This window comes from Pseudomonas sp. MWU12-2319, assembly GCF_023242525.1.
GTDB lineage: Bacteria > Pseudomonadota > Gammaproteobacteria > Pseudomonadales > Pseudomonadaceae > Aquipseudomonas > Aquipseudomonas gingeri_D.
On the sequence record NZ_JALJES010000005.1, the window covers coordinates 167997 to 281700 of the forward strand.

A 113704-nucleotide genomic window follows, 5' to 3' on the forward strand; every position below is an offset into this window, starting at 1 on the left:
TGAGCGAGATCGAACGAGGTGATCGAACATGACCACGCTGAAACCCTTTGAGGCCAGTGATTACCTGAGCGACGAGGCGACCATTGCCGAACTGCTCAACGTGGCCCTGAAAGACAAGAATCCCGACGTATTTCTCGCGGCACTGGCGGCTGTTGCCAAGGCTCGTGGCATGACACGGGTTGCCCGCGACTCCGGCATGGGTCGCGAGAGTCTTTACAAGGCCCTCGCTCCCGGAGCCAAACCCCGCTACGACACCCTGCTCAAGCTGGTTGACGCCCTGGGCGTGGAACTGGTGGTGCAACCCACCTGAGCCAACCCGCCAGGGCGACCGGCACCCTCAAGGCGCCAGGGGCTGGCGATCACTCATGAAATGCTCAAGCCGCGAACGCAGCCAACGCTCGGCCGGATCGGTATCGACAATCCCGAGCCAGACCATCGACAGGTCCAGGTTCGGCACCTTGAACGGTAGCGGTTCGTCAAACAGCAACCCTGACGCTGCCATGGCCTTGGCCGTGTAATCCGGCAGGCTGGCGACCAGATCGGTGCCCGCGAGCAGGGCCGGCAAGGCGCTGTATTGCGGCACCGAGAGCACCACATGACGCTTGCGGCCGATTTCCGCCAGCCACTCGTCCGCCAGACTGCTGATATTGGCGGTATGGGACACCAGGACATGCGGCCGCGCGCAGTACTCATCGAGGCTCAAGGGCGCCGTCGAGGCGTCGGCGCGCAGGATCATCGGCTGGATATGGCGCAACAGCTTGCGCTTGGCATTGGCCGGCAAACCGCGGGTCTGGCTGATGCCCACGGTAATGTCGCCGGAGGCCAACAGGTCGGGAATACGCCAGTAGTCGACGTGCTGGACCACGATCACCACATTCGGCGCTTCCTGGCGCAAGGCTCGCAGCAGCGTCGGCAACAAGCCGAACTCGACATCGTCCGACAGGCCGATGCGAAAGGTCATGGTGCTGCTGGCCGGGTCGAAGTCGTGGGTCAGGCTCAAGGCATTCGACAGCGAATCCAGCGCCGGTGACAGGTGCTGAATGATCTCCTCGGCCCGCGCGGTGGGCTCCATGCGATGGCCGACACGGATAAACAGCGGATCGTTGAACATCACCCGCAGGCGATTGAGCGCCGAACTGATGGTCGGCTGGCCGAGAAACAGCTTCTCCGCGACCCGCGTCACATTGCGTTCAAGCATCAGTGTTTCGAAGACCACCATCAGGTTGATGTCAGCCTTGCGCAATTCGTTGCGGTTCATCTGTGACCCCTGGTCCTCGATTGCGCCTCAGTGTAGGAACGCAACAAGGGACGTGTCTAGACGACGAAGGGACGGTTGCGCGGACAAATATTGAATCAACAGCACTATGACGCACACCCTATCGTTTCAAAAGTGCTTGGGTTTAGAGCAGACTAAAACGGTATAGGGCACGCAGCTTCTGCCCTAAAATTGCCCTAAATTAATCGTCGGAAACGAAAAAGCCCCTGAAAACTTCAAATTTTTCAGGTGCTTAGTCGTATTTAATAATGGCGGAGAGATAGGGATTCGAACCCTAGGTACCGGTGAAGGTACAACGGATTTCGAATCCGTCCCATTCGGCCACTCTGGCATCTCTCCAACGGCGCGCATCATAACAACACTTTTGCCGGAAGCGAAGCCCCAACTGCAAAAAAATTACGTGCTATCAGATGCTTGCGTCGATTACAGCGGTACGCCCAGACGCTTGGCGACTTCTTCGTAGGCTTCGATGACATCACCGAGGCCCTGGCGGAAGCGGTCCTTGTCCATCTTCTTGCGTGTTTCCTTGTCCCACAGGCGGCAGCCGTCCGGACTGAACTCGTCGCCCAGGACGATCTGGCCGTGGAATACGCCGAATTCCAGCTTGAAGTCCACCAGCAGCAGGCCGGCGTCGTCGAACAGCTGGCTCAGTACTTCGTTGACCTTGAGCGACAGCTCTTTCATCTTCGCCAATTGCTCGGCGGTGCCCCAACCGAACGCCACGACGTGGGATTCGTTGATGAACGGGTCGCCCTTGGCGTCGTCCTTGAGGAACAGTTCGAAGGTGTAAGGGTTGAGCTTCAAACCCTCTTCCACGCCCAGACGCTTGACCAGGCTGCCGGCCGCGTAGTTACGCACCACGCATTCCACCGGGATCATGTCGAGTTTCTTCACCAGGCATTCGTTGTCGCCCAGCAGTTTGTCGAACTGGGTCGGGATACCGGCCGCTTCGAGCTTCTGCATGATGAAGGCGTTGAACTTGTTGTTCACCATGCCCTTGCGGTCCAGCTGTTCGATACGCTTGCCGTCGAACGCCGAGGTGTCGTTGCGAAACAGCAGGATCAAACGGTCGGCGTCGTCGGTCTTGTAAACCGACTTGGCTTTGCCGCGGTAGAGTTCTTCACGTTTTTCCATGATGGGCTCCGCTTGTTAAGTTGTTGGGCCAGGCGATATGTCGCCAGTCGAGCCCTGAATCTTGATCGGCCAATTGCAGCCAGTCCGGGTCGCACCCAAGGGTGTCGACAAAACATTGCCGGGCCAGCCGCGGCAGGTTGTTCTTGCTGCTCAGATGGGCCAGTACCAGGTGTTGCAGGTCTTGCCAGCCCAACTCGGCCACCAGGCTCGCGGCCTGGTGGTTGTTCAAATGTCCCAGTTCACCACCGACCCGCTGCTTGAGAAAGGCCGGGTAATGCCCACGACCCAGCAGGTCGCGGCAATGGTTGGACTCGATCATCAAGGCATCGAGACCGCTGTAGCTGTCCATGACCCTGCCGCAATAGGAACCCAGGTCGGTCAGCAGGCCGAAACGCCGCCGACCGTCGCTGAACACATATTGCGTCGGCTCAAGGGCATCGTGGGCCACCGACACCACTTCGATGCTCAAGCCGCCAATCCGCAAGGTCTCGCCACCCGCCACGAAACCCGCGGGTTCGATGGGCTTGCGCAGGCCGCGCAAGGTGCCACGACTCAGGTACACCGGTAGATTGTAGCGCCGAGACAGCAAACCCACGCCATGCACGTGGTCGGCATGTTCGTGGGTCACCAGAATCGCGCTCAGTTGCGTCGGGCTCACCCCAAGGCGCGCCAGGCGTCGCTCGGTTTCCCGCAGCGAGAAACCACAATCGACCAGGATCAGCGTGTCTTCACTGGCGATCAGCGTGCCGTTCCCTTGGCTACCACTGCCGAGAACGGCAAACCGCACCGGATCAGCCCAGGTTGTCTTGAATCACGCCCAACACCCGACGGGCCACATCAGCCGGTGCCACGGTGTTGATGTCTTTCTCGACGGTGACCTGGACGTTGTCGCCGACCTTGCTCAGGCGAACCTGATAACGCACGGCACGGGTTTCGATCTCTTCCTTGCTCGGCTTGCTGCCGAACAGACGGGCGAAGAAACCAGGCTCGTCGTTCTTCTTCTCGGCTTTTTCCGCCAGGTTGATGTAATAGAGACCCAGGCTGCGGTTGATGTCTTCGACACGCCACTCGCCCTGCTCCAGAGCACGGCCGACACTCGACCAGGCACGGTCAAGGTCTTCACCAACGTTGAGCACCGGGTTGCCGCTACCGTCCTGGCTCAGGGCGACACGGCTCGGGGTATCGAAATCACGCGCGGCCAGCAAGGACACCGAACCGCCCTTCTCGGCGCTGCGGCTCATGCTCGAGAGCATTTCGTCGACCAGGGCCGAATCCAGGCCGAGGTTGACCGAATGCGGGGTGAAATCGACGTTGGCGGTGCTACCAGCCGGGCGCTGGGCGCTGACCACGTAGACTTCACTGGTATTGCGCTGCACGCCCGGCTCGATACGAACCCGCACGCGGGTTTCGTTGTCACCCGCCGCGAGGCGCTTGCCCATGGCCGCCGAGAGTTCGTCGGAACGCTGCCAGGCCGTGGTGAATTCACCGGTCTGCGGGCGTTGCGCGTCGATCCGGAAACCGTTGTCCTGGAAGAACTGCAACGCCACTGGCCAGACTTCGGCCGGGGTGTGCTGGGCCATTACCCAACGCGTGTCGCCGCTTTTCTGCAGGCTGTAGTCGCTGGCGCTGGCCGCAACCTGCAAAGGCAGCGGACGCGGCACTTCGAACGGCCCCTTGGCGGTGTCGTCGGCGACGTTGCGTGGAATCGGCAGCAGCGGGTCAAGACGCTTGCTGGTGCTGACATCCGCTGGCAATTGCATCGTCGGCGTCTGTTTCGAGTCCAGGTAGTCGCTGCCGCGGTCGCGGAAATATCCTTCCGGGCCCCACAGCCAGGCGCAGCCACTGGTGCTGGAGATAATCAAGGCAAGTGCAGAAAGTCCGGCCAATCGCTTCATGCGGGGTATTTCCTCAATTAAACCAGGACGCCGGACTGGCGCATGGCCTGCCGCAGCGGTTCGTGACAGGCAGCACTGAGCCAGGTGAGCGGCAGACGGATACCGTCCGGCATCAAGCCCATCTCATGCAGCGCCCATTTCACGGGGATAGGGTTGGATTCGATGAACAGGGTCTTGTTCAGCGGCATCAGTTTTTCGTGAATCGCCCGGGCCTCATCGGCCTTGCCAGCCATGGCGGCGGCGCACATCGCGCTCATTTCACGGGGTGCAACGTTGGCGGTCACCGAGATATTGCCCTTGCCGCCGAGCAGGATCAGCTCGACCGCGGTGGCGTCATCACCGGAATACACCAGGAAATCACTGCTCACGCCAGCCAGGATCGCCTTGGCTCGCGCCAGGTCACCGGTGGCTTCCTTGATGCCGATGATGTTCGGCACGCTCGACAGGCGAATCACGGTCTCGGCCTGCATGTCACACGCAGTACGGCCTGGAACGTTGTAGAGGATCTGCGGGATGTCGACAGCTTCGGCGATGGTGCGGAAATGCTGGTACAGGCCTTCCTGGGTCGGCTTGTTGTAATAAGGGGTCACCAGCAGGCACGCGTCGGCGCCGGCGGTTTTCGCATTGGTGGTCAGTTCGATCGCCTCACGCGTCGAGTTGGCGCCCGTACCGGCAATCACCGGGATACGACCTGCCACCTGGTCGACCACGCGACGAATCACTTCGATATGCTCGTTCACATCGAGAGTGGCCGACTCACCTGTGGTGCCGACCGCGACAATGGCGTTGGTGCCGTTTTGCAGGTGGAAGTCCACCAGTTTGCTCAGGCTGTCCCAGTCAAGACGACCCTGTGCATCCATGGGTGTGACCAGTGCCACCATACTGCCCGCAATCATGCAACCGCTCCTGCCGGAAAAAGAGAGCGGTAATGGTACTGGCGCCATCAGGCTTGTACAAGCGAAGTACTGTCTATGAGCATTCCCCTGAGCGCAGGTTTTCGCTACCCTTCAGACTTTGATCGGTACTGAGTCGCTCAAGTGCCGGGTTCCAGTCTCCATTTTCGCTGCCCGAAGCCCGCTCCGGCCTGGCCGCCGCCCGTCCCCTGCGAGACGGCAACCGGCACCAGCGCTCGATTCCAGGCCTCGCCATCCGCATCCGGATCCCCGAACCCAGCCCCTGACCGCCCCCAAGGTACTGACCGCTCATCGCTTTAGGAATGCTGCATGTCCACCCCCACAGTCCGCGAACAATTCCTTGTTATCAGTGCCCTCGGCGCCAACCCCATGGAGCTGACCAACGTCCTGTGCCGCGCCAGCCATGAAAATCGCTGCGCCGTCGTAACTTCACGCCTGACCCGCCATGGCGAGTACAGCGCGCTGGTCCTGCAGATTTCCGGCAGCTGGGACGCCCTGGCGCGCCTGGAAGCCGGCCTGCCGAACCTGGCGAAGAAGCACGCCTTCATTGTCAGCGTGGTGCGCAGCGGCGCCCTGGAAAGCCGTCCCCAGGCACTGCCGTACGTCGCTTATGTCAGCTCGGCCTACCGCTCGGACATCATCAACGAGCTGTGCCAGTTCTTCATGGACCACAACGTCGAGCTGGAAAACCTGACCTGCGACACCTACCTGGCGCCCCAGACCGGCGGCACCATGCTCAACGCCACCTTTACCGTGACCCTGCCTGCCGGCGTGCAGATCAGTTGGTTGCGCGATCAGTTCCTGGACTTCGCCGACGCGATGAACCTCGACGCCCTGATCGAACCGTGGCGCCCACAGAACCCAATGTAAGGAAACCCCCATGGCCGTCGTTATCGATCAACCCGTCGCCGATTTCCAGGCCCAGGCCACCAGCGGGCAGACCGTCAGCCTCGCCGACCTCAAGGGCAAGCAGGTGGTGATCTATTTCTACCCCAAGGACAGCACCCCGGGTTGCACCATCGAGGGCCAGGGCTTTCGTGACCAGTACGGCGCCTTCCAGGCCGCCAACACCGAAGTCTTCGGCGTATCCCGCGACAGCCTGAAGTCCCACGAGAACTTCAAGGGCAAGCAGGAGTTCCCCTTCGAACTGATCAGCGACAAGGACGAAGCCGTCTGCCAGCTGTTCGACGTGATCAAGTTGAAGAAGCTCTACGGCAAGGAATACCTGGGCGTGGACCGCAGCACTTTCCTGATCGATGCAAACGGTGTGTTGCGTCAGGAATGGCGCGGCGTGAAGGTTCCGGGCCACGTCGACGCGGTACTGGCGGCAGCCCAGGCGCTGAACGAGGCCTGAGCCGACGCGCTGCGTCATGCCTTGCGCAACCAGTAGCGATAAACGCCGGACGCTTCCTCTTCATGAATCAGGATATGTCCGGCAAGCCTGGCGAAAGTCCGAAAATCGCGCTGCGATCCGGCGTCGGTGGCAATGACCTTGAGCACCGCGCCACTGGCCAGGCGATTGAGTTCCAGCTTGGCCTTGAGCAACGGCAGCGGGCAGTTCAAGCCACTGGCGTCCAGCTCGGCATCGTGCTCTACAACTTCGGTCATTGCTTCACTCCTGGCGCGCTGCCGGATGGTCGGTTCGAAGCGCCTAGGATACCCCAAGTGGAAGCAGCTCTGGTCGCAGGCGCAGTGTCCGGCTACAGTAAGGACTTTGCCGACTCAGAGCCCTGTGCATGACCTTTCTGCGCCCCACCCTGTTGACGCTCGCTTGCCTGCTCGCCTCTCCAGGCTTCGCCGACGACCTGCCGTCACTCGGCGACGCCAGTTCCGCCATTGTCTCCCCGCAACAGGAATTCCAGCTGGGCCGTGCCTGGCTGAGCCTGCTGCGCAGCGAGGTCAAGCAACTCAATGACCCGCAGCTCAAGGATTACGTCGAGACCACCGTCTACAAACTGGCGGAAAGCAGCCAGGTCCAGGACCGTCGCCTGGTGTTCATCCTGATCGACAGCAACCAGCTCAACGCCTTCGCCGCGCCCGGCGGGATTGTCGGGATCAACGGTGGCCTGTTCCTCAACGCCCAGACCGAGGGCGAATACGCCGCGGTACTGGCCCACGAACTGGCGCACTTGTCACAACGCCACTTCGCCCGGGGCGTGGAAGCCCAGCAACGCATGCAACTGCCGATGATGGCGGCACTCCTGACCGGGATCGTGATCGCGGCGGCGGGCGGCGGTGATGCCGGTATTGCCACTATTGCCGGCACCCAGGCCGCGGCGTTCCAGGAGAAACAGCGCTTCTCCCGTCAGAACGAACAGGAAGCCGACCGTATCGGCATCCTCACCCTGGAAAAAGCCGGTTACGACCCACGCTCGATGCCAACCATGTTCGAGCGCCTGATGCGCATCTACCGCTTCGACGCCAAGCCACCGGAATTCCTGCTGACTCACCCGGTCACCGAGTCACGGATCGCCGACACCCGCAACCGCGCCGAGCAGTCCAAGCCCGGCGGTATCGAGGACAGCCTGCGTTATCAGTTGATTCGAGCGCGGGTGATACTGTCCTATGAAGACTCGCCAGGGTTGGCGGCCAAGCGCTTCCGTGCGCAACTGGACGAGAACCCCAAGTCCGACGTGGCGCGTTATGGCCTGGCTATCGCACAGATCAAAGGTACGCAGTTGAACGAGGCCCGGGCGACCCTCAAGCCGCTGCTGGACAAATCACCCAATGACATCACCTACAACCTGGCCCAGATCGACCTGGACACGGCGGCCAGCCGGTTCCCCGAAGCACTGCAACGGACCGACAAGATGCTGCTGCAATATCCTGCCAGCTACCCGCTGAAGCAGGAACGCATCGACCTGCTGATCAAGCAGAATCGTCCGGCCGAGGCGGAAAAGGGCCTGGACGACCTGTTGAAGACTCGCCAGGACGATCCGGATGTCTGGTATCAGCTCGCCGAAACCCGTGGCCAGTCCGGCAATATCATCGGCCTGCACCAGGCGCGAGCCGAGTATTTTGCCTTGGTCGGCGACTTCAAGCAGGCGATCCAGCAGCTGGACTTCGCCAAGCGCCGCGCGCCGAACTTCCAACTGGCTTCACGCATCGATGCGCGCCAGAAGGAGTTGATTGATCAGGAGCGCATGGTCAAGGACTTGATGGGCGGCTGACAACATCCGCCCCCTGTAGGAGCGAGCTTGCTCGCGATGGTAACCCAGGCACTGCGGGGTATCAGGTGCCCTGCGTTATCGTTGACGTCCATCGCGAGCAAGCTCGCTCCTACAGGGGTGAGCCGTCGCCAAATGCCTCTCAGGCATTGCCCGCCAGTTTCATCCGCGCCGCCTGGGTGAAATCCAGCATGCGCTTGAGCGGGCGAACCGCGCGGGGAATCACCGCCGGGTCGACGAAGATCTCGTTGCTACCCTCGCGCAGGCACTGCAAGGTGCGCTCCAGGGTATTCATCGCCATCCACGGGCAATGCGCGCAACTGCGGCACGCCGCGCCATTACCGGCGGTCGGCGCCTCGATAAAGACCTTGTCCGGGCACAACTGCTGCATTTTGTAGAAAATGCCGCGGTCGGTGGCCACGATAAAGGTCTTGTTCGGCAGACGCTGCGCCGCCGCAATCAATTGGCTGGTGGAACCCACCGCATCGGCCAGTTCGATCACCGACTCCGGCGATTCGGGGTGCACCAGGATCGCCGCCTCGGGATACAGCGCCTTCATGTCCTCCAACTGCTTGGACTTGAACTCCTCGTGAACGATGCAGGCGCCGTCCCAGAGCAACATATCGGCACCGGTTTCCTTCTGGATATAACGCCCCAGGTGCTTGTCCGGCGCCCAGATGATGGTTTCGCCGTTGTCCATCAGGCTTTCGACGATCTCCAGCGCGCAACTGGAGGTCACTACCCAGTCGGCCCGTGCCTTCACCGCCGCCGAGGTGTTGGCATAGACCACCACCGTGCGCTCGGGATGCTGGTCGCAGAACGCGGAAAACTCGTCCACCGGGCATCCCAGATCCAGCGAGCAGGTCGCTTCCAGGGTCGGCATCAGGATGCGTTTTTCCGGGGTGAGGATCTTGGCGGTTTCGCCCATGAAGCGCACACCGGCCACCAGCACGGTCTTGGCCGGATGGGCGGCGCCGAAACGGGCCATTTCCAGGGAGTCGGAGACACAGCCGCCGGTCTCCTCGGCCAGCGCCTGGATCACCGGATCGCAATAGAAGTGAGCCACCAGCACCGCATCCCGGGCCTTGAGCTCGGCGGCGATATCGGCCCGCAACTGCGCCTCTTCGGCGGCACTCAGGGGTTTGGGTTGCTTGGCATCAAGGTGGGCTTGAACCAGAAGGCGTTCGGAAATCTGCGTCATGTTCGCAAGACCTGCAAGCGCGAGAGCGCGAAAGTCGAGTATACCCCGGCCCCCGTCCCTTTCCGAGACGGGATATTAGGTGCAACGTATGGACCGGGAGAGTGAATCCATCAGGCATGGACTGCTTTGCAGCGCCGCAAGGCTACAGAATATCCAATGAATTCAAAAGATTATTCTGATCTTCGGACAAGTGGGGGCAAAGCGTTGGATAATCCGCCCATTGAAGAGGCCTGGATGGCAACCGATGAGATCCGATGAGTACCTCGTAATGACCCGCAACGAGTGGGCGGAACTGCGTGCCAGCACGCCGTTGACCCTCTCGGAAGAAGACCTGTCGGCATTACGCGGCGTGAACGAAGACGTCTCCCTGGAAGATGTCGCCGATGTCTATCTGCCCCTGTCGCGGCTGATCAACCTGCACATTGGCGCCGCCCGCCAACTGACAGGCATCCGCGATACCTTTCTCAGCCGCCCGACCCACCGTGGTCCTTACATCATTGCCATCGCCGGCAGCGTCGCCGTCGGCAAGAGCACCTTTGCCCGCGTGCTGCAGGCGGTGATGGCGCGCTGGCCGGATCACCCCAACGTCGCCCTGGTCACCACCGACGGCTTCCTCTACCCCAACAGCAAGCTGGTGGCCGATGGCATCATGCACCGCAAGGGTTTTCCAGAAAGCTACGATCGCAAGCACATGGTCAAGTTCCTGGCAGCGGTGAAAGCCGGCGAGCACAATATCGAGGCGCCGATCTACTCCCATGTCAGCTACGACATCGTGCCCGACCAGTTCCAGGTGATCGACCAGCCGGACATCCTGATCTTCGAAGGCCTCAACGTGCTGCAAACCGATGGCGTCGACGGGCTGAAACCCTCGACCATCGTCTCCGACTTCTTCGATTTCTCGGTGTACCTGGATGCCGATGAACAAGACATCGAGCACTGGTACGTGGCGCGGTTCCTGATGCTGCAGAAGACCTCGTTCCGCGCCCGTGGTGCCTATTTCCGCAAACTGGCCGACCTGACGCCCGAGGAAGCCCCCGAAGCCGCGCGCCAGATCTGGCGGGACATCAACCGCGTCAACCTGCTGGAAAATATCCTGCCGACCCGCGAACGCGCCGACCTGGTGTTGCGCAAGGCGTCTGACCACTCAGTCAGTGAGATCTGGTTACGCTGAGGGTGCTACGCTGACGCATTGACCCTTCGAAAACTGGCAGTAACCTGTCATATAATTCGGGTCGCAGGGAGCAGGCCGATCCATCAGTGCTCAGACCACGAGCGCTGCGCGGCCACTACCCTGTTCATACTCCCCATCACTCATGCAGAGTTCCCATGAAGCTCCTCAGCGCATTGTTGAGCGTCACCTTGTTGAGCGTCCCGCTCTCGGCATTCGCCGAAGGCGGTAGTTCGCGGGTGACTGCACGCATGCAAGCCCAGCGCGACGAGTCGATGGCGCGCTTCCTCGAACGTGAAGATGCCAAGGCGATTATCACCGCCCAACAAGCCGCCAAAGCTCGCCTGGCGGCTCGGATAGCAGGCTCAGCGCCAGCCGAAGAAAGGTCTGTGGACCAGCCCTGAACAGACGCCCATGGGCACCTGACAATACGCCGTCGAAGATCTGCTCATGCTGAATCCAGCACCTGTCCGGCCGCCCATTGCCGCCGCCGCGCCTCAGCCTGCGCCAACCAGTCCAGGGTGTCGGCGAAAGCCACCGGACGGCTGAAAAGAAACCCCTGCACCTGCATGCACCCCAGGCTGCACAGGGCCTGGAGCTCCTCCTGGGTCTCGATCCCCTCGACCACGCATTCCAATTCCATGTCGAGGCTCAAGGCCAGCAGCGACTTGACGATCTTGTAGCTCGCGGGCTTGATGTGAATATCGGCAACGAAGCTGCGATCGATCTTGAGTTTCGTCAGCGCCAGGGCATGCAGCTGGCTCAGGCTTGAATACCCCGTGCCGAAATCATCCAGCGAGATACCGCAGCCCAATTGACGAAACCGTCCGATCGCCGATTGCACCTGAGGGATATCCTGCATGACGACGGTTTCGGTGATTTCCAGATCCAGATACGCCGGATTGAAGCCACTGACCGTGATCACGTCGATGATCGACTGCACATTGTCGTGGGAACCGCAGTCGTGGACCGACAGATTGAATGAAAGCCGTATGCCTTCAGGCCAGAACCGCGCCATACCCAGCGCCTGCTGCAACAACGGCAGCGTGAGGCGATTGATCAGGCCGATGCGCTCGGCAATGGGGATGAACTGCGCCGGGGATACCAGGCCCAACTCCGGGCTGTTCCAGCGGGCCAAAGCCTCGAAGGCAACCGTCTCACGGCTGCGGCAATCGAGAATCGGCTGGAACAGCACGAAAAACTCCTTGTCCAGCACCGCCCTGCGCAGCGCCTGCTCGGTGATGGCGTCACGGTGCAACTGCTCGCGATGGCTGGCCGAGAACAGGCACATCGAACCCGGGTTATGGCGCTTGCCCTGGTAGAGTGCATAGTCGGCATATTCGAAAAGCTGTATGGCACTCGCCGCGCCCTCGGGAAATGTGGCAATGCCCAGGGTTGCGCCAATCTGGATCGGCACATCGACCAGCAGAAACTCGACGTGCAACCGCTCGCACACCGCCTTGCCGAACACCTGCAAATCCTCGTCACTGAGATCGCCTTCGAGCACCAGGGCAAACTCATCCCCACCCAACCGTGCCACATGCACCGTTGCATCGGCCAATTGCCGCAAGCGCAGACCGACCATGACCAGAATCTTGTCACCGACGCTGTGGCCGTAGAGATCGTTCACCGGCTTGAATCCATCGAGATCGAGGATCCCTACCGCGAGGCGTCTTTTCTGGGTGATTGCCAGGTGCATGGCGCTCTCCAGGGTGCTGAAGAACTGCCGCCGATTGGGCAGCCCGGTCAGGCTGTCCTGATTGGCCAGTCGCAGGTTCTCGTTGCTCAGCTCTTCGGTCTGCGCCTGCACATTCACCAACCGGGTGAAGTCATGGTAGTGATGCTGCAGGATGATCAGCATCGCCAGGGACACCAGCAGGACATTCACCGCCGTGGCAATAAAGGCCGGGTTGTGGGTAGAGGAGAAAAAGACCACGAAAGCGACGTTGACCACCAATGTGGCGGTCAGCGCCGCGGGTCGCAGGTGCATCATGCAGAAAATGCAGACGATCACCGTAATGCCCATGAAAAAGGCGATTTGTGACTGTGAATAGGCGTCGCCGTAGGGATACAGGGCCAGGGACCAGGATGTGAAGGCGCCCGCGATAAAGGGCACCAACTGGTTGGTTCGCCGCAGTGAGGCGAGGATCTGCGCATCGGCCGGCAAGCGCCCGGCGCTACGCAACCACATGCAGGCGCGCGCCAAACAGACCACCGTCATGGCCAGCGGAATGGCGAATGTCAGCCACAACGGGGCGGTGGTCAGGTGAGTGATGGCCAGCGCCCACATATTGAGCAGCAAGACCAGATACATCAGCGGCAGCTGGCGCGACAAGGCCACGTACTGAGCCCGCAGCAGCTTGGGGTTGTCATGGGGCACGGACATGAGGGTCCGCAGGGTAGCCAGGAGCTTTATTATCATAGGAATGCCTCTCTGTCTGCGCAGTGAAGGCGTGCAGCGCTCGTCCCTTTCAGGTAGCCGACCCAAAGCCAATAAGGGTCAATATTATTGTCGGCGTCGCTATTACTTTCTTTATACTTTCTTTAGAGCGAGCGTAGTCGCTCAGCCTCGATCTCATCCAGCAGACCGCAGAAAATATCCACCAGTTGCGGATCAAAGTGCCGGCCGGCCTGTTCACAAAGATATTCCTGCGAGCGCTCGGCGCTCCACGCCTCCCTGTAGGGACGTGGCATTCTGAGCGCTTCATAGACATCACAGATCGCCGTGATCCGGGCTGACAAAGGAATCGCCTCGCTTTGCAACCGGTTGGGATAACCGGTGCCATCCCACCGCTCGTGATGCGCCAGGGCAATCTCCGCCGCCAGGTCGGTGACCGGGGAACCGTTGTTGTCGCGCAGGACTTCATAACCGATGCGCGGATGGTCCTGCATGATTTCCCGTTCCCGCGCCGTCAGCACCCCGGGCTTGCGCAATATCGCGTCTTCTATGCCGATATTCCCGACATCATGCATCGGTGCCGCCAGACGGATCAGCTCGCACCATTGCCTGGACATACCGACCGCCTTGGCCAACAGGGCTGCGCAATCGCCGATGCGACGGACATGGTTGAGCGTATCGTTGCCCCGATAACTGGCAGCACGACCCAGACTGTTGGCGATCGCCTGGTAGCTGGCCTCCAATTGGGCCGTACGTCGTTCGACCTTGCGCTCCAGTTCGACATTGGCCTCGCGCAACAACCGGGTGGCCTGGGCCAGCTCCAGGCAACTGCGCACTCGCAACAGCACCTCGGGCAGATCGATGGGTTTGCAGACGAAGTCGTTGGCGCCCATCTCCAAGCCTTTGCGCCGGTTTTGCGGATCGTTCAGGGCCGTCACGATAATGATCGGCGATTCGGTCCGGCTGCGCTGTTTGAGGCGATCAAGAATCTCGAAACCATCGGGCGCCGGCATATACAGGTCCAGCAACAACAAGTCCCAGGGGTTGGACTGGAGCCAGGTCAGCCCTTCGGCGGAGTCGGAAAACGTTCTGATGTTGCGAAGCCCATAGGCCCGCAAACACGATTCCAACAACCGGTGGTTGAGCGAAACATCATCGATAATGACGATTTCGCTTTCAGTATTGACTTTGGAAAACATAAATCCGTCACTCCCATGGCCAGTGTCCCGTCGAAACGGGCGCTACCGATACCGGCAAAAGCACATCAGGTCCACCTGCGCGGGCTGATCCTCCAAAGCGGGGCGGCTTCCATCGAGATATTCGATGGCGTGGAGTCAACAACATAGCATCACATTGATATCACCTTGCTCATACCTTAGACGTTTGTCTAAGCGGCCAACCGTCCTTCCGTCGGCAAGGGGGGTCATGACGCAATCGGCCTGCTTGCCGGCCAGGATCCGACACTGATCAACGGTCCCACGCCCCAGACCGAACAGGTGTGCATACCGCTGGGCGCTTGCGCTATGCTCCAGGCAAAATAACCGGGAGAAAGGCGAATGGACTCAGCCGTTACTGCAGAGCTCGCTCCCACGCAAGGCCCTGACAAAACCGAAGGATTACCGCTGGGCCCCGCCGAGCAAGACTATCGCCTCGCCTTCGATTCCGCCGGCACCGGCCTGGCCTTGCTACGCCTGAGCGGCGAATGGATTGCCGCGAACCCGATGCTCTGCCGGATGCTCGGCTACACCGAAGAAGAGCTGCGCGGTACCTCGTTCCAGCAACTGACCCACCCGGACGACCTTCAGGCTGGCCGGGACGAAATACCCAGGCTGATCCAGGGCCAGTGTTCAAGCGTCACCTTTGAAAAACGTTACCTGCGCAAGGACGGCAGCGCGCTGTGGGCGCGCTTGACCATCGGCGTAGCCCGTAACCAGAAAGGCGAAGCCCTTTACTTCGTGTCCCAACTCGAGGACATCAGCGAACACCTGGCCTTGCGCCAGGCCCTGTTGAGCAACGAACAGAAGTACCGCTCCCTGGCGCAAAACTCGCCCAATATCATCCTGCGCTACAACCGGCTTGGACAACGCATCTACGTCAACCCCGAGTTCGAACGCACCCGGGGCTTTCCCGATGTTCCCGGCATCGAACGCACAGCGTCACAAGGCTCCCACACGCAACCGATCGACGAGGAGTTTCGCGCACATCTGCAACACACCCTGTCCACCGGCATCCCGGCCACCCGGTTGCTGGAAAGCAAGGATCCCTACTCCGGGTACTCCGTGGCATTCCTGTGCAACCTGACGACGGAGCATGATGAAAACGCAGAGATCTCCGGGATCCTGGTCATGGCCCAGAATGTGAGCTCCTTGCGGCAACAGGAACGTGCGGAGAATGCCCGATCGGCGATTTTCCAGGTGATGATCACCGACGGTGCGTTGCGTACCGTGCTGCCACTGTTGAGTACCTACCTGGAAGTACTGGCGCCGGACTTTCGCAATGCAATCGCCTTCAAGACAGAGCCCGACGGCGACAACCTGGCCCCGCCAGCCGTGGTCCCGCAGTCGCTCCAGGCCTGCCTGGTCGCCGACCTGAACCGTTTCCCGGGATTCTTTGAGCAGCGCCGGCTGATCGATGACCTGAGGGCCGACGCCACGCACCTGAGTTTCAGCGCGCCAGCCCTGCTGGCCGGATATCGGGGCTGCTGGCTGGAACCGGTAGTCAACAGCGCTGGCCAGACACTTGGGGTCATCCTGCTGTTTACCAACGGCGAACATCCCCTCCCTGAACAAGAGCGCAAGTATGCGCAGATGGCCAGCCACATAGGTTCCATTGCCTGGGAGCGCTGCTCGGCCCTGGACAACCTTGCGCAAAGCGAACGCCGTTATCGCGAAGTCTTCGATCACACCCAGGACATGCTCTGCCTGCTGTCCATCGATGCCAACCAGCGGCTCAGTTGTCTGGAGGCCAATCCGATACTCTGCCAGATGCTCGCCAGAAGCCATGGGGAGCTCATAGGGCAACCTCCGGAGTCTTGGCTGCCGAGCGAGGCCGCGCAGGTGGTCGACGCTATTTGCCAACACTGCATCGCTGTCGGTGCCCCCATCGAGCTCGATGCCCACCTGCCCTGTGGCAAGCGCTCCTTGATCATCCATTTCAACCTGGTGCCGATCGCCGATGCCAGCGGCCGTGCGCACCGCATGGTATGCATTGCCCGGAATATCACCGACCTGAAGGAAATCCAGCGCAATGAACGAGCCCGCCAACAGGAAATCGGCACCCTGGTGGAAAACTCCCCCGACGGTATCGCTCGCCTGAGTCCGTCGGGGAAAGTGCTGTTCATCAACCCGGCGCTGGAAAGATGGCTTGACCGACCAAAGGCCGGATTACTGCACAAACGCCTGCTGCAAATACTGCCACGCAACCTGCAAAGCCAACTGCTCCAGGACGCGCTGATCGAAGCGGTGGAAAGCGGCCAGCCTCTGGAGTACGAGTATCTGCTCAACGGTCGCCAACGCCTGCAACAGGTCTACCACATCAGTCTGGTTCCGGAACAGGACGTCCAGGGGCGCATCAGCACCGTACTGGCCGTGGTCCGTGATATCTCCAAACTACGAGTGGCCGAGCGACGCCTGGCCGCGCTGAACAATCAACTTCGGCAACTGATGTCCAGCCGCGAAAGTGCCCGGGAAGAGGAACGCAAGCTGATTGCCCAGGAAATTCATGATGAATTGGGGCAGCACCTGACGGCAATCCGCATGGGCACTTCGCTGTTGCGCTTTCAGTATGGCGAACAAGTGCCGATGCTCAGTGAGCAAGTCACGCGCCTGCTGCAACTGATCGATCAGACGGTCCAGGTGGTGAGGAATATCTCCACCAGCCTGCGTCCGTCGATCCTCAACATGGGGCTGGTGGCCGCCCTGGAGTGGCTGACCGACACGTTCAGGCAACAATGGGACATTGCCTGCGACCTGCAACTCCCCCGGCAACCGATGCAACTGGAGGATGCCGCTGCCACCGCGGCCTTTCGGATCGCCCAGGAATCGCTGACCAACATCGCCCGCCACGCCCAGGCGACCCGAGTCACGGTGAGCCTCGAAAAAACCACCAGTGGCTGGTCGCTGGAGATCACCGACAACGGCAAGGGTTTCGAGCAACGTGGGCTCTCCGGCAAAACCCTCGGACTGCTGGGCATGCGCGAACGCGGCCTGACCCTGGGTGGCACCACCCAGATTTCCAGCAAAATCGGCGGCGGTACCACCGTACAGCTGAAGGTACCCGACTCAAGGACCCACGAATCATGATCCGATTGATGGTAGCCGACGACCACAGAATAATGCGCGAAGGCCTCAAGCAGCTGTTCGCCCTGGTCAAGGATTTTTGCGTGGTGGCCGAAGCGGAAAACGGTGCCCAGGTCCTCGACCTGCTGCGCCACACCGAGATCGACCTGTTGCTGCTCGACATGACCATGCCCGGAAGCAGCGGCGAGGATCTGATCGGACGTATCCACGCCCACTATCCCAAGCTGCCGATACTGATCCTGAGCATGCACAACGAAGCCCACATCGCCCAGCGTGCACTGCGTGCCGGGGCCTCGGGCTACATGACCAAGGACCACGATCCGGAGACCCTGCTGGCCGCCATCCGCAAGGTCAGCGGCGGTGGCCGCTACCTTGACCCGGAACTGGCGGAACAGATCGCCCTGCAAAGCAGCGGCCTGTCGCCTGAAAGCCCGTCACAAACGCTTTCGACACGGGAATTCCAGATCCTGCGCATGCTGGCACAGGGCCTGAGCGTCAATCAGATTGCCGAACAGCTGGTGATCAGCAACAAGACCGTAAGCACCCACAAGACCCGGTTGATGGAGAAGATGTGTTTCACCACCAGCACCGACCTGGTGCGTTACGCCCTGAGCCAGGGGCTGGTCTGAACCGCCCCCGCGGCCCTCAGCGAACGTGCCCGCAGATGCCGAGGATCGCCCCGGCGATCTGCTCCAGCGGCAACTCCCGCTCGACCGCCCCCAGCTTGAGCGCCTCCCGCGGCATCCCATAAACCACGCACGACGGTTCATCCTGCCCGAGGGTCCTGGCGCCGGCATCGCGCATTTCCTTCAAACCCCGGGCGCCATCATCGCCCATACCGGTCATGATGATTCCCAGGGCATTGCTGCCCGCGCCCCGAGCGACCGAACGGAACAGCACATCGACCGAGGGCCGGTGCCGGCTGACGGGAGGGCCGTCGACGATATCCACCTGATACTGCGCGCCGTTGCGCTTGACCAGCATATGGCTGCCCCCTGGGGCGATCAATGCACGTCCCGGTATCACCCGGTCGCCGTGGCGGGCCTCGCGGACTTCGATCTCGCAGACCTGGTTGAGACGTTCGGCAAAGGCCGCGGTAAATTTTTCCGGCATGTGCTGGACAATGACAATGCCCGGGCAGACCCGGGGCAACACTCGGAGCACCTGCTCCAGGGCCTGGGTACCGCCAGTGGAAGTGCCCAGGGCGACAATGTTCTCGGTCGTGCGTGCCATGGCTGTGCTACCCGCCGGCAGGATCGCGTCGGCAGTGTGTCTGGGCAGAATCTCAGGAGCCAGGACCCGCTTCAGATTGGCCTTGGCCGCGGCCTTGACCGCATGTATCAGCTCATCGGTGCTGTCGTTCAGGAACTGACGCAGGTTGGACTGGGGCTTGGTGACAATACTCACCGCTCCCGCCGCCAGGGCCTGCAAGGTGGTCTTGGCGCCCTTCTCGGTCAGGGTCGAACAGATCACCACCGGTGTCGGACGTTCGGCCATCAGCTTTTTCAGGAACGTGATGCCGTCCATGCGCGGCATCTCCACATCCAGCACGATCACATCCGGCCACTGCCTGCTCATCTTCTCCATGGCGAACAGCGGATCAGCGGCAACACCGATGACTTCGATCCCGCTGGCCTGGCCCAGGGTCGCGCTCAATACCTGACGCACCACCGCCGAGTCGTCGACAATCAATACCTTGATATCCGTCATCTTGCGCGACTCCTCGGGGGCCCGACCTGGCCTGGGGCCGAGTCCGTATGGTTGAGTTGCAGGCGACCGTTGGCCACATCGAACACCAGGCTGCGATAGCCCTGGCCACCCACGTGATACACCTCGCAGCGCAGGCCATGAGCCTTGATCAACCGCCGGGCGGCATTCACATTCAGCTCGCCGATGCCGACACCATCGCGGCGTCGGACACTGGGAAACATGTCGCCACCACCAAAGACGCTGATGACGAACTCTTCGGGCCGCGCCTCGGCTTGACGAATGAAGGTCAACAGCAGCGCCAGCGCATCGGCCGCGTAACGCCCGTTCAAGTCACCGGCATCCCGCCCGCGTCGCAAAGGCAACATGTAATGACACATCCCCCCCAGCAAGCGTTGCGGATGCCACAGCACCAGGGCCACGCAGGAGCCCAACAAGGTACGCAGCCGCAACTGCCGGCCGCCGAACACCACTTCACCGGGCTGCAGGAAGTGCTCCACCACCTCGGGCGCATCAGGCCGCGGGCTTGCGGTAGATCGATGGTTTGACCAACTGCACATCATCGGTAATTCCATTCAGGCTCTCCGAATGGCTAATGACGAAGTAACCACCAGGCTTGAGGTGCTTGAGCAGACGCTGCACCACCTGGGACTTGGTCTGGTTGTCGAAATAGATCATCACGTTGCGCAGGAAAATCACGTCGAACTGCCCCACCGCGGGCAGCGAGGTGTTCAGGTTGAGCGCGGTGAAATCGATGCGCGACGCCAACGCCGGATCCACCATGAAAATGCCGGAATTACTGCCGACGCCCTTGAGGCAATACTTGTTCAGCAGCGCTTCGGGGATGCCCTTGGTGGCATCCAGCGGATAACGCCCGGTGCGGGCCTTGTCGAGCACACGCGTGCTGATATCCGAGGCGAGAATCTCCCACGGTCGCGAACCCAGGCTGTCGGCCAGGACCATGGCCAAGGTGTAAGGCTCCTCGCCAGTGGAGCAGGCACCACTCCAGATCCGCACCGGGGCATGGCCCCGCAATTCGGGGAGAATGACGTCCTTGAGGAATTCGAAGTGCCTGGGCTCACGGAAAAAATAGGTTTCGTTGGTGGTCAACAGATCCACGGCCATCTGCAGTTCGACCTTGTCTTTGGTCAGCAGGCGATAATAACTGCCATAGTTGGTCAGCTTGAAATACTGCAGGCGCTTGGCCAGGCGACCGCTGATCAACTGCTTCTTCGCGTCGGACATGCTGATACCAGCAATCTCGCGGATCATCGTGCGAAATTGTTGGAACTCATTGTCTGAAAGAATCACATTCATGAGGCCAGTCCTTGTGTCAGGGCACTCTGGGACTGCAAAGCCGACCAGTCGTCCGCGCCAAGAATCTGCTCGATGTCCAGCAACAGGACGAAGCCGCCATTGAGCTTGCCAATACCCAGTATGAAGGCCGGGCTCAGGCGCCCATTAAGGGCTGGCGCGGGCTCGATCTGATCCCGGGCGATCTCCAGCACCTCGCTGACCGCGTCGACAATGATGCCCACCAGACCGGAACCGTCCGCCCCGCGGGTTTCCAACATGACGATGCAGGTGCGGGCACTCTGCTGCGTCAGGCTGCCGCCGAAACGCAGCCCCAGGTCCAGCACCGGAATCGCCGCGCCACGCAGGTTGGTGACTCCGCGAATGCTCGGCGGTGCCAGTGGCAGCGCAGTAATCGGGCCGTATTCGACGATCTCCCGGACACTCAAGGTGCCAACGGCAAACATCTCCTGACCCAAGCTGAACGTCAGGTACTGGGTTGGCACGGCGTCCTGTGGTTGCCGCAAAGGCGAAATGGATTCAGACATGGCTCACTCCCGGGGACCGCCCTTGAACGGCCGGTCCCTTATCAAGATTGGACAGCGGCACCCGCTTGCCCGGCGCCGGATCGACAGCGTTCAGTGCAGTTGACCGGCGATCTCACTGACGCAGAGCACCTGGTCGACCTGCAGCAAGGTCAGGAACTCCCCCCGGACCCGGACCATGCCGCGGATGAAATCTCCACGGATCCGATTGCCGATCACCGGGGCCGGCTTGATGTCGGCCAGGTCGATCTCGATCACCTCGCTGACCGAGTCGACGACAATACCCAGCACCTGCGAGTCGCCGTCCTGCAACACCTCAAGGATCACGATGCAGGTACGGCTGCCCGGTCGCGTGATGCCTCTGCTGAAACGCGCTTGCAGATCAATCACCGGTACCACCGCACCCCGCAGGTTGATCACCCCGCGGATAAAGTCCGGCATCATCGGTACCTGGGTGACCTGGCCGTACTCGATGATCTCGCGCACGCACAAGGTATCGATGGCGTAGGCCTCCCTGGCCGAGGTGAACGTCAGGAACTGTGAGGGCTCGCTCTCTCCCGGGTTCTGCGCCTCCGGTTCGAGGATGCTGGCGGCTGTGTTCATGACTTAACTCCCGAAGCGAATGAAGCCGCCCTCATGGGCATGCTCGCGGTCTTGCATGCCCCGCTGGCTGGAAGGGGCCACACGCAGCGCGGGGGCGACCGCCGCCCCGCCCTGCAGGGTGAAAAAGCCCATCAGTTCCTGCAACTGCTCGGCCTGGCTACTCATTTCCTCCGCCGTGGCGGCCAGTTCCTCGGAGGCCGAGGCATTCTGCTGGGTAATCTGGCTCATCTGCGACATCGCCCCGTTGATCTGTTCGGAGCCGATGGATTGCTCTTCGGACGCGGCGGCAATTTCCTGGACCAGGTCGGAGGTCTTGGTGATCGAAGGCACGATCTCATCCAACAGGCTGCCTGCACGCTCCGCCAGGGCGACGCTGTTTTTTGCCACCTGGCCGATCTCCTGGGCCGCGATCTGGCTTCGTTCCGCCAGCTTGCGGACTTCCGCTGCCACCACCGCAAAGCCCTTGCCATGCTCACCGGCACGGGCCGCTTCGATCGCCGCGTTGAGCGCCAGCAAGTTGGTCTGATAGGCAATCGAGTCGACGATACCGATCTTCTCGGCAATGGTTTTCATCGCCGAAACAGTGTCTTTCACCGCCTGCCCCCCTTCGCTGGCCTCCTTGGTGGCCTTGCCCGCCATGCCGTCGGTGACCTTGGCGTTCTCGGTGTTCTGGGCAATCGATGCCGACATCTGCTCCAGCGACGCCGAGGTTTCCTCGACCGACGCGGCCTGCATCGACGCCGACTGGCTGATGCTTTGCGCGGTGGCGGAAATCTCTTCCGAAGCACTGGACAGCGAGTCGGCGGAACTGCGCACTTCACCGATGATCTGCGAGAGCTTGCCCACCGTTTCGTTGACCGAGTTTTTCAAATCTTGCAGGCTGCCCTGGTAGTGTCCCTTGACGCTGCGGGTCAGGTCGCCGCTGGACAACGCCGCCATGACTTCCATCGCCTCGCTGAGGGGGGCGACAATCGAGTCCAGTGTGCTGTTGATCCCCTCGACGATGCGGCGGAAATCACCTTGATGACGCGTGCTGTCGGCGCGGGTGTCGAGCTTGCCGACCACGGCATCCTCGCTCAGCCGGCGGGTGTCTTCGACCAGCGCCTGGATATTGCTGCGCAGCTGTTCGATGTTGTCATTGATGAAGGATTTCTTGCCGGGGAAACGAGCCAGGGGAGCCGACAGATCGCCTTCACCGAACGCACGGATACAGGCCATGGCTTGTTTCTTCACGCTGATATGGCCGTTGACCATGTCGTTGATGCCCTGGGCGATCTGACGGTATGAACCCTGGAATTTCTGCGCATCGATCTGTACATCGATGTCACCTTTCTCGTGCTGGTCCGACATCCGGTTCATCTCTTCGATCAAGGTCATGATCGTGCTGCGCAGATGTTCGATGGTGACGTTGATAAAGGCTTTCTTCCCAGGGAAGGCCTGCAACGGCGCCCCCAGGTCGCCCTCGCTGATCGACTTGATGCAGGCCATGGCCTGTTTCTTCACGCTGATATGGCCATTGACCATCGCATTGATCCCTTGGGCCATCTGCCCGTAGCTTCCGGCGAAGCGGCCAGCCTCGATATGCACCTCGATATCGCCTTTATCGTGCTCGGCGGACATGTGGTTCATTTCTGTGATCAGTTGGTTCAGGGTACCGCCCAGTTGCTGCATGGAACCCAGCAGGCCCGACTTCACGGCACCACCGCTGGCTAAGGCTTCCAACTGACCGGCGACCAGGCGTTCACTCAGAGCCCGGACTTCATCCGGCTCACCGCCCAGGGAGCGCAACAGGTTACGCGCCAGGAAAAAGCCCAACAGGATAGTGATCAACAAGGTCACGCCACCCACCAGGCAAACGATGTAGAACGCGGTCTGCTCGGTCCCGGTCGCGGCCAACGCCGCTTTGCTGCCCAGTTCCAGGTTGTACTGGCGCATATCGCTCAAGGCCGCGGTAACTTTGTCTTGTGCCGCCTGGCTGTCGAGCAGCAGACCGCGCACGGCAGCTTGATCGCCATTTTTGAGCAAGCTATCAAAACGCTCCAGGCCACGGTTGTACTCATCAAGGCGGGCTCGAAGGCTATTGAGCAACGCTGCGTCGTGATCATCGGAGATCAACTCCTTCTGATAACGATCCAGCGCCTGGGTCACCGACGCCTGGGTCTTGTCGACCCACGACAAGCGGCTGTCGAGCGGCGTGGAAAGGTTCTGCCACTGATGAACATGGCTATCGGCCAGGGTCTCGGCCACCTGGTCCAACAGGACAATGCTCGGCACCGTATTGACCTGGGCATAGCTGGCCATGGTTCTGGCCCCGCCCATCAGATAGAGACTGACCCCGCCCAGGATCAGGATACCCAGCAGGGCGGAGGCGACCAACAGCGAGATATTCTTTTTGACGGTCATGAGGCTGTACTCCAAGGGAAAGACTATTGAGTCAGTTCAGGGCAGAGGGTCGCGCCGTGTTTCTGCTGGCTGGCGACCTGCCCGAGCAGGTTGGGAATATCCAGGATCAGCGCCACCGCGCCGCTCCCCAGGATCGTGAAACCTCCCAATCCATGGGCCGTGCCGAACAATTTGCCCAGCGGCTTGATCACGGTCTGGAACTCTCCCAGCAACTGATCAACCACCAGCCCTACCCGAACGCCGGCGTAATGCACCACCACGATGTTTTCACGGCCCGGGTTCGGCTCGTCGATGGCAAACATGTCCCGCAGGCGCAAGACCGGCAACACCGAGCCCCGGAGGTCCAGATAGTCTTGATTGTTGCAATCATCGGCGTTGAGCTCGATGCACTCCTCGACCATGTCCAGGGGCACCACATAAGAGGCCTTGCCAACCCCGATGAGAAAGCCATCGATGATCGCCAGGGTCAGCGGCAGGCGAATACGCACCGTGGTGCCGACACCCTCCTCGCTTTCCAGGTTGACGCTGCCCCGCAGCGCCGTGATGTTGCGCTTCACCACGTCCATGCCCACGCCCCGCCCGGACAGGCTGCTGACCTGTTCGGCGGTGGAGAAGCCGGGCTCGAAAATCAGATTGAGAATGTCCTTGTCCGCCAGCACCTGCCCTTCGGCCAGCAGCCCCCGCTCCCGGGCCTTGTTCAGGATCCGTTGCTTGTTCAGGCCGCCGCCGTCGTCGCAAACTTCGATGACGATGCTGCTGGCCTCGTGATAGGCGTTGAGTCGAACGCTGCCCTGGGCAGGCTTGCCCCGGTCACGGCGCAGTTGCACGGCTTCGATGCCGTGATCCATGGCGTTGCGCACCAGGTGGGTCAAGGGGTCGCCAATGCGCTCGACCACGGTCTTGTCCAGTTCGGTTTCCGCACCATTGACCTCAAGGACAATGTCTTTGCCCAGCTCCTTGGAGACATCACGAACCACCCGCTGGAAGCGGTTGAAGGTGGCGCCGATCTGCACCATGCGCAGGGTCAGGGCGCTGTCGCGCACTTCCTCGACAAGGCGCGAGAGTGAACTGGCGGCCTCGATCATCTCGCCGATGCCCGTGCGCGCCGCCACCAGATTGGCACCGGCACCGGCGATGATCAGTTCGCCCACCAGGTTGATCAACTGGTCCAGCTTGCCGGCATCGACGCGAATCAGGTTGCCCTCGACCGAGCGTGCCTCCCTGGTCGGCTTGCTTCTGGACAGACCGTCGCCTTGAGGCAGAGGCTGGTCAGGCACGACCTCGGGGGCTGCCATGAACGTCGCGGACGGCACCTGAGTCGCCGCCTGCCAGTCTTCGCGGGTCAGCGAACCACAAGCGATGAACACCTCCAGCAAAGCCTGCGGATCGCTGCCCAGACGCTCGATCAGCGCCTGGAAATCCGCCGGTTGGCGCTCCGGCGGCAGCACGCAGATCTGGCTGTCTTCGCGAACGAACTCGAAAGCGCTTTCGATGGTCGCCTGATCGGCTTCACTGACAAACCCCAGTTCGAAACCCAGGTAGCAACTCTCAGGGTCCATCGCCGCCACCTCCGGCAGGCCCTCGGTCATGCAGACAACCTGGGTGATCTGCCCGAAGCTCTTGAGGTAGCGCAGAAAGGACAAGGGATCCATGCCATTGCGCAGCACATCGCTACCGAAACGCAGTGACAAGTGCCAATGACGCAAGCCTCCCGTCGAATCGCTCGCGGGTATGACCATGACCGCCCCTTGTTCCGACTCAAGAGACGGCTCCAGATAACCATTGAGCAGCGCCACCAGGGCACTGCCCTGCCGTTCGTGATCGGCGGTCATACCTTGCAGATCGCCATGGCGGGCCAGCAGCTCGATCAGTTCGCCCAGATGATCACGAACCTGCAGGAACAACGCACTGAGTGCCTCGTCCACCCGCAGTTCATTACCGCGCACCCGGTCCAGCACGCTTTCCGCCACATGGGTGAAGGCGACGATAGGGGTCAGGCCGAACAGACCGGCGGACCCCTTGATGGTGTGGGCCACGCGAAACAGCGCGTTAATCGTGTCGACGTCATCGGGGACCTGCTCGATCCGCAGCAGTGCGTCCTCCATCAGCAACAGCAGCTCCTGGCTTTCGGCAATAAAGGTTTGCAGCACATCGTCCAGGTTCATCGGCGTGCTCATGACGTCAGCCCCTCTGGGCGGCAGTTGCACCCGCCTCATCGAAATAGCGATGCAATCCGCTCAAATCGAAGGCCTGGAGTACCGCTGCGCTGTGATTGCTCAGGATCAGGGTGCGGCCCTGGCGGATCGACTCCTGCTTGGCCAGCACCAGCAATTGCAGCCCGGCGGTGTCCAGTTCGTCGACACTGCCCAGGTCCATTTCCACCTCTTCGGCAAGGGGAAACAACTCCAGCAGCAGGTCCCGGCGCTCGGTCGCGGTGTAGATGGTCAGCGGTCCCTCAAGGACCAGGATCCGACGCAGGCAAGGCACGGTGTGTGGCATGACAATCTCCTTTCCAGGGGGCCCTGGACGGCTACGACATGATCAATTTGGACACGGCACTGAGCATCTGGGCCGGCTGGAAGGGCTTGACCATCCAGGCCTTCGCGCCGATGGCCTGGCCCTGCTGTTTCATCGACTCGGCCGCTTCGGTGGTAAGCATGATCACCGGTGTGAACTTGTAGGCCGGCAGTTGCTTGGCGGCCTTGATGAAGCTGAGGCCGTCCATGTTCGGCATATTCAGGTCGCTGACGATCAGATGAATCTTGCGACCGTCGAGCTTGCTCAGGGCATCTCTGCCATCGCAGCCCTCGATCACTTCATAACCAGCGCCTTTCAGGGTGATGCTGACCACCTGGCGAATGGAGGCAGAGTCATCGACGATCAAAATGGTTTTGCTCATGGGGGGTACTCCCTAGAAAAAGGTGATGTCGGATGAAGCACTGCCGGCCAAGGGTTTGCCGTGATGAATCGCGTGTTGCTCGGGCATGGTGTAGGTGCTGGCCAGTTGTTCGAGCCAGGCATGGGCGGCAATAGGTGGCGGCGTGGCACCGGCCTCGCTGAGTTGTTGACGTTCGCTGACCTGGTCACGCAGCTTGCCGAGGTCGTTGTTGACCAGGCTCAGCATCTGGCTGACCCGATCCTGAAACTGCAGGGCGACCAGCACCCCGGCGATCTCGCTCGCGACATTTTCACTCTGCTGCTGCAGGCCGCTGCTGGTGTCGACGATGGCCTGGGCGTTGTGCCGAAAATGCTCGATCACCTGGGACACCAGTTGTTCCGAATGGGCCAGGGTCTGCGAATCCTGCTGCGCCTGATGCCGGGACAGTTCGACCGTACGAGCGATCGCCGCATTGACCGTGCTCACTGTCTCGCTGATTTTCAGACCGGTATCACCGGACAGGCTCGACAGCTTGCGCACTTCGTCCGCCACCACCGCAAAACCGCGGCCGGCGTCACCGGCACGGGCCGCTTCGATCGCCGCGTTAAGCGCCAGCAGATTGGTCTGCCGGGCGATATCACCGACAAACTTGGCCATTTCCTGCAACTGTGAGGTGAACTCGGACAGCAGCAGGACCTCCTTGAGTTCCGACTCCTTGCGCAGGAGAGCGCCGCGCAACTCGACCATGATCGCGTCCAGGTCACGCTGACCGACCTCAAGGATCTCCACCAACCTGGTCCCGGAACTCTGCCCGGCGCCCTTGGAAACCGAAGCACTGATATCACCGGACAGCGTGGCGAAACGATTGCTGAGTTTGAGAATCGACTCTTCGCTGAGGCTGCGGGCCGCGTCGATCTGGCGGCACCAGATCGGCAGAACCTGGGTACAGACCTCGGCCAAGCCCTCATCCGGCGACACTGGCAAAGGCCTGTTCAAGGATTCGAACGCCTGTTCCTCGCGCCGTTGCACGGAGCTCAAGGTGCGCAGCGCCAGGGTGCCGATCAGCAAGGACCCCACCAGTACTGCGGCACTGCTGCCCAGGGCCAGACCGTTCAGACCGATGCTGAGCAGGATCGCCAGGCAACCCAGGGCGCCACTCAAGACCGCCGGCAGCAGTGTCATATTCACGGGGGAAACCAGTGTCTGTCCTTTCACCTTCGTCTCTCCAGATCAGGATCGCTCAGAAAAACCGGAAGGCCGCTCGGACATCTGCTGAAAGTGGTGTACCGAGGGTTCTGGCTGCCTGGAGAAATAATGGCCCGGTAACATCACCGCACCTATCGGAGCATCCCTATTTACAGCTAGGATTTGCAGGACGGCAGCTAGGACAATCCCTACAAGCACCCTCTGTCCAAAGCGCCTCGAGATTTTTGAAGTTCCAGTTTTTCTCCAGCTCCAGGCCGATGATCGCGTCCTGCCCACTCGCCAGATCCACCACCTCGAGGGTCACGGGCATACCGCGCGATACCGAATAGAAAACCTTCACCTTGGGAATGAGCAACGAATCGGCGTTCTGTTCCATGACCACCGCCAGACGCTCGCTACGCAGGCGCACCAACGCCCCCACCGGATAGATCCCGACACATTTGACAAAAGCATGGAACACCATCTGGTCGAAGTGCCCATCCCATCCAGCCATTCTGTGGATCGACTCGGCGGGGCCCCAATGGCGACGATAGGGACGATCCGAGGTAATGGCGTCGTAGACATCGCAGACCGCGGCCATGCGTGCGAACAGGCTGATCTGGGTACCCCGCAGCTTGTGGGGATAACCGCTACCGTCGACCTTCTCGTGGTGGTGCAGGCAGACATCCTGCACCCGCAAGCTGAAATGATTGCTGTCCAGCAACTGCAGCCCGGCCTCTGGATGCGAACGGATCGTCTCGAACTCGCCGTCAGTCAACTCCGACGGTTTGTTGAGGATCGCCTCTGGTATGGTCATCTTGCCGATGTCGTGCAGCAGGCCGGCGAGCCCGGCATCCTGTACCAGCAGCGGCGGCAGGCCCAACTGGCGGGCCAGGCCGATCATCAATCCACAGACCGCCACCGAATGCATATAGGTGTATTCATCGGCGTTCTTGAGTCGGGCCAGATTGATCAGGGCGTCCGGATGGCGCATCAATGAGTCGGAGATATCCCGCACCATGTAGGCCACATGATCCATCTGGATGACCCGGCCCATGCGCAGATCGCCAAACATCTCGATGACCGCGGCCTTGGACCTGGAACAGACGTTGGCGGCCCGCACCAGTTCGTCGCTCATCGCCACCCGCGCGCGCTCAGGCTTGGGCGTACACGGGAGGGCCGGCGCGATAGGCACAGCAGTAGCGACGGCCACATCCGGGGGAAAAGGCTCATGCGGCCCCACAACCGGCGTATCGGCGCCCTTGGAAAGGTCAATCCAGACGCAGGCAATGGACGAATCCCGGACCTTCTCCAGGGTCTGCTCATCCTCAAGCAGAAAGCTTTTTTTCCAGAACGGGTGATCGAGCCAGGGACCGCAAAGCTCCTGGATATACATGCCGACGCCCAAATCGGCCACGACGATTTTTTTCAGCACGATCAAGCCCCTTTTCAGGTCGCGACAAGCCCTCGTCGAGTGCTCCGATGCGCCCCTCGCCTAACAAGCCGGCACGCTGTGGAACATGACGGAAAACCTGACTGGCATGAAAAAATATCGTCGATAGGCGGGAGGCCCCGCCATCGGAGCATCCCTATTTCAGGGTAGGGATAACGGAGACGGGGTAGGAAAATCCCTAGCTGGCGGCGCCAAAGAGACGGCTTTGCCGACCGCATCAAAGAACGCCTGGCGTTCCGCGAAACGCTCCTTGTCCGAGGCGCTGGGCCATGCGCCGAGGACCACTACCAGCAATTCATGTCGCGGGTCGAAGTACATGGCCTGACCAAAGATACCGAGGGCCTGATAAGTCTGGTCCACGCCGATCCACCACTGGAAGCCGTAGCCAAGATTCGCCGTGTCGCCGCGAACCGCCCAGTGGGTCGCCTCACTCACCCAGTTCGCCGGCAAAACCTGCTGCCCGCCTGCACGGCCGCCGTTCATGAAGAACAGGCCAAAGCGCCCGAAGTCCTCCAGTGTCATGCTCAGACAGCAGCCGGACAGCTCGCTGCCCCTGGTATCCAGAGCCCACACCGCATCACGGGCCATCCCGGTGCGGGACCAGATTTTCTCCGACAGGTAGTCGGCAAGCCCCTTGTGGGTGACACGGCTGACCAGTAGCCCGATCAGATCGGTCTCTCCGGTCTTGTAGACGAATCGCGTCCCCGGAGGCGCCTCGCGTTGCAGCCCGGCCATGTAGTCCAGGATCGAATGGCCAGGATGTTCCGACAGATGCGCGAACTGGTTCACATCGGAATGTGGGTCACGATAATCCTCGCTCCAGCGCACACCCGAGGTCATGGTCAACAGTTGCCGGATCGTCACGGTGTCGTAGGCACTGCCGGACAGTTCAGGCAAATAACGAGTAACCGGATCTTCGATACTGTGGATAAAACCATCCTGAATCGCGGCGCCCAGCAGGGTGGAGGTAATCGACTTGGCCACGGACCAGGAGGTCCAGCGCTCATTCGCCGTCAGATCCGGACCATAACGCTCGAGCAGCACGCGTCCGTGGTCAATCACCAAAAGTCCTTCGACGTTGGTATCGCGCATAAAGGTGGCGGTATCCAGGGGGCGGCCATGGTGGACGAAGTTCACAGCCAACTCGCCCTTGGCACGCGGTAGCTCGAAGACTGCAGCGGTGCCACGGGATACAAAGCGGGTCGGAAAAATACGCTCCATATTGCGGTAGCCGAACCTTTGCTCCGCGGGCGTCCAGAAGAGAAAGCGGCCAGGGGACGGCTGGACTTCAACAGCGGCGGCGCCAGCCTGCGTAGCGGCGAGTGCGGCATGGCAGACTAGTGAAAACCCGAGCACCAGGCTGGCCAGCCCTGCAATCCGTTGAAGTCGGCGGCTCATAAGCAGACTCTTGATACGTGGAGGTTTAAAACTAGCTCAGTCCCGAATCGAAAAACACTCTGCGGGTGATTTTTCATGGCCAGCAAAATGATGGTGACGGCTCCAAGAAAGGCTGTAAACGCGACCTATCAGTACGCCCGGACCAGATCATGACTTCCATGGATTGATAAGGGCGACACCCGTCGACGCAAAATCCGCCACGTTGCGGGTAACGACCGTCATCCCGTGGACGAGGGCCGTGGCTGCAATCAACGCGTCCCGCTCGGCCCGTGGGTCTGGTACATGCAGTTGAGCGCAGCGCAGCGCCACGACAGTATCGACAGCCAGAATACGCCCGGAGAAACCGGGTATCACATGCTGATCAAGCCACGTCCGCAGAAGAACCCCCTGGGGGGCATCCCGTCGCTCTATCTGAAGCACCCCACTTTCCAGTTCCAGAAGGGTGACAGCCGACAGGAACAGCGCATTGGCTTGGACGCCTCGCGCCCACTCGATCACGCCAGCATCGGCCTTACCCGATTTTGCTTTGCGCAGCTCGGAAACCACGTTGGTGTCGAGAACAAACATCAGGAAAGATCAGCAGGTCGCTGATGGATGACGGCACGCGGCGGATCGAATGCAATATCTTCAACACCGGGCATCGCCAGAACGTCGATGATGCAGGTGTTACCGCCAGCCAAGCGCCGGTATTCCTCAATGGAAAGCAGTACATGCGCAGGCCTGCCACGGTCAGTGATGAAGACCGGCCCACGGAGCGCGGCTTTCTTGGCCCCGCTTGTGTCGTGGTTGAACTCACGGCTGGATAACGTGGTATGCAAGGTAGCAACCTCCTGCCAACAATAATGTAGGCATGTTACTACATCGGTAGGTTTGGTCAACGGCAGCATGAACGTGAGCACCTATGCTTTGCGGATATCCCACACTACATCAAGTGGAAGCATTGTTTCCCATCTGGTAATAATCGGTTATGAAATCCACAAACGCCCTCACCTTGGGCGCCAAGTAGCGGGCTTGTGGATAAATCGCGTAGTAATGCCGCTCACCCAACGAATAGTTGGGGAGGATGGAGACCAACCGCCCCTGGGCAAGATCGCTACGCACGGTGGCCTGGGTGAAACAGGCAATGCCGGCACCGGCCAGCGTCGCGGCGTGCAAGGCACTGATGGTGTTGCTGCGGAACTGACCGTTTGGCGTGACCTTGACCGAAGCACCGCGCGCGGAGCTCAGCTCCCAATCCGAAGAGGCCCCGATAAACGTCAACAGGCGATGCTTGTCGAGTTCCTGGGCTGTACGCGGTAACCCATGGGTACGGATGTAGGCGGGGGAAGCCACCAGCACCCGCTTGGAGACCGTCAGGGTTCGGGCGATCAAGGTGGTGTCCGCCAGCGCACCGGCGATCCGTATCGCGACATCAAAACCTTCGGCAACCAGGTCAACGAACTGATCATCGCAGCACAGCTCCAGTTCGATATCGGGATAACGCTTCTGGAAACCCGGCAGCCAGTGCGGCAGATCCAGGGTGCCAACCACCAGGGGCACACTGACCCGCAACAGTCCTTCCGGACGTTGATGCCCCTGGGCCATGGCTTGGGAAGCCGCGTCGACACGATCGAGAATATCGACGCACGCCGCGTAGTACTGCTCCCCTGCCCCGGTCAGGCTGAAGCGCCGGGTGTTGCGGTTGATCAACTGAACGCCCAGTTCAATCTCCAGTTGCTGCAACTGCCGTGAAATCGTCGAGTGGGTGGTGTCCAGGCGTTCCGCCGCGGCAGAGAAGCCCTTGGCCTCGACAATGCTGCGAAAGGCGCGCATGGCGGATAACTGGTTCATGAAGCAGGCGTTCCGAAGTCAGGGGTTGATCACTTGACCGGCAAGGCAACGATTTGCGAGGTGGTCAGCACCGAACCAAAGGTGTCTTCGATCTCGGCCAGCGCCGAGTTGTGCAACTCGTCCTTGCTCACGGAGTGGCCATTGGCAAGGGTGATGGCACGAGTGGCGGTGGCGTCGGATGCTACCACAACGCTGTAACCCAACGGCACGGCGTCACGGGCCGCACCAGCCACGCAGGCGTGGGTCATCAGGCCGCTGATGATCAAGGTCTTGACCCCAGCCTTCTTCAGTTGGGCATCCAGGTCAGTGCTGGCGAACACGCTGACGGTGCTCTTCTGAACAACCTTGTCCTGTGGACGCGGCTTCATCTGCGGATGGAAGTCGACAGTCTTGCCGTCAATGCCGAACACCGCCGCACCAGCAGGCGCAATGTGCTGCACATGGATCACCGGGATGTGCTCCTTGTCGGCGAAGGCGATCAGGCGCTGGGTGTTTTCCAGGGCCTTCATACCATCCGGGATCGGCATACGGCCGCTGAAGTATTCGTTCTGGAAGTCGATCACCACCAGGGCGGTGGTTTTCGGGTCCAGGCGGTCGCTCGGCTCGGCACCGAACATGGCGCGGATGGTTGGGTGTTGATTGGTCGGCGCTTCAGCAGCGCTGGCGAACTGGACGGCCCCTAACATCAAGCCCAAACCGACGATTGCAGACTTGAGCACGTTGGAAAACGAACGTTCGGCCTCAGAGGCTTGAAACAAAGAAGCATTGCTCATGATGAAGTTCCTTTTTGGAGATTGGCTAACTGGGACTCAGCTTAAGGAGTAGCCCCTGTAGCAACAACGCACCAATCAGAACAATATCTGTTTGCCATCCACACAAATAAAATCAAGTAACCCGCACGCTCGACACTGCGCCTGTTTTTCTCGCATGCAAAAAAAATCCGGAACCCCTCACTTTCGTGGGCATTCCGGATTTTTTTCTACAACAAATATGGTGGGTCGTGTGGGATTCGAACCTACGACCAATTGGTTAAAAGCCAACTGCTCTACCAACTGAGCTAACGACCCGCTGTGTGGTGGCGCGTATAATACTGATTTCTAACGGTAATTCAACACCTTAAATGAAAAAAATCAAAAATAACGTGTCGGATCACTGATTCCGGCCGCTGCGAAGCCTTCAGCACGTAGCCGGCAGCTGTCACATTTCCCACATGCAAAGCCGTTAGCATCCGCTTGATAGCAGGATACGGTCAGCGAATAGTCGACCCCGAGCTTGATTCCGGCCTGGACGATATCGCCCTTGCTGAGGTTCTGCAGCGGTGCCTGGATGCGGAAACCATTGCCCTCGACACCGGCTTTGGTCGCCAGGTTGGCCAGGGTTTCGAAAGCCTCGACGAACTCGGGACGGCAATCCGGGTAACCGGAATAGTCCACCGCGTTGACGCCGATAAAGATGTCACGGGCTCCGAGCACCTCGGCCCAGCCCAGGGCGAGCGACAGGAACACCGTGTTGCGCGCCGGCACGTAGGTCACCGGAATGCCTTCGCTCGGCGCCTCGGGCACGTCGATGCTGCTGTCGGTCAGGGCCGAACCGCCGATGCCGTTGAGGTTCAGGCCGATAACCTTGTGTTCGATCACGCCAAGGTCACGTGCCACCCGCTCGGCCGCCTGCAGCTCGGCACGGTGCCGCTGGCCGTAGTCGAAGCTCATGGTGTAGCAGCTATAGCCCTCGGCACGCGCCATGGCCACCACGGTGGCCGAGTCCAGACCGCCGGAGAGAAGGATTACCGCTTTCTTGTCAGTGCTTGCTTGGGTGGTCATATCAGCGCCCCGGCTCGTCATTCCATAGGTATTTGTGCAACTGCATCTGCAGGCGCACCGGCAGGTTGTCCGCGACGATCCAGTCGGCCAGCTCACGGGCCGGCAGATCGTGGTGGCTCGGCGAGAACAGCACTTCGCCGGCACGTTTTTCCAGACCGTACTGAATCAGTTTGGACACCGCCCAGTCATAGTCCTCCCGCGAGCAGATCACAAACTTGACCTGGTCGTTGGGGGTCAGCAGCTCGATATTCTCGTAGCGATTGCGGTGCGATTCCTTCGAACCCGGCGTCTTCAGATCGAGCACGCGACTGACCCGGGTGTCCACCGCAGAGATATCCAACGCACCACTGGTTTCCAGGGACACACTGTAACCAGCGTCACAGAGCTGCTTGAGCAAGGGAATGGCATTGGGCTGGGCCAGCGGTTCGCCACCGGTCACGCAGACATAACGCGGACGGTAATCGGCCACCTGGGTCAGCAGGCTGTCCAGGGTCATGAGTGTGCCGCCGCTGAAGGCGTAGGCACTGTCGCAGTACTGGCAGCGCAACGGGCAACCAGTCAGGCGCACAAAAACGGTGGGCAGCCCAGCCGTCCGCGTTTCACCCTGCAACGAGTAAAAAACTTCGGTGATTCTCAATGTGTCTTGCATAGTCGCCACGGGCGTAACAGCTAAACAGGCCGTCCGCCTCAGTCAGGCACCGCCATGAACCTGCAATCGCACAGTCCAGGACAGCGTGTTTCATAAAAAAGGGCGTGAATTCTAACGAAAAAACCCGCGACAAGCGCGGGTTTCTTCAAGCAGGCCGTCGGCCGTCACATGCGCTGCAGATCGCGCTGTGCCAACTGCGCGGCGGAAGTCCCGGGATATTGGGAAACCACCTGCTGCAGAATGCCCTTGACCTTGTCGGTATGACCCAGGCGACGCTCGACATCCGCCAGCTTGTACAGCGAATCCGGCACCTTGGCGTGCTTGGGATACAGCTGGCTGACCTTGGCAAACGCCTGGCCGGCACCTTGCAGGTCGCCCTTGGCCAGATTGACTTCGCCCAACCAGTACTGCGCGTTACCGGCGTACTGGCTATTGGGGTACTTGCGCAGGAAGGCGCTGAACGCCTGGCTGGCCTTGTCGAAGTCCTTGGCCTTGATCAGGTCGAAGGCGGCATCGTAGTAGAGTTTTTCCTTGGCCGGATCACCCGGCTCGCTGCTGGCCGCGGGGGCCTGGGCAGCGGGTGCAGCACCGGCGGCGGCATTGACATTGCCACCGGTTGAAGAATTATCAGGAGCCGCAGCCGCCGGAGCGCCGCCACTGCCTATGCGCCGATCAAGATCCTGGTATCGCTCCAGGTTTTCCTGCTTCATGCGCGCAATATCGTTTTGCAGAACCTCGATCACGCCTTGTTGCTGCGCGAGTTGCTCCTGCATGCGTTGCAATTGGTTGAACAGCTCGCCCTGTGCCGAGACAGGGGCCGAAACCCCTCCCCCGGCATAGGCGCCGTTCGTACCGTAACCCGCAGGCGGATAACTCCCACCGTTACCGGAGTTGTCATCGACCACAGGAACCGCAGCCCACGCCGCAAGCGGCATCAGGCTGAGAGCCAGAACAGTTACAGCACGACGGCACGTTCGCATGACGAATTACTTACGCAGTTCGACGCGACGGTTTTGAGCCCAGGACTGCTCGTCATGGCCAGTAGCTACTGGACGCTCTTTACCGTAGGAAACCAGTTCCAGCTGACCTGGAGCAACACCTTGCAGTACCAGGTAGCGTTGAACGGCTTTCGCACGACGCTCGCCCAGTGCCATGTTGTACTCGCGAGTACCACGTTCGTCGGTGTTACCTTCCAGAACGACTTTAGCGCCGCTAGCTTTCAGGTCCTTGGCGTGAACGTCCAGGGAGCGCATGGCTTCTGGCTTCAGGTCCGAGCTGTCGTATTCGAAGTAGAAAGTGGTGATAGCGCGCAGAGCAGCTTCTTCGCTCAGGGAGCCGTCGACTGCACCAGTGTTAGCGCCGTAACCAGCGTTTGGGTCTACAGCGCCTTGACCGGCATTGTCGCCGCCTTTGGACGAGCAACCTACAGCTACAGCCATGGCCAGAGCCAGCGCAGCAAATTTACCAAACTTCAGCATTTCCATCGTAAAACTCCTAATGAACCCCAGTGTGTTAAGCAAAATCGTAAAGCGCCGCGTCAGTTCAGGTAAGGGGACCAGGAAGGTTCTCTGACTTCGCCTTGAGCGGTAGGAAGCGGGAGCCTTACGCGTCCATTAATGGACACGAGCATCAAGACTCCCCGGCCCTGCTGGGCGGTGGCGTAGATTACCATGGTGCCGTTGGGCGCGACAGTGGCTGACTCATCAAGGTTGGTGTCTGTCAGTATTTTTACTGTCCCACGTTGCAAATCCTGAGCCGCGACTCGGAAATTGGTGAAGCCGTCCTGGCGGTGAATCATCACCAGGGTCTTTTCATCCGCCGACAATTTCGGGTTGGCGTTGTAGTTGCCGATGAAGGTCACGCGCTCCGCACCACCGCCATTGACGTTGGTTTTGTAGATCTGTGGCTTGCCGCCACGATCGGAGGTGAAGTAGATGGTCGAGCCATCCTTGCCCCAGAACGGTTCGGTATTGATGCCCGGGCCGCTGGTGACGCGACTCATCTGGCGCGTGGCCATGTTCATCACGTAGATGTCCGGGTTGCCGTCCTTGGACAGCACGAACGCCAGGCGGTTACCGTCCGGCGACCAGGCCGGCGCACCGTTGAGGCCTTCGAAGTTGGTGATCTGCTCACGGCGACCGGTATCGATGTGCTGGACGAAGATGCGCGGACGCTTCTGTTCGAACGACACATAGGCGATACGCTTGCCATCCGGTGCGAAACGCGGCGACAGGATCGGCTCGCGCGATTGCAGCAGGGTCACCGCGCGGGCACCGTCATAGTCCGAGCGTTGCAGGGTGTAACGGGTGTTGTTCACCGAGAAACGCTCAGCCGTGACATAAAGCATGCGCGTGGAGAACGCACCCTTGATACCGGTGAGCTTTTCGAACGACTGGTCGGAGATGTAGTGCGACATGTCGCGCAACTGATCGACCGTGCCCGACACGCTGCCGGTCAGCACTTGCTGCTCGGTGGCGACGTTGAACAGCGCGTATTGCACCTGCAGGCGACCGCCGGCCGGAACAATGCTGCCGACCATGATGTACTGGGCGCCCAGGGCCTTCCAGTCACGGTAGATGACTTCGCTGGCCTGGGTCGGCAGGCTGATCATGTTCTGTTTCGGAATCGGCGAGTAGTAACCGGAGTTACGCAGGTCGTCGCCGATGATCTGGGCCATGTCGTCCGGCAGGACGCTACCGCCCTGCCAGCCGAAGGGGACGACCGCGATGGGCGTGGCCCGATCGCTGCCGCTGGTGACCAGAATGTTCTTTTCATCCGCCATCGCCATCCCTGCCAGGCAGCAGATCACGACAAGCATTGTTCGAAGAAGGTTTCTCACAAGGCTAGATCCTCAGGTGTGAATGTCATCTTGAAGGAACGATAGGGCGCAAAGTCGCTCGGTTTCATTCCCTGCATTTCCGTCAAACGACCAATATTCTTGACCGCAGCTACCGCCGAGGCGTCAAACGGGCCGTCGCCACTGGTCTTGGCCACCGTGACCGAGGTCACCGTACCATCCGGCAACATGCCGATTTGCAGCACCACCGTCATACCTTTGCGTGCCGAAGGAGGACGTGCCCAACCTTCCGCTGCCCGCGAACGAATCAGATCGTCAAAGCTGCCCGCCGTTTCATCACCCTGCTCATCAGCCAGGGCCTGTTGGCGTTGCGGCGTGTCGGAAAGCAGATCTGCCAGGGCCTGGGCCTTTTTATCTTCGGCGGATTTACGCGCCGCATCCTGCGACTTCTTCTTCGCAGCATCGGCAGCAGCTTTCTTCTTCGCGTCTTCGGCGACTTTCTTCTTCGCCTCGTCAGCTTCGGATTTCTTCTTCGCGTCTTCGGCGGCTTTCTTCTTGGCGTCTTCGACGATTTTCTTCTTCGCGTCTTCAGCAGCCTGCTTGGCCTCTTCTTCAGCGGCCTTCTTGGCTTCGTCGTCGGCTTTCTTCTTGGCTATATCAGCCAGTTCCTTTTTCGCTTCGGCAGCCTTTTTCGCGTCGTCGGCTTTCTTGGCCTCATCGGCCTTTTTCGCCTCATCCGCGGCTTTCTTGGCTTCGTCGGCCTTTTTCGCGTCGTCGGCCTTTTGAGCCGCTTCCTCTTTCTTTTGTTCCGCAGCCTTTATCGCTTCCTGCTCGACCTTCTTCTGTTCCATCTGTTCGACTTCGGTCTGACGCGCAGCGGATTTCTTCGCCTCACCCGCAATCTTCTGATTGGTCTGGGTGGTCGCCTGACTTTTCGATTTCAGCTGATACAGGGTCGCCTGGACAATCGGCTTGGCTTCCGGCAGATCCGGCGTCATGGCAAAGCTGACGAACAGCATGCCAAAGATCAGGATATGCAGGCCGATCGCCCAGACCCAGGGCCAGAAGTAGCTTTCCGAAGCGGACGGCTCTCGCTGTTGGTGCATCAGGGGGCCTCGGTAATCAAGCCAACATTACCGACGCCGGCCTTCTGCAGACCGCCCATGGCACCCATGACGGAGCCATAGTCGACGGTCTTGTCACCGCGAATGAACACCTGGGTACGCTTGCCGCCTTCGGTGCCGGCACGGATGATCTTGGTCACCGCGTCGGTCATCTGCGGCAGGGTCATGGCCCTGTCCTGCTGTTTTTCGGTATCGACTTCGCTGCCAAGGTTCCAGTAGTAGGTCTTGTCAGCCTTGATCGAAATGGTCAGGACCTGGGTGTTGTTGTCCTGCGGCAAGGCTTCGCTGGAAACCTTGGGCAGATCAACCTTCACGCCCTGATTGAGCATCGGCGCGGTCACCATGAAGATAACCAGCAGCACCAACATCACGTCGATGTAGGGCACCACGTTCATCTCGGCGACCGGCTTGCGTTTGTGGCGAACTCGGGCCATGGGGATTTACCTGCTCACTCTTCGCTGGTGTGCACTTTACGGTGCAGGATCGCCTGGAACTCATCGGCGAAGGTGTAGTAACGGCTGATCAGGGTCTCGCCACGGGCCGCGAAGCGGTTGTAGGCGATAACCGCCGGAATCGCCGCGAACAGGCCGATGGCGGTGGCCACCAGTGCTTCGGAAATGCCCGGGGCCACGGTGGCCAGGGTTGCCTGCTGGGCGGTAGCCAGGCCACGGAAGGAGTTCATGATCCCCCAGACGGTACCGAACAGGCCGATGTACGGGCTGACGGAACCGACGGTGGCGAGGAACGGCAGGCTCTGCTCGAGTTTTTCTTCTTCACGGGAGATGGCCACGCGCATGGCACGGGACACGCCTTCCATGACCGCTTCCGGATCGACGCCCGGTTGCTGGCGCAAACGGGAGAACTCCTTGAAACCGGCACGGAAGATCTGCTCCACACCCGAGTCCGGGTCCGGGTTGCTGCCGGCCTGACGGTAGAGCTTGGACAGGTCGATACCCGACCAGAAGCGCTCCTCGAAGCTCTCCAGGGCGCGGCGGCCGGCGCGCAGCAGGTTGCTGCGCTGAAAAATCATGACCCATGAGGTGACCGAGGCGGCCAACAGGATCAGCATGACCAATTGCACCACGATGCTGGCATTGCTGACCAAGCTCCACATGGAGGAATGGTCGACGACGTTAGCTTCCACGCTTTATCTCCTGCTCTAAGTGAGTACCCGCGCCGCTTGTGTCGGCAAAGGCCGAACGCAAGGCTTCTGGAATGGCCCGGGGTTTTAAACTATCGGCGCGCACACAGGCCACCAGGAACCGCCCTTCACAGAGCAGCGTTTCATCATCAGCCCGCCTGACCTGCTGCTTGAAGCGCAGGCTCGCACGGTTCAGCTCAATCACCTCGGCGCTGATCAGCAGTTCGTCGTCCAACCGCGCCGGCGCGTGGTAACGCGCTTCGCTGGAATGCACGACGAACAACAGGTTCTCCCCTGCCAGCGACGATTGGGCAAAGCCCAATGCCCGTAGCCGCTCGGTTCGAGCCCGCTCCATGAACTTAAGGTAATTGACGTAATACACGATGCCGCCGGCATCGGTGTCCTCGTAATAAACGCGACAGCGATGTGCGAACGACTGAACCCCGTTTTGCGCGCGCATACTCTAGTGCTTACTCCTCAGGTTGCCAATCCGGCCAGGCAACTGTTTTTCATCCTTCGACGACTTTTTGCATGAAGATTCGTGACACGTGCCCTTCGGACAACGCAAACCGCGAATAAATCAGCCCCGATTCCGCTTTTACTCGTCCAACGCATCCAGAAACTCGTCTACCACGGGCATTTCACCCAAGCGCGACGGAATATTCAATCCGAAGTGCAGATAGGCATGCCGGGTCACCACCCGTCCACGGGGGGTGCGCATGATGTAGCCCTGCTGGATCAGGTAGGGTTCGAGCACATCTTCAATGGTGTGCCGCTCCTCGCTGATCGCCGCCGCCAGGCTGTCCACGCCGACCGGACCGCCGTCGAACTTCTCGATCATGGTCAGCAGCAGGCGCCGGTCCTGGTGATCGAAACCGTGTTCATCGACATCCAGCAAGTTCAACGCCAGGTCCGCCACGGCCTTGGTGATATGGCCCTTGGCCCGCACCTCGGCGAAATCCCGCACCCGGCGCAACAAGCGATTGGCAATCCGCGGCGTGCCCCGGGCCCGTCGAGCGATCTCGAACGCGCCTTCCGGGTCCAGCGGCAAGCCGAGAATCCCCGCCGAACGAGTGACGATGGTCGCCAGGTCCGCGGTGCTATAGAACTCAAGACGCTGGACAATACCGAAGCGGTCACGTAACGGGTTGGTCAACATGCCCGCGCGGGTGGTGGCGCCGACCAGGGTGAAGGGTGGCAGATCAAGCTTGATCGAGCGCGCCGCCGGCCCTTCGCCAATCATGATATCGAGCTGGAAGTCTTCCATCGCCGGGTACAGGACTTCCTCGACCACGGGCGACAGGCGGTGAATTTCATCGATAAACAGCACATCGTGGGGTTCAAGGTTGGTCAGCAGCGCCGCCAGGTCGCCGGCGCGCTCCAGCACCGGCCCCGAGGTGCTCTTGATCGACACGCCCATTTCCTGGGCGATGATATTGGCCAGGGTGGTCTTGCCCAGGCCCGGCGGGCCGAAGATCAGGGTGTGGTCAAGGGACTCGCCACGCCCGCGTGCCGCCTGGATAAACAGCTCCATCTGCTCCTTGACCGTCGGCTGGCCGATGTACTCGGCCAGGCTCAACGGCCGAATGGCGCGATCCTGGACTTCCTCGCGGTCACGCCCGCCGGAGGCGGTAATCAAACGGTCGGCTTCAATCACTTAGATCATTCCCTTCAGGGCGCGACGAATCATGTCTTCGCTGCTCAGGCCTTTGTCTTTGATGGCCGACACCGCTTTGCTCGCTTCCTGGGGCTTGTAGCCCAGGGAAATCAGCGCACTGACCGCATCGCTTTCAGCACTGGCCACCGGCTGCGCAGGGGCACCGTCCGGCTGGTTGGGCACCAGGGCAAACATGCTCGGCACGGTTTCCCAGGCCTTGAAGCGGTCCTTGAGTTCCACCAGCAGGCGCTCGGCGGTCTTCTTGCCAACGCCGGGCACCCGCACCAGCGCCGAGGTGTCCTGGGCCTGCACGCAGCGCACCAGTTCATCGACCTCCAGGCTCGACATCAACGCCAGGGCCAGCTTCGGCCCGACACCGTTGAGGCGGATCAACTCGCGAAAAAAGTCGCGCTCGCGCCTGCCGATGAAGCCATAGAGTAACTGGGCATCCTCGCGCACGACCAAATGGGTGTGCAGGGTCAGCGGCTCGCCGACCGACGGCAGGCGGTAAAGCGTGGTCATCGGCACCTCCAGCTCGTAGCCGAGGCCATTCACATCAAGGATGAGATGCGGCGGCTGTTTTTCAGCCAGAGTGCCGCGCAAACGTCCAATCACGTATCAGATCCTTATTTCTGGCCAGACCAGTGGCTGACGACTCGGAACGATAGCGCACTACCTTATCCGGCGTGGCGCTATCGGCAAGCAAAATTGTTTGAGGCGATGATGCTATCAGAGACGCAGGCGACCGCCACGGGAACGTGCCGCACCCAGGCCATGGGGCAAGAGACTGGAGCGGGTATGTGCATGGCACAGGGCAATCGCCAGGGCATCGGAGGCGTCGACTTGCGGTTTGGTGGTGAGCTTGAGCAGGTGCATGACCATCATCATCACCTGTTCCTTGTTGGCGCCGCCGGTACCGGCCACGGCCTGCTTGACCTGGGTCGCGGTGTACTCGGCGATCTCGAGGTTTTCCTCGGCGCCGGCGACGATGGCCGCGCCCCGCGCCTGACCGAGCTTGAGCGCCGAGTCGGCGTTTTTTGCCATGAACACCTTTTCGATGCCCATGGTCACCGGCCCGTAGGTCTGGATCACTTCGCGCACGCTGCGATAGACGATCTGCAAGCGCTCATGCAGTTCGCCACTGCCGGTGCGGATGCAGCCCGAGGCGACGTAAACGCAGCCACGGCCGGTATCGCGCACCACACCATAACCGGTGATGCGCGAACCGGGGTCGATACCAAGAATTAAAGTCATAACGCCTGCGTTTGGGTCAGCCGAGCTGCTCGGCTACCGATTCGGGAATATCGGCATTGGAGTAGACGTTCTGCACGTCGTCCAGGTCCTCGAGCATATCGATCAGCTTGAGGACCTTTTCCGCGCCCTCCAGATCGAGTTCGGCGCTGGTGGTCGGCAACATGACGATTTCCGCATCCGCTGCCTTGAATCCTGCCGCATCCAGGGCGTTACGCACCGTATAGAAGCCGGCAAACGAGGTGAACACGTCCATCGAACCGTCTTCGTGGGTAACCACGTCATCGGCGTCGGCTTCCATCGCCGCTTCCATCAGCGCGTCTTCATCGATGCCTGGGGCGAAGGACAGTTGCCCCTTGCGCTCGAACAGATAGGCCACGGAGCCGTCGGTCCCCAGGTTACCGCCACACTTGCTGAACGCGTGGCGCACGGCTGCCGCGGTACGGTTGCGGTTGTCGGTCATGCATTCAACCATCACCGCCACGCCACCGGGGCCGTAGCCTTCGTAGCTGAGCTCGACCATATCGTCGGTGTCGGCCGCACCAGCACCGCGGGCCACCGCGCGATCGATGATATCGCGGCTCATGTTTGCGCCGAGGGCCTTGTCCAATGCCAGGCGCAGGCGTGGGTTGGAGCCCGGATCACCACCGCCCTGACGAGCGGCAACGGTCAGCTCACGAATCCACTTGGTGAAGATCTTGCCCTTCTTGGCATCCTGACGTTCTTTGCGGTGCTTGATGTTCGCCCACTTGGAATGACCTGCCATAACTCGCTCCGAATTCTCTTTGTGCTCTTTGAAACGTTGCCCGCCCTGCCCGGTGGCAGCGGCCGGCAATAAAAAAGTCTCGACCTTGAAAAAAGGCGCATCCAGTGGATGCGCCCTCGGGTCAGTCTTACTCTGCCTTGGGGGCTTCGCGCAGGCGGATATGCAGCTCGCGCAGTGCCTTGGCGTCCACCAGCCCTGGCGCCTGGGTCATGACACAGGCCGCGCTCTGGGTTTTCGGGAACGCGATCACTTCGCGAATCGACTGGGCGCCGGTCATCAGCATCACCAGGCGGTCAAGGCCGAAGGCCAGGCCACCGTGGGGCGGAGCACCGTATTTCAGCGCGTCGAGCAGGAAGCCGAACTTCTCTTCCTGTTCCGCTTCGCTGATACCCAGCAGACGGAACACCGCCTGTTGCATTTCCTTGCGGTGGATACGGATCGAACCGCCACCCAGCTCGGTGCCGTTCAGAACCATGTCGTAGGCGCGGGACAAAGCGGTGGCCGGGTTGGCCGCCAGTTCTTCCGGCGAGCACTTCGGCGCGGTGAACGGGTGGTGCAAGGCGGTGAAGCTGCCGTCTTCGTTTTCTTCGAACATCGGGAAGTCGACGACCCACATCGGTGCCCACTCGCAGGTGAGCAGTTCGAGGTCATGACCGACCTTGATCCGCAGCGCGCCCAGGGCTTCGCTGACGATCTTGGACTTGTCGGCACCGAAGAAGACGATGTCGCCGTCGACCGCACCGACGCGATCGAGGATCACGTTGAGGTTGGCCTCGGGAATGTTCTTGACGATCGGCGACTGCAGACCTTCAACACCCTTGGCGCGTTCGTTGACCTTGATGTACGCCAGGCCCTTGGCACCGTAGATGCCGACGAACTTGGTGTACTCGTCGATCTTGCTGCGCGGCATGCTCGCCGCGCCCGGGACGCGCAAGGCGGCCACGCGGCATTTCGGGTCGTTGGCCGGGCCGCTGAACACCTTGAACTCAACGTCCTTGAGCTGGTCGGCAACGTCCACCAGTTCCAGCGGGATACGCAGGTCCGGCTTGTCGGAGCCGTAACGGCGCATGGCCTCGTCCCAGGTCATGTGCGGGAACTCACCGAATTCCAGACCCAGCACTTCCTTGAACAGGTTGCGGATCATGCCTTCGGTCAGGCCCATGATGTCTTTTTCATCGAGGAAGCTGGTCTCGATGTCGATCTGGGTGAATTCCGGCTGGCGGTCGGCCCGCAGGTCTTCGTCGCGGAAGCACTTGGCGATCTGGTAGTAACGGTCGAAGCCGGCCACCATCAGCAGTTGCTTGAACAGCTGCGGCGATTGCGGCAGGGCGAAGAAGCTGCCGGCGTGGGTGCGGCTCGGCACGAGGTAGTCACGGGCGCCTTCGGGAGTCGCACGGGTCAGGATCGGCGTCTCGACGTCGAGGAAGCCGTTTTCGTCCAGGTAACGACGGATGCTGGTGGTCATGCGCGAACGCAGACGCAGCTTGTCGAGCATTTCCGGACGACGCAGGTCGATAAAACGATAACGCAGGCGGGTTTCTTCGCCGACGTCGGAGTATTCGTTGAGCGGGAACGGCGGGGTTTCCGCTTCGTTCAGCACTTCCAGCTCGTAACCCAGCACTTCGATGGCACCGGACGCCATGTTGGCGTTGCCGGCACCGGCCGGACGCAGGCGGACCTTGCCGGTGATCTTGACCACGTACTCGCTGCGCACGCGATCGGCGGCGGCGAAAGTGTCGGCGCGATCAGGGTCGAAGACCACCTGGGCCAGACCTTCGCGGTCACGGATATCGAGGAAAATCACCCCGCCATGGTCGCGACGACGGTGGACCCATCCGCAAAGGGTGACTTCCTGGCCTTCCAGGCTCTCGTTCAGTTGGCCGCAATAATGGCTGCGCATCATGGTCGTGGTTCGCTTCTAGTCATTCGATTTCGGTGGAGGTCTTGTCTTGGCAACGCGACAAGCGCCCGCTCGTGTCGCTTATTTCAGTCGGCTTTATCGCCACCTGCCAGGTTTTTCTTGCTGCCGGTCTTGAAATCCGTCTCGTACCAGCCGCTACCGCTGAGGCGGAAGCCTGGCATGGAGAGCATTTTCTTCAATTGCGGTGCCTGGCAGGCCGGGCAGTCGACCAGCGGTGCATCACTGATCTTTTGAATGGCTTCCAGCTGATGACCGCAGGAAGCGCATTGATAGTCGTACATGGGCATGGGGCGTCTCGGCAATCAGATAACGGCAACACTGCTGCCCGAGCCCGGGACGGGCCATGCAGCAAAGAGCGGGATTATATCCGTTAAATCGAGCCTTTGCAGCCGTGGACCGGTCAGCGCCCCAGCCCATGCCGTCTCGCCAATCCACCGAGACGTCCGGGCAAGCCTAGAGGGCCCGGGACAAACCGCCCAACGTCAGCAGATGGACGACACAGACCACGCGAATCAAACCACTGAAATTCTTCACCCCGCCGTAGCGCAGATGAACCTCCATGTCCACATTGGACAGCAAGGCATTGACTGTACATTCATGGGTATTGGCAATATCGGCCAGTACCTTCCAATAAACCTCCTCCAGACGCAAGCAGGTGGCAAAACCATTCAAACGCACCGAACGCGAAACGGGCTTCGCCAATCCAATATCGAAATCCAGCAACAGGGGATCCACCCGGGTCTTGCGCAAACAACCGGAACTCCCCACCTCATGCCCTACCCACTGAACCATTTTCATCGCACTCCGTCGCTGCACACCTTTGAATAAAGGCGCTCCTGGCAAACCTCCTGACATAAAACATTAAGTAAAAAACCCTATCCAGCAGACTGCACCACAGCCTCCGTAGGAAGAGTCCATTAATAAGGAAGAACAACGAAAAGCCTGGGGCCGCGACCAGGCGAAGGCCTGCGCCTTCGCGAAGATGCCGAGCTCGCCGACAGGCAGCGCGAATGAAGCGACGGCTTCATTCGCGCCGGCGCGGGCTCAGCCTTCCAGCAGGGCGCGCAGCATCCAGGCGGTCTTCTCATGCACCTGCATGCGCTGGGTCAACAGGTCGGCGGTCGGTTCGTCACTGACCTTGTCCAGCAACGGAAAGAGGCCCCGCGCCGTGCGGGTGACCGCTTCCTGGCCTTGCACCAGTTGCTTGATCATCTCCTCGGCACTCGGCACCCCTTCTTCTTCCTTGATGGAGGACAGACGGGCGTAGGTGGAATAGGTCCCCGGCGCGGGAAAACCCAGGGCGCGGATACGTTCGGCGATCAGGTCCACGGCCAGGGCCAGTTCGTTGTATTGCTCTTCGAACATCAAATGCAGCGTGCGGAACATCGGCCCGCTGACATTCCAGTGAAAGTTGTGGGTTTTCAGGTACAGCACGTAGGTGTCCGACAACAGACGGGAAAGACCTTCAACAATGGATTTACGGTCTGCTTCGCTGATACCGATATCAATAGCCATATGTATCCCCTTGGTCAGAATGGATCATCGTCTTCGTAGGTGCAGGACCACTCTAGCAAGCGCCCACGACTCGCGCAGCCGCGACGACTGCGACAAATCCGCCACGACGACCACCGGCAGGCGTCTGGCCCGCGGGCTGTGTCGGCGCAGGCCCTGCCCCGCCGCAAGTTCTCCGACAGCGGCCCGGCGCCGAAGTTTGAGAAGGCATGGGCTTTGCTGTTAAATAGAGACTGTGTCGTGGCTGTCGATTCTCTGGCAGCGGCGCATAGGCGGATGCCCACACGTGCCCAACGCCTCACCTTTTTTCCAGAAGCGAACCGTGTGCCACCCGCTCTTCCTTGTGATCCGTCTTGAGTGAGTCAATCAAAATGTTGAAAATCGTCCACCTGCTAACGGGCGCCGTTGCCCTGCTGCTGTCCTTTATCCCCAGCCTGCGATCCGAAGCCCTGCCTTACCTGCAACAACCCGATGCGCTGTACCTGGCATTCTTCGGCTTGCTCAACCTGACCCTCGCGCCAGTCATTCCTTACTGGAACAAGGGCCCACGGCATCAACTGCAAATCCTGGTCAGCATCCTGCTGATCATCGCCGTGGCACTGCAAATCCTCACCCTGCTCGCCCCCCTGACCCTGATCGGCGGCCAACCCGCCGTGCTTCCGAGTCTGCTGGCCGCCGTGCTTGCCGTATTGCTGCACCTGGCGGTGAGTTTCTACAAGAAATCTTCCCCGGCGGCGGCTTCCCACAACTACGACATGAGCAATCGCGATACCGGTACCGTGAAGTGGTTCAACACTTCCAAGGGTTTCGGCTTTATCTCGCGGGATTCCGGCGATGATATTTTCGTGCACTTCCGCGCCATCCGTGGCGAAGGTCACCGCGTCCTGGTCGAAGGCCAGCGCGTGGAGTTCTCGGTGATGAACCGGGACAAGGGCTTGCAAGCCGAGGACGTGATCGCGGCCCTGCCGCGCCGCTGATCGGCCACAAAAAAACGCGAGGCAGCCAGGCTGCCTCGCGTTTTTTTATATCTATCGATTGCTGTCAATAATGCGGCGGCGGTGCTTCCTCCTCAAAGGAATCGAACTGCCCCATCATTTCTTCATGACGCTTGAGCAAAGCGGCCATCTGCAGTTGCAGGCGCTCGACCACCCGTTGCTGCGCCACCAGCACATCATTGAGCGCCTGGATGGTGTCATCCTGAAACGCCTGGCGACTTTCCAGTTCGGTCACGCGATCTTCAAGGTTCATACGCCCACCTGCACAAAACGCGGGTCATGCTGGAACGCCACGCGCAACTGCTCGCGAATCACCATGACCTCCTCCTCGGTATAAGGCCGGGCCGGCTGCTTGCCCCAGACCGGTGCCGGCCAGGCCACATCGTCACGGCGACGAACGATCACATGCATATGTAACTGACTGACCACATTGCCCAGGGCCGCGACATTCATCTTGTCCGCCTTGAAGGTGACCTCGAGCAGCTGCGCCAGCTCCGTGGTCTCCCGCCACAACTGCTGCTGATCGGCGGCCTCCAGCTGGAACACTTCACTGATATCCGCGCGCCGTGGCACCAGGATGAACCAGGGATAGTTCGCATCATTGGACAGCAGCACGCGGCACAGCGGCAGGTCGCCCATCGGCAAGGTGTCTTGTTGAAGGCGCGAATCGAGAACGAACACCGTGAATACTCCTGCGTGACGGATAGGTTTGCACCCGGCAAAAGCCAGGCGACAGGCCGTCAGGATACCCGTGATCGGCCACCGATTCACGGCCCTCGGCCGCGATGGCGGCAAATGGGCGAATACGGGGCACCGCCTGCTCCAGAATGGAACAGTGCGCACTTTTTCAGGACAACAAACACCACAAAATTACACAGCGGCCAGAAAAAAACCCAGCCGGCCATAAAAATGTCACTTTTTTCTGAAATCCTCTGCCTACGTCATGGAGGGTGAGAGCTGACTCCAGGGACAAAAAAGCCGCCTTGCCTGCAGCCAATGTCCGCATCGAAACTGTAAATCGGCTTTTTGCACCAAAACCGCACACTACGACTACTATCAGTGCACGCTTCAGTCACCGACTACCCAGTCGGAGTGTGGACCGGTAACGTTTTTGGCTTTCCATGGATTTTCAAAGGATTAGCAGCACAAGGAAAAGCACTACGTCAAGCGCTGGCGTAAACGCCAACCGCCCTAGGTTCCATAAGGGTTTCAGCGTGATGACGGTGCCAGGTAAATTTTTTCTCACGATTTTTTCACTTTGTGCATGCTTGTTGCATTGGTAAGTGAATAGTCGCGACAGAGGGTCGGCCCGGACGCTGAAGCCCCTGCGACACCGAGACAACGCAGTACAGTGCGCCCATGGAGAATTCAGGGCTTGAACATAGACCATTTGCTTCTATGCTCATGCCGCTGAAAACAGCGCTGAAGTTGTGCAGCCGTTGTACAAAGGCTGTGAATTTGCGACATGGAGCTAGCTTTTTGCGACAGGCTCGTAAAGAAGCCGCAAGGATAGGTGTGCAAGTATCGCCAAGTTTGTCAGCGTGATATAAGTTTGCGCCGACACAAAAAAGAAAGAGCCGCCCAGACAAAAATACAGGTGGGACGGCAGTACTCTTCCTAAAACCAAAGGAGCAAATCACGATGCGCGTGATGAAGTGGAGCATGATCGCCCTGGCTGTTACCGCAGCAGGTTCCCAAGTGGCTATGGCCGACCCGTTCGTAACCCCTCAGTCTGACGCCAAGGGTTTCGTTGAAGGTGCTTCGGCTGGTGTGGTTCTTGAGAACTACTACTTCAACCGGACCAAGCAACCTCTCGGCAAAGCAGACCAGAAAGACTGGAGCCAAGGTGTACTGGGCAAATTCAGCTCTGGCTTTACCCAAGGCACTGTCGGCGTAGGCGTCGATGTCTTTGGTGATGCTGGTTTCAAGCTTGACGGTACCGATGACCATACCGGCACAGGCAACCTGAGCCATGGCAGCGATGGCGTCAATGACAGCTTCGGTAAAGCTGGCGCGGACGTCCGCGTTCGCATCTCCAAGACCCAGCTGACATTCGGCGATTTCACCCCTACCACGGCGCCAGTATTCGCTGTTGGCGGCAGCCGTCTGTTCCAGCAAACCGCTCGCGGTTTCCAACTGCAGAGCAGTGAAGTCAAAGACCTCGATCTGGAAGCCGGTCACTTTTACGGCGGCAGCAGCTCTGACTACACCTCGCTTCAGGGCTCCCTGGGGACTGCCTACACTAACGTTCGTGCGAGCAGCATCGACTACGTGGGTGGCAAGTACCTGATCAATGAAAACCTCACTGCTTCCCTGTACGGTGGCAAGCTCGAGGATGTCTGGAACCAGTACTACACCAACGTCAACTACACCCTGCCACTGACTACCGACCAGAGCCTGAACTTCGACTTCAACCTCTATCGCACTACCGATACTGGTAAAGCACTGGCTGGTGATATCAGCAACACGACTTACTCGCTGGCAGCTGCCTACTCGTTCCTCAAGGCACACACCGTTACCCTGGCCTTCCAGCAGGTACACGGCGACACACCATTCGACTACGTTGGTATCGAACGCGGCAAAAGCGGCGCGGGGATTGGTACCCAAGGTGCCGACTCGATCTTCCTGGCTAACTCGATCCAGTACTCCGACTTTAACGGCCCAGGCGAGAAATCCCTCCAGGCTCGTTACGACCTGAAAATGGCTGAGTACGGCGTTCCAGGCCTGAGCTTCATGGCTCGTTATGTCCACGGTACAGGCATCGACGGTACCCACGCAGATCCTAACGGTGCGTATGCTGGCGCTTACGGCAAAGATGGTCGTCACTTCGAAACCAACTTGGAAGCCAAGTACGTTGTACAGACCGGTCCTCTGAAAGATCTGTCCTTCCGTGCTCGCCAAGCCTGGCACCGTGGCAACGCCGACGATGGCGATATCAACATCAACGAGTTCCGCCTGATCACTTCGTACCCAATCACCATCCTGTAATCGTCTGATTACTTGTTTGATGATGTGACACTCGTTTGAAGAAAGGCCCATCCTGGTGATGGGCCTTTTTTTTGTGCGCTCAATATGGGCGCATATCTTGTAAGTCGTTAAGTTTCGACTGTCCATAACTACCGCGCCTCCTGCCAACTTAACCTTACCGAATCACAAAGGTGGCTTTGCGCTGTGTAGCTTTTATCAAATCACGTGGCCTATACCTGAGCCTGGAGCCAGGCAAGAACTAAAACATCCGTTCAAGTCCACCTGCAAAAAAAGGATTCTAAAAGGAATCCAACAACCTCTGTCTCTGCCTCGAGCAACAGTGAAGTTCTATCTGGAACACCTGTAATCTCGGAGCCTATGCTGGGCGCCGGGTTTCACACCTCTTTCGGCCCATACATTGCCAATTACGACCAATTTGTCGCGAAAAAGTCATAAATCACCACTACGATTGCGCAGGCACAGCGCCGACAGTAGTATGCAATTGAAGCTCTGAAAGTTACCTTTCTTCCCTGTACTGCCGCCCAGGCCAGGTGTCGGCTGATTGTTTACATAATAGATGTCATACCTTGCCATTGCGCCAAGTTGGTTCGCTGTGCCTGATCTTCCGCCGTCAAACTCCCCTCTACCGGATACCGAAAAGGAAGTGATATGCCACGTCAAACATTCAAAGTCCTTGCTCTAACAGCAGCCATCTCCACGGCTCTAGTCTGCGCACAAAATGCATCGGCCGCCTCGGCCGAACTTGTCGCAGCGGCCAAGGCAGAGGGCGAACTGACGGTGATCGCCCTGGCGAACTCCTGGTGCGGATATGGCGACCAGATCAAGAACTTCAAAGCCAAGTATGGCCTCAAGGTCAACGAACTGAACCCTGACGCCGGTTCGGGCGACGAACTCGAAGCCATCAAGGCCAACAAGGACAACAAGGGGCCGCAAGCGCCTGACACCATCGACGTCGGCTTGTCTTTCGGCCCCCAGGCCAAGGCTGCCGGTTTGCTGCAGCCCTACAAGGTCGCCAGCTGGGCGACCATCCCTGACTCGGTGAAAGATCCGGAAGGCTACTGGTATGGCGACTACTACGGCGTGCTGGCTTTTGAAGTCAACACCGACCTGATCAGCTCGATCCCGGCCGACTGGAGCGACCTGCTCAAGGCCGATTACAAGAACTCCGTGGCCTTGGCGGGCGACCCGCGCTCCGCCAACCAGGCCATCCAGGGCATCTATGCGGCCGGTATTGCCGCCGCGGGTGGGGATCCCACCAAGGCCGCCGCTGCCGGCCTGAAGTTCTTCGGCGATCTGAACAAAGCCGGCAATTTTGTGCCGGTGATCGGCAAGGCCGCCTCCCTGGCACAAGGCACCACCCCGATCATCATCCGCTGGGACTACAACGCCCTGGCCGACCGCGATGCACTCAAGGGCAACCCCAATGTGCAAGTGGTCGTGCCCAAGTCGGGCGTGGTCGCGGGCGTGTATGTGCAGGCCATCAGCGCTTATGCCCCGCACCCGAATGCCGCCAAGCTGTGGCTGGAATACCTGTATTCGGACGAAGGCCAGGTGGGCTGGCTGAATGGCTACTGCCACCCGATCCGTTTCAACGACCTGGTGACCAACAACAAGCTGCCCAAGGCCATGCTCGACAAGCTGCCACCCGCGGAAGGCTATGCCAAGGCCGTGTTCCCTACTCTGGACCAGCAGAACTCGAGCAAAGAAGCCATCACCAAGCAGTGGGACACCCTGGTCGGCGCCAGTGTGAAGTAACCGGCCTTCGATGGCTTTTTGTACTGGCATGGCCTTCACCGGCCATGCCAGTCATTTCATGGGCTGGATGGCTGCTTGAAAGGCGGGCTTCACTTGACTGATACCTTGAGTTCTGCAAAACCCGCGACACCGTCCATACCGGGCAGGTCGCTCAATTGGCACTGGCTGGGTGTGCTGCCCTTTCTGGTATTCGCCATCCTGTTTTTGATCTTGCCCACCGGCTATCTGATGATAGGTGCGTTCCAGGACGCATCAGGCCATTTCACCCTGGCCAATATCGCCGGCCTGGCCGACCCGAACGTGGTCAGCGCCTACTGGATCAGCTTTCGCATCAGTGCCGCGTCGGCCCTGGGCGGCGGAATCATCGGCTTCCTGCTGGCCTGGGCGGCCGTCCAGGGCAAACTGCCCGAGTGGATTCGCCCGACCCTCATGACGTTTTCGGGCGTGGCCTCCAACTTCGCCGGCGTGCCGCTGGCCTTCGCGTTCCTGGCCACGCTGGGGCGGGTGGGTCTGGTGACCGCGCTGATGAACAAGTACCTGGGCTTCAACCTCTATTCCACCGGTTTCAACATCCTCAGCTTCACCGGGCTGACACTGACCTATCTGTATTTCCAGATCCCCTTGATGGTGCTGATCGTGTCCCCGGCACTGGAAGGCCTCAGACGCGAGTGGCGCGAAGCCTGCGATTGCCTGGGTGGCACCGCCTACCACTACTGGCGCTATATTGCGTTGCCGGTGCTGTGGCCGAGCATCATGGGCGCCATGCTGCTGCTGTTTGCGAACGCCTTTGGCGCGGTGGCCACCGCCTATGCGCTGACCGGCAGCTCGTTGAACATCGTGCCCATCCTGCTCTATGCGCAGATCCGCGGTGACGTGCTGCACAACCCGAACCTGGGCTACGCCCTGGCGCTGGGTATGGTGGTGATTACCGGGGTATCCAACGCGGGCTATATCTGGCTGCGCAGCAAATCGGAAAAGGGCCGCAAATGAAATCCACCTCTCGCTTGGGTGCCTGGATCGCCATCGGCCTGGGCACCAGTTATTTCCTGATTCCACTGCTGGCCACCTTTGAATTCAGCCTGCGCATGCTGCGCGGCGAATACAGCTTCGAAGCCTACCGGGTGGTGTTTAGCGACCCTCAGTTCCAGGCCACGTTTGGCTATTCGATCCTGATGGCGCTCATCACCATTGTGGTCGGCGTGCTGCTGGTCGTACCTACCGCCTACTGGGTGCAATTGCGTCTGCCCAAACTGCGCCCGCTGGTGGAGTTCATCACCTTGCTGCCCCTGGTAATCCCAGCCATCGTCATCGTATTCGGCTATCTGCGCATCTTCGGCAGCAACTCGTGGATACCGCTGACCGGCAACGAGCGGTCCACCGACTTCCTGCTGGTGTGCAGCTACGTCACCTTGTCGCTGCCCTATATGTACCGCTCGATCGATACCGGCTTGCGCACCATCGATGTGCGCACCCTGACAGAGGCCGCCGAGGCGCTGGGCGCGGGCACTTTCACCATTCTGTTCAAGGTGATCTTCCCGAATCTGCGTTCAGCGATTCTGTCCGGTGCGTTCCTGACTTTTGCCGTGGTGATCGGCGAGTTCACCATGGCCAGCCTGCTGAACCGTCCCGCGTTCGGGCCTTACCTGCAACTGGTGGGCGCCAACAAGGCGTACGAGCCGTCCGCGCTGGCGGTAATGGCCTTCATGATTACCTGGGCCTCCATGGGCTTGATCCAGGTGTTCGGGCGCAATGCCAAGAACGCAAAGCCTTAAGCACATCCCCGGGTGGCATGCGTTCTGGCTACTGAGCCGAGTAGTAACCCCTACATTGACGGAAAAAACATCCCATGGCTTTCCTTGAAATATCCCACCTGAAAAAAGCCTTCGGCGCTCAGACCGCGGTGCATGACTTCACGATGGACATCGCCCGTGGCGAGTTCATCACCTTTCTGGGCCCATCGGGTTGCGGCAAGACCACGATTTTGCGCATGCTGGCCGGGTTCGAGGGCCCCTCGGGTGGCACCATCAAATTCGATGGCAAGGATGTGACCCACACGCCGACCAACCAGCGCAATATCGGCATGGTGTTCCAGTCGTACGCGCTGTTCCCCAACATGACGGTGGCCGAGAACATCGGCTTCGGCCTGAAGGTGGCCAAGATGCCAGCGGAGCAGATCCATGAGCGCGTCACCGAAATGCTCAAGCTTATCGGCCTTGCGGCCCTGGGCGCGCGCTATCCCTCGCAGCTGTCGGGCGGCCAGCAACAGCGCGTGGCCCTGGCCCGCGCGCTCGCCGGCAAGCCCCAGGTGCTGTTGCTGGACGAGCCCTTGTCCGCGCTGGACGCCAAGATCCGCGTGTCGCTGCGCGAAGAGATCCGTGCCGTACAACGCGAACTGGGCATCACCTCGGTCTTCGTGACCCATGACCAGGAAGAAGCCTTGTCGATCTCGGACCGCATCGTTGTACTGAGTGAAGGCCGGGTTGAACAAATCGGCACGCCGAGCGAGGTCTACAACTTTCCGCGCACCCGTTTTGTAGCCTCCTTTGTCGGGACGCTGAATCTGCTGTCCGGCGTGGTGGTGGATGCCGCGACGGGCCAGATCTCCGTGGGCGGTCAGTCTTTGGTGACATCGAACCCTATCGTTGATGCCTTCGTAGGCCAAACCCGCGCGCTGGCGATCCGACCCGAGGCCATTGTGCTGGAGCCGCCGACCCCGGGGCGCAACTCGCTGGCGGCGACGGTGGAAGACGTTGATTTTCTGGGCGCAGTAGTGCGTATCCGGGTACGCATGGATACGGTGGTCATCTCACTCGACGTGTTCAACGATCCACACCGTGCGCTGCCCCAGCGCGGCGAGAACATCACCCTGGGTTTCTCATTCGATAATCTTTTGGTACTGGAAGAAACGGCCTGAGCATGACGACCGACAACTTTGTATTGCCCGCGCAACCCGCGGGCTGGTCTGCGGCCAACCGCCGGGCCATCAACCAACTGCTGCAAACCTGGGGTTGCCGCAGTGCCGACTACAACCCGGCCAAAAGACCCTATGCGGTATTCGACTGGGACAATACCTGCATCATGAACGACACCGAGGAATCGCTGTTGTTGTACCAGGCCGAAAACCTGCTGTTCAAACTGACGCCGAGCGAGTTTGCCGAAGTCCTGTGCCAGGATGTGCCAGGTGGCTGGTTCCATGCCGATTACACCAATCTGGACGGCCAGCGTATCTCGATGGAAGACCTGGCGGCCGACATCAACGACGCCTACCAATGGTTGTACACCCACTGCGCGGTACTGGCTGGCAGCCAGCCCCTGGAGGAAATCCGCGCCAGCGCGCAGTTCCAGAACTTCCGCGCCAAGTTCTACTTTTTATACGGTGCGTTGTGCGATACCTACCCGATGGAAGTGGGTTACAAGTGGATCATTTATTTCTACAAGAACTTCACCACGGCCGAACTGCAGGCGATGGTGTCCGACTCCATTGAACACAACCTGGGCGAGGCATTGCGCCAGGCGCCTATCCACAGCAGCACAGAGATGCCTGGCCGCGCGGGCCGGGTTGCGCCGGTGCACTTCCACGGCATGCGCGTGCATGCCGAAATTGTGGCCTTGATGGCAACTTTGCGGACCAACGGTTTCGATGTCTACATCTCCACGGCATCAATCGACGACGTGGTGCGGGTTTTTGCCTGCGATCCGAAATACGGCTACGGGCTGCCGCCGGAAAATGTCCTCGGCCTGAAGCTGGAAATGGTCGATGGCAAATACACCAATGTGTATAAAAAGGACTGGCACTTCAACTGGGGACCGGGCAAGACCGTCGGTATCCAGAATGTGTTTGTCGCGCAAAAAGGCTATGGCCCGACCCTGGTGTTCGGCGACAGCGATGGCGACGCCTGGATGATGAAGGACTTTGCCGATACACGCCTGGGGGTGATCATCAACCGCCAGCAAAAAGGCCTGATTGGGGAGAACAGCCAGCAGGCGGCCGCCACCCTGGGCCGTTCGGACGCCCGCTTTGTGCTGCAAGGCCGGGACGAGCACACCGGCTGCTTCAACGCCGATGAAAAAACCTTGCGCTACGGCCACACCGAGGCTCGCTTACTCGCCTGAGCTCCGGCTGATTTGATGCCCGGCCCTGCGGCCAGGCATCAAGACCTCGATTACTTCGCCTGCTCCTCCGAAAACATCCGCACAACCTGCTGCGGAAACGGAATATCGATCCCCTTGGCCTTCAGACGGTCGCGCACCTGCTCATTGAACATGAACATGACATCCCAGTAATCCGGGGTATTGACCCACAACCGCAGGGACACCGTAATCGAGTGCGCTCCCAGCGTAGCGACCACCACCACCGGCGCCGGATCGGCCAACACCCGCCCATCCTTCGCCATCTCCAGCAGCACCTCGCGGGCCTCCTGCAGATTCGCCTGGAAGTCCACGCCGACATCGAACACCACCTTGCGGGTGGCCTGACGGTTGATGTTGGTGATGATGCCGTTCGACAGATTGCCGTTGGGCACGATCACCGTCTGGTTGTCACCGGTGCGCAGGATGGTGTGGAAAATCTGGATACTGTCGACCGTCCCGGTAATCCCTTGCGCGGTAATGGTGTCACCGATACGAAACGGCCGGAACAGCAGGATCAACACCCCACCGGCAAAGTTCGCCAGGCTGCCCTGCAAGGCCAAACCGATGGCCAGACCCGCGGCACCGATGGCCGCGACAAAGGAAGTAGTCTCCACACCGATCATCGAGGCCACGCTGACAATCAGCAGCACCTTGAGAATGATGTTCGCCAGGCTGCTGATAAACCCCTGCAACGTCTGGTCGGCATTGCGCAGCGCCAGCAACCGGCCCACACGGTGGGTCAGGTTGTTGATCAACCACCAACCGATGCACAGGGTGACGATGGCCAGCAGCACACGGCTGCCGTATTGCATGATCATCGGGATCCAGGCCTCGGAGGCCTTCACCAGGTGATCCACTTGTGCGTTCAAATCCATTGTTCTCTCCGGTTACCATGCGATGAGCCGGCGAAACGATGCCTGCCGCGCAGGGCGACCCACCGTTTCACCGTGGCTGGGCCCTCCGACGCCGATAACTCCCAGAGGTTCCCTGACAGCCTAGATCAGTCGCGGAAATTGTTGAATTGCAGCGGCACATCGAATTCCTTGGCCCGCAGGTTGGCAATCGCCTCCTGCAGATCGTCACGCTTCTTGCCGGTAACCCGTACCTGCTCGCCCTGGATGGCGGCCTGGACCTTGAGCTTGGCGTCCTTGATGTGCGCGACGATTTTCTTCGCGGTGTCCTTGTCGATACCTTCCTTGAAGGTCGCTTCCTGCTTCATCAGCTTGCCGGAGGCGTAGGCGTCCTTGATTTCCAGGCATTTGACGTCGATCTTGCGCTTGACCAGGGACATGCGCAGGATCTCCAGCATGGCTTCGAGCTGGAACTCGGCTTCGGCGGTCAAGGTGATGGTCTGCTCCTTGTCCTTGAACTCGAAGGAGCCTTTGCCCTTGAGGTCATAACGACGGTCCAGTTCCTTGACGGCGTTCTCGACGGCGTTGGTGACTTCGTGCTTGTCCAGTTCGGATACCACGTCGAACGACGGCATCGTATTTCTCCAAAATAAAATCGGCGCCGCTCAATACCGATGGAGCGCGCCTGGTTTGACGGTTAAAATCCGCGAGCATTATAGCGGTTCTTCCCACTCATTCACTTGTGAGTCACCCATGCCGAACCCGGATCTGAGCATTTTGCTGGTGAGTGATGAGAATCTGGCCAGCAGTACGCTGGGCAGCAGCCTCCAGCGCGCGGGTTATCAGGACATCCGTCAGGCCAATGACGGCGTCCTGGCACTGGAGCAACTCGACCAGCGGGCCGCCGGCCTGCTGATCTGCGCGGGAAGCGCAGGTCTGGCGCTTGCCGCCAAGGTCCGACAAAGGGACGAGATGAACGATCACAACACCTACGTGATCCTTATCAGCGACCAATCGCCCTCGATCCTGCTGGACGAGACCTCGGACAACGACATCGACGACCTGCTCGCCCCGGCCGATGTCGAGCGCCATCTGCTGACCCGGGTGCTCGCCGCCGACCGCCTGTGCAACACCTTGCAGCGTCTGCGCCAGGAAAACCGCCTGTTGCGCCAGAACATCGCCAGCCTCGAACAGCGCAATCTGGTGGACTCCCTGACCGGCCTGGGCAATGCCCGCTACCTGCGCCAGAAGCTCAGCGACAGCCTGCGCCAGGTCCAGGCCCGCGGCGGAGCCATCTGCTACCTGCTGATCGGGATCGAACAGGCCGAGTCGCTGCAACGCCAATATGGCAACGACCTCTACGACGAGCTGCTGCAAGCCATCGCCCGCCGCCTGCAACAACTGGTGCGGCCACTGGATGTACTGGCGCGCCTGGACGAGCGGCATTTCGTCCTGATGACCTTGCCGGCCGACCTGCAGGAATGCGCCCCGAGCAGCTTCAAGCGCCTGCATGAAGGCCTGAACCTCAAGACCTTCATGACCAACGCAGGTCCCATCGAGCTCAAGGCCGGCATCAGCCTGATCGGCCTGGACAGCAAGTGCTTCCCGCTGGACCCGCAAACCCTGTTCGATGAGTCCGAGCACCTGTTGCTCGAGTCCTATGCCGGCGGCGTGGTCAGCGCCAAACGCCTGCCGGCGCGTAGCTGATGAGCACCCACTGGCATGTACTGGGCGCCGGTAGCCTGGGTAGCCTGTGGGCCACCCGGTTGGCCAGGGCCGGCCTGCCGGTGACATTGATTCTGCGCGATGCGGCGCGGCTGGCGGCGTACGAAGCGGCAGGCGGCCTGACCCTGGTCGAACAGGGTCGGGAACAACGTTTTGCGATTCCGGCCGAAACCCTCGACAGCCCTGCGCCCATCCAGCGCCTGCTGGTCGCGTGCAAGGCCTACGATGCCGAGGCCGCAGTCACCCGCCTCGCGCCGCGAATCGCCCCCGGCGCAGAGCTGGTGTTGTTGCAAAACGGCCTCGGCAGCCAGGACGCGGTCGCGGCCCGCGCACCCCACGCCCGCTGTCTGTTCGCCTCCAGCACCGAGGGCGCCTTTCGCGACGGCGACTGGCGCGTGGTGTTCGCCGGTCACGGTTTCACCTGGCTGGGGGACGTTGCCCATCCGCAACCACCGTACTGGCTCGATGACCTGACACTGGCCGGCATTCCCCACGAATGGAACACCCAGATCCTCACCCGACTCTGGCGCAAGCTGGCGCTCAACTGCGCCATCAATCCGCTGACGGTGCTCTACGATTGCCGCAACGGCGGCTTGCTGGAACACCATTGTGAAGTCGCCACCCTCTGCGCCGAACTGACCGAACTGCTCGAATGCTGCGGCCAGCCGGCCGCCGCCCTGGACCTGCAGAGCGAAGTGGAACGGGTGATCCAGGCCACCGCGGCGAACTACTCCTCCATGCATCAGGACGTCACCCAGGGGCGGCGTACCGAGATCGGCTACCTGCTGGGTTATGCCTGCGCGGCGGCGGCCCGCCATCACCGCAGCCTGCCGCACCTGAGCCGCCTGTATAACCGGCTGGTGGCCCACCTGATGGCAAAGGGCGTGCCCAGCACCTGAGACATAAGCCGTCCCGCGCAAAAGACCGGGCCCAAGCGACGGTTTGATACACTTATGGACGGCACGGCAGTCGAACCCCGCCCGCCGCCATTCGCCTCTCGAAACAGGACAACCGATGCCTCTGCGCCAGCGCCTCGAAAACCTGCCGGTCGGCCAAAAACTTCTCGCCGCCCTACTGGTCCTGCTGACCACCGTATTACTGGTCGCCAACCTGACGTTCATCAGCGCCGCCTACTGGATCTCCCAGGAGAGCATGGCACCCCAGGCCTTGCAGACCATCGGCCGACTGATATCGAGCCCGAACCTGATCAGCCAGGCCCTCGACTCGCCGGAAGCCGCCGAAGCCCTGCTCAAGGAACTCGACAGTTACTCGCCGCTGCGCGCCGCCGCGATCTATGACGGTCCGGGCAATCGCATGGCGCAGCTGCAACACGGCGATCACCTGAAACTGCCGGAGCGCTTTCGCCATATCGAAGCCTGGCGCCTGACCGAGTTTCGCAGCAACCAGGTCATCGAGATGCCGCGCCCGGGCTCGGCGCCCGGACACCTGTTGCTGGTGGCCAGCAGCGAACTGCCGGTGGCGTTCTACACCGGCACCCTGACCGCCAGCCTCGGCATCCTGACCTTCAGTATCCTGCTGTGGCTGATCATCGCCCGCCAGATCAAGCGCCTGATTACCCGACCGATCCACGAACTCGAAGAGCTGTCGCGCCAGGTCACCCGGGAAGAGAACTACTCATTGCGGGCCTCGCGCGGCAACCACGACGAAATCGGCAGCCTGGCCGAAGCCTTCAATACCATGCTGTCGCGCATCGAGGCCCGGGAGCAGCAGCTCAAGCGCGCCCGCGATGACGCCCAGGGCGCCTACGACCAGGCCCAGGGTCTGGCCGAGGAAACCCGCCACACCAACCGCAAGCTGGAACTCGAAGTCCAGGTGCGCAGCAAGATCGAGAAAAAGCTCACGGGCTTCCAGAACTACCTCAACAGCATCATCGACTCCATGCCCTCGGCCCTGATCGCCCTGGACGAGCAACTCTATGTCACCCAGTGGAACCAGGAAGCCAGCGCCCTCTCCGGCACGCCGCTGGACGAAGCGCTGAACCAGCCGATCTTCCTCGCCTTCGAACCGCTCAAGCCGTTCCTGCCGCAGCTCAAGGAAACCGTCGAGCAACACAGCGTGGCGAAGATCGAGCGGGTGACCTGGATCAAGGACGACGAAGCCCGCCACTATGCCCTGACCTTCTACCCGCTGATGGGCGGCGCCGGACGAGGCGTGGTGATTCGCATCGACGATATCTCCCAGCGCCTGTCGCTGGAGGAAATGATGGTGCAATCGGAAAAAATGCTCTCGGTCGGCGGTTTGGCCGCGGGCATGGCCCACGAAATCAACAACCCCCTGGGGGCCATCCTGCACAACGTGCAGAACATCCGCCGACGCCTGTCCAAGGAGCTGCCGAAGAACCTCGAATACGCGCAACAGGCCGGCATCGACCTGGACACCGTCAACCGCTACCTGCAAAGCCGCGAAGTGCCGCAACTGCTCGACGGCATCCAGCAGGCCGGCGCGCGGGCGGCGAAGATCGTTACCCATATGCTCAGCTTCAGCCGGCGCAGCAACCGTGAAATGGCCCCTTGCGACCTGCCGGCGCTGATCGACCAGGCGGTGGAAATCGCCGGCAACGACTTCGACCTGACCATCGGCTTCGACTTCAAGGGCCAGGCGATCATCCGCCAGTTCGACCCGCAACTGGGCCCGGTCCCGGGCACCGCCAACGAGTTGGAGCAGGTGCTGTTGAACCTGCTGAAAAACGCTGCCCAGGCCATCCACCAACGCGAGGACGAACGCGAACCCGGGCGTATTACCCTGCGCACCCGCCTGAATCCACCCTGGGCAGAGATCCAGGTCGAGGACAACGGTGTCGGCATGCCGGAGCATATCCGCAAACGCACCTTCGAACCCTTCTTCACCACCAAGGAAATCGGCCAGGGCACCGGGTTGGGTCTGTCGGTGTCCTACTTCATCATCACCAATAACCATAAAGGCCAGATGGAAGTGCAATCGGCGCCGGGCGCGGGCACCTGCGTGACCCTGCGCCTGCCGTTGGCCGGTAGCCAGGCGGCGCTTCCCGAACTGAGCAAAGCGGAGTCTTGAGCATGGGTTTTCGTCTGTCGAAGATTTACACACGCACCGGCGATGCCGGGGAAACGGGACTGGGCGATGGACGTCGGGTGCCGAAGGACCATCCGCGGATCGAAGCCATCGGCGAGGTCGATATGCTCAACAGCCAGCTGGGACTGCTATTGGCCGGGTTGGCGGAGCTGGTGGTGATTCATCCGGAGTTGAATGAGCTGATCGAAGTGCTGGCACCGGTTCAACATCGGTTGTTCGATCTGGGCGGTGAACTGGCGATGCCGACCTACCAGGCCCTCGATGCGGCCGAGATCCAGCGCCTGGAAACCGCCATTGATCGCTGGAACGAAGAATTGGGCCCACTGGAAAACTTCATCCTGCCGGGTGGCTCGATGCTGATTGCCCAGGCCCATATCTGCCGCAGCCAGGCCCGTAGCGCCGAGCGGCGTTGCCAGCAGTTGAATGCCGTTGAACCTTTGGGAGGGGTTGGCCTGGCTTACATCAATCGGCTGTCGGACTTGCTGTTTGTGGCGGCAAGGGTAATTGCACGGCGCGAGAAGATTGCCGAGATATTGTGGGAGGCGGCGAAGAAGCCGGTCTCCCACTGATCTAGAGCCGTGCTTATTGCGGCCAGAACGCCCGAATACCGGCCACGCCCTGTGCGCCGGTTTCCCAGGCACGCTGCAATTCGCTCGGCCCAACCCCGCCCAGCAGATACACCGGCTTGTTGAAGCCCGAGATCAACTGCCCGGCCTGCTCCCAGCCCAGCGGCTGCGCCTCCGGATGGGTCTGCGTCGGTTGCACCGGCGACAGCGTGACAAAGTCCACGCCCATCTGTTCGGCCAAGGCCAGCTCTTCAGCGTTATGGCACGAAGCGGCCAACCAGCGATCCGCCGGCAACGGCCGCCCGGCACTGGCGTACTTGCGCAACTGCGCGGACGTCATATGCCAGCCCGCCGACGGGAAATCCCCCAGCCACTCGAAAGGCCCCTTGAGCATCAGCTGTGCCTTGCCCGCACACAACCCCACCGCGTCCACCGCCAGGTCGCGGTACTTCGGGTCATAACCGTTGGGCGCCCGCAGTTGAACCAGCTTGATCCCACCGGCAATCGCCTTCTGGATCCCCTTGAGCAACTGCGGAGTCTCCAGGCCATCGGGAGTAATCAGATACTCCGCCGACAAACGGGCGGCGGCGACAATCGGCTGGTTGGCCGCCGGAAACTCGTAGTCCGCCAGCTCCCGCGCACTGACCCAGGCCAGCGGCTGGCCCTCGGCACCGTGGGGGTCGCCGGTAAAAGCCGAAACCTCCCAGACATCCAGCAAGACCTGCTTGTCCGGATAATCGTGCCGCACCTTGATCAACGGTCGGGCAGCACTGACCACGATGCCCAGCTCTTCCTGAAGCTCGCGGGCCAGGGCCACCTGGACGGCTTCGCCGTCCTCGACCTTGCCGCCGGGAAACTCCCAGAGACCGCCCTGGTGCTGGGTATCCGCCCGACGGGCAATCAGGATGCGACCGTCAACACCCCGGATGACCGCCGCCGCCACATGAACGCGTTTCACGTTGAAACCTCCTGCTCGAACCTGTGGATCAGGTGCGGTATTCCGCGTTGATCTTCACGTACTCGTGGGACAGGTCGGTGGTCCAGATGGTTTCACTGCACTGGCCGCGACCCAATTCGATACGAATGGTGATTTCTTCCCGAGCCATGACCGCCGAGCCCTGCTCTTCGGTGTAGCTCGCCGCACGAGCGCCACGGCTGGCGATGCAGACTTCGCCGAGGAACACGTCGATCTTGCTCACATCCAGGTCCGGCACACCGGCGCGGCCGACGGCGGCGAGGATACGGCCCCAGTTCGGATCGGAGGCGAACAGCGCCGTCTTGATCAGCGGCGAATGCGCCACGGTGTAACCGACATCCAGGCATTCCTGGTGATTGCCGCCGCCGTTGACTTCGACGGTGACGAACTTGGTGGCGCCTTCGCCGTCACGAACAATGGCCTGGGCCACATCCATGCACACCTCGAACACGGCCTTTTTCAGCGCGTCGAACAACGGCCCGCGGGCCTCGGTGATTTCCGGCAGCCCGGCCTGGCCGGTGGCGATCAGCATGCAGCAGTCGTTGGTCGAGGTGTCGCCGTCGATGGTGATGCGGTTGAACGACTTGTTCGCACCGTCCAGCATCAGGCTGTGCAGGACCTCACGGGAGACCTTGGCGTCGGTGGCGATGTAGCCGAGCATGGTCGCCATGTTCGGACGGATCATCCCCGCCCCCTTGCTGATCCCGGTGACGGTAATGGTCACGCCGTCATGCTGGAACTGGCGGCTCGCGCCCTTGGGCAGGGTGTCGGTGGTCATGATGCCGGTGGCGGCAGCAGCCCAGTTATCCACGGACAGGTCATCCAGGGCCGCCTGCAAGGCGCCTTCGATTTTCTCTACCGGCAACGGCTCGCCGATCACCCCGGTGGAGTACGGCAGCACGGCGCTTTCATCGACACCGGTCAGCTCGGCCAGCTTGGCGCAGGTCCGCGCGGCGGCGGCCAGGCCCGGCTCACCGGTTCCGGCGTTGGCATTGCCGGTGTTGGTCAACAGATAACGCACGTTGCCCTGGACGCGCTGCTTGGCCAGGATCACGGGTGCCGCGCAAAACGCGTTGAGGGTAAACACCCCCGCCACCGTGGAACCTTCGGCGCAGCGCATCACCACCACATCCTTGCGCCCGGGGCGCTTGATACCGGCCGAGGCGATACCGAGTTCAAAACCGGCAACCGGGTGCAACGTAGGCAAAGGACCAAGACCAACAGCCATGAATGCGCTCCTTTTAATGTGATATCTGCACTGCCGTCACAAGGGCAGTGTTTCAAATGGAAAAACGCCGCGACGGCTAATGCCGGTCGCGGCGCAGGTATTTCAGTATCCGGTAAAGACCTTAGCTGATCTGACCGTGGCAGTGCTTGTACTTCTTGCCCGAACCGCAGTAGCACAGTTCGTTACGGCCCAGCTTCTGCTCGTTGCGCACCGGCGCGGTGGCCAGGGCGACATCGACTTCTTCACCGAGGATTTCCGGCGCGTCCAGGCCTGGGGCTTCAGCGTGCTCGAACTGCATGCGCTGGGCCAGGGCTTCGGCTTCCTGACGCAGGCGCGCTTCTTCTTCGATCGGATCTTCGCGACGCACCTGGACGTGGGAGAGGACACGAATCGAATCGCGCTTGATCGAGTCCAGCAGCTCGGAGAACAGGGTGAACGACTCGCGCTTGTATTCCTGCTTCGGGTTCTTCTGCGCATAACCACGCAGGTGGATGCCGTGGCGCAGGTGATCCATGGTCGACAGGTGGTCTTTCCAAAGGTCGTCGAGCACACGCAGCACGATCTGCTTCTCGAAGGTGCGCAGCGCTTCGGCACTGGCCTGCTCTTCTTTTTCGTTGTACGCCAGCAGCAGCTCGCTGAGCAGCTTCTCGCGCAGGGTCTCTTCGTACAGGTGATCGTCTTCGTCGAGCCACTGCTGGATTGGCAGTTGCACGCCGAAATCGTTCTGCAGGGCCGCTTCCAGACCCGCCACGTCCCACTGTTCTGGCAGCGACTGTGGAGGAATATGGGCGCTGACAGTGGCGTTGAGCACGTCCTGACGGAAGTCGGCGATGGTTTCACCGATATTGTCGGCGGCCAGCAACGTGTTACGCATGTGATAGATCACTTTACGCTGTTCGTTGTTGACGTCGTCGAACTCGAGCAGTTGCTTGCGAATGTCGAAGTTGCGGCCTTCGACCTTGCGCTGGGCCTTTTCGATGGCGTTGGTCACCATGCGGTGCTCGATCGCCTCGCCTGGCTGCATGCCCAGGGCCTTCATGAAGTTCTTCACCCGGTCCGAGGCGAAGATACGCATCAGGCTGTCTTCCAGGGACAGGTAGAAACGGCTGGAACCGGCGTCGCCCTGACGACCGGCGCGACCGCGCAGCTGGTTGTCGATACGACGGGATTCGTGACGCTCGGAAGCGATCACCTGCAAGCCGCCCGACTCGAGCACCTGCTGGTGGCGTTTCTGCCAGTCGGCCTTGATCTGGGCGATCTGCTCAGGCGTCGGGTTTTCCAGGGCCGCCACTTCGACTTCCCAGTTACCGCCCAACAGGATGTCGGTACCGCGACCGGCCATGTTGGTGGCGATGGTCAGGGCGCCAGGGCGACCGGCCTGGGCGATGATTTCCGCTTCCTTCTCGTGGAACTTGGCGTTCAGGACCTTGTGCTCGATGTTCTCCTTATTGAGCAGGCTGGACATGTGCTCGGAGGTCTCGATGGTCGCCGTACCCACCAGCACCGGACGGCCCTGGGCCAGGGACTCCTTGATGTCGGTGATGATCGCCGCGTACTTCTCTTCGGCAGTGAGGAACACCAGGTCGTTGTAGTCCTTGCGCGCCAATGGCTTGTTCGGCGGGATGACCGTCACTTGCAGGCCGTAGATCTGGTGGAACTCGAATGCTTCGGTGTCCGCGGTACCGGTCATGCCGGACAGCTTGGTGTACAGGCGGAAGTAGTTCTGGAAGGTGGTCGAGGCCAAGGTCTGGCTTTCAGCCTGGATATTCAGGTTTTCCTTGGCCTCGATGGCCTGGTGCAGGCCCTCGGACAGGCGACGGCCGGGCATGGTCCGGCCGGTGTGTTCGTCCACCAGGACAACCTGGCCTTCCTGGACGATGTATTCGACGTTGCGGTTGAACAGCTTGTGGGCACGCAGGCCGGCATACACGTGGGTCAACAGGCCCAGGTTGTGCGCCGAATAGAGGCTCTCGCCCTCGGCCAGCAGGCCGACCTGGGTCAGCATCTCTTCGATGAACTGGTGACCGGCTTCGTTGAGCTCGACCTGACGGGTCTTCTCGTCGACGGTGAAGTGGCCTTCCTTGGTCACCACGCCTTCCACTTCCTCGACGTGCAGCTGGAGGCGCGGGATCAGCTTGTTGATCTCGGTGTACAACCGCGAGCTGTCTTCGGCCTGGCCGGAGATGATCAGCGGGGTGCGGGCTTCGTCGATCAGGATGGAGTCGACTTCGTCGATCACGGCAAAGTTCAGCTCGCGCTGGAACTTCTCTTCCATGCTGAACGCCATGTTGTCGCGCAGGTAGTCGAAACCGAATTCGTTGTTGGTGCCATAGGTGATGTCGGCGGCATAGGCGGCACGCTTCTCTTCCGGCGGCTGGAACGGCGTGACCACGCCGACCGTCAGGCCGAGGAATTCATAAAGCGGGCGCATCCAGTTGGCGTCGCGGCGGGCCAGGTAGTCGTTCACCGTGACCACGTGCACACCTTTGCCGGACAGCGCGTTGAGGTAAACGCCCAGGGTCGCCACCAGGGTTTTACCCTCGCCGGTGCGCATTTCCGCGATCATGCCTTCGTGCAAGGTCATGCCGCCGATCAACTGCACGTCGAAGTGGCGCATGCCCATGACCCGCTTGCCGGCTTCGCGGGCGACCGCAAAGGCTTCGGGCAGGAGTGTGTCGAGGGTCTCACCTTGGGCTATGCGGGCCTTGAACTCTCCGGTCTTGGCACGCAACTGCTCGTCCGAAAGGGCCACCATTTGCTCTTCGAAGGCATTGACGATCTGTACCGTCTTGAGCATGCGTTTGACTTCACGCTCGTTCTTGCTTCCAAAAAGTTTCTTTAACAAAGGCGCAAACATATCGGCAGGTTCTTCCACACATAGGGATGGAGGGCGGCCCCGTGAGTCGCCCGAGCAGCCCTCATGGCCGCATGCGAACGAGTATTCTACCCGGAAACGATGGTGAGGAAAGTGGCGTTAATCCACGATGCTGGCACAGCGCTGTGACGGGGCCACTCTAAAATAAGGTCTTTTTCCCGAACTTCAAGCCATCGAGTGCAGACGTTAACCGCGGACTTTAGGGCCAAAGACGATTCACATCAATGGCCGCGGGCAGAGCGGGCGCTTCTGCTACCATGGCGACTCTGTTTCTTCAGGTGTCTGAACCATGGCATTTCGCCCCCTCACGGCCCGGGCTCCCGCCGCCCTGCTTCGCGAAGCCAAGCCGCTGAAAGCCATTTTCGGCCATGCCCAACGCCTTGCGCATTTGCAGCGCCTGGTGGAAAGCCAACTGCAACCCGCCGCCCGCGAGCACTGCCACGTGGCGTCGTGGCGCGAAGGCAGCCTGTTGCTGATCGTCACCGACGGGCACTGGGCGACCCGCCTGCGCTACCAGCAAAAACGCCTGCAACGGCAATTACAGGCGTTCGAGGTGTTCGAGAGCCTGACCCGCATCCTGTTCAAGGTGCAGCCGCCGACCGTGCCCCAGGGCGCGGTGGGCCACACCATGGATTTGTCGGTGAGCGCAGCGCAAACCATCCAGGACACCGCCGACGGCATCAGCGACCCGAACCTGCGCGCCGCCCTGGAGCGCCTGGCCAGCCACGCCAAGCCCAAGACCTGAACCGGCGGCCTCGCCGCCTCCCCGACGACCTGATCGCCTGTTCCTGGAGGGCTTCAGCGCGCTCCATCCCGAGAAACCCGCCAGGGCTATCCGTCCGGCGGGACGCAGTTGCCCTGGTTAATCTTTGCGCCGACTCAGTCGATAGCAAGAGGACAACCCAGAAAACAATCAAAACAACAATCCGGCTTTCCCCCAAGAAGAGCCCCCAAGGAGCAGAGGAACAGCTTAGGTTCAACGCTGCCCAGCGCGCACCACCGGCCATCGCCTACCTGGACACCCAAAACTTCAGCGGACCTTGAACGCCATGAACAAAAACCTCAAATTCAGTCACAAGATCCTGCTGGCCGCGTCGCTGATCGTACTCGCGGCCTTTGCGCTCTTCACGCTGTACAACGATTACCTGCAACGCAATGCAATCCGCGATGACCTCAACAGTTATCTACATGAGATGGGGGGCGTCACCGCCAACAATATCCAGACCTGGCTGACCGGCCGCAGCCTGCTGATCGAAAACCTGTCCCAGTCGGTCGCCCTCAATGCCGACCCGGCCAACGTCTCCAACCTGCTGGAACAGAAGGCCATCACCTCGACCTTCATGGGCGCCTACCTGGGCAACAAGGACGGCAGCTTCATGATCCGTCCGGACAGCAAGATGCCCGACGGCTACGACCCCCGCGCCCGCCCCTGGTACAAGAGTGCCGAGAACAGCAGCGGCTCGGCCCTGACCGAACCCTATATCGACCTGGCGTCCGGGCAGTTGGTGATTTCCATCGTCAACACCGTGCGCAAGGCCGGCCAGAGCATCGGCGTGGTGGGCGGCGACCTGAGCCTGCAAGCCATTGCCGACAGCCTCAACGCCTTGAGTTTCGACGGTAACGGCTACGCCTTCCTGGTCAGCGCCGATGGCAAGATCCTGGTGCACCCGGACAAGGCCCTGGTGATGAAAAGCCTCAGCGACGCCTATCCCCAGGACACCCCGCGCATCGGCAACGAGATCAGCGAAACCGTGGCCAACGGCAAGACGCGCATCGTCGCCTTCGCCCCGATCAAGGGTTTATCTTCGGTAAGCTGGTATGTCGGCGTGTCCGTGGACAAGGACAAGGCCTTTGCGATGCTGAGCAATTTCCGCAGCTCGGCCGTGATCGCCACCACCATCGCCGTACTGATCATCATCGCCCTGCTCGGCCTGTTGATCCGTGCGCTGATGCAACCGCTGCACGTGATGACCCGTGCCATGCAGGATATCGCCGACGGCGAAGGCGACCTGACCCGGCGCCTGACGATCGAGTCCCAGGACGAGTTCGGGATCCTCGGTAGCGCCTTCAACCGTTTCGTCGAACGCATCCACACCTCGATCAGCGAAGTCTCCTCGGCAACCCAACAGGTCAACGAAGTGGCCCTGCGGGTGGTCAGCGCCTCGAACTCGTCGATGCTCAACTCCGATGAACAGGCCAGTCGCACCAACAGCGTCGCCGCGGCCATCAACCAGCTGGGTGCCGCCGCCCAGGAAATTGCCCGCAATGCCGCCCAGGCCTCGAATCAGGCCAGCGACGCCCGTGGCCTGGCCACGGACGGTCAGCAGGTGGTGGAGCGCAGCATCAAGGCCATGCACCAGTTGTCGGAAATGCTTGCCACATCAAGCACCAACATCGAGTCGCTGAACAGCAAGACGGTGAATATCGGGCAGATTCTCGAAGTGATCACCAGTATTTCCCAGCAAACCAACCTGCTGGCCCTCAACGCCGCCATCGAGGCGGCCCGGGCCGGTGAGGCCGGACGCGGCTTTGCGGTGGTCGCGGACGAGGTGCGCAACCTGGCTCATCGCACCCAGGAATCGGCGCAGCAGATCCAGACCATGATCGAAGAATTGCAGGTTGGCGCCCGAGAATCGGTCGGCACCATGGGCCATAGCCAGCGCCACAGCCTGGAAAGTGTGGAAATCGCCAACCTGGCCGGCGAACGCCTGAGCAGCGTGACCCAGCGGATCAGCGAGATAGACGGCATGAACCAATCCGTCGCCACGGCCACCGAAGAGCAAACCTCGGTGGTCGAGTCGATCAACGTGGACATCACCGAGATCAACACCCTCAATCAGCAAGGTGTGGAGAACCTGCAGTCAACCCTGCGGGCCTGTACCGACCTGGAACAGCAGGCTGCGCGATTGAAGCAGCTGGTGGGCAGTTTCAGGATTTAAGCGACGCAGAAGAGTCTGCGGGCTTGTCTGCTTCGGACTCTTCCTGCAACTGCTGCCAGAGTTCGGCGGCACCGGGAAACTCGGTGCCGTCTTCAGGAGTCATTGCGTCGGTGTCGTAACGGCTCAGACAGCCCTCACCCACGGTCGGCGGCGCCTTGGAGGTTGCCTTGTCGAGTGGATCGCTCATCGCCACAACTCCAGGCCCGTCAACGGGCTGTCAGAACACCACGGTCTTGTTGCCATGCACCAGCACACGATCTTCCAGGTGATAACGCAGGCCACGGGCCAGCACCATCTTCTCGACATCGCGACCGAAACGCACCATGTCTTCGATGCTATCACTGTGGCTGACACGGACCACATCCTGTTCGATGATCGGCCCCGCATCCAGCTCTTCGGTTACATAGTGGCAAGTTGCCCCAATCAACTTCACGCCACGCAGGGACGCCTGATGATAAGGCTTGGCACCGACGAACGATGGCAGGAAGCTGTGATGGATATTGATGACCTTATGCGCATACTCGCGGCACAGTGCCGGCGGCAGGATCTGCATGTAGCGCGCCAGTACCACCACATCGGCTTCGTGATGTTTGACCAGGCGTGAGACTTCGGCAAACGCCGGCTCTTTGTCCTGCGGGTTCACCGGCACGTGGTAGTAGGGAATACCGTGCCACTCAACCATGCTGCGCAGGTCATCGTGGTTGGAAATCACGCAGGCGATCTGGCAATCCAGTTCGTCACTGTGCCAACGGTGCAACAGGTCCGCCAGGCAATGGGACTCACGGCTGGCCATCAACACCACGCGCTTCTTCTGCTCGGTGTCGGTGATGCGCCAGGTCATGGAAAATTCTTCGGCGATCGGGGCAAATGCCTCACGAAAGGCCTCCAGACCAAACGGCAGGCTGTCAGCACGAATCTCGTGGCGCATGAAGAACCAGCCACTGAGGTTGTCGGAGTGGTGACTCGCTTCGGTGATCCAACCGTTGTAAGACGCTAAAAAGTTACTGACTTTGGCAACGATGCCAACGCGGTCGGGGCAGGCAATCACCAGCCGGAAAGTGCGCATGGGGGGAGAACTCCAGAACTTCGCAAAGGTCGCCATTCTAGCCAGTACGGGAAAAAACTGCAGTATTCGTTGCACCGCCGGCCCACTCCTGTCCCGGCACCCGTTTCTCCCCTCGCTTGTAGTGGGCTTTCTCCGAGTGACGCGACGCAGCGCGCCGATAATTCAAACATCGTCACAACAAGACGGCTCTTGGCTCGCGCAGCAAAAACATCTAAGTCGGCGACAAGGACACACCTAAGTTTCAAATTAAATGCAATAAACCACCTATTAAATGTTTACTTGCTCAAATACTCTGACTACTATTGCGTCACTGTACCCCTGTCGTCCTGACTCAACATAAGGTAGTGTCCATGTCCCTGATCCAGAAATACCACGCCACCCAGGAAGCCATCAAAGAACTGCAAGCCCAAATGGCCGCCATGGAAAAAGACGGTGCCCTGAAAAAAGAAATGGAATTCGAAAGCAAACTGCGCACTCTGCTGGGCGAGTACAACAAGGCGCTGCCAGATGTCATCAACATCCTGGACCCACAGGCCAAAGCTGGCAAAGCCGTACGTGGCGCCGTGAAAACCACCGGCACCAAGCGCGCACGCAAGGTCAAGCAATACAAAAACCCGCACAACGGTGAAGTGATCGAAACCAAAGGCGGCAACCACAAGACTCTGAAAGAGTGGAAAGCCAAGTGGGGCGGCGACGTGGTTGAAGGCTGGGCTACCCTGCTGGGCTAAGCCAGGCCGGTCACGGACGCTATTCGCGACCTACAAAAAACGCCAGTTCACTGGCGTTTTTTTATTGTCCGCAATTTAATCGTCGGCGTGTTTAACCGACCGTCACGTTAAAGCGTGCGCACAAAGAGTGTGCATAGTCCTGCCACTGCTCCAGTACCTGACGCTGCGCTGGTGTTGCATTCGGCAAACACTTCATGAGGTGCTCGGTAAAATCCGCCAGGGTATTCGGCGCGCCCCACGCCGCCTCGGTCAGACGCTGTCGGCAGAATGTCCGCCAACGTTGTTGCTCTTCTTCACTCAGGCTGGTGGGAAAGTTGCGTGCCCGGTAACGAAATAATAATTCCGGCAACCGCTCATCATCGAAAGGCCATTGCCCGCGCGCCAACTGCTCGGGCTCCGCACTGCGAACTTGCTCACACAAACGCCGGTCGCGGTCGCCGATAAAGCCATCGTATAACTGCTGCTCCGGATCCTCGCTGGGGGCAAAATCTTCGCCGGCATAAAGGGCCTGGACTTTATCCCGCCAAACTTCCTGGGCCTCACTCAGTTGCTGGCGGCGCGCCTCATAAAGCGCCATGTCCAACTGCAAACGTTTCTGGTCTTCGCCACGCAATACCTTTAGCGGCGCCACCACCGGGCAACGATTGACATGAATCAACTTGAGCGGCACCGGCAGTTGTCCTTCGGCACGCGCCTCATGACGGATGTACAGCTGCTGGCGCAAGGTTTCGGCATCCAGATCGAATAACGGCTGCGGATCCTGGGATAGATCACAGACAATCAAGGCATTGCGGTTACGCGGGTGCCAGGCCAACGGCAGGACCACCCCCAGGTAATGACGCGCGGCCGAGAAGCGTCCGGAAATATGCACCATCGGCTGTAACAGACGAATCTGATCCATGACCCGCTGTTTGCTGCGCAACTGAAACAGCCAGTCATATAACTTCGGCTGTTTCTCGCGGATCAACCGCGCCAGAGCAATGGTGGCACGCACATCGGACAAGGCTTCATGGGCGTGACCATGATCAATGCCATTGGCCGCGGTCAGGCGCTCGAGCTTGAGGGTCACCCGTCCGTCCTCCTCGGGCCAGACGATGCCTTGCGGACGCAGTGCATAGGCCGCCCGCACCACATCGATCAGGTCCCAACGGCTGTTGCCACCCTGCCACTCCCTGGCATAGGGATCGAAAAAGTTTCGATACAGGCTGTAACGGGTGACTTCGTCGTCAAAACGCAAGGTGTTGTAGCCAGCACCGCAGGTCCCCGGAAGGGACAACTGGGCGTGCACGCGGGTCATGAAGTCGGCCTCGACCAAGCCCTGCGTGGCAAGTTGCCGCGGAGTGATGCCGGTAATCATGCAAGCCGCCGGGTGCGGCAGGATATCCTCGCTGGGCCGGCAATACAGGTTGACCGGCTCATCGATCTCGTTGAGCTCGGCATCGGTACGGATGCCCGCCACCTGCAAGGCGCGATCAGAGCGCGGGTTGATCCCGGTGGTTTCGTAGTCGTACCAGAAGATGGAGGTCACGGCGGGTTCCTGAACAGAAGACCGACGCAGTCTAGGCGCTCAGCGCCCCCTCGGACCAGCATCCCGTAACAACTGGGCGCAGCAACTTCGATACCGTTCATTACAGAGTTAAGTTGCTTAGCCAGGCGCCGCTGGCTAGGATCGGGCCTCTGTCCGCAAGGACCGGCCATCTTGTCGTCGATTTCAGCACCGAAAAGGAAGACTGCGCTGCAAACACCCCTGGACACCCACTATCGCGTCGAAACCCCGGAAGGTATCGACCTGCCCCTGCGTCCGGCCGGCCTGCCCGTGCGGGCAGTGGCGTTCGCCATCGACCTGGGCGTGCGCGGCGTGCTGCTCGGCGTGCTGCTGAGCAGCCTGATGCTGCTGGGCAAGCTGGGCCTGGGTCTCGGCTCGATCGTGCTGTTCCTGGTCAGTTGGTGGTACATGGTGCTGTTCGAAGTGCTGAACCAAGGCCGCTCGCCGGGCAAGCAGATGATGGGCCTGCGGGTCGTGCATGATGACGGCACGCCGATCGGCTGGGCCGCTTCCTTGACCCGTAACCTGCTGCGTTTTGTCGACATGCTGCCGTTCGGTTATTTCCTCGGCGCAGTCAGTTGCCTGCAACACCCGACTTTCAAGCGCCTCGGCGACCTGGCCGGCGGCACGCTGGTGGTCTATCGCGAACAGCCGTTGCCGCGTCCCAGCCTGCCCCAGGCGACACCCCGTAGCGCGCCCTTCATCCTGCATCTGGCGGAACAACGCGCCGTGCTGAGTTTCGCCGAACGCCAGGGCGACCTCAGCGCCGAACGCACCCGCGAACTCGCGGCGCTGCTGGCCACGCCCCTGGGCGTGCCGGCCTCCCGGGCCGCGGCTGAATTGAACGGCATTGCCCACGGACTGCTGGGCCCGCTATGAAACAGAGCCTCTTTGAAAGCCGCCATCAGCCCGAGTGGCAACGTTTTGCCCAATGGCTCGAGCAGATGGAGCGCGGCAAGGCGAAAGCCACCGACTTGCGCGAATTCCCAGCCCATTACCGCCGCCTGTGCCAACAACTGGCCCTGACCCAGGAACGCGGCTACAGCAGCCATCTGGTCGATGCCCTGCAACAGCTGGCCTTGCGTGGGCACCAGCAGCTCTATCGGCATCGCAGCCACCTCGGCGCCTCGGTGCTGGGGTTCGTCTTCGCCGGTTTCCCCCGCCTGGTGCGCGAACAATGGCCGTTCGTCCTGGTCGCCGGCGTGCTGTTCTTCGCCAGCCTGGGGCTGACCGGCCTGCTGATCTATCTGTTTCCGGACCTGGTCTACAGCATCGTCAGCCCGCAGCAGGTCGCCGATATGCAAGCCATGTACGACCCCGCCGCCAGTCGCCTGGGGCGCACCGTCGCGCGAGCCTCCAGTGAAAACTGGGTGATGTTCGGCTACTACATCATGAACAACATCGGCATTGCCTTTCAGACCTTCGCCGGTGGCCTGCTGTTTGGCCTCGGCAGCCTGTTCTTCCTGCTGTTCAACGGCCTGACCATCGGCGCGGTGGCCGGTCACCTGACCCAGATCGGCTACGGGCAGACCTTCTGGTCCTTTGTCATCGGCCACGGCGCCTTCGAACTCACCGCCATCGTCCTGTCCGGGGCCGCCGGCCTGCAACTGGGCTGGGCTCTGGTGGCGCCGGGACGCCTGTCCCGTGGCGAGGCCCTGCGCCTGAACGCGCAGAAAAGTATCCAGATGGTCGGCGGGGTGATCCTGTTCTTGCTGATCGCCGCCTTTATCGAAGCCTACTGGTCGTCCATGAGCCATCTCGCGCCACGGCTCAAATACACGGTGGGCGCGGGGCTCTGGCTGCTGGTGGGCGCCTATCTGCTGTTGGCCGGACGGAGCCAGCATGCGCCTGACTGACGCCAGCGTTGCCATTCGCCCCCGCAGCACCTGGGAAGCCATGGACCTCGGCGTGCTGCTGGCCCAGCAACATCGCGGCTTGTTGATGGGTTCCTGGGCACTGGTCACCTTGCCGGTCTTCGCCCTCCTGAGCCTGCTGCTCTGGGAACATCCCTCCATCGCCCTGTTGCTGTTCTGGTGGCTGAAACCGGCATTCGAGCGCTTGCCGCTGTACATCCTGTCCACGGCCCTGTTCGGCGATACACCCACCCTGAAACAGACAATCAAGGCCTGGCCGCGCCTGCTCAAGCCACAACTGCTGGCGAGCCTGACCTGGCGGCGCCTGAGCCTGAGCCGCAGCTTCACCTTGCCGGTGCAACAACTCGAAGGCCTCGACGGCCAGGCCCGCCAGCAGCGCCTGCGAGTACTCCTGCCCCAGAGCCTGAGCGCGGCGCGCTGGCTGACACTGATCGGCGCGCATCTGGAATATGTCCTGTGGATCGGCCTGATGGCGGTGTTCTATCTATTGTTGCCCCGGCAGATCGATATCGACTGGCACTGGCAGAAACTGCTGTTCGCCGCCCAGCACCAGTGGCTCTGGCTGGAACACCTGAGCAACGCCTTCTACGCGCTGATCCTGATCCTCTGGGAGCCGATTTATATCGCCTGCGGCTTCAGCCTCTACCTCAACCGCAGGACCGTGCTGGAAGCCTGGGATATCGAACTGATTTTCCGCCAGTTGCGCCAGCGCCTGCTGCCGGTGGTCGCCGCACTGCTGCTCGGCGTCGGCCTGTTGTCGATGCCCTTCGCGTCACCGGTCATGGCCGCCGAACCACCGGCACCAGACACACCAAGGCTGCTCAAGCAACCGCTGACCAGCCAGGCCTCCCAGGACGCGATCAAGGCACAGTTGCAGGCACCGCCGTTCAAGAACCCGGAAACCGTCACCCGCTGGCGACTGGGCGAAGCGTCCGCCAAGACTGGCGACAAAGCCTCTTCCGGCTGGCTGAAGGCCCTGCTGGAGCGTTTTGACAGCCGTATCGTCGGCACACTCGCCCAAAGCCTGGAGATTCTGCTCTGGGCGGCGCTGTTCGGCTTGCTGGCCTGGTTGGCCTGGCGCTATCGGAATGGCTTGCAAACCTTTGTCGGCCGGCGCCCGAAGCCACGGGCCAAAGCCGTCCCGAGCGCCACGCCGCAACTGTTCGGCCTGGCGCTGGACATCGACAGCTTGCCCGGTGATATCGCCGCCAGCGCCGAGGCCCTCTGGCCCCAGCAGCCGCGCGAAGCCATGAGCCTGCTCTACCGTGGCCTGCTCAGCCGCCTGCTGCATGACTACCAACTGCCCTTGAAAAGCGCCGATACCGAAGGCCAGGTCCTCGAACGGCTCGGTCAGTTACCGGAACCCGCTCTGCTGGCCTTCAGCCAGGAACTGACCCGCCACTGGCAGAACCTCGCCTACGGCCATCGCCTGCCAACAGCCCACCAGCAACAGGCGCTGTGCGAAAACTGGCGACAGTTGTTCGGTCCGGGAGCCGTCCGATGAACCGGCGCCTGTCCTGGCTGATCGGCCTGGCACTGCTGGTGGTACTCGCAGGCGTCGGCCTCTACCTCTATCACAAGGCCACACCCTACACAGAGGTCATCGATCACGGCCCTTCGCCCGAAGCCCGCGCCAACCCTTACCTGGCCGCCGAGCAGTTTCTGCGCCAGCGTGGCCTGAAAGTCACCCATGCCAACAGCCTGGATATCCTGCCCGGCCTCGACCCGCGCGGGCAGAACCTGATGCTGCTGGGCGAGCGCTCGAACATGACCCCGCGCCAGGCCGACCAGTTGCTCAACTGGGCCCGGGCCGGCGGACGGCTGCTGTTCGTCGCCGAGGCCCTGTGGAATCCCAAGACCGGCAGCAGTGGCGACCTGCTGCTCGACCGCGTGCAGTTGCACCAGTTGCTGAGCAAGGACCTCAAGGGCGACGGCCCGGAACCGGAAGACGAGCGTTACCCGCTGTTGACCCGCATGTACCTGGAAGACGAAGACGCTCCGGCCTACTTCAGTTTCGACACCGCGTTCCACTTGTCCGACCCGAAGAACCTGGCGCAATCCTGGGCCAACAGCGCCACCTCCACCCACTTGATGCAACTGGAGTACGGCGCCGGTACGGTCACCGTGCTGACCGACGCCGACCTCTGGACCAACCACGCCATCGGCCGTTACGACAACGCCTGGCTGCTCTGGTACCTGGCCCAGGACAGCGACGTGACCCTGCTGTTCAATACCGACCACGACAACCTGCTCACCCTGTTGTGGCGCTACTTCCCCCAGGCCCTGGTCGCCCTCGCCACCCTCCTCGGCCTGTGGTTGTGGCATGTCGGCCTGCGCCAGGGACCGCTGCAGGCCCCGGCGTCCCGGGCGCGCCGACAATTGCAGGAACACCTGCGGGCCAGCGCCGACTTCCTGCTCCGTCGCAGCGGCCATGAAGCCCTGCTCCAGGCCTTGCAACAGGACATCCTGCGCCGGGCCCGCAAGCGTCACCCCGGTTTCGAACGACTCGGCGTTGCCGAACAATGGCAGGTGCTCGCGCGCCTGACCCGCCAACCCACCAGCGCCATCAGCCAGGCCTTGCGCCCGCGACCCAGGCAACGCCTTTCCAGCGTCGACTTCAGTCGCCAGGTCGCCCACCTGCAAACCCTCAGGAATGCCCTATGAGCGAACAACAAGCCGAACCGACCAGCCCGGTTGACGCCGAGGCCCATGCCCAGCAGCAGCGCCATCGCGCCAGCCAGTTGGCCCAGGCGGTGCGCCACGAACTGCAAAAGGTGCTGATCGGCCAGGACAGGGTGATCGACGACGTGCTCACCGCACTGATCGCCGGTGGCCATGTGCTGCTCGAAGGCGTCCCCGGGCTGGGCAAGACCCTGCTGGTGCGGGCCCTGGCGCGCTGCTTCGGCGGCGACTTCGCCCGTATCCAGTTCACCCCCGACCTGATGCCCAGCGATGTCACCGGCCATGCGGTCTACGACCTGCAGACCGAACAGTTCAAACTGCGCAAGGGCCCGCTGTTTACCAACCTGCTGCTGGCGGACGAAATCAACCGCGCCCCGGCGAAAACCCAGGCGGCGCTGCTCGAAGCCATGCAGGAACGCCAGGTCACTCTCGAAGGTCGCGCCCTGCCCATCGCCCAGCCGTTCATGGTGCTCGCCACCCAGAACCCGATCGAACAGGAAGGCACCTATCCGCTGCCCGAGGCCGAACTGGACCGTTTCATGCTCAAGCTGCGCATGGACTACCCCGATGCCCAGCAGGAGCTGGAGATGGTCCGCCAAGTGACCCGCTCGACCAAGGCCGACATGCTCGAAGTACAACCCCTGCGCACTCTGTTGCAGGCCAAGGATGTATTGGCCTTGCAGCGGATCGCCAGCGAGTTGCCGCTGGACGAGCAGGTCCTCGACTACGCCGTGCGCCTGGCCCGGGCCACCCGCAGTTGGCCGGGCTTGACCCTCGGTGCCGGACCGCGGGCCTCCATTGCCCTGGTTCGCGGCGCCCGGGCCCGAGCCTTGCTGCGCGGCGGTGAATTCGTGATCCCGGACGATATCAAGGGCTGCGCCCTGGCCGTACTGCGGCATCGGGTACGAATCGCCCCCGAGCTGGATATCGAAGGGCTGTCGGTCGACCAGGTGCTCAAGCAACTGCTTGACCAGGTCCCGGCACCGCGCCAGTGAGGCCCGCGCGTCCATGAGACCTTCACGGCTGCTGTTGATCTGGCTGGGCGTCCTGCTGGTGCTGGGCATTGGCCTGGGCACCCTCGGGGCCCTGGGCGTCGAGCTGCCCGAGCGCCTTGGCTCGATTGGCTGGGGCTTGCTGCTGGCCTTGCTGCTGTTGAGCCTGCTGGATGGGGCTCGACTCAGGCGCTTGCCCTCGCCGCACGTGAAACGCAAGCTGCCCGGCAGCCTGGCATTGGGACGCTGGGGCGAAGTGCACCTCGAACTCAGTCACGACCACCCCACGCCCCTGCGAGTGCAGCTCTTCGATCACGTTCCCGATGGCCTGGCGTTCGCCAACCTGCCCCAAGCCATCACCTTGCAACCGGGCGAAGGCAGCGAGCTGACCTATCGCGTGCGGCCCTTGAGCCGTGGCCATTTTCGCTACGCGCGTTGCGAAGTCAGCCTGCCCAGCCCGTTGGGCCTGTGGTCCGAGCGACGCTACCTGGCGCTGGCCGATGCGACCCGTGTCTACCCGGATTTCGCCCGCCTTTATGGCGCCCAGTTATTGGCCGTCGACAACTGGCTCAGCCAACTCGGCGTACGCCAACGCCAGCGTCGCGGCCTGGGCCTGGAATTCAACCAGTTGCGCGAATTTCGCGAAGGCGACAGCCTGCGTCAGATCGACTGGAAAGCCACCGCCCGGCAACGCACGCCGATTGCCCGGGAATACCAGGATGAGCGCGACCAGCAGATCGTCTTCCTGCTCGATTGCGGGCGGCGGATGCGCAGCCAGGACGGTGAGCTGGCGCACTTCGACCATGCCCTCAACGCCTGCCTGTTGCTCAGCTATGTGGCCTTGCGCCAGGGCGACGCGGTGGGCCTGTGCACCTTTGCCGGCGAGCAGCCGCGCTTTCTCGCCCCGGTCAAGGGCCAGGGTCAGCTCAATGTGTTGCTCAACAGTGTCTACGACCTGAACAGCACCCAGCGCCCGGCGGACTACCAGGCCGCGGCCAGCCAACTGCTGGCCCGACAGAAACGCCGGGCCCTGGTGGTACTGGTGACCAATCTGCGCGATGACGACGATGAGGCACTGCTGACCGCCGTCAAACGTCTTGGCCGCCAACATCGGGTGCTGGTGGCCAGCCTGAGGGAAGAAGTGCTCGACCAATTGCGCCAGGCGCCGGTACAGACCCTGCCCGAAGCCCTGGCCTACTGCGGCGCCGTGGATTACCTGAATGCCCGGGCCACTCTTCATGAACGACTGGCCGCCCACGGCGTACCGGTACTCGACGCCCGCCCGAGTGAACTCGGGGCGGATCTGGTCAGCCGCTACCTGAGTTGGAAAAGAGCCGGAACCCTTTAGGACCCCAGCCCTGAAGTCCCGCGCTAAGCGGAAGCCTCCAACGGATGGAAGCTGAAGTAGTGCTGCAACGCCGCCACCAGTTGCAGATACTCCGGGGATGACTCACCCAGCGTAAACCCCGAGTCGTAATAACCGGGAGTGGTCTCCTCATGGCACCACAGACAGCGGCCGGTCAGATCAATCATTTGCTGGGTGCCATCGCTGAGTGGCAGCTTCAGTTGCAGCTCGAACTCAGCGTCGACCAGCAAGGGTAACTGACTGATCAACATCAGCCCCTCTTCGCAGACATTGCCCAGGTAGCCAATGGGCTTGCCGGTATAGCGATTGAACACTTGCAGAAAATAAGGCAGTTGATGCCGCTCGATTCGACGGTCAGTAGGCATGGCAATGATCGCTGTATAGGCCATTCAGCATGGCTGCGCTAATGCTTCGGAGCAGACGAACGGTCCTGCTCTCCCTTGGCCTCGGCGCGATAACGGCAAATCGCCTTGTCGCAAACATCTACCGAGCCATGGTTTTCAATTCAAAAGAATTGATAAAACTGAAACCATACACTCAAAGACTAGCGCAAAGCTGGCAGAGAGCCAGCTGATATTTCAACCATCATGACAAAGCGGCGAACTACAAAGCGGCGGGACTCGGCTGAGCCGGCATTGCACCCTCAGCGTGTCCCAGCTGGCGCAAGGTTTCCAGGCGCGCCCGAGCGCGGTATGCATACTCGCTGTAAGGGTATTGGGTGAGGATGAACTGATAGGTCTGTATCGCGTCGACGAACAGCTTCTGGCGCTCCAGGCACTGGCCGCGCAGCATCGACACTTCCGGCTGGATGTACTGCCGGGTACGGCTCTCACGGTCAACCTTGGACAACTGCAGCATGACGTCTTCACAGTTGCCGCGATCATAGGACCGATAGGCATTGTTCAGATGGCTGTCCATCGACCAGCGGGTGCAACCGACCACACTGGCCGCCAGGGCTAAAACGAGCAAAATTCGCATGGGGGGTCTCCTGTTCTTGCTAGTGTATCGACCCGCTGGCGAAAATCTCCAGAGTGTTCGCCAAACAACCTATTCGAAAAAAATCATTCGCTGAAAAGTAGTGCAAATGAACAATGACTACAGCAGAGGAGCATAGTAGCCTTTCGCTGCGCTTGAACTCAGGAGTCTCTGCATGTCCGTTCGTCGTACTAAAATCGTCGCCACACTGGGCCCGGCCAGCAACTCGCCGGAAGTTCTCGAACAGCTGATCCTCGCTGGCCTGGACGTTGCCCGTCTGAACTTCTCCCACGGTACTCCCGACGAGCACAAGGCTCGTGCCAAGCTGGTGCGCGACCTCGCGGCCAAGCACGGGCGCTTCGTCGCGCTGCTGGGTGACCTGCAGGGCCCGAAGATCCGTATCGCCAAGTTCGCCAACAAACGTATCGAACTCAAGGTCGGTGATCACTTCACCTTCTCCACCGGCCATCCGCTGACCGAGGGCAACCAGCAGGTCGTCGGTATCGACTACCCGGACCTGGTCAAGGATTGCGGCGTCGGCGACGAACTGCTGCTCGACGACGGCCGCGTGGTCATGCGCGTTGAAACCGCGACCGACACCGAGCTGCACTGCGTGGTGTTGATCGGTGGCCCGCTGTCGGACCACAAAGGTATCAACCGTCGCGGTGGCGGCCTGACCGCCCCGGCCCTGACCGAAAAAGACAAGGCCGACATCAAGCTCGCCGCAGAAATGGAAGTGGACTACCTCGCGGTATCCTTCCCACGCGACGCCGCCGACATGGAATACGCCCGTAAGCTGCGCGACGAGGCCGGCGGTACCGCCTGGCTGGTGGCGAAGATCGAACGCGCCGAAGCCGTGGCCGACGACGAAACCCTCGACGGCCTGATCATGGCCAGCGACGCGGTGATGGTTGCCCGTGGTGACCTCGGTGTGGAAATCGGCGACGCCGAACTGGTGGGCATCCAGAAGAAAATCATTCTGCATGCGCGTCGCCACAACAAGGCGGTGATCGTTGCGACCCAGATGATGGAGTCGATGATCCTCAACCCGATGCCAACCCGCGCCGAAGTGTCCGACGTAGCCAACGCCGTACTGGACTACACCGACGCCGTGATGCTCTCGGCCGAAAGTGCCGCCGGTGCCTACCCGCTGGAAGCGGTGCAGGCCATGGCGCGTATCTGCGTCGGCGCTGAAAAGCACCCGACCAGCAAGACCTCCAGCCACCGTATCGGCAAGGTCTTCGAAAGCTGCGACCAGAGCATCGCGCTGGCGGCCATGTACACCGCCAACCACTTCCCGGGCGTCAAGGCGATCATTGCCCTGACCGAAAGCGGCTACACGCCGTTGATCATGTCGCGGATCCGTTCCTCGGTACCGATCTACGCGTTTTCCCCGCACCGTGAAACCCAGGCCCGCGCGGCCATGTTCCGTGGCGTCTACACCGTACCGTTCGACCCGGCCTCGCTGCCGCCCGAGCAAGTCAGCCAGGCTGCCGTGGACGAGTTGCTCAAGCGCGGCGTGGTCGAGCAAGGCGACTGGGTCATCCTGACCAAGGGCGACAGCTACCACACCATCGGCGGCACCAACGGCATGAAGATCCTGCACGTGGGCGACCCACTGGTTTGATCCTCGCAACCCAGCCGTAAAAAAGCCCCGCCTCTCGCAAGAGGACGGGGCTTTTTCATGCCTGGGAGAAAAACCGCCGCGGAGGCCGTGTAGGCTTTTTCTTTTTTCACTGTAGTGTCGGCACATAGATCAGCTGACAGGCTAGCCTTGTCACTTGACCGCCGGATGCACACCAAAGCCTCGGCAAGGAGAAGCGCTATGAAAGACCGAAACTGTCCTCCCATCACCCGCCCCCCCTTCAGCCGGATGATGGACATCCAGATGATCGCCACAACACTGGGGGGCGCCAGCCTGGCCGGCATGCTCTTCCCCAACATGGGAGGTGCACTGCTGGCAGGCTTGCTGCTGGGCGCCCTGGCCGGATTATGGGTCACAACACCCACCTGACACTACCGACCCAAGGAAGGGTGCCATGACACTGGAACAGACCTCTTATTCGATTATCGCCGGCCTGATTCTTATCGCCCTCTATCTGGGACGATCCCTGTATTACCGAAAACCCGCGGAACTGATCCACGCGGTGATTATCATCACCGCCTGCCAGGGAGTCGTGGCGGCCATCGCGCTGGGTTCACTGACCTATTTTTCCAGCGCCCACGAACTGGGGATTTTGCGAGAACAGAAGGACAGTATCCTGGTCGGCGCACTGGCGCTGACGTGGGTGTCGGTGATCTCTGCCTATTCGAGTCTCATGCAACCCGGGCATCGAGCAAAGTCGTCCGGGAAACCTTGACGCTCAACGCCGGGTCATGAAACCCGAAAGCGCCGTAATCGCCTCGGGCGAGCGCAGCCGCTGGATAAACAACACAGCTTCAGCCTCGACCACCTGGCGCAGTTGCTCGCGATCCGGGTCCTTCATCAATTGCTTGCTGACCTGCACCGCCGCCGAGGCCAGTTGATCGAAGCGCAGCGCCACTTCCCGCGCCTTGGCCAGCGCCAACTCGCCACTGGGCAAGGCCTCGGTGGCCAGGCCCCAGGTCGCCGCCTGCTCGCCGCTGAAGCCCTCGCCCAGCAGCAGCAACTGCGCCGCCCGGGCATGACCGAGCAGACGCGGCAGCAACAGGCTGGAGCCGAATTCAGGGCATAACCCCAGATTGACGAACGGCATGCGCAGACGGGCATCGGCGCTGACATACACCAGGTCGCAATGCAGCAGCAACGTCGTACCGATCCCCACGGCCGGGCCCGCAACAGCCGCAATCACCGGCTTGCGGCAATCGAGCAGACTACGCATGAAGGCAAAAACCGGGCTGTCGAGAGCACTCGGCGGCTCTTCGAGAAAGTCGGCGATATCGTTGCCGCTGGTGAAACACTCACTGCTGCCGCAGATCAACACTGCATTGATCTCGGGATCAGAATCCGCCTCCCGCAGCGCCTCGCCCAACTGGCTGTACATGGCGCGGGTCAGGGCGTTTTTCTTGTCAGCACGGTTCAGGCGCAAGGTCAGCAGGCTGCCTTGGCGCTCCAGCACAATCGCGTCAGTCATTGGAACTCTCTTGTTGTGGGGACCCGGCGCTCAGGCGTGCGGCGCGAACACATCGGCCAACAGTTGATTGCGCGGCAGCCCGGACAGGTACAGACGTTTGGCAAACGCCTCGACACTCGCCGGGGCACCACAGAGTAGAGCTTGGGTTTGCCGGGAGACAAGACGCAGTTTGGCCAGAAAGTCCGGCAGTTCGGCCCCCGTCACATAGTCGACGCTCAGGTTGGGAACCTGCACGGCCAGTTCATTCAGCGCCGAAGCCAGATAATGCTCGGCACCTTCGTGAGCCAGGTGAACCAGACGGATCGGCCCCTCATGGCCTTGGCGCAGCGCCTCGCGCAACACTCCCCATAACGGCGCCAGCCCTGTACCAGCCGCCAGCAACCAGAGCGGCCGGGTATGCCAGTCCGGGTCGTAATGCAAGGCTCCGCCACGCAATTCGCCCAGGCGAATCGGCGCGCCGAGTTGAAGCTGTCGCGCCGCATCGCTGAAGGCGCCGGGCTGCCGGCAATCAAGATGAAACTCCAGGTAGCGGTCCTCTTCAGGCAAGCTGGCCAGGGAATAAGGCCGGGCGACGCCCTGTTCCGTCCACAGCACCAGATGCTGGCCAGCGCTGTAGCGCAAGGGCCGCTCGGGCAGCAGGCGCAGACGCAGGACCGTCGGGCTCAGCCATTCCAGCTCAGCCACCGTTGCCGACAAACCGTCACGACGCGGGTCGAAGACCTCGACCTGGAGGTCTTCGCGCACCTGGCACTGACAGGCCAGCCGCCAGCCGCGCTCGCGCTGGGCGAAAGCCAGGGCCTCCGGCCGGTTGTCCTGCGGCTCGCCGTATACGCAACGTACCAGGCAAGCATGGCAACTGCCCGCCCGGCAGCTGTAGGGCACCGCCACGCCTGCCTGGTTCAAGGCATCGAGCAGGTTGCTGCCGGCCGCCACCGACCAGCCCCGTTCGCCCACCCGCAGCTCAGGCATCGGTGTATTCCCAGGCCGCGCAGCAACGATTACGGCCGTCACGTTTGGCGCGGTAGAGCGCCTGGTCGGCGCGCTGCAAGGCATCGTCGAGGTCGTCTTCCACTCCCACCAGCGTCATGCCGACCGACAGGCTCAGGTTACTCACCGCCATCCCCATCAGTTCCACCTGGGTAAAGGCCAGACGCAAGCGCTCGCAACAGGAGGTCAGGCGCTCGGGATCGGCATTGGGCAACAGCAACACGAATTCTTCTCCACCGTAGCGCGCCAGCACATCGCCGTCGCGCACACAGGCCATGGCCACCGCGGCGAACGCCTGCAAGACCTGGTCGCCGGCGGCATGCCCGTGCATATCGTTGATCCGCTTGAAATGATCGAGGTCGATCAAGGCCAGGCCATGGACCACATCCGCGTCCATCAGCTCCAGTTCACGGGAAGCCAGGCGCAGGAAATGCCGTCTATTGTACAGCCCGGTCAGTTCATCGGTCGCCACCAGGTCTTCCAACTGGCGCATCATCCCGCGCAGGGTATCCTGGTGGGCCTGCAAGGCAAAGCGGCGCTGGCGCATACGCTGACGGGAGGCTTGCACATAGCTGGCGTAGAGACACAACCACAGCAACACGACGAACAGCACGCACACCTGCAGCAACGCCAGACCCGGGTCCGGCAACTGGAAGTGGTAACCCTCCCAGAGATTAAGCGCGGCAAACGAGAAGAACACCAGCGCCGCACAGCGCACGAACTTGCGTTGCGGCAGATGAAACATGCCGAACAGCAGCACCAACGGATAAAACACCAGGAAGGCGCCGCGGGCCTGTTCGAGGTTGGCCATCAGGTAGGTCTGCCAACCCAGGCCTATGAGCACCTGCAGCTCGGTCAGGCTGGGATCGCGAAAATGCCGGTTGCGGCCACTGATAAACAGCCAGCCGAGTACGCCCTGGCTGAGAATCACCAGGCCGCTGCCTATCAGGCCCGTGGTTACGCTGGCCTCATAGTTATCGGTGAAAATCGCTACCCACAACAGCGACAACAGCAGTAGATAGGTGCCGGCAGCCAGGGCAAAGCGTTTGCGTAACAGAGTCTGTATGGCTTTATGGGTCAATCTTTGACTCACTTTGCGCTGAGGGCTCAAGGGGTTTCCTTCCCGTACAGGCCACTTGCCACTCTAGTGATCTGGATCAAAAATAACTATTCAATTTTTTGCCACTCGTACACTTTAATCTGGACGAGAGGACAAGATAAGGACGCAAGAAAAGTGCCGACGCTCCTGCGACCTTGGTTTGACCACTGACGGATGTGCCGGGCTCAAGGGCGGGTTATACTGCCGCGCCTTATTTTGTGCCGGTCATGCGTGCCCGGCCCGCCTCAAAAGATGTTTTCGACAGACCAGATGCAAACCGGTCGCAAACACCTTATTTCCATGTTCCCGTCTTTATAGAGGAGCGCGACCCATGACCGTGATCAAGCAAGACGACCTGATACAGAGCGTTGCCGACGCCCTGCAGTTCATTTCCTACTACCACCCCGTGGATTTCATCCAGGCCATGCACGAGGCCTACCTGCGGGAAGAGTCGCCGGCGGCCCGCGACTCCATGGCCCAGATCCTGATCAACTCGCGCATGTGCGCCACCGGCCACCGGCCGATCTGCCAGGACACCGGGATTGTCACCGTGTTCGTGCGCGTGGGCATGGATGTGCGCTGGGACGGTGCCACCATGGGCCTGGACGACATGATCAACGAAGGCGTGCGTCGCGCCTACAACCTGCCGGAAAACGTCCTGCGCGCTTCGATCCTGGCCGACCCGGCCGGCGCGCGCAAGAACACCAAGGACAACACCCCGGCGGTCATCCATTACTCCATCGTTCCGGGTAACACCGTGGAAGTGGACGTCGCGGCCAAGGGCGGCGGCTCCGAGAACAAGTCGAAAATGGCCATGCTCAACCCGTCCGACTCGATCGTCGACTGGGTGCTGAAGACGGTGCCGACCATGGGTGCCGGCTGGTGCCCACCGGGCATGCTCGGCATCGGCATCGGCGGCACCGCCGAGAAAGCCGCGGTCATGGCCAAGGAAGTGTTGATGGAGTCCATCGACATCCACGAGCTGAAGAAGCGTGGCCCGTCCAACCGCATCGAAGAAATGCGCCTGGAGCTGTTCGAGAAGGTCAACCAACTGGGTATCGGTGCCCAGGGCCTGGGTGGTTTGACCACCGTGCTCGACGTGAAAATCATGGATTACCCGACGCACGCGGCGTCCCTGCCGGTGTGCATGATCCCCAACTGCGCCGCCACCCGCCACGCGCACTTCGTGCTCGACGGCTCCGGCCCGGCCTCGCTGGAAGCGCCACCGTTGGACGCCTACCCGGAAATCGTCTGGGAAGCCGGTCCGTCGGCCCGTCGCGTCAACCTCGACACCCTGACCCCGGAAGACGTGCAGAGCTGGAAGCCGGGCGAAACCGTCCTGCTCAACGGCAAGATGCTCACCGGCCGCGACGCCGCGCACAAGCGCATGGTGGAAATGCTCAACAAGGGTGAAACCTTGCCGGTGGACCTCAAGGGTCGCTTTATCTACTACGTCGGCCCGGTTGATCCGGTGCGTGAAGAAGTGGTCGGGCCGGCCGGTCCGACCACGGCAACGCGCATGGACAAATTCACCCGGCAGATCCTCGACCAGACCGGCTTGCTGGGCATGATCGGCAAATCCGAGCGCGGCCCGACCGCCATCGAAGCGATCAAGGACTACAAGGCCGTGTACCTGATGGCCGTGGGTGGCGCTGCCTACCTGGTGGCCCAGGCGATCAAGAAATCCAAGGTCGTGGCCTTTGCCGAACTGGGCATGGAAGCGATCTACGAGTTCGAGGTCAAGGACATGCCGGTGACGGTTGCTGTCGACTCCAAGGGCGAGTCGGTGCACATCACCGGTCCGGCCATCTGGCAGAAGAAGATCCACGACAGCCTGGCGGTGGAAGTGCAGTAAGCGCTTTTGTTGCCGGAATAGAAGCGGCCCGGTTGATCCGGGCCGCTTTTTTATTGCCTGGAAAACAGCGTTGGAGCGGCGCACAGGCCTGTAAGACTCAAGGATGGTGGTGAAATTAGAACGCTATCGCCGGCAAGCCAGCTCCTACACTCAGACGTGGCTGGAGGTGGGCCAGACCTGCAAGGTGTCATCCACACGCTTGCGCGCCAGTTCGATCAGGCGCACGACTCCCAGCGCCAGTTTGCGTTTCGAACCGTCAAGTTGGTCGGCGGATTCATAAGCCGTCGCGGCAGCCGACTCAAGGATGTCACACACATCAATCAGCGCTTCTTCGACGCCGTTCGGATGATCCGGTTTACAAGCATTTCGGGGGGCCATCGGGTCATCGCTGATCGGCAGGTTGTAGTGGGCAAAAACCCGGTCGACAACCGCGTTGAGTTTCAGGTCTGCGCAAACAGGTGGGTTAGGTGTAACTTTGAACATGACGTCCTCCGGAGTAGTGGAATCGTCATCCATCGCTGCTAAACGAGGTGGGTGGCGACTGTACGCGGGTTAGCAGACCGGGACTCCAGGAACCCAGCGCGCCCGAAGGCGCCCCACGCACAGCCGCCATAACGCATGAAGCGGGCATGAAAAAAGCGCCCGCCAAATGGATATGGGCGCTTTCTGTGCGCCTGGAAGTCAATCGGGCTGCTAAACCCGATCACTGAAATAGCAGTGACGGACCAGAGACTAGTCCCGTGATTTTCCTGGCGCAAGCGATCTGGATTTTCTAGGAAACTTCAGTCAAGGGAAAGAGAAACGTCCTCCAATAGCCGAAAAACAGCCCCCCATTGCACCTCAATCTAGCGTGCCCACAGTCACCACCGCGCGCATGCACTCGCGCAACCACCCCAATGCCTGATCCCCATCCCGGCGCTGGTGCCAGACAAAAATAAAGTCGAACGAGGGGATTTCGAAAGGCGGCGGTACCACCACCAGCCGCTCATGATCGATATTACGCAAGTTGCGCGAAGCCACGGTCAAAATCAGGTCCGTACCGGCAATCAACTGCGGCGCCACCCCCCAATGCGGCAAGCTGATCGCCACTCGCCGACGCTGATGAATCGCACTCAGCGCCCGTTCGATTTCCGCCGTCCCGCTGCCACGCATTTCCAGCAACACATGCGGCCGCGACAGGTAGCCCGGCAGATCAAGCACGCCCTCTGCCGGCAAACTGTCCCGGTCCACCAGGCAGGCGTAGTGTTCGCTGAACAGATGGGTACTGCGCAACGCCGGCGAAAAATCCGGGAACACCCCGGTGGCCGCATCGATATCGCCATTGAGCAACAGCTCCAGCATGCCCTCGCGACTGGCCTGGGTGATCTGCAGGTCGATCCCCGGCGCATCCCGGCGCAACCCCCGAACCAGACCCGGCAACAACATCGCCGCGCCATAGTCGGACATCGCCAAGCGAAACGTGCGCTTGGCCGACGCAGGATCAAAACCTTGCGGAGCCAGCAGGTCCTGCACTCGCCCCAACGCATCGCTCAACGGTAACGCCAGTTCCAGTGCCCGCGCCGTCGGCACCAACCCGCCGCCGACTCGCACCAGCAGCGGATCACCCAGCAAGTCGCGCAGGCGCGCCAAGGCATGACTGACCGCCGGCTGGCTCAGGTGCAGGCGCTCGGCGGCACGGGTCACGTGCTGCTCGGCGAGCAAGGCGTCGAGGATCACCAGCAGGTTGAGGTCGATGCGACGAAGATCATTCATCCGATGCATGTTCTGGATATTTTCTTGGAATTTAAATTTGCCCCGCGAATACCTTAGAGTCCAGCAAAACCTGTTGGAGAATGATTATGAGTACCTTGAGCTGGGCTGGCCTGCTGGCCCTGGCCGCCATCGCCGGCGCAGTCGTGCCGTTTCAGAGCGCAATCAACGCGAACCTCGGCCGCGGCCTCGGTCACCCGTTATGGGCGACACTGGTCTCGCTGCTGGTGAGCATGGCGGTGTTGTTGCCGGTGATGCTCGCACTACGCTTGCCGTTCCCGAACCTGGAATTTGCCACCAGGGCGCCGACCTGGATCTGGCTCGGCGGCGTATTCGGTGTGTGTTTCGTGGCCTTGGCAGTGCTGCTGGTGCCCAAGCTAGGGGCAGGAGGATTTGTCGCCCTGGCGCTGGCCGGGCAAGTGGTCGCCTCTTTGGTGCTCGACCACTTCGGCCTGTTCGGGCTGGTGGAACGCCATATGAGCGTACCGAGAATGGTCGGTGCCGTGCTGCTGATCGCCGGCGTGACGATGATCCAGTTCACCGCCACCCCAAAAAACACTTCGCCAGCCGCCGCCACCCAGCCAAGCCTCAACCTCGCGAAGACAGTTGATTGATCGCCTTGGGATCGAGAATCGGCTGCGGCCCACCATTTCGGGCCACCGCCAGCATCGCCCGGCCAATGGTTTCGGTGGTCTGGATGGTGTCCGGCCACAACCGCCGCAACACACTCATCAACGGCCCGGCCAGCGTGTAGACCGCCTGGTAGAGCGCGGTCTTGGAGCGCACGCCATGCAACGGCTGGATCGCACCAGGACGCATCAGGTACACCGCCTTGAACGGCAAGCGTTGCAAGGCGTTTTCGGTACGGCCCTTGACCCGCGCCCACATGCTGCGGCCCTTTTCACTGCTGTCGGTGCCCGCCCCCGTGACATAGACAAAGGTCATGTTCGGATTGAGCCGCGCCAAGGTCTCGGCCGCGGCCAGCGTCAGGTCGTAGGTCACCCGGGTGTACTGCGCCTCGTCCAGGCCCACCACCGAGATACCCAGGCAGAAGAAGCAGGCATCGAAGCCCTGCAACTCGGCCTCGATACCCTGGTAGTTGAACAGGTCGGCGTGCACCACCTGGCTGAGCTTCGGATCGGTCTGGGTCACCGGCGTACGGCCAATGACCCGGACCTGCTGCACATCGCCCGCCAGCAGGCATTCACGTAATACACCCTGGCCGACCATGCCGGTGGCACCGAACAACAAGACGTTCATGGACGACCTCTCAATGGGTTGGAAATGCTGGCAGCTCGACAGGAGCACTGTAGTCGGCGGCGCGACTGACCTCCAGCCAACGCTCGCCCGCCTCGGCACGGGCGGTCTCGGCCTGCTCGCAGTACTGCAAGGCATCGTTGCCGATCAACAGGTGCAGCGGCAGTTGCTCGTGATAGGCCAGCTTCAGCAGGATCTGCGCAATCCGATCCGGATCGCTCGGCTCATTGCCGGCGTAGGTACCGAGCAATTCCTGGATCGCACCGACGCTAGGCAGGTAGTCGTCGATGATCGTGGGTGTGCCCTGGCCTGCACGCACCGCCCAGTTGGTACGCATGCCACCCGGCTCCACGGCACAGATCCTGATCCCCAACGGCGCCACTTCCTGCGCGACCACTTCGGTAAAACCACCCACCGCCCACTTCGCCGCCTGATAGGCGCTGAGCCCGGGCATGCCCAGACGCCCACCCACGGAGGAGATCTGCAGGATGTGCCCGCTGCGTTGCGCGCGCATCACCGGCAATGCGGCGCGGGTCACGTTGACCACGCCGAAGAAATTGGTCTCGACCTCGGCGCGGAACGCCTCTGCCTCCGTCTGCTCGAAAGGGGCGAGATGACCGTAACCGGCATTGTTGACCAGTACGTCGAGCCGACCAAAGGTATCGACCGCCACCTTCACCGCCGCTTCAGCCGCCGCTGCATCCGTGACATCCAGAGCCACCACCCGCACCTGATCGCCATAACGCGCCACCAGATCATCCAGCCGCCGTGGCTCCCGCGCCGTCGCCACCAGGCGTTCCCCCGCCGCCAGTACCGCCTCGGCGACATTGCGACCCAAACCGCTGGCACTGCCGGTAATCAACCAGACCTTAGACATGCTTGTACTCCTTATGACTACTGAGATTAATATTGAGTGAGCACTCACTCATTTTCAACGCAAAGCTTCAATACAAGAAACAGCCTCGCCTACTCCTTGGCGGTAGCACTCCAGAACGCCTGGAAACCGGCTTCGGCATAACGCTCGGCCTGGTCGGGTTCGCGGCGGATAAAGTCGATGGTGGTATCGGCCAGGGCGCCCATGATCGCCGAGACAAACGCCGCCGGCTGGTCGCGGAACAGGCCGCTGGCAATGCTTTCCTGCATCATCTCGTTGACCTCGCAGAAGTCCTGCATCCCCAGCAACTTGCTCTGTTCGGTAACCTGCGCGGACATTCCGAGCAAAGCCACCACCTTGCGTTTCTGCGGTTCGGCCACGCCCCAGTCGACATAACTCTGCCAGGCGTGCCGGGCGCGCTTCTTCACCGTTTCCGTGCGCGGGTAACCGGGCATCATCACATCGCGCAACTCGGCCTTGATATGCAGGTAGAGTTCGTTGAGCAACACGTCCTTGGAACTGAAGTAGTTGAACAAGGTGCCCTCGGCGACCCCGGCGAGCCGGGCGATCTTCAGCGTCGGACAACCCAGGCCCTGCTCGGCGAACACCTCGATGGCGGCACTGAGGATGGCGTTGCGTTTGTCTTCACTTTTGGGACGGGCCATGGGGAGCAGCGTTCAACTTATAAATGAGTAATCACTCAATTAAACCTGTCTGAACGCGGGTTTGCAAGCCCGCTGGTCGTGACAGCGCCCTCCCCGACCGGGGAAGGCGCTGGGTGATGGGGTTTTGCCTCAGAACGCGCTGCGGAAAATCTCTTCGATCTGCCGCTGATCCGCCGCCCGTGGATTGGTCAGGCCGCAAGCGTCCTTCAGGGCATTGGTGGCGAGGATCGGGATGTCCTGCAACTTGGCGCCCAACTCCCGCAGACCGGCCGGAATCTCGACATCCTTGACCAGACTGCGAATCGCCGCAATGGCCGCCTGGGCACCCTCCTCGGCACTCATGCCACGAATGTCGGCACCCAGCGCCTTGGCCACATCACTCAGGCGTTGCGGGCAGACCAGCGCATTGAAACTCTGCACATGGGGCAGCAGCACCGCATTGCACACGCCATGGGGCAAGTCGTAGAAGCCGCCCAACTGGTGCGCCATGGCATGCACGAAACCCAGCGAGGCATTGTTGAACGCCATGCCCGCGAGGAACTGCGCGTAGGCCATGCTTTCCCGGGCCTGCAGGTCGGCGCCATCAAACACGGCCTGGCGCAGGTTGGCGCTGATCAGTTCAATGGCTTTGATCGCGCAGGCGTCGGTGATCGGCGTCGCCGCCGTCGACACATAAGCTTCGATGGCATGGGTCAGGGCATCCATGCCGGTAGCGGCGGTCAGTCCCTTGGGCATGGCGACCATCAGCGCCGGGTCGTTGACCGACAGCAACGGCGTGACGTTACGGTCGACAATCGCCATTTTCACGTGGCGCGATTCATCGGTGATGATGCAGAAACGGGTCATCTCGCTGGCGGTACCGGCGGTGGTATTGATGGCCACCAGCGGCAGTTGCGGCTTGGCTGAGCGGTCGACGCCTTCATAGTCGCGGATATGCCCGCCATTGGTGGCGCACAGGGCGATGCCCTTGGCACAGTCATGGGGCGAGCCGCCGCCCAGGGACACAATGAAATCGCATTGGCCAGCCTTGAGTGCCACCAAGCCCTTCTCGACGTTGTCGATGCTCGGATTCGGTTTGGCGCCATCGAACACGACCGAATCGATATCCTGCATCGCCAACAACCCGGCAATCCGTGCGGCGACGCCGGCCTTGGCCAGCCCGACGTCGGTAACGATCAGCGCTTTGCGAAAGCCATGCTTGCGGATCGCGCCCATGGCTTCGTCCAGGCAATCAATGCCCATGATATTCACGGCGGGAATAAAAAATGTGCTGCTCACAGTAGGTCTTCCTTTAGCTGACGGACTCCCGTCAGCTTCAGTCGAAGACCCACCCCTGACCTTGACCTGACGCAAGGAAAACCTGGATCCACAACACCGTTTGTCAGGCGCCGTTTATCTGGATCAGCCCACGTCGGCGATAAGCCTCGATATCAACGCCAAAGGCCCCGGACGAACAGACCTGGCGAATCGCATAGGGCCGGCCCATGGCATCGAAGGTGCTGTCGGCCAGATCGATAAGCTTCTCCGGGCAGCGCCGCTTGTCGGCTCCGAGAACACGCAACAGACGCGGCTTGAGTCGATTGCAGGGCGGCGCGCCGAGGATGATCGCGACTTCGTCATTGGTCATCTCGACGATTTCGCCGCTGGGATACAGGCCGATCAGGCGAATGAACGCGCTGACAATCTGCTCGTCGAAATGGCTGTTGGCCGCTTTGAACAGGATGCGCAGGGACTCGAGGGTCGAACGCCCCTTGCTGTAGACCCGGTCACTGCTGATGGCATCATAGGCGTCAGTCACCGCGACGATCCGCGCATAAAAGGGAATCCCTTCGGCGCTCAAGCCACGGGGATAGCCCATGCCGTCCAACCGCTCATGGTGCGACAGCGCCACCTCGAGCGCCGCCACCGGCACACCGGCTTGGCTGGCGAGCAAGGTATAACCTTCCATGGCGTGGCTTTTCATGATGGCGTACTCCTGATCCGTCAACGCCGACGGTTTATTCAGGATTTCGCTTGGCACCTTGAGCTTGCCGACATCGTGGAGCATGGCACCGACCCCGATCTCCTCCAATTCCACAGCCGGCAGGCCCAACTCGCGACCCAGGGCAATGGACAGCATTGCCACCCGCAGCGAATGCTCGGCGGTGTAATCGTCCTGGAACTTGATGCGGGTCAGCCAGAGCAAGGCCGAGGGGTTGCGCAGGATACTGTCGACGCAATCCTTGACCACGGCTTTCACCGCGTCGACCTGAATCGGCTCGCCCATATCCACCGCCTCGAGGATGCGCCAGGACTGCGCCCGGGCCGAGCCCCAGGAGAGCTCGGCCCGGGCCATTTCAACGTTGAAGTCGACCGGCTCCGCGAGTGCCGCGCATGCAGTCGCGCATTCAATCGGGGTTTCGACCGACAGCCCATGGGCTCCGGCGGCACTGGCGATATCCACCCAGGCATACTCGCAGTTCTCGCGCAGCAGTCGCAGTTCCTCCTCGCGGCGTATACGGAACTCGCGAAAGGAAAAGGTGGTTTCCTCCCACGGCCGATCCAGCGCTTCGATCTGCATGCCGATGGCCAGCCGGGCCACCTCGATCTTGATACAGCCTTTACAGATATCCGGGTCCATTTCACGTCTCCGAACGGATGCGTCAAATAAAGAGTCAGGGGCGACCGCCAGGGACTCAAATCGAGAACTGCGTGACCACCTTGTTCAATTCCACCGCGAGCTTGGACAGCTCATGACTGGCCGCCAGGGTCTGGCTCGCCGCCGATGAGCTCTGGATCGACAGATCGCGGATACTGATCAGGTTCTGGTCCACCGACCGGGCGACCTGGGCCTGCTCCTCGGAAGCGGTCGCGATCATCAGGTTGCGGTCGTTGATCTCGCTGATGGCCTGGGCAATTTCGGACAAGGCCGAACCGGCTTCATGGGCAATCAACAGCGTCTTGTCCGCCTCTTCATTACTACGTTGCATCGAGACCACCGCCTGCCCGGTCCCGTTCTGGATGGCACCGATCATCTGTTCGATTTCCTGGGTTGAAACCTGGGTACGGTGCGCCAGGGCCCGCACCTCATCAGCAACCACGGCAAAGCCACGGCCCTGTTCACCGGCCCGGGCGGCTTCGATGGCGGCGTTGAGCGCCAGCAGGTTGGTCTGTTCGGCGATGGCCCGGATCACATCCAGCACCTTGCTGATGTTCTGGGCCTGCTGCGCCAGGGATTCGACTTCCTGCCCGGTGGCCTTGACGGTCGAACTCAGGGTTTCGATGGAGGCAATCGTGCGATGCACACGGTCCGCCCCGGTACGGGTCGAGACTTCGGAACGCTGGGTGGACTGCGAGGCCGCCACGGCATTGCGGGCCACTTCCTCGACCGCCGCGGTCATTTCATTGACCGCCGTGGCGGCCTGGTCGGTCTCCAGGCTCTGGCGTTGAATACCGCGATTGGACTCGCCGGTCACCGCGCTCATTTCTTCCGCGGCCGACGCCAACTGCGTGGAGGAGTTACTGATATGCCGCAGGGTATTTTTCAGGCTGGCCTGCATGGCCGCGGTCGAGGCCTGCAGCTCGGCCAATTCGTCCTTGCCGTCCACCTGTACTTCGGTGCGCAGGTCGCCCTCGGCGATCTTCCGGGTCGAGCCGAGCAACAAGCGCAACGGGCCGGTCAGGCTGCGGGTAAAGATAATCGCCAGCAATACCGTCAAGACGCAAGAAACGACAATGATGGCGATAGTCAGATAAAAACCGCCGTCGAACTGCTGCTGGGCCGTGATACCGGACTGCACGGCACCATCGTCATTGATTTTTTCCAGCGCCTCGATGTTGGTTTGCAGCTCATTGACCAAAGGCGGGATCACGTTATTGAGCAGAACAAGCGCCGCTTCGGCTCCCTTCTCGCTGGCGATCTGCAACGTCTCGGCGAGTTTCTGCTCATAGAGGTTGGCATTACGCTGTACCGCCTCGTAGACCGCTTGCTCCTCGGGGCTCGAGACCAGCGGTGCATAGGCCTTGATCTGCTGATCGAGTGTGGCCTTAAGTTCCTGGATACGGGCGGCTTCGGTCTGTTTCATCTGGGCATCGGTGGCCGTGACCAACCGAAAGCTCTCCAGGCGTATCCGATAGAAGGTCAACTCGACCCGCCCGGCCTGTCGCAGGCTGGCCATCCAGTTGTCCTGCAAGTCGACCGCCGCCTCGCGAATCAGATGCATTTTCCATAACGCCAGCACGCCCAGGGCAATCAACAGCAGTGTGACAAAGGCAAAACTCAGAAAAGCGCGTGTGGCTATTTTCAGGTTTCTGACTGACATATCGATCACCCTTTATGTGGCATTCCATTGCACTGGAAAAAACACCCAAAAGAGATATCACTACGATATCACCGGAAAAGACACCCCGTGGAAAAAATCTCCCGGCACGGAATGAGGAAATGACTCTAGAGGGCCCGTGTTAAAGTCCGCCGCTGATCCTCCTCAGATTTGGCAACCGACGAATGGCAACGATGGAACTCCAGGCATTTGATACAACGTTAGAAGACTGGAACGCCCTGCGCGCCGAAATCGCCTGCAGCGGCCTGTTGATCGGCAACGGCGCGAGCCGGGCAATGTGGCGGGCATTTGCCTACGACTCGCTGTTCGAGCTGGCCCAGACCACCCGTAACCGTCCGCTGGGGCTGAGCGAGCTGGCGGTGTTCAAGGCCCTGGAAACCAGCAACTTCGAACAGGTGCTCAGCGCCCTGAAAAGCACCATCCGGGTCAATGCGGCGCTGACCATCAGTTCGTCGTCGCCGCGCAATCGCTACTTCGCGGTCAAGGAAGCGCTGATCCATGCGATCCGCTCGGTGCATATCCCCTGGATGCGGGTGCAGCCCGAGAGCCTGGCGCTGATCAATGCCGAACTGAGTCGCTACCGCACCCTTTACTCGACCAACTACGACCTGCTCACCTACTGGGCGATCATGCAGGCACCCGAGCCGTTCGACGATCTGTTCCGCACGGACGACTCGACCTTCGACCTGGGCGACCTTGATGCCCGTGGCACCCGCGTCCTGTACCTGCACGGCGGCCTGCACCTGGTGAAGAACCTCGACGGCAGCACACGCAAGCTGACCTCCTCGGAAAGCACCCTGCTGGGCAGTTTCGCGATCAATACCCTGGGCGATGTGCCGTTGTTCGTCAGCGAGGGGAATGCGCAGGACAAGCTCAAGGCGATCCGTCATTCGGATTACCTGTCGTACTGCTACGGGCAACTGGCCGGGCATCAGGACGCCCTGTGCATCTTCGGCCACAACCTCGGCGCGCAGGACCGGCATATCGTCCAGGCCCTGCTGGATGCGCGAATCCAGACCCTGGCGATTTCGATCTACCCACGCAGCCAGGCCTTTATCCAGCATCAGAAGCGCCACTTCACCCAGCTGTTCGAGGGCCGGGAAGTGACGCTGCGGTTTTTCGATGCCAAGAGCCATCCGCTGGGTAACCCGCAACTGCTGGTCCCTCCCGAGGCCTGAGATACCCGCCCGATGAACAGCAGGAAGTCGTCAGAATGAGCCGCGTCATCGACATCACACTCGATGGAAACAGCATCGATGCCCAGGCCGCGAGCTGGTTCGCCCGTCACCGCGACACGCCCGAACAGTCACCGGACAGGGCGTTCGAAGAATGGCGGGCAAAGCCGGAGCATGCCCGGGCCTATGCCGAGTTCGAAGCACTCTGGGCGGACCTGGCGCAACTGCGCCAACTGAACCAGCCGGCGTTGCCGGCCCCCCGGCGCAAGAACCTCTGGCGACCGGCCCTGGCCACGGCGGCCGCGCTGTTGTGTGCATTGCTGAGCGCCAATCTCGGCGCACCAAACACCCCGTACCGGCATCAGGTCGCCGCCCATGCCCAGGGCACCCGTACCCTGAAGCTGCCGGACGGCAGCACCCTGTACATCAACGCCAATACCCGACTGCGCATCAACTTCCGCTCCCGGCAACGGGATATCTACCTGGATCAGGGCCAGCTCTACCTGGAAGTGGCCGCCGACAAGGAACGCCCATTGTGGGTGCATGCCGGCAACGCCCGGGTGCGAGTGGTGGGCACCGCTTTCGATGTGCGCCGCGGCCAGCGCCAGTTGGTGGTCAGCGTCGCCCACGGCCAGGTGGCTTTCGAGCCGGAAGGCGATCCGAGCAGCGCCACCCTGCTCGAAGCCAGGCAACGGGCGATCTTCGACTACGCCAAAGGTACGCTGCAACAGCAAACCCTGAGCAGCGAGGAAGTCGCCGATTGGCGCAGCGGCCACCTGACCTTTCGCAACCGCGAACTGGCCAGTCTGCTCGATGAACTGAGCCTCTACCGCAGCAAACCGGTGCAACTGGCGGACGGCCCGCTGGCGCACTTCAAGGTCTCCGGCAACCTCGACGTGACAGACCCGGACGCTCTGCTCAATGCCCTGCCCGCCTTGATCCCGGTGAAAACCGTGGCCCTGGACGATGGTCAGGTCAGGATCGAAAGCCGCAAATAGCCGCCGGCCGGGATCGTGTTATTTTTCACCCCGCGTTCGAACGGACCACACTGAGCTCCGTTACCTGGGCCCGACGCTGGCTCAGGTAGCGGGTGCAACTGACTCGCAGGAAGGAGGCGAAATTCAGCACCTCCCCGCGAAAGTCCATCACTTCTTCGTAGAGCCGGGTGATCAACTGGTTGGTGGTCATGCCGTCGGCCTCGGCGATCTCGCCGAGGATGTCCCAGAACTGGTTTTCCAGGCGCAAGGTGGTCACCACGCCACGGATGCGCAGCGAGCGGGAACGCGATTCGTAGAGAATCGGATCGGCCTTGACGTAGAGCTCACACATGACCCAACCCTCCCTTACAAGGTGATCCTGGTACCCAGCAACCCGAGGAACGCCGCCAACCAGCTCGGATGCGCCGGCCACGCCGGGGCGGTGGCGAGGTTGCCCTGGACGTGGGCCTGGGTCACTTCGATATCGATATAACGACCACCGGCCAGCCGCACTTCCGGAGCACAGGCAGGATAGGCGCTGCACTCACGACCGTCGAGAATCCCCGCCGCCGCCAGCAACTGCGCGCCATGACAAACCGCGGCAATCGGCTTGCCGGCATGGTCGAAGGCCTGTACCAGTTGCAGGACTTTGTCGTTCAGCCGCAGGTATTCCGGCGCACGGCCACCGGGAATCAGCAACGCATCGTAGTCGGCGGCATCGACCTTGGCGAAATCAAAGTTCAGGGCGAACAGATGCCCCGGCTTTTCACTGTAGGTCTGGTCGCCCTCGAAGTCATGGATCGCGGTGCGCACGGTCTGGCCGGCGCTTTTGTCCGGGCACACCGCATGTACCTGGTGACCGACCATCAGCAGGGCCTGGAACGGCACCATCACTTCGTAGTCTTCGACGTAATCGCCAACCAGCATCAGAATCTTTTTCGCGGCCATGGGGTGAACTCCTCTGGTTAAACACTTGGGCAGACAAGAGTAGTCAAGGTAGACCCTATACACGCAGGCGGGTAATCACCGGCTACTACGCAGGCGGTCCCACGAAAAACTGTATGGACAACTCTCTACCCAGCTGTAGCGGCGAGCCGTCGGAGCTTTATGGCTAGATGACAGTCCCTGTTTCCCTGATGACTGGCCAACGTTTATGTCCTCCCGTGAAAACACCGGCATGCTGCTCGGCCTGCTGGGTGTAGTGATCTTCAGCCTGACCCTGCCCTTCACCCGCGTCGTGGTGCAGGAAATCCATCCGCTGCTCAACGGCCTCGGTCGCGCCCTGATCGCCGCCATTCCCGCGGCGGCGCTGCTGCTGTGGCGCCGGGAAAAGTGGCCGACCTGGCGCCAGGTCAAAGGCCTGTCACTGGTGATCATCGGGGTCATCCTGGGTTTTCCGGTACTCTCGGCCTGGGCCATGCAGACCCTGCCGGCCTCCCACGGCGCCCTGGTCAATGGCCTGCAACCCTTGTGCGTGGCGTTGTACGCGGCCTGGTTGTCCCACGAGCGGCCATCAAAGGCCTTCTGGGCCTGCGCGGCCCTGGGCAGTGCGCTGGTGCTGGGTTATGCGCTGATCAGCGGGGCCGGGAGTATCCAGCCCGGAGACCTGTTGATGATCGGCGCCATCGCCCTCGGCGGCCTGGGCTATGCCGAGGGTGGACGCCTGGCCCGGGAGATGGGCGGCTGGCAGGTGATCTGTTGGGCGCTGGTGCTGTCGGTGCCGATCCTGATCGGCCCGGTGCTGTACCTGGCCTGGCAGCACCAGGGCGCGATTTCCGGCAAGACCTGGTGGGCCTTCGGTTATGTGGCGTTGTTCTCGCAGTTTCTCGGCTTTTTTGCCTGGTACGCCGGGCTCGCCCTGGGCGGTATCGCCCGGGTCAGCCAGATCCAGCTGTTGCAGATTTTCTTCACCATTGCCTTTTCGGCGCTGTTCTTCGGCGAACACGTCGAGCCGATTACCTGGCTGTTTGCCGGTGGCGTGATCATCACCGTGATGCTCGGGCGCAAGACCAGCGTCCGCCCGGCGCAACCGGGCGGTTTGCCGGCGGGGGTTCAGCTCAAGTAGCCGTCGGCCCGCAGCAGGGTTTCCAGGCAGTGCTCGTGGATGTGATAGAACGCCTTCAACTCCCCGATCTTCACCAACAATTGCGCCGGGTCCACAGGCTCGGCGCGCTTGACCGCGAGGATCATCTTGTTCTTGTTGGTGTGTTCCAGGGAAATGAACTCGAAGACCTTGGTCTCGTAGCCGCAGGCTTCCAGGAACAGTGCGCGCAAGCTGTCGGTGACCATCTCCGCCTGCTGCCCCAGGTGCAGGCCATATTGCAGCATCGGCTTGAGCAACACCGGACTCTGGATCTGCAAGCGGATCTGCTTGTGGCAGCACGGCGAGCACATGATGATCGCCGCGCCGGAGCGGATACCGGTGTGGATCGCATAGTCGGTGGCGATATCGCAGGCATGCAAGGCGATCATCACCTCCAGCTCGCTCGGCGCCACGCTGCGCACATCGCCGCATTTGAACACCAGCCCAGGATGCTCCAGGCGCGCCGCCGCCGTATTGCACAGGTTGACCATGTCTTCGCGCAACTCGACCCCGGTCACCTGGCCTTCGACCTGCAAGGTATTGCGCAGGTAATCGTGGATGGCAAAGGTCAGGTAGCCCTTGCCCGAACCGAAGTCCGCGACCCGCACCGGCTGGTCGAGCTTGATCGGCGAGTGGCTCAGGGCATGGGAAAACACTTCGATAAATTTGTTGATCTGCTTCCACTTGCGCGACATCGCTGGAATCAGCTCGTGCTGCGGGTTGGTCACCCCCAGGTCGGTAAGAAATGGCCGGCTGAGTTCCAGATAGCGATTCTTCTCGCGATTGTGCTCGGCGGACGGCACTTCCCGCGTCTGCTGGGCCTTGCCCTTGAACAGGGTGCTCTTGCCCTTCTTGCTGTACTCCAGTTGCACTTCGTCGGTGAGTGACAGCAGGTGGGCGTTCTTGAAGGACGCCGGCAGCAGCCCGGCGATGATCGCCTGGCCTTCGGCGAGGGCGAAGTTCTTGGTGATATCACGGGTCTTGTAGCGATAGACAAAGGACAGGCACGCCTGCTCCTTGACCGTCACCTGCTTGATGATCAGCCGTTGCAGGTCCGCTTCGTCGCCCACGTACTTGGCCAGCACCAGCTTGATAAAAGCGTTCTGCGCCAGACCGGTCTCGAGCAACTCGAGAAACTGTGCGTGATGGTCCGGCACGGACTGGGCGGGGGTTGCAGTAGCTGACATGTAAAGGGCGCCTCGGGCGTGCGGGAGTCGGATCAGGGAATAGCGGCTATTGTATCAGCCCAACAGGACCAACCGGTTAGGCAACTCGTTGCGTGCCTGGGTCACCGGCACATGAGACTTGAGCAGTTCGCCGCAGGACTCGATGCAGCTGATAAAGCCCTGCAAGGTCTGCCCCTGTTTGACCCGCTCGGTGAAGGCCTTGACGATGGGCTCCCAGGCGCTGTTGTCGAGCCGTTTGGAAATGCCCTTGTCCACCAGGATTTCGACATACCGCTCGGCCTCGCAGACAAAAATCAGGACACCGGTACCGCCAACGGTATGGTGCAGGTTCTGTTCGAGAAACTGCCGCCGGGCCAGGTTCGATGCCCGCCAGTGCCGCACCGAACGCGGAATCAGCCGGCTGGTGATCGACGGGATGCGGAATACCAGGCACAACACGATAAAGCTGCTCCACTGCACTGCCAGCAGGCTGTGGCTGTTCAGCCAGCCGAAGACGAAGTTGAGCAGCCCGGGGACCAGCAGCGCCGCCAGGCTGGCCCACAGCAACGGGATATAGGCATAGTCGTCGGCACGCCGCGCCAGCACCGTCACCAGTTCCGCATCGGTCTGCTGCTCGACCCGGGTAATCGCTTCGGCAACCTGCCGTTGTTCGTATTCAGTCAGTAAGGCCATGGTTGTGCACGCTCTCTAATAATGATGGATTACCAACTGCCCGATGATCCGCCGCCACCGAAACCGCCACCGCCACCGCTGAAGCCACCGCCGGAACGTCCGCCACCGCCGCCGCCAAAACCTCCCGAGCCGCCCCTCGGGCCATAGCCCATCAGTTGCATCATCGCGCAGATCAGCACGAAGAGAACCATGAGGAAGCCGATCAGTACCGGGTGCCGCGATCCGAAATCCCCTTCGGGCTCGGTTTTCTCCACCATCGGACTGCCCAGGACCTTGAGCATCGCGTCGACCCCGGAACTGATGCCGCTGGAAACATGGTCGCGTTTGAACTGCGGCACGATCAACTGGTTGATGATCAAGGATGACTGGGCGTCGGTCAGGCGGTCTTCCAGGCCATAACCCACTTCAATGCGCACCTTGCGCTCGTCCCGGGCGACGATCAGCAGCGCGCCGTTGTTCTTGTCCTTCTGGCCGATGCCCCAGTGACGCCCCAACTGGTAACCGTAATCCTCGATGGTCGCGCCTTGCAGGTTCGCCACGGTGACCACCACGATCTGCTCGCCGGTGGCCTTCTCATGGGCCTGCAACTGCTGATTCAAGGCCTCGCGCACCGGCGCGTCGATCATCTGGGCGCTGTCCACCACCCGCCCGCTCAATTCGGGAAACTGCAAATCGGCCCTGGCCGTCAGCGCCAGCGTGCAGAGCAACAGCCACAGGGCACCTTGGAAAATACGCATGCCTACCTCGTTCGTGATGAAGCAGGATCCAGCGCTGCCACAATTCAGCACGGCAACGCCCATCGGGTTACTGGAACTTCACCTGCGGTGCTTTATCGGCGTCCTGGGCGGTCGCCTCGAACGTCGGGCGCAACGGCAGGTTGCTGTACATCAGGCTATGCCAGAGGCGGCCGGGAAAGGTGCGGATCTCGGTGTTGTACTTTTCCACACTGAGGATGAAGTCACGTCGCGCCACACTGATACGGTTTTCCGTGCCTTCGAGTTGGGACTGCAGGGCCAGGAAGTTCTGGTTTGACTTCAGATCCGGGTATCGCTCCGAGACCACCATCAGACGACTGAGGGCGCCGGTCAACTGGCCCTGGGCGTCCTGGTACTGCTTGAGCTTCTCGGGATTGTCCAGGGTGCTGGCATCGACCTGGATCGAGGTGGCCTTGGCCCGCGCCTCGACCACCGCGGTCAGGGTTTCCTGCTCCTGCCTGGCATAACCCTTGACCGTTTCCACCAGGTTCGGGATCAGGTCCGCGCGCCGCTGGTACTGGTTCTGCACCTGAGCCCAGTTGGCCTTCACCTGTTCGTCATAAGTGGGAATATTGTTGATGCCGCAGCCAGCCAACAACGTCGCCAGCAATGCCAGTACGGCAAATCTGCAACTCGAACGTAAGCCCTGTTGTGCCTGCATGCTCGAAACCCTCCTTGAAACGTTAAAAAGAGAAAAATCCCAGGATTTTTCGTACGCGGGACTCAGGCATAATCCGCCACCGCCACTGGAATGTGTGAAGCCAATCAGCTAAAAGATGCCCAGCGCGAAAAACAGTTCACAACTGTGCTGGATTATTAGCACAACAAGAGTCGCTCCCTATAACTAAACAGCCCGGCCAGTGCGCAACGATTGATCGCCGGACCGGGCCCCCGAGATAATCATTCATGAAGAAGCTGTGTTTGCTGGGCCTCGCTATTGGCCTGGCCAGTCTCCCGGTAGTGGCTGACACAAAGCCCGCCTCCCTGGAAAACAAGGACGCTTTCATCGCCCAGTTGATGAAGCAGATGACCCTCGAGGAAAAGATCGGCCAATTGCGTCTGATCAGTATTGGCCCGGAAATGCCCCGGGAACTGATCCGCAAGGAAATCGCCGCGGGCAACATCGGCGGCACCTTCAACTCCATCTCCCGCCCGGAAAACCGTCCGATGCAGGACGCTGCCATGCGCAGCCGGTTGAAGATCCCGATGTTCTTCGCCTATGACGTCATCCACGGCCACCGGACCATTTTCCCCATCAGCCTGGGCCTGGCGTCGAGCTGGGACATGGACGCCATCGGCCATTCCGGACGCATCGCCGCCCAGGAAGCCAGCGCCGACAGCCTGGACATCACCTTCGCGCCGATGGTCGATATTTCCCGCGACCCGCGCTGGGGCCGGACCTCCGAGGGCTTCGGCGAGGACACCTACCTGGTCTCGCGCATCGCCCAGGTGATGGTCCACGCCTACCAGGGCAAGAGCCCGAGCGAACCGGACAGCATCATGGCCAGCGTCAAGCACTTCGCCCTCTATGGCGCGGTGGAAGGCGGTCGCGACTACAACGTGGTCGACATGAGCCCGGTGAAAATGTACCAGACCTACCTGCCGCCTTATCGCGCCGCGATCGACGCCGGCGCCGGCGGGGTGATGGTTGCCCTGAACTCGATCAACGGCGTGCCCGCCACTTCCAACACCTGGCTGATGCAGGACCTGCTGCGCAAGGACTGGGGTTTCAAGGGCCTGGCGGTGAGCGACCACGGGGCGATTTTCGAACTGCTCAAGCATGGCGTTGCCAAGGACGGGCGCGAAGCGGCCAAGCTGGCGATCAAGGCCGGCATCGACATGAGCATGAACGACTCGCTGTATGGCAAGGAGCTGCCGGGGCTGATCAAGTCTGGCGAAGTGCCGCAGAGCGACCTGGACAACGCCGTGCGTGAAGTGCTCGGCGCCAAGTACGACATGGGCCTGTTCAAGGACCCGTACCTGCGTATCGGCAAGGCCGAGGATGATCCGGCCGACACCAATGCCGAAAGCCGCCTGCACCGCAGCGATGCCCGCGACATGGCACGCCGCAGCCTGGTCCTGCTGAAGAACCAGGGCCAGACCCTGCCACTGAAGAAGTCGGCGAAGATCGCCCTGGTTGGCCCGCTGGCCAAGGCCCCGATCGACATGATGGGCAGCTGGGCCGCCGCCGGCCTGCCGGCGCAATCGGTCACCCTGTATGACGGCATGAGCCGTGCCCTGGGCGACAAGGGCCAACTGGTCTATGCCCGCGGCTCGAACATCACCGCCGACAAGAAGGTCGTGGATTACCTGAACTTCCTCAACTTCGCGGCTCCGGAAATCGTCGATGACCCGCGCCCGGCGCAGCAGATGATCGACGAAGCAGTCAAGGCCGCGGAGCAGGCCGACGTGGTGATCGCCGCGGTGGGCGAGTCGCGGGGCATGTCCCACGAGTCGTCGAGCCGTACCGACCTGAACATCCCGGCCAGCCAGCGTGAACTGATCAAGGCCCTCAAGGCCACCGGCAAGCCGTTGGTACTGGTGCTGATGAACGGCCGTCCGCTGACCATCGGCCACGAGCAGGACCAGGCCGCTGCCGTGCTGGAAACCTGGTTCAGCGGCACCGAAGGCGGCAACGCCATTGCCGACGTACTGTTCGGCGACTACAACCCGTCGGGCAAGCTGCCGATCACCTTCCCGCGCTCGGTCGGCCAGGTGCCGATGTACTACAACCACCTGACCATCGGTCGTCCGTACACCCCGGGCAAGCCAGGCAACTACACCTCGCAGTATTTCGACGAGGAAAACACCCCGCTGTACCCCTTCGGCTACGGCCTGAGCTACACCGACTTCAGCCTGAGCGGCATGGCGCTGTCTTCGAGCACGCTGAACAAGAGCGGCAAGCTCGATGCCAGCATCACGGTGAAGAACACCGGCAAGCGTGACGGCGAGACGGTGGTGCAGCTGTATATCCAGCAGGTCGCCGGTTCCATGATCCGTCCGGTCAAGGAACTGAAAAACTTCCAGAAGGTGATGCTCAAGGCGGGCGAGCAGAAGGTCCTTCACTTCAGCATCGACGAGGAAGACCTGAAGTTCTACAACACCCAGTTGAAGTACGCCTCGGAGCCGGGCAAGTTCAACGTGCAGATCGGCCTGGACTCCCAGGATGTGACGCAGCAGAGTTTCGAGTTGTTGTAAGCCCTGCCACTGACCGCTCTTGTGGGAGCGGTGCTTGCCCGCGAAGCTTTTGGCGACCTCAAGGTCCCTTTCGCGGGCAAGCTCCGCTCCCACAAGTCAGCGCCTAGCTGATTCGACATGCTATCTTTCCCGCCCCTCCCCAGCCTGTCGTTGCCCGTATGTCGCCGCTTCCTCGTCCCCTGCGTCTGGCGTTCTACACTCTGCTGATTGTCGCCGGTACCGTCCTGGCCGCCGGCTGGGCCGTGCATCGCGCCGAACAACAGGCCCTGGTCGACGACGCCTCGCGGGGCAAGATGCAACTGACGCTTTACGCCAACGCCCTGCACACCCTGATCGAACGCTACCGCGCCCTGCCTGCCGTGCTCGCCCTCGACCCGCAATTGCGCGCGGCCCTGGCCGGCCCCATCGATGCGGCAGAACAGGACGCCCTGAACCGCAAACTGGAACGGATCAATGGCGCGGCGCGCTCTTCCACCCTGCAACTGCTGGATCGCAATGGCCTGTCGGTGGCTGCCAGCAACTGGAGCCTGCCGAGCAGCTACGTCGGTCACAACTACGGCTTTCGCCCTTACTTCAACCAGACCCGTGTCGAAGGCAGCGGGCACTTCTATGCCGTGGGCGTGACCAGTGGCATTCCCGGTTATTTTCTCGCCAGCGCGGTAACCGGCGACAACGGCGAATTCCTCGGCGCCATGGTGGTGAAACTGGAGTTCCCGGAACTCGAGCGTGAGTGGAGCAAGGGCAACGACACCCTGCTGGTCAGCGATGCCCGGGACATCGTGTTTATCGCCAACCAGCCCGGCTGGCGCTATCGCCTGCTGCGCCCGCTGCGTGACAATGACCGCAGTGAAATCGGCAGCACCCGGCAATATGACAAGCAATCCCTCAGCCCCCTCGAATACCGCCCCTTGCGAATGTTCGGCGACAACAGTTACCTGACCCGGGTCGACGGCCCGGACGGCAGTGCCGACTACCTCTGGGAGTCGCAGCCACTGCCTCCGGAAGACTGGACCCTGCACCTGCTGCGCAAACCGCAGATGGCCGCCGAGGAACGACGCAATGCCGCACTCGCCGGTGCCGGCCTGTGGCTGGCCCTGGTGTTTCTGCTGCTGTTCCTCAGCCAGCGCTGGCGCCTGGCGCGCCTGCGCCAACGCAGTCGCGAAGAGCTGGAGCGTCTGGTGGAGGAACGCACCCGCGACCTGCGCACCGCCCAGGACGGTCTGGTGCAATCGGCCAAACTGGCGGCGCTGGGGCAGATGTCCGCCGCCCTGGCCCATGAAATCAACCAGCCGCTGACCGCCCAGCGCATGCAATTGGCGACCTTGCGCCTGCTGCTCGACCATGGCCGGATCGAGGACGCCTACCAGGCCCTCGCCCCCCTGGATCAGATGCTGACCCGCATGGCGGCCCTCACCAGTCACTTGAAGACCTACGCCCGACAAAGCCCCAGCGGCCTGCGTGAGCCCCTCGACCTGGCCGGCGTGGTCGATCAGGCGTTGCAACTGCTCGACCCGCGTCTGCGTGAAGACGCGGTCAGCACGGTGCTGCACCTGACCCGCCCGGCCTGGGTCCGGGGTGACGCGATTCGTCTGGAGCAGGTGCTGATCAACCTGTTGCGCAATGCCCTGGATGCCATGCACGACAAACCGCTCAAGCGCCTGGAAATCCGTATCGAAGCCCGCCCACCGGTATGGCTGCTGACCGTGGGCGACAGCGGCGGTGGGATTGCCGAGGAACACCTGGGCAAGGTCTTCGACCCGTTCTTCACCACCAAACCGGTAGGCGATGGCCTCGGCCTGGGCCTGGCGGTGTCCTACGCCATCGTCCATGAACTGGACGGTCGCCTGAGCGTCGACAATCGCCACGGCGGCGCCCACTTCAGCCTGACCCTGCCCATTGCCCCGGAGATGGACACTCGATGAACGCCGTGATCGTGGTCGATGACGAAGCCAGCATCCGCACAGCTGTCGAGCAATGGCTGAGCCTGTCGGGTTTCCAGGTGCAGACCTTCAGCCGCGCCGAAGAGTGCCTGGCGCAACTGCCCCGGGATTTCCCCGGGGTGATCCTCAGCGACGTGCGCATGCCCGGCATGGGCGGCCTGGAATTGCTGGCGCGTTTGCAGGCACACGACAGCGACCTGCCGGTGATCCTGCTGACCGGTCACGGCGACGTGCCCATGGCGGTGGAAGCCATGCGCGACGGTGCCTACGACTTCCTGGAAAAACCCTTCAGCCCGCAGACCCTGCTCGCCAGCCTCGCCCGGGCCATGGAGAAACGCCGCCTGGTGCTGGAGAACCGCCAGTTGCATCAACAGTCCGATCACCGCTCCCGACTCGAGCGCAGCCTGCTGGGGGTTTCCCGCAGCCTGCAAACCCTGCGCCGGCAGGTGCTGGAGCTGGCGGCGCTACCGGTCAACGTGCTGATCCGTGGTGAAACCGGCAGCGGCAAGGAACTGGTTGCCCGTTGCCTGCATGATTTCGGGCCGAGGGCCGCCAAGCCGTTTGTCGCCCTCAACTGCGCGGCGATTCCCGAGGCCTTGTTTGAAGCCGAGTTGTTCGGTCACGAGAGCGGGGCTTTCACCGGGGCCCAGGGCAAGCGTATCGGCAAGCTGGAATACGCCGATGGCGGCACCTTGTTTCTCGACGAGATCGAAAGCATGCCGCTGGCCCAGCAGGTGAAGCTGCTGCGGGTGTTGCAGGAGCAGAAGCTGGAGCGGCTGGGTTCGAACCAGAGCATCACGGTGGACCTGCGTATCGTCGCGGCGACCAAACCCGACTTGCTGGACGAGGCCCGGGCCGGGCGCTTTCGCGAGGACCTGGCCTATCGGCTGACGGTGGCGCAGTTGCGCCTGCCGCCGTTGCGCGAGCGTCGCGAAGATATCCCGTTGTTGTTCGAGCACTTCGCCTACGGTGCGGCCGAGCGAATGGGGCGGCCCTCGACGCCGCTGAGCGGGCCGCAGTTGAGCCGCCTGTTGAGCCATGACTGGCCGGGCAATGTGCGGGAACTGGCGAATGCCGCCGAACGTTCGGTACTCGGCCTGGGTGAGTCGGAGCCTGACGCAATCGATCCGGGTCAATCCCTGGCGGCGCAGCAGGAGGCCTTTGAAGCGCAATGCCTGCGTTCGGCCCTGACCCGGCACAAGGGCGATGTCAAAGCGGTACTCGAAGAGCTGCAACTGCCACGCCGCACCTTCAATGAAAAGATGCAGCGTCATGGCCTGGCGCGCGAGATGTTCCTCAAGGACGACTGAACCCCTGCCTGGAAAACACCGCCTATCAACCTGTGGGAGCGGAGCTTGCCCGCGAAGCTTTTAGCGTTCTCAAGGGCCTATTCGCGGGCAAGCTCCGCTCCCACAGGTTGTGCCGTGTTTGTCTGGTTCATGTTTCATCCAGCACATCCCGCATCGGCGATTTTCCGCTTATTGATTTATCACCCATGAGCGGATTTCCGCTCACCAAAACCCGCCAGCCCCTCTAAACCGGGCCTTCCGCCGTTGGCACAGCTCCTGCTATAGCCCTGGCAGGCTGCGCTCGCGCGCGCTCCACAAAAACAATGACTCGAAGGTTCCCTGATGGAAAACTCCTCTACCCTGCCCCTGGGGTCGGCGGCCGCGCCGGCCAAAGAAAGAACCACCTCCAGCCGTCTGAAATCGATCTTCAGCGGTTCGGTCGGCAATATGGTCGAATGGTACGACTGGTACGTCTACGCCGCGTTCTCGCTGTACTTCGCCAAGGTCTTCTTCCCCAAGGGCGACACCACCGCCCAGCTCCTCAACACCGCCGCGATCTTCGCCGTGGGCTTCCTGATGCGCCCGATCGGCGGCTGGCTCATGGGCCTCTACGCCGACCGCAAGGGCCGCAAGGCCGCGCTGATGGCCTCGGTCCTGCTGATGTGCTTCGGCTCCCTGATCATCGCCCTCACCCCGGGCTATGAAACCATCGGCGTCGGCGCCCCGATCCTGCTGGTGGTCGCCCGCCTGATGCAGGGCCTGTCGGTCGGCGGCGAATACGGCACCTCGGCCACCTACCTCAGCGAGATGGCGACCAAGGAACGTCGCGGCTTCTTCTCCAGCTTCCAGTACGTGACCCTGATCTCCGGCCAGCTCATCGCCCTGGCGGTGCTGATCGTGCTGCAACAGACCCTGACCACCGAACAGCTGCAAGCCTGGGGCTGGCGGATTCCGTTCGCCATCGGTGCCCTGTGTGCCGTGGTCGCGCTCTATCTGCGTCGCGGCATGGAAGAAACCGAATCCTTCACCAAGAAGAAAGAAGAACCTAAAGAAAGCCTGATGCGCACCCTGATGCGTCATCCCAAAGAGCTGATGACCGTGGTCGGCCTGACCATGGGCGGCACCCTGGCGTTCTACACCTACACCACCTACATGCAGAAATATCTGGTGAACACGGTCGGCATGAGCATTTCCGACTCCACCACCATTTCGGCGGCGACGCTGTTCCTGTTCATGTGCCTGCAACCGCTGGTCGGTGCGCTGTCGGACAAGATCGGCCGGCGGCCGATCCTGATTGCCTTCGGTATCCTCGGTACGCTGTTTACCGTGCCGATCCTCAGCACCCTGCACACCATCCAGACCTGGTGGGGCGCGTTCTTCCTGATCATGGCGGCGCTGATCATCGTCAGCGGCTACACCTCGATCAACGCGGTGGTGAAGGCCGAGCTGTTCCCCACTGAAATCCGTGCGTTGGGCGTCGGCCTGCCGTATGCCCTGACCGTCTCGATCTTCGGCGGTACGGCGGAATACATTGCGCTGTGGTTCAAGAGCGTCGGCATGGAAACCGGCTACTACTGGTACGTGACGGCCTGCATCACCTGTTCATTGCTGGTATATGTGACCATGAAGGACACCCGCAAGCATTCGCGGATCGAGACCGACTGAGTAACCTGGAAACCGGCGATATACCCCGGTCTATTGCCGTACTCAAAACCTTGTAGGAGCAGGGCTTGCCCGCGAAGCTTTTGGCGCTCTTGAGGCCCCTTTCGCTGGCAAGCCAGGCTCCTACAAGGTTCGGC

Annotated in this window: 112 protein-coding genes and 2 tRNA genes (1 of these 114 running past the window's edge); 41 read left to right on the forward strand and 73 right to left on the reverse strand. The window is 61.2% G+C overall.

Translation table 11 applies throughout. The features are described from left to right. Both M5C01_RS10415 and M5C01_RS10420 read left to right on the forward strand, forming a co-directional pair. Positions 1–32, forward strand: partial view of a type II toxin-antitoxin system RelE/ParE family toxin gene (locus M5C01_RS10415; RefSeq protein WP_103498709.1) — the 3' end only. 307 nt of this gene lie to the left of the window's left edge; 32 of the gene's 339 nt are visible here — the last part of the coding sequence; the start codon falls outside the window, past its left edge; it ends in the stop codon at positions 30–32. Continuing rightward, positions 29–310, forward strand: coding sequence for an addiction module antidote protein (locus M5C01_RS10420; protein ID WP_100938869.1), 282 nt, complete (start codon positions 29–31; stop codon positions 308–310). The genes M5C01_RS10415 and M5C01_RS10420 overlap by 4 nt, the downstream gene beginning before the upstream one ends. Positions 311–337: 27 nt before the next feature. Here the strand turns inward: M5C01_RS10420 and M5C01_RS10425 are convergent, their stop codons facing one another. From M5C01_RS10425 to dapA, 6 genes are all read right to left on the reverse strand, one after another. After that, the gene (locus M5C01_RS10425) at positions 338–1258 is read right to left on the reverse strand and encodes a LysR family transcriptional regulator (RefSeq protein ID WP_152738242.1); all 921 of its coding nucleotides are present in this window, start codon (positions 1256–1258) and stop codon (positions 338–340) included. A 267-nt stretch (positions 1259–1525) separates the two neighbouring features. Continuing rightward, a tRNA-Ser gene (locus M5C01_RS10430) sits at positions 1526–1615 on the reverse strand. A gap of 84 nt (positions 1616–1699) precedes the next feature. Next, positions 1700–2410: a phosphoribosylaminoimidazolesuccinocarboxamide synthase gene (purC, locus tag M5C01_RS10435; RefSeq protein WP_103498664.1), complete on the reverse strand. Its 711-nt coding sequence runs from the start codon at positions 2408–2410 to the stop codon at positions 1700–1702. Then, the gene (locus M5C01_RS10440; protein WP_177099987.1) at positions 2397–3197 is read right to left on the reverse strand and encodes an MBL fold metallo-hydrolase; all 801 of its coding nucleotides are present in this window, start codon (positions 3195–3197) and stop codon (positions 2397–2399) included. The genes purC and M5C01_RS10440 overlap by 14 nt, the downstream gene beginning before the upstream one ends. A gap of 4 nt (positions 3198–3201) precedes the next feature. Beyond that, positions 3202–4305 carry an outer membrane protein assembly factor BamC gene (bamC, locus tag M5C01_RS10445; RefSeq protein ID WP_152738239.1) on the reverse strand — a complete coding sequence of 368 codons (1104 nt, stop codon included), beginning with the start codon at positions 4303–4305 and terminating at the stop codon, positions 3202–3204. Positions 4306–4322: 17 nt separating this feature from the next. Continuing rightward, a complete protein-coding gene (gene dapA, locus M5C01_RS10450; RefSeq protein ID WP_103498661.1) occupies positions 4323–5201 on the reverse strand; it encodes a 4-hydroxy-tetrahydrodipicolinate synthase in 879 nt (292 codons plus the stop codon). A gap of 327 nt (positions 5202–5528) precedes the next feature. Here dapA and M5C01_RS10455 point away from each other — a divergent pair, with 327 nt between their 5' ends. Then, positions 5529–6089, forward strand: a complete 561-nt coding sequence (locus tag M5C01_RS10455; RefSeq protein WP_100938862.1) for a glycine cleavage system protein R — start codon at positions 5529–5531, stop codon at positions 6087–6089. A gap of 10 nt (positions 6090–6099) precedes the next feature. Next, positions 6100–6573 (forward strand): peroxiredoxin, encoded by a 474-nt coding sequence (locus M5C01_RS10460; RefSeq protein WP_152738237.1) that lies wholly within the window; start codon positions 6100–6102, stop codon positions 6571–6573. 14 nt (positions 6574–6587) lie between these two features. Here the strand turns inward: M5C01_RS10460 and M5C01_RS10465 are convergent, their stop codons facing one another. Continuing rightward, positions 6588–6827: a sulfurtransferase TusA family protein gene (locus M5C01_RS10465; RefSeq protein WP_103498659.1), complete on the reverse strand. Its 240-nt coding sequence runs from the start codon at positions 6825–6827 to the stop codon at positions 6588–6590. A 128-nt stretch (positions 6828–6955) separates the two neighbouring features. Between M5C01_RS10465 and M5C01_RS10470 the strand changes: the two genes are divergently transcribed. Continuing rightward, a complete protein-coding gene (locus tag M5C01_RS10470; protein WP_152738234.1) occupies positions 6956–8389 on the forward strand; it encodes a M48 family metalloprotease in 1434 nt (477 codons plus the stop codon). Between the two features lie 139 nt (positions 8390–8528). On the opposite strand, the gene nadA is transcribed toward M5C01_RS10470, so the two are convergent. Continuing rightward, entirely contained in the window at positions 8529–9587 is a 1059-nt protein-coding gene (nadA, locus tag M5C01_RS10475) for a quinolinate synthase NadA (RefSeq protein ID WP_152738231.1), read from the reverse strand. 244 nt (positions 9588–9831) lie between these two features. Between nadA and coaA the strand changes: the two genes are divergently transcribed. Together coaA and M5C01_RS10485 are read left to right on the forward strand one after the other, a co-directional pair. Then, positions 9832–10758, forward strand: a complete 927-nt coding sequence (gene coaA, locus M5C01_RS10480) for a type I pantothenate kinase (protein ID WP_103498656.1) — start codon at positions 9832–9834, stop codon at positions 10756–10758. Between the two features lie 155 nt (positions 10759–10913). After that, entirely contained in the window at positions 10914–11159 is a 246-nt protein-coding gene (locus M5C01_RS10485; protein WP_152738228.1) for a co-regulatory protein PtrA N-terminal domain-containing protein, read from the forward strand. Between the two features lie 44 nt (positions 11160–11203). On the opposite strand, the gene M5C01_RS10490 is transcribed toward M5C01_RS10485, so the two are convergent. After that, a complete protein-coding gene (locus M5C01_RS10490) occupies positions 11204–13177 on the reverse strand; it encodes an EAL domain-containing protein (RefSeq protein ID WP_152738224.1) in 1974 nt (657 codons plus the stop codon). A gap of 122 nt (positions 13178–13299) precedes the next feature. Further along, a complete protein-coding gene (locus M5C01_RS10495; protein WP_152738196.1) occupies positions 13300–14352 on the reverse strand; it encodes an HD domain-containing phosphohydrolase in 1053 nt (350 codons plus the stop codon). 357 nt (positions 14353–14709) lie between these two features. On the opposite strand from M5C01_RS10495, the gene M5C01_RS10500 reads away from it, so the two are divergent. After that, positions 14710–17454 (forward strand): PAS domain S-box protein, encoded by a 2745-nt coding sequence (locus tag M5C01_RS10500; RefSeq protein ID WP_152738193.1) that lies wholly within the window; start codon positions 14710–14712, stop codon positions 17452–17454. Beyond that, the gene (locus M5C01_RS10505) at positions 17451–18080 is read left to right on the forward strand and encodes a response regulator transcription factor (RefSeq protein WP_103498651.1); all 630 of its coding nucleotides are present in this window, start codon (positions 17451–17453) and stop codon (positions 18078–18080) included. The genes M5C01_RS10500 and M5C01_RS10505 overlap by 4 nt, the downstream gene beginning before the upstream one ends. A gap of 16 nt (positions 18081–18096) precedes the next feature. Here the strand turns inward: M5C01_RS10505 and M5C01_RS10510 are convergent, their stop codons facing one another. The 34 genes from M5C01_RS10510 to M5C01_RS10675 form a co-directional block, all read right to left on the reverse strand. Then, a complete protein-coding gene (locus M5C01_RS10510; RefSeq protein WP_152738190.1) occupies positions 18097–19161 on the reverse strand; it encodes a chemotaxis response regulator protein-glutamate methylesterase in 1065 nt (354 codons plus the stop codon). After that, positions 19158–19733 (reverse strand): chemotaxis protein CheD, encoded by a 576-nt coding sequence (locus tag M5C01_RS10515; RefSeq protein WP_306110041.1) that lies wholly within the window; start codon positions 19731–19733, stop codon positions 19158–19160. Before M5C01_RS10515 ends, M5C01_RS10510 begins: the two co-directional genes overlap by 4 nt. Next, positions 19672–20475, reverse strand: coding sequence for a protein-glutamate O-methyltransferase CheR (locus M5C01_RS10520; protein ID WP_152738187.1), 804 nt, complete (start codon positions 20473–20475; stop codon positions 19672–19674). Before M5C01_RS10520 ends, M5C01_RS10515 begins: the two co-directional genes overlap by 62 nt. After that, entirely contained in the window at positions 20472–20999 is a 528-nt protein-coding gene (locus M5C01_RS10525) for a chemotaxis protein CheW (protein ID WP_103498647.1), read from the reverse strand. Before M5C01_RS10525 ends, M5C01_RS10520 begins: the two co-directional genes overlap by 4 nt. Before the next feature lie 90 nt (positions 21000–21089). Then, positions 21090–21599: a chemotaxis protein CheW gene (locus M5C01_RS10530; protein WP_152738183.1), complete on the reverse strand. Its 510-nt coding sequence runs from the start codon at positions 21597–21599 to the stop codon at positions 21090–21092. Positions 21600–21602: 3 nt separating this feature from the next. Further along, positions 21603–24002 carry a methyl-accepting chemotaxis protein gene (locus M5C01_RS10535; RefSeq protein ID WP_152738180.1) on the reverse strand — a complete coding sequence of 800 codons (2400 nt, stop codon included), beginning with the start codon at positions 24000–24002 and terminating at the stop codon, positions 21603–21605. A 23-nt stretch (positions 24003–24025) separates the two neighbouring features. Further along, a complete protein-coding gene (locus M5C01_RS10540) occupies positions 24026–26167 on the reverse strand; it encodes a chemotaxis protein CheA (protein ID WP_152738576.1) in 2142 nt (713 codons plus the stop codon). Positions 26168–26183: 16 nt separating this feature from the next. Further along, complete coding sequence (locus M5C01_RS10545) at positions 26184–26501, reverse strand: STAS domain-containing protein (RefSeq protein WP_103498643.1); 318 nt, start codon at positions 26499–26501, stop codon at positions 26184–26186. A 31-nt stretch (positions 26502–26532) separates the two neighbouring features. Further along, positions 26533–26901 carry a response regulator gene (locus M5C01_RS10550; RefSeq protein ID WP_103498642.1) on the reverse strand — a complete coding sequence of 123 codons (369 nt, stop codon included), beginning with the start codon at positions 26899–26901 and terminating at the stop codon, positions 26533–26535. A gap of 12 nt (positions 26902–26913) precedes the next feature. Next, on the reverse strand, positions 26914–28062 hold the full coding sequence (locus tag M5C01_RS10555; RefSeq protein WP_103498641.1) for a methyl-accepting chemotaxis protein: 1149 nt from the start codon (positions 28060–28062) through the stop codon (positions 26914–26916). Between the two features lie 169 nt (positions 28063–28231). Further along, positions 28232–29500 carry an HD-GYP domain-containing protein gene (locus M5C01_RS10560; protein WP_178129811.1) on the reverse strand — a complete coding sequence of 423 codons (1269 nt, stop codon included), beginning with the start codon at positions 29498–29500 and terminating at the stop codon, positions 28232–28234. Between the two features lie 159 nt (positions 29501–29659). Next, entirely contained in the window at positions 29660–30916 is a 1257-nt protein-coding gene (locus M5C01_RS10565) for a serine hydrolase domain-containing protein (RefSeq protein WP_152738173.1), read from the reverse strand. Positions 30917–31063: 147 nt separating this feature from the next. After that, positions 31064–31483 (reverse strand): type II toxin-antitoxin system VapC family toxin, encoded by a 420-nt coding sequence (locus M5C01_RS10570; protein ID WP_103498640.1) that lies wholly within the window; start codon positions 31481–31483, stop codon positions 31064–31066. Next, entirely contained in the window at positions 31483–31734 is a 252-nt protein-coding gene (locus M5C01_RS10575) for a type II toxin-antitoxin system prevent-host-death family antitoxin (RefSeq protein WP_177099964.1), read from the reverse strand. The genes M5C01_RS10570 and M5C01_RS10575 overlap by 1 nt, the downstream gene beginning before the upstream one ends. 109 nt (positions 31735–31843) lie before the next feature. Next, positions 31844–32746, reverse strand: coding sequence for a LysR family transcriptional regulator (locus tag M5C01_RS10580; protein WP_178129810.1), 903 nt, complete (start codon positions 32744–32746; stop codon positions 31844–31846). Positions 32747–32775: 29 nt separating this feature from the next. After that, positions 32776–33519: a cysteine hydrolase family protein gene (locus M5C01_RS10585; RefSeq protein WP_178129809.1), complete on the reverse strand. Its 744-nt coding sequence runs from the start codon at positions 33517–33519 to the stop codon at positions 32776–32778. Between the two features lie 218 nt (positions 33520–33737). Then, positions 33738–33813, reverse strand: a tRNA-Lys gene (locus M5C01_RS10590). A gap of 63 nt (positions 33814–33876) precedes the next feature. Then, positions 33877–34566, reverse strand: a complete 690-nt coding sequence (gene queC / locus M5C01_RS10595) for a 7-cyano-7-deazaguanine synthase QueC (protein WP_100938838.1) — start codon at positions 34564–34566, stop codon at positions 33877–33879. Between the two features lies 1 nt (position 34567). Beyond that, on the reverse strand, positions 34568–35215 hold the full coding sequence (queE, locus tag M5C01_RS10600) for a 7-carboxy-7-deazaguanine synthase QueE (protein WP_100938837.1): 648 nt from the start codon (positions 35213–35215) through the stop codon (positions 34568–34570). Between the two features lie 164 nt (positions 35216–35379). Then, complete coding sequence (ybgF, locus tag M5C01_RS10605; RefSeq protein ID WP_103499431.1) at positions 35380–36195, reverse strand: tol-pal system protein YbgF; 816 nt, start codon at positions 36193–36195, stop codon at positions 35380–35382. Positions 36196–36201: 6 nt separating this feature from the next. Next, positions 36202–36699, reverse strand: coding sequence for a peptidoglycan-associated lipoprotein Pal (gene pal / locus M5C01_RS10610; protein ID WP_100938835.1), 498 nt, complete (start codon positions 36697–36699; stop codon positions 36202–36204). Positions 36700–36752: 53 nt separating this feature from the next. Next, positions 36753–38033, reverse strand: a complete 1281-nt coding sequence (tolB, locus tag M5C01_RS10615) for a Tol-Pal system beta propeller repeat protein TolB (RefSeq protein WP_152738568.1) — start codon at positions 38031–38033, stop codon at positions 36753–36755. Positions 38034–38050: 17 nt separating this feature from the next. After that, a complete protein-coding gene (tolA, locus tag M5C01_RS10620) occupies positions 38051–39118 on the reverse strand; it encodes a cell envelope integrity protein TolA (protein ID WP_152738167.1) in 1068 nt (355 codons plus the stop codon). Beyond that, the gene (tolR, locus tag M5C01_RS10625) at positions 39118–39570 is read right to left on the reverse strand and encodes a protein TolR (RefSeq protein ID WP_103499434.1); all 453 of its coding nucleotides are present in this window, start codon (positions 39568–39570) and stop codon (positions 39118–39120) included. The genes tolA and tolR overlap by 1 nt, the downstream gene beginning before the upstream one ends. A gap of 14 nt (positions 39571–39584) precedes the next feature. After that, a complete protein-coding gene (gene tolQ / locus M5C01_RS10630) occupies positions 39585–40280 on the reverse strand; it encodes a protein TolQ (protein ID WP_100938831.1) in 696 nt (231 codons plus the stop codon). Continuing rightward, positions 40270–40737: a tol-pal system-associated acyl-CoA thioesterase gene (gene ybgC, locus M5C01_RS10635; protein WP_103499435.1), complete on the reverse strand. Its 468-nt coding sequence runs from the start codon at positions 40735–40737 to the stop codon at positions 40270–40272. The genes tolQ and ybgC overlap by 11 nt, the downstream gene beginning before the upstream one ends. Before the next feature lie 138 nt (positions 40738–40875). Further along, on the reverse strand, positions 40876–41934 hold the full coding sequence (gene ruvB, locus M5C01_RS10640) for a Holliday junction branch migration DNA helicase RuvB (protein ID WP_100938829.1): 1059 nt from the start codon (positions 41932–41934) through the stop codon (positions 40876–40878). Next, entirely contained in the window at positions 41935–42549 is a 615-nt protein-coding gene (gene ruvA / locus M5C01_RS10645; protein ID WP_100938828.1) for a Holliday junction branch migration protein RuvA, read from the reverse strand. It abuts the gene before it with no gap. Positions 42550–42663: 114 nt separating this feature from the next. Further along, a complete protein-coding gene (gene ruvC, locus M5C01_RS10650) occupies positions 42664–43188 on the reverse strand; it encodes a crossover junction endodeoxyribonuclease RuvC (RefSeq protein ID WP_152738165.1) in 525 nt (174 codons plus the stop codon). Positions 43189–43204: 16 nt separating this feature from the next. Further along, entirely contained in the window at positions 43205–43951 is a 747-nt protein-coding gene (locus tag M5C01_RS10655) for a YebC/PmpR family DNA-binding transcriptional regulator (RefSeq protein ID WP_100938826.1), read from the reverse strand. 127 nt (positions 43952–44078) lie between these two features. Then, positions 44079–45854 (reverse strand): aspartate--tRNA ligase, encoded by a 1776-nt coding sequence (aspS, locus tag M5C01_RS10660; RefSeq protein ID WP_103499438.1) that lies wholly within the window; start codon positions 45852–45854, stop codon positions 44079–44081. Positions 45855–45937: 83 nt separating this feature from the next. Then, on the reverse strand, positions 45938–46159 hold the full coding sequence (locus M5C01_RS10665) for a zinc ribbon domain-containing protein (protein ID WP_100938824.1): 222 nt from the start codon (positions 46157–46159) through the stop codon (positions 45938–45940). A 166-nt stretch (positions 46160–46325) separates the two neighbouring features. Then, positions 46326–46664 (reverse strand): ribbon-helix-helix domain-containing protein, encoded by a 339-nt coding sequence (locus M5C01_RS10670; RefSeq protein ID WP_100939203.1) that lies wholly within the window; start codon positions 46662–46664, stop codon positions 46326–46328. Positions 46665–46916: 252 nt separating this feature from the next. Continuing rightward, entirely contained in the window at positions 46917–47387 is a 471-nt protein-coding gene (locus M5C01_RS10675; RefSeq protein ID WP_100938823.1) for a Dps family protein, read from the reverse strand. 368 nt (positions 47388–47755) lie between these two features. Here M5C01_RS10675 and M5C01_RS32880 point away from each other — a divergent pair, with 368 nt between their 5' ends. Then, positions 47756–48361: a cold-shock protein gene (locus M5C01_RS32880; protein WP_152738162.1), complete on the forward strand. Its 606-nt coding sequence runs from the start codon at positions 47756–47758 to the stop codon at positions 48359–48361. 64 nt (positions 48362–48425) lie between these two features. Here the strand turns inward: M5C01_RS32880 and M5C01_RS10685 are convergent, their stop codons facing one another. Together M5C01_RS10685 and M5C01_RS10690 are read right to left on the reverse strand one after the other, a co-directional pair. Further along, a complete protein-coding gene (locus tag M5C01_RS10685; RefSeq protein ID WP_100938821.1) occupies positions 48426–48632 on the reverse strand; it encodes a SlyX family protein in 207 nt (68 codons plus the stop codon). Continuing rightward, entirely contained in the window at positions 48629–49060 is a 432-nt protein-coding gene (locus M5C01_RS10690; RefSeq protein WP_178129808.1) for an HIT domain-containing protein, read from the reverse strand. The genes M5C01_RS10685 and M5C01_RS10690 overlap by 4 nt, the downstream gene beginning before the upstream one ends. 960 nt (positions 49061–50020) lie before the next feature. Between M5C01_RS10690 and M5C01_RS10695 the strand changes: the two genes are divergently transcribed. The 6 genes from M5C01_RS10695 to M5C01_RS10720 all read left to right on the forward strand — a co-directional run bounded on the left by M5C01_RS10695 (position 50021) and on the right by M5C01_RS10720 (position 57235). Beyond that, entirely contained in the window at positions 50021–51367 is a 1347-nt protein-coding gene (locus M5C01_RS10695) for an OprD family porin (protein WP_152738159.1), read from the forward strand. Positions 51368–52015: 648 nt separating this feature from the next. After that, complete coding sequence (locus M5C01_RS10700) at positions 52016–53122, forward strand: ABC transporter substrate-binding protein (protein ID WP_103496679.1); 1107 nt, start codon at positions 52016–52018, stop codon at positions 53120–53122. Positions 53123–53215: 93 nt separating this feature from the next. After that, positions 53216–54112: an ABC transporter permease subunit gene (locus M5C01_RS10705; protein WP_218586076.1), complete on the forward strand. Its 897-nt coding sequence runs from the start codon at positions 53216–53218 to the stop codon at positions 54110–54112. Beyond that, positions 54109–54894 carry an ABC transporter permease gene (locus M5C01_RS10710; RefSeq protein WP_152738156.1) on the forward strand — a complete coding sequence of 262 codons (786 nt, stop codon included), beginning with the start codon at positions 54109–54111 and terminating at the stop codon, positions 54892–54894. The genes M5C01_RS10705 and M5C01_RS10710 overlap by 4 nt, the downstream gene beginning before the upstream one ends. Positions 54895–54968: 74 nt before the next feature. Beyond that, positions 54969–56036: an ABC transporter ATP-binding protein gene (locus tag M5C01_RS10715; protein ID WP_103496677.1), complete on the forward strand. Its 1068-nt coding sequence runs from the start codon at positions 54969–54971 to the stop codon at positions 56034–56036. Between the two features lie 2 nt (positions 56037–56038). Beyond that, complete coding sequence (locus M5C01_RS10720; RefSeq protein ID WP_152738153.1) at positions 56039–57235, forward strand: haloacid dehalogenase-like hydrolase; 1197 nt, start codon at positions 56039–56041, stop codon at positions 57233–57235. Between the two features lie 50 nt (positions 57236–57285). Here the strand turns inward: M5C01_RS10720 and M5C01_RS10725 are convergent, their stop codons facing one another. Next, positions 57286–58128, reverse strand: coding sequence for a mechanosensitive ion channel family protein (locus M5C01_RS10725; protein ID WP_152738150.1), 843 nt, complete (start codon positions 58126–58128; stop codon positions 57286–57288). A gap of 125 nt (positions 58129–58253) precedes the next feature. Beyond that, the gene (locus M5C01_RS10730; protein WP_103496674.1) at positions 58254–58739 is read right to left on the reverse strand and encodes a YajQ family cyclic di-GMP-binding protein; all 486 of its coding nucleotides are present in this window, start codon (positions 58737–58739) and stop codon (positions 58254–58256) included. Positions 58740–58857: 118 nt separating this feature from the next. Here M5C01_RS10730 and M5C01_RS10735 point away from each other — a divergent pair, with 118 nt between their 5' ends. From M5C01_RS10735 to M5C01_RS10750, 4 genes are all read left to right on the forward strand, one after another. Next, complete coding sequence (locus M5C01_RS10735; RefSeq protein WP_103496673.1) at positions 58858–59811, forward strand: diguanylate cyclase; 954 nt, start codon at positions 58858–58860, stop codon at positions 59809–59811. Beyond that, positions 59811–60728: a putative 2-dehydropantoate 2-reductase gene (locus M5C01_RS10740; RefSeq protein WP_152738147.1), complete on the forward strand. Its 918-nt coding sequence runs from the start codon at positions 59811–59813 to the stop codon at positions 60726–60728. The genes M5C01_RS10735 and M5C01_RS10740 overlap by 1 nt, the downstream gene beginning before the upstream one ends. Positions 60729–60843: 115 nt before the next feature. After that, positions 60844–62880, forward strand: a complete 2037-nt coding sequence (locus M5C01_RS10745; RefSeq protein WP_103496671.1) for an ATP-binding protein — start codon at positions 60844–60846, stop codon at positions 62878–62880. A 2-nt stretch (positions 62881–62882) separates the two neighbouring features. After that, positions 62883–63467: a cob(I)yrinic acid a,c-diamide adenosyltransferase gene (locus M5C01_RS10750; protein ID WP_103496670.1), complete on the forward strand. Its 585-nt coding sequence runs from the start codon at positions 62883–62885 to the stop codon at positions 63465–63467. 13 nt (positions 63468–63480) lie between these two features. On the opposite strand, the gene M5C01_RS10755 is transcribed toward M5C01_RS10750, so the two are convergent. From M5C01_RS10755 to secA, 3 genes are all read right to left on the reverse strand, one after another. Continuing rightward, positions 63481–64422 carry a Nudix family hydrolase gene (locus M5C01_RS10755; RefSeq protein ID WP_178129807.1) on the reverse strand — a complete coding sequence of 314 codons (942 nt, stop codon included), beginning with the start codon at positions 64420–64422 and terminating at the stop codon, positions 63481–63483. Between the two features lie 28 nt (positions 64423–64450). After that, positions 64451–65668 carry a bifunctional glutamate N-acetyltransferase/amino-acid acetyltransferase ArgJ gene (argJ, locus tag M5C01_RS10760; protein ID WP_103496668.1) on the reverse strand — a complete coding sequence of 406 codons (1218 nt, stop codon included), beginning with the start codon at positions 65666–65668 and terminating at the stop codon, positions 64451–64453. Positions 65669–65789: 121 nt separating this feature from the next. Then, on the reverse strand, positions 65790–68525 hold the full coding sequence (gene secA / locus M5C01_RS10765; protein WP_103496667.1) for a preprotein translocase subunit SecA: 2736 nt from the start codon (positions 68523–68525) through the stop codon (positions 65790–65792). A 307-nt stretch (positions 68526–68832) separates the two neighbouring features. Between secA and M5C01_RS10770 the strand changes: the two genes are divergently transcribed. Beyond that, complete coding sequence (locus M5C01_RS10770; protein WP_152738144.1) at positions 68833–69288, forward strand: DciA family protein; 456 nt, start codon at positions 68833–68835, stop codon at positions 69286–69288. Between the two features lie 304 nt (positions 69289–69592). Next, a complete protein-coding gene (locus M5C01_RS10775) occupies positions 69593–71482 on the forward strand; it encodes a methyl-accepting chemotaxis protein (RefSeq protein ID WP_152738141.1) in 1890 nt (629 codons plus the stop codon). Here M5C01_RS10775 and M5C01_RS10780 read toward each other — a convergent pair. Both M5C01_RS10780 and purU read right to left on the reverse strand, forming a co-directional pair. Continuing rightward, complete coding sequence (locus M5C01_RS10780; RefSeq protein ID WP_152738138.1) at positions 71472–71669, reverse strand: hypothetical protein; 198 nt, start codon at positions 71667–71669, stop codon at positions 71472–71474. The genes M5C01_RS10775 and M5C01_RS10780 overlap by 11 nt on opposite strands. Before the next feature lie 30 nt (positions 71670–71699). Further along, positions 71700–72548, reverse strand: a complete 849-nt coding sequence (gene purU / locus M5C01_RS10785) for a formyltetrahydrofolate deformylase (RefSeq protein ID WP_103496663.1) — start codon at positions 72546–72548, stop codon at positions 71700–71702. Between the two features lie 350 nt (positions 72549–72898). On the opposite strand from purU, the gene mvaT reads away from it, so the two are divergent. After that, entirely contained in the window at positions 72899–73276 is a 378-nt protein-coding gene (gene mvaT / locus M5C01_RS10790; protein WP_040070505.1) for a histone-like nucleoid-structuring protein MvaT, read from the forward strand. A 91-nt stretch (positions 73277–73367) separates the two neighbouring features. Here the strand turns inward: mvaT and sbcB are convergent, their stop codons facing one another. Beyond that, entirely contained in the window at positions 73368–74804 is a 1437-nt protein-coding gene (gene sbcB / locus M5C01_RS10795; protein ID WP_177099947.1) for an exodeoxyribonuclease I, read from the reverse strand. A 171-nt stretch (positions 74805–74975) separates the two neighbouring features. On the opposite strand from sbcB, the gene M5C01_RS10800 reads away from it, so the two are divergent. The 6 genes from M5C01_RS10800 to M5C01_RS10825 are packed head-to-tail and all read left to right on the forward strand — an operon-like array spanning position 74976 to position 81718. Then, the gene (locus M5C01_RS10800; RefSeq protein ID WP_152738132.1) at positions 74976–75701 is read left to right on the forward strand and encodes an RDD family protein; all 726 of its coding nucleotides are present in this window, start codon (positions 74976–74978) and stop codon (positions 75699–75701) included. Beyond that, complete coding sequence (locus M5C01_RS10805) at positions 75698–76678, forward strand: stage II sporulation protein M (RefSeq protein ID WP_152738129.1); 981 nt, start codon at positions 75698–75700, stop codon at positions 76676–76678. Before M5C01_RS10800 ends, M5C01_RS10805 begins: the two co-directional genes overlap by 4 nt. Further along, positions 76665–78200: a DUF4129 domain-containing protein gene (locus M5C01_RS10810; protein WP_152738127.1), complete on the forward strand. Its 1536-nt coding sequence runs from the start codon at positions 76665–76667 to the stop codon at positions 78198–78200. The genes M5C01_RS10805 and M5C01_RS10810 overlap by 14 nt, the downstream gene beginning before the upstream one ends. Continuing rightward, the gene (locus M5C01_RS10815; protein ID WP_152738125.1) at positions 78197–79360 is read left to right on the forward strand and encodes a DUF4350 domain-containing protein; all 1164 of its coding nucleotides are present in this window, start codon (positions 78197–78199) and stop codon (positions 79358–79360) included. The genes M5C01_RS10810 and M5C01_RS10815 overlap by 4 nt, the downstream gene beginning before the upstream one ends. Next, positions 79357–80373 carry a MoxR family ATPase gene (locus tag M5C01_RS10820; protein WP_152738123.1) on the forward strand — a complete coding sequence of 339 codons (1017 nt, stop codon included), beginning with the start codon at positions 79357–79359 and terminating at the stop codon, positions 80371–80373. Before M5C01_RS10815 ends, M5C01_RS10820 begins: the two co-directional genes overlap by 4 nt. Before the next feature lie 13 nt (positions 80374–80386). Further along, entirely contained in the window at positions 80387–81718 is a 1332-nt protein-coding gene (locus M5C01_RS10825) for a DUF58 domain-containing protein (RefSeq protein ID WP_152738121.1), read from the forward strand. Between the two features lie 23 nt (positions 81719–81741). Here the strand turns inward: M5C01_RS10825 and M5C01_RS10830 are convergent, their stop codons facing one another. Both M5C01_RS10830 and M5C01_RS10835 read right to left on the reverse strand, forming a co-directional pair. Further along, positions 81742–82101 carry a PilZ domain-containing protein gene (locus M5C01_RS10830; RefSeq protein WP_103496684.1) on the reverse strand — a complete coding sequence of 120 codons (360 nt, stop codon included), beginning with the start codon at positions 82099–82101 and terminating at the stop codon, positions 81742–81744. A gap of 238 nt (positions 82102–82339) precedes the next feature. After that, positions 82340–82714 carry a hypothetical protein gene (locus tag M5C01_RS10835; protein ID WP_103496655.1) on the reverse strand — a complete coding sequence of 125 codons (375 nt, stop codon included), beginning with the start codon at positions 82712–82714 and terminating at the stop codon, positions 82340–82342. Between the two features lie 172 nt (positions 82715–82886). Here M5C01_RS10835 and pyk point away from each other — a divergent pair, with 172 nt between their 5' ends. The 3 genes from pyk (at position 82887) to M5C01_RS10850 (ending at position 85071) form a co-directional block, all read left to right on the forward strand. Continuing rightward, on the forward strand, positions 82887–84338 hold the full coding sequence (pyk, locus tag M5C01_RS10840; protein WP_152738119.1) for a pyruvate kinase: 1452 nt from the start codon (positions 82887–82889) through the stop codon (positions 84336–84338). A gap of 198 nt (positions 84339–84536) precedes the next feature. Then, positions 84537–84725, forward strand: coding sequence for a hypothetical protein (locus M5C01_RS10845; RefSeq protein ID WP_152738117.1), 189 nt, complete (start codon positions 84537–84539; stop codon positions 84723–84725). Between the two features lie 25 nt (positions 84726–84750). Beyond that, positions 84751–85071 carry a hypothetical protein gene (locus M5C01_RS10850; protein ID WP_152738115.1) on the forward strand — a complete coding sequence of 107 codons (321 nt, stop codon included), beginning with the start codon at positions 84751–84753 and terminating at the stop codon, positions 85069–85071. A 3-nt stretch (positions 85072–85074) separates the two neighbouring features. Here the strand turns inward: M5C01_RS10850 and M5C01_RS10855 are convergent, their stop codons facing one another. From M5C01_RS10855 to M5C01_RS10865, 3 genes are read right to left on the reverse strand one after another with little or no spacing between them, the layout of a single operon-like run. After that, the gene (locus M5C01_RS10855; protein ID WP_103496651.1) at positions 85075–85824 is read right to left on the reverse strand and encodes an enoyl-CoA hydratase; all 750 of its coding nucleotides are present in this window, start codon (positions 85822–85824) and stop codon (positions 85075–85077) included. A gap of 30 nt (positions 85825–85854) precedes the next feature. Then, positions 85855–86793: an iron-sulfur-binding ferredoxin reductase gene (locus M5C01_RS10860; protein WP_152738113.1), complete on the reverse strand. Its 939-nt coding sequence runs from the start codon at positions 86791–86793 to the stop codon at positions 85855–85857. Further along, positions 86786–87892, reverse strand: coding sequence for a GGDEF domain-containing protein (locus tag M5C01_RS10865; protein ID WP_152738110.1), 1107 nt, complete (start codon positions 87890–87892; stop codon positions 86786–86788). The genes M5C01_RS10860 and M5C01_RS10865 overlap by 8 nt, the downstream gene beginning before the upstream one ends. Before the next feature lie 349 nt (positions 87893–88241). Between M5C01_RS10865 and M5C01_RS10870 the strand changes: the two genes are divergently transcribed. Further along, the gene (locus tag M5C01_RS10870) at positions 88242–89765 is read left to right on the forward strand and encodes a fumarate hydratase (protein WP_100938784.1); all 1524 of its coding nucleotides are present in this window, start codon (positions 88242–88244) and stop codon (positions 89763–89765) included. 150 nt (positions 89766–89915) lie between these two features. Here the strand turns inward: M5C01_RS10870 and M5C01_RS10875 are convergent, their stop codons facing one another. Further along, positions 89916–90248, reverse strand: a complete 333-nt coding sequence (locus M5C01_RS10875) for a hypothetical protein (protein WP_152738107.1) — start codon at positions 90246–90248, stop codon at positions 89916–89918. Positions 90249–90605: 357 nt separating this feature from the next. Continuing rightward, complete coding sequence (locus M5C01_RS10880; RefSeq protein WP_152738102.1) at positions 90606–91526, reverse strand: LysR substrate-binding domain-containing protein; 921 nt, start codon at positions 91524–91526, stop codon at positions 90606–90608. Positions 91527–91603: 77 nt separating this feature from the next. Between M5C01_RS10880 and M5C01_RS10885 the strand changes: the two genes are divergently transcribed. Continuing rightward, positions 91604–92128 carry a DMT family transporter gene (locus tag M5C01_RS10885; RefSeq protein WP_103496646.1) on the forward strand — a complete coding sequence of 175 codons (525 nt, stop codon included), beginning with the start codon at positions 91604–91606 and terminating at the stop codon, positions 92126–92128. Here M5C01_RS10885 and M5C01_RS10890 read toward each other — a convergent pair. From M5C01_RS10890 to M5C01_RS10915, 6 genes are all read right to left on the reverse strand, one after another. Then, the gene (locus tag M5C01_RS10890) at positions 92103–92774 is read right to left on the reverse strand and encodes an NAD(P)H-binding protein (protein WP_152738100.1); all 672 of its coding nucleotides are present in this window, start codon (positions 92772–92774) and stop codon (positions 92103–92105) included. The two genes, M5C01_RS10885 and M5C01_RS10890, sit on opposite strands and share 26 nt — an antisense overlap. 10 nt (positions 92775–92784) lie before the next feature. Next, positions 92785–93648: an oxidoreductase gene (locus tag M5C01_RS10895; protein WP_152738098.1), complete on the reverse strand. Its 864-nt coding sequence runs from the start codon at positions 93646–93648 to the stop codon at positions 92785–92787. A gap of 89 nt (positions 93649–93737) precedes the next feature. After that, positions 93738–94310, reverse strand: coding sequence for a TetR/AcrR family transcriptional regulator (locus tag M5C01_RS10900; protein WP_103496643.1), 573 nt, complete (start codon positions 94308–94310; stop codon positions 93738–93740). A 129-nt stretch (positions 94311–94439) separates the two neighbouring features. Continuing rightward, positions 94440–95588: an L-threonine dehydrogenase gene (gene yiaY, locus M5C01_RS10905; RefSeq protein ID WP_178129806.1), complete on the reverse strand. Its 1149-nt coding sequence runs from the start codon at positions 95586–95588 to the stop codon at positions 94440–94442. A 103-nt stretch (positions 95589–95691) separates the two neighbouring features. Continuing rightward, positions 95692–96930, reverse strand: a complete 1239-nt coding sequence (locus M5C01_RS10910) for an HD domain-containing phosphohydrolase (protein WP_152738095.1) — start codon at positions 96928–96930, stop codon at positions 95692–95694. 55 nt (positions 96931–96985) lie between these two features. After that, complete coding sequence (locus tag M5C01_RS10915; protein WP_152738092.1) at positions 96986–98611, reverse strand: methyl-accepting chemotaxis protein; 1626 nt, start codon at positions 98609–98611, stop codon at positions 96986–96988. Positions 98612–98802: 191 nt separating this feature from the next. Between M5C01_RS10915 and M5C01_RS10920 the strand changes: the two genes are divergently transcribed. Next, positions 98803–99807, forward strand: a complete 1005-nt coding sequence (locus M5C01_RS10920) for a DUF4917 family protein (RefSeq protein ID WP_152738548.1) — start codon at positions 98803–98805, stop codon at positions 99805–99807. A gap of 35 nt (positions 99808–99842) precedes the next feature. Continuing rightward, positions 99843–100802 (forward strand): FecR domain-containing protein, encoded by a 960-nt coding sequence (locus M5C01_RS10925; protein ID WP_152738089.1) that lies wholly within the window; start codon positions 99843–99845, stop codon positions 100800–100802. Positions 100803–100827: 25 nt separating this feature from the next. On the opposite strand, the gene M5C01_RS10930 is transcribed toward M5C01_RS10925, so the two are convergent. Together M5C01_RS10930 and M5C01_RS10935 are read right to left on the reverse strand one after the other, a co-directional pair. Next, positions 100828–101133, reverse strand: coding sequence for a ribbon-helix-helix domain-containing protein (locus M5C01_RS10930; RefSeq protein WP_103498159.1), 306 nt, complete (start codon positions 101131–101133; stop codon positions 100828–100830). A 14-nt stretch (positions 101134–101147) separates the two neighbouring features. After that, entirely contained in the window at positions 101148–101729 is a 582-nt protein-coding gene (locus M5C01_RS10935) for a DJ-1/PfpI family protein (RefSeq protein ID WP_103498158.1), read from the reverse strand. A gap of 205 nt (positions 101730–101934) precedes the next feature. Between M5C01_RS10935 and M5C01_RS10940 the strand changes: the two genes are divergently transcribed. Then, entirely contained in the window at positions 101935–102846 is a 912-nt protein-coding gene (locus tag M5C01_RS10940) for a DMT family transporter (RefSeq protein ID WP_152738086.1), read from the forward strand. On the opposite strand, the gene M5C01_RS10945 is transcribed toward M5C01_RS10940, so the two are convergent. The 4 genes from M5C01_RS10945 to M5C01_RS10960 form a co-directional block, all read right to left on the reverse strand. After that, complete coding sequence (locus tag M5C01_RS10945) at positions 102834–104051, reverse strand: SAM-dependent methyltransferase (protein WP_152738083.1); 1218 nt, start codon at positions 104049–104051, stop codon at positions 102834–102836. The two genes, M5C01_RS10940 and M5C01_RS10945, sit on opposite strands and share 13 nt — an antisense overlap. Before the next feature lie 54 nt (positions 104052–104105). Next, on the reverse strand, positions 104106–104723 hold the full coding sequence (locus M5C01_RS10950) for a hypothetical protein (RefSeq protein WP_152738080.1): 618 nt from the start codon (positions 104721–104723) through the stop codon (positions 104106–104108). A 29-nt stretch (positions 104724–104752) separates the two neighbouring features. Beyond that, positions 104753–105460, reverse strand: a complete 708-nt coding sequence (locus M5C01_RS10955) for a TPM domain-containing protein (protein ID WP_103498154.1) — start codon at positions 105458–105460, stop codon at positions 104753–104755. A gap of 67 nt (positions 105461–105527) precedes the next feature. Continuing rightward, on the reverse strand, positions 105528–106139 hold the full coding sequence (locus tag M5C01_RS10960; protein WP_152738077.1) for a LemA family protein: 612 nt from the start codon (positions 106137–106139) through the stop codon (positions 105528–105530). Positions 106140–106384: 245 nt separating this feature from the next. Between M5C01_RS10960 and bglX the strand changes: the two genes are divergently transcribed. The 4 genes from bglX (at position 106385) to M5C01_RS10980 (ending at position 113570) form a co-directional block, all read left to right on the forward strand. Beyond that, positions 106385–108676, forward strand: coding sequence for a beta-glucosidase BglX (gene bglX / locus M5C01_RS10965; RefSeq protein WP_152738074.1), 2292 nt, complete (start codon positions 106385–106387; stop codon positions 108674–108676). A gap of 158 nt (positions 108677–108834) precedes the next feature. Beyond that, positions 108835–110598 (forward strand): ATP-binding protein, encoded by a 1764-nt coding sequence (locus tag M5C01_RS10970; protein ID WP_152738071.1) that lies wholly within the window; start codon positions 108835–108837, stop codon positions 110596–110598. Next, positions 110595–111926, forward strand: coding sequence for a sigma-54 dependent transcriptional regulator (locus M5C01_RS10975; protein ID WP_152738068.1), 1332 nt, complete (start codon positions 110595–110597; stop codon positions 111924–111926). The genes M5C01_RS10970 and M5C01_RS10975 overlap by 4 nt, the downstream gene beginning before the upstream one ends. Positions 111927–112247: 321 nt before the next feature. Then, entirely contained in the window at positions 112248–113570 is a 1323-nt protein-coding gene (locus M5C01_RS10980) for an MFS transporter (RefSeq protein WP_152738065.1), read from the forward strand. Positions 113571–113704 lie beyond the last annotated feature (134 nt).

Bases quoted from the DNA above. Each gene is read 5' to 3' on its own strand.
- aspS (WP_103499438.1), bottom strand. From the start codon at position 45,854: ATGATGCGCAGCCATTATTGCGGCCAACTGAACGAGAGCCTGGAAGGC.
- M5C01_RS10980 (WP_152738065.1), top strand. From the start codon at position 112,248: ATGGAAAACTCCTCTACCCTGCCCCTGGGGTCGGCGGCCGCGCCGGCC.
- M5C01_RS10455 (WP_100938862.1), top strand. From the start codon at position 5,529: ATGTCCACCCCCACAGTCCGCGAACAATTCCTTGTTATCAGTGCCCTC.
- ruvC (WP_152738165.1), bottom strand. From the start codon at position 43,188: ATGACTTTAATTCTTGGTATCGACCCCGGTTCGCGCATCACCGGTTAT.
- M5C01_RS10570 (WP_103498640.1), bottom strand. From the start codon at position 31,483: ATGTTTGTTCTCGACACCAACGTGGTTTCCGAGCTGCGCAAAGCAAAA.
- tolB (WP_152738568.1), bottom strand. From the start codon at position 38,033: ATGCTTGTCGTGATCTGCTGCCTGGCAGGGATGGCGATGGCGGATGAA.
- M5C01_RS10585 (WP_178129809.1), bottom strand. From the start codon at position 33,519: ATGAGCAATGCTTCTTTGTTTCAAGCCTCTGAGGCCGAACGTTCGTTT.
- M5C01_RS10940 (WP_152738086.1), top strand. From the start codon at position 101,935: ATGTCCTCCCGTGAAAACACCGGCATGCTGCTCGGCCTGCTGGGTGTA.
- M5C01_RS10685 (WP_100938821.1), bottom strand. From the start codon at position 48,632: ATGAACCTTGAAGATCGCGTGACCGAACTGGAAAGTCGCCAGGCGTTT.
- M5C01_RS10530 (WP_152738183.1), bottom strand. From the start codon at position 21,599: ATGAACACAGCCGCCAGCATCCTCGAACCGGAGGCGCAGAACCCGGGA.
- M5C01_RS10470 (WP_152738234.1), top strand. From the start codon at position 6,956: ATGACCTTTCTGCGCCCCACCCTGTTGACGCTCGCTTGCCTGCTCGCC.
- tolA (WP_152738167.1), bottom strand. From the start codon at position 39,118: ATGCACCAACAGCGAGAGCCGTCCGCTTCGGAAAGCTACTTCTGGCCC.
- queC (WP_100938838.1), bottom strand. From the start codon at position 34,566: ATGACCACCCAAGCAAGCACTGACAAGAAAGCGGTAATCCTTCTCTCC.
- M5C01_RS10510 (WP_152738190.1), bottom strand. From the start codon at position 19,161: ATGACGGATATCAAGGTATTGATTGTCGACGACTCGGCGGTGGTGCGT.
- M5C01_RS10850 (WP_152738115.1), top strand. From the start codon at position 84,751: ATGACACTGGAACAGACCTCTTATTCGATTATCGCCGGCCTGATTCTT.
- M5C01_RS10495 (WP_152738196.1), bottom strand. From the start codon at position 14,352: ATGTTTTCCAAAGTCAATACTGAAAGCGAAATCGTCATTATCGATGAT.
- mvaT (WP_040070505.1), top strand. From the start codon at position 72,899: ATGTCCCTGATCCAGAAATACCACGCCACCCAGGAAGCCATCAAAGAA.
- M5C01_RS10970 (WP_152738071.1), top strand. From the start codon at position 108,835: ATGTCGCCGCTTCCTCGTCCCCTGCGTCTGGCGTTCTACACTCTGCTG.
- M5C01_RS10895 (WP_152738098.1), bottom strand. From the start codon at position 93,648: ATGTCTAAGGTCTGGTTGATTACCGGCAGTGCCAGCGGTTTGGGTCGC.
- M5C01_RS10720 (WP_152738153.1), top strand. From the start codon at position 56,039: ATGACGACCGACAACTTTGTATTGCCCGCGCAACCCGCGGGCTGGTCT.
- M5C01_RS10460 (WP_152738237.1), top strand. From the start codon at position 6,100: ATGGCCGTCGTTATCGATCAACCCGTCGCCGATTTCCAGGCCCAGGCC.
- M5C01_RS10745 (WP_103496671.1), top strand. From the start codon at position 60,844: ATGCCTCTGCGCCAGCGCCTCGAAAACCTGCCGGTCGGCCAAAAACTT.
- M5C01_RS10960 (WP_152738077.1), bottom strand. From the start codon at position 106,139: ATGCAGGCACAACAGGGCTTACGTTCGAGTTGCAGATTTGCCGTACTG.
- M5C01_RS10740 (WP_152738147.1), top strand. From the start codon at position 59,811: ATGAGCACCCACTGGCATGTACTGGGCGCCGGTAGCCTGGGTAGCCTG.
- M5C01_RS10945 (WP_152738083.1), bottom strand. From the start codon at position 104,051: ATGTCAGCTACTGCAACCCCCGCCCAGTCCGTGCCGGACCATCACGCA.
- ybgC (WP_103499435.1), bottom strand. From the start codon at position 40,737: ATGCGCGCGCAAAACGGGGTTCAGTCGTTCGCACATCGCTGTCGCGTT.
- M5C01_RS10715 (WP_103496677.1), top strand. From the start codon at position 54,969: ATGGCTTTCCTTGAAATATCCCACCTGAAAAAAGCCTTCGGCGCTCAG.
- M5C01_RS10535 (WP_152738180.1), bottom strand. From the start codon at position 24,002: ATGACCGTCAAAAAGAATATCTCGCTGTTGGTCGCCTCCGCCCTGCTG.
- M5C01_RS10580 (WP_178129810.1), bottom strand. From the start codon at position 32,746: ATGAACCAGTTATCCGCCATGCGCGCCTTTCGCAGCATTGTCGAGGCC.
- ybgF (WP_103499431.1), bottom strand. From the start codon at position 36,195: ATGCGAACGTGCCGTCGTGCTGTAACTGTTCTGGCTCTCAGCCTGATG.
- pyk (WP_152738119.1), top strand. From the start codon at position 82,887: ATGTCCGTTCGTCGTACTAAAATCGTCGCCACACTGGGCCCGGCCAGC.
- M5C01_RS10810 (WP_152738127.1), top strand. From the start codon at position 76,665: ATGCGCCTGACTGACGCCAGCGTTGCCATTCGCCCCCGCAGCACCTGG.
- bamC (WP_152738239.1), bottom strand. From the start codon at position 4,305: ATGAAGCGATTGGCCGGACTTTCTGCACTTGCCTTGATTATCTCCAGC.
- M5C01_RS10545 (WP_103498643.1), bottom strand. From the start codon at position 26,501: ATGCCACACACCGTGCCTTGCCTGCGTCGGATCCTGGTCCTTGAGGGA.
- M5C01_RS10830 (WP_103496684.1), bottom strand. From the start codon at position 82,101: ATGCCTACTGACCGTCGAATCGAGCGGCATCAACTGCCTTATTTTCTG.
- M5C01_RS10675 (WP_100938823.1), bottom strand. From the start codon at position 47,387: ATGGCTATTGATATCGGTATCAGCGAAGCAGACCGTAAATCCATTGTT.
- M5C01_RS10750 (WP_103496670.1), top strand. From the start codon at position 62,883: ATGGGTTTTCGTCTGTCGAAGATTTACACACGCACCGGCGATGCCGGG.
- M5C01_RS10725 (WP_152738150.1), bottom strand. From the start codon at position 58,128: ATGGATTTGAACGCACAAGTGGATCACCTGGTGAAGGCCTCCGAGGCC.
- M5C01_RS10515 (WP_306110041.1), bottom strand. From the start codon at position 19,733: ATGGAATTACCGATGATGTGCAGTTGGTCAAACCATCGATCTACCGCA.
- M5C01_RS10950 (WP_152738080.1), bottom strand. From the start codon at position 104,723: ATGGCCTTACTGACTGAATACGAACAACGGCAGGTTGCCGAAGCGATT.
- nadA (WP_152738231.1), bottom strand. From the start codon at position 9,587: ATGACGCAGATTTCCGAACGCCTTCTGGTTCAAGCCCACCTTGATGCC.
- M5C01_RS10695 (WP_152738159.1), top strand. From the start codon at position 50,021: ATGCGCGTGATGAAGTGGAGCATGATCGCCCTGGCTGTTACCGCAGCA.
- M5C01_RS10700 (WP_103496679.1), top strand. From the start codon at position 52,016: ATGCCACGTCAAACATTCAAAGTCCTTGCTCTAACAGCAGCCATCTCC.
- M5C01_RS10520 (WP_152738187.1), bottom strand. From the start codon at position 20,475: ATGAATGTGATTCTTTCAGACAATGAGTTCCAACAATTTCGCACGATG.
- dapA (WP_103498661.1), bottom strand. From the start codon at position 5,201: ATGATTGCGGGCAGTATGGTGGCACTGGTCACACCCATGGATGCACAG.
- purU (WP_103496663.1), bottom strand. From the start codon at position 72,548: ATGCGCACTTTCCGGCTGGTGATTGCCTGCCCCGACCGCGTTGGCATC.
- M5C01_RS10565 (WP_152738173.1), bottom strand. From the start codon at position 30,916: ATGAGCCGCCGACTTCAACGGATTGCAGGGCTGGCCAGCCTGGTGCTC.
- M5C01_RS10925 (WP_152738089.1), top strand. From the start codon at position 99,843: ATGAGCCGCGTCATCGACATCACACTCGATGGAAACAGCATCGATGCC.
- M5C01_RS10920 (WP_152738548.1), top strand. From the start codon at position 98,803: ATGGAACTCCAGGCATTTGATACAACGTTAGAAGACTGGAACGCCCTG.
- M5C01_RS10420 (WP_100938869.1), top strand. From the start codon at position 29: ATGACCACGCTGAAACCCTTTGAGGCCAGTGATTACCTGAGCGACGAG.
- M5C01_RS10665 (WP_100938824.1), bottom strand. From the start codon at position 46,159: ATGCCCATGTACGACTATCAATGCGCTTCCTGCGGTCATCAGCTGGAA.
- M5C01_RS10855 (WP_103496651.1), bottom strand. From the start codon at position 85,824: ATGACTGACGCGATTGTGCTGGAGCGCCAAGGCAGCCTGCTGACCTTG.
- bglX (WP_152738074.1), top strand. From the start codon at position 106,385: ATGAAGAAGCTGTGTTTGCTGGGCCTCGCTATTGGCCTGGCCAGTCTC.
- M5C01_RS10845 (WP_152738117.1), top strand. From the start codon at position 84,537: ATGAAAGACCGAAACTGTCCTCCCATCACCCGCCCCCCCTTCAGCCGG.
- M5C01_RS10870 (WP_100938784.1), top strand. From the start codon at position 88,242: ATGACCGTGATCAAGCAAGACGACCTGATACAGAGCGTTGCCGACGCC.
- M5C01_RS10735 (WP_103496673.1), top strand. From the start codon at position 58,858: ATGCCGAACCCGGATCTGAGCATTTTGCTGGTGAGTGATGAGAATCTG.
- M5C01_RS10485 (WP_152738228.1), top strand. From the start codon at position 10,914: ATGAAGCTCCTCAGCGCATTGTTGAGCGTCACCTTGTTGAGCGTCCCG.
- M5C01_RS10935 (WP_103498158.1), bottom strand. From the start codon at position 101,729: ATGGCCGCGAAAAAGATTCTGATGCTGGTTGGCGATTACGTCGAAGAC.
- M5C01_RS10885 (WP_103496646.1), top strand. From the start codon at position 91,604: ATGAGTACCTTGAGCTGGGCTGGCCTGCTGGCCCTGGCCGCCATCGCC.
- M5C01_RS10780 (WP_152738138.1), bottom strand. From the start codon at position 71,669: ATGAGCGATCCACTCGACAAGGCAACCTCCAAGGCGCCGCCGACCGTG.
- M5C01_RS10710 (WP_152738156.1), top strand. From the start codon at position 54,109: ATGAAATCCACCTCTCGCTTGGGTGCCTGGATCGCCATCGGCCTGGGC.
- M5C01_RS10890 (WP_152738100.1), bottom strand. From the start codon at position 92,774: ATGAACGTCTTGTTGTTCGGTGCCACCGGCATGGTCGGCCAGGGTGTA.
- M5C01_RS10525 (WP_103498647.1), bottom strand. From the start codon at position 20,999: ATGTCTGAATCCATTTCGCCTTTGCGGCAACCACAGGACGCCGTGCCA.
- M5C01_RS10500 (WP_152738193.1), top strand. From the start codon at position 14,710: ATGGACTCAGCCGTTACTGCAGAGCTCGCTCCCACGCAAGGCCCTGAC.
- purC (WP_103498664.1), bottom strand. From the start codon at position 2,410: ATGGAAAAACGTGAAGAACTCTACCGCGGCAAAGCCAAGTCGGTTTAC.
- M5C01_RS10655 (WP_100938826.1), bottom strand. From the start codon at position 43,951: ATGGCAGGTCATTCCAAGTGGGCGAACATCAAGCACCGCAAAGAACGT.
- M5C01_RS10730 (WP_103496674.1), bottom strand. From the start codon at position 58,739: ATGCCGTCGTTCGACGTGGTATCCGAACTGGACAAGCACGAAGTCACC.
- M5C01_RS10805 (WP_152738129.1), top strand. From the start codon at position 75,698: ATGAAACAGAGCCTCTTTGAAAGCCGCCATCAGCCCGAGTGGCAACGT.
- M5C01_RS10900 (WP_103496643.1), bottom strand. From the start codon at position 94,310: ATGGCCCGTCCCAAAAGTGAAGACAAACGCAACGCCATCCTCAGTGCC.
- M5C01_RS10860 (WP_152738113.1), bottom strand. From the start codon at position 86,793: ATGCCTGAGCTGCGGGTGGGCGAACGGGGCTGGTCGGTGGCGGCCGGC.
- M5C01_RS10770 (WP_152738144.1), top strand. From the start codon at position 68,833: ATGGCATTTCGCCCCCTCACGGCCCGGGCTCCCGCCGCCCTGCTTCGC.
- M5C01_RS10505 (WP_103498651.1), top strand. From the start codon at position 17,451: ATGATCCGATTGATGGTAGCCGACGACCACAGAATAATGCGCGAAGGC.
- queE (WP_100938837.1), bottom strand. From the start codon at position 35,215: ATGCAAGACACATTGAGAATCACCGAAGTTTTTTACTCGTTGCAGGGT.
- M5C01_RS10540 (WP_152738576.1), bottom strand. From the start codon at position 26,167: ATGAACCTGGACGATGTGCTGCAAACCTTTATTGCCGAAAGCCAGGAG.
- M5C01_RS32880 (WP_152738162.1), top strand. From the start codon at position 47,756: ATGTTGAAAATCGTCCACCTGCTAACGGGCGCCGTTGCCCTGCTGCTG.
- M5C01_RS10555 (WP_103498641.1), bottom strand. From the start codon at position 28,062: ATGACACTGCTGCCGGCGGTCTTGAGTGGCGCCCTGGGTTGCCTGGCG.
- M5C01_RS10930 (WP_103498159.1), bottom strand. From the start codon at position 101,133: ATGTGTGAGCTCTACGTCAAGGCCGATCCGATTCTCTACGAATCGCGT.
- M5C01_RS10825 (WP_152738121.1), top strand. From the start codon at position 80,387: ATGAGACCTTCACGGCTGCTGTTGATCTGGCTGGGCGTCCTGCTGGTG.
- M5C01_RS10670 (WP_100939203.1), bottom strand. From the start codon at position 46,664: ATGGTTCAGTGGGTAGGGCATGAGGTGGGGAGTTCCGGTTGTTTGCGC.
- M5C01_RS10425 (WP_152738242.1), bottom strand. From the start codon at position 1,258: ATGAACCGCAACGAATTGCGCAAGGCTGACATCAACCTGATGGTGGTC.
- M5C01_RS10490 (WP_152738224.1), bottom strand. From the start codon at position 13,177: ATGATAATAAAGCTCCTGGCTACCCTGCGGACCCTCATGTCCGTGCCC.
- M5C01_RS10835 (WP_103496655.1), bottom strand. From the start codon at position 82,714: ATGCGAATTTTGCTCGTTTTAGCCCTGGCGGCCAGTGTGGTCGGTTGC.
- M5C01_RS10975 (WP_152738068.1), top strand. From the start codon at position 110,595: ATGAACGCCGTGATCGTGGTCGATGACGAAGCCAGCATCCGCACAGCT.
- M5C01_RS10910 (WP_152738095.1), bottom strand. From the start codon at position 96,930: ATGGACCCGGATATCTGTAAAGGCTGTATCAAGATCGAGGTGGCCCGG.
- M5C01_RS10880 (WP_152738102.1), bottom strand. From the start codon at position 91,526: ATGCATCGGATGAATGATCTTCGTCGCATCGACCTCAACCTGCTGGTG.
- M5C01_RS10775 (WP_152738141.1), top strand. From the start codon at position 69,593: ATGAACAAAAACCTCAAATTCAGTCACAAGATCCTGCTGGCCGCGTCG.
- M5C01_RS10550 (WP_103498642.1), bottom strand. From the start codon at position 26,901: ATGAGCAAAACCATTTTGATCGTCGATGACTCTGCCTCCATTCGCCAG.
- secA (WP_103496667.1), bottom strand. From the start codon at position 68,525: ATGTTTGCGCCTTTGTTAAAGAAACTTTTTGGAAGCAAGAACGAGCGT.
- argJ (WP_103496668.1), bottom strand. From the start codon at position 65,668: ATGGCTGTTGGTCTTGGTCCTTTGCCTACGTTGCACCCGGTTGCCGGT.
- M5C01_RS10875 (WP_152738107.1), bottom strand. From the start codon at position 90,248: ATGTTCAAAGTTACACCTAACCCACCTGTTTGCGCAGACCTGAAACTC.
- M5C01_RS10465 (WP_103498659.1), bottom strand. From the start codon at position 6,827: ATGACCGAAGTTGTAGAGCACGATGCCGAGCTGGACGCCAGTGGCTTG.
- M5C01_RS10820 (WP_152738123.1), top strand. From the start codon at position 79,357: ATGAGCGAACAACAAGCCGAACCGACCAGCCCGGTTGACGCCGAGGCC.
- M5C01_RS10915 (WP_152738092.1), bottom strand. From the start codon at position 98,611: ATGTCAGTCAGAAACCTGAAAATAGCCACACGCGCTTTTCTGAGTTTT.
- M5C01_RS10955 (WP_103498154.1), bottom strand. From the start codon at position 105,460: ATGCGTATTTTCCAAGGTGCCCTGTGGCTGTTGCTCTGCACGCTGGCG.
- coaA (WP_103498656.1), top strand. From the start codon at position 9,832: ATGAGATCCGATGAGTACCTCGTAATGACCCGCAACGAGTGGGCGGAA.
- M5C01_RS10815 (WP_152738125.1), top strand. From the start codon at position 78,197: ATGAACCGGCGCCTGTCCTGGCTGATCGGCCTGGCACTGCTGGTGGTA.
- tolR (WP_103499434.1), bottom strand. From the start codon at position 39,570: ATGGCCCGAGTTCGCCACAAACGCAAGCCGGTCGCCGAGATGAACGTG.
- pal (WP_100938835.1), bottom strand. From the start codon at position 36,699: ATGGAAATGCTGAAGTTTGGTAAATTTGCTGCGCTGGCTCTGGCCATG.